Raw genomic sequence first — 115,343 nt, 5'->3', positions numbered from 1 at the left:
AATCTTGATAAGTGATAATAAACCACTTGGTGTCGTTGCGAAGTGTTGGGTAAATACGAACCTTGTTCTCAAGGTCATACTCTTCAATGAAAGATTGGACGTCGTCCAATGAGGTCATCGCACTCAACTGCAAAGTATAAGCTCGCGGAGAGATAGCTTGTAACTCTTCGCGAGAAAATGAGAATGTGATTTTCTGCGTCGGTGGTGTGGACTGGGTTAGGTCTGCTGTTTCATCAGTTGAAGGCTGTGACTCCACTTTGTCTGCATCTGACTGCGAACTCACCGCTGCACCTGTGTTTTCTTCAACAGCAGCATCAATCGTACTGGTATCAGCGCTTTCAGGTTTATCATCAAGCAAGGCATCAACCACATCAGAGGTGATCACAACACGCTGCTGATCTTGTTCGACTTCTCCAACACTCGCGGTATCTTCAACGACAGTCGGTGGCAGAGACGAACTATCATCATCGGCACCTTGGTAACTCATGTCGGTTTCAGCTTCAGAATCAATAGATCCATCAACACCAGTTTGTTCAGTGCCGCTTTCCACTTCAAAGGTTGGAATAGCCGTCTGTTCAATCGGTGCGATAAGAGACTGCGCTTTATCGTCTGGTGTTGGTTGACTGAACATCCACCAATAACCACCACCAATTAAAATCAACAGCAAGGCCACCACAATCGAGATATTGATGGGTGAGCCAATAATTGAGCGAATAATAATCCTTTTTTCCACTTTCAATTCTCCTAAAGCCATTAACTCACCGGGCAGAGGTTGCGCTTTATTAAACGCACGTCGCACGCGAGTTTCAGACTCATCATCAACATATCGAATCACCAGTGATTCAAAGAAATGTTCAGCTTCTGGTTGCGAAAGGTCATCGATCTCAAGATCGATAGGCTTGTGTTGCTGACCGTAACTCAAACGCGTTAATAACGTATCTAAGTGGCCAGGTTGCGAGAACAGAACGATATTAATCGTCCATTGAGGGTTTGATTGAGATTCAAGTACCAACATCCATAATTCTGATACCAGTAGCTCAGACAGTCGGTGGGCGTCATCAATGACAATAAGCACATTACACGTATCTCCATCCAGCAACCTAGCAAGGCTATCAGATAAAGAATCATGTTGATTAAAGAGTGGGGCAGAAACAATCTGACTAAGAATAAGTGCGCGGCGCTGTTGATCGTCTTGGCTTGGGTGACAAAGCAGTAAACACTGATTTTTTTCTGTCGACCATGCTTCAAGATAACGCTGAGCTAACCAAGATCGGCCAGAACCCGTTTTACCAGCAACATTTACAAAGTTTGAACCAAAGTTAGTTAAAAGCTGTAAACGCTCTAGCAACTCAACTTGAGACTCTAACTCCAATACTCTTAAATCATGAGCCAAACTCATTGGGGATCCCTACTGATAAGTTCGATCTGTAAAGCGCTTGAGTTGCCTAGAGTTTAGCTAGGCAACCTCACAACCGAATTTAAAGAGTACGGCAGAAATCAATCGCTTGTTTAATGATGTCTTGAGGTACATCAGCAACCACTTCAGCAGTACCAATACTTGTTGGTAATACCAGACGCAACTGACCAGACAGCACTTTTTTATCGCGCATCATGTGCTTCATAAAGTCTTCAAAAGACATGCTTTCTGGCGTATGGATTGGTAGTTTCGCATTCTTGAGTATAGAAATAATTCGCTCAAGTTGCTGCTGAGAAATCAGTCCCTGTAATTGGGCGGTTTTTGCTGCCATTACAGTGCCTGACGACACAGCTTCACCATGTAGCCAATTACCATAGCCTAGTTCTGCTTCAATCGCATGACCAAATGTATGACCTAGGTTCAATAACGCTCTGATTCCTGACTCTTTTTCATCGATAGCAACCACTTCAGCCTTAATTGCACAACAACGAGCAATCGCGGTAATCAGTGCGTCTTCATCAAGTTGATACAGTTTCTCTAGATTCTGTTCCAACCAGCCAAAAAAGGCTTCATCGTAAATGATGCCGTATTTGATCACCTCAGCCATGCCCGCTGCAAACTCACGCTCTGGAAGCGTTGATAGGCAGTTAGTATCGATGATGACAGATTTTGGTTGGTAAAAAGCGCCGATCATATTCTTGCCAAGGGGATGGTTCACTGCAGTTTTACCACCCACAGAGGAGTCCACTTGAGAAAGAAGGGTCGTCGGGATTTGAATGAAATCAATACCGCGCTGGTAGCAAGAGGCAGCAAAACCGACCAAATCACCGATAACACCACCACCCAAAGCAATCACCACCACATCGCGGCTGTAATTTCCTTCAAGCATGTAGCTCATCACTGAGTTGAACGTTTCAAGTGTTTTGTATTGCTCACCGTCTGGCAACTCTAAAAGAGATGTCTGACAGCCGACTTGATCCAATAGCGATAAAATTTTATCAGCATAAAGAGGCGCTACTGTCACATTACTGATAACAACAACTTTCTGCTTACCTGATAAAAAAGAAAGGTACGCCGGGTCTTCAAATAACCCGGCGCCAATAGAGATAGGGTAGCTACGCTCAGCTAGATTGACCGTAATCCGTTCCATGGGTTTGCTCTCCGAAAAATGAACTTAACGTTCTTCTAGCATTTTTACGATCTGGTTGGCTACCACTTTTGCACTTTGGTCGTCAGTACGAACTGTGTAGTCCGCCACTTCTTCGTATAGTGCGTTGCGAGATACAGCTAGATCTTCTAGCACATCACGCGGGTTGTCTGTTTGAAGTAGAGGGCGTTTCTTGTCGCGGTTAGTGCGAGCAAGTTGCTTTTCAATTGTTGTCTCTAGGTATACAACAATGCCTCGTGCAGATAGACGGTTACGGTTTTCTTTGCTCAGCACTGAACCACCACCTGTCGCAAGAACAATACCTTGTTCTTCTGTCAGATCGTTGATTACAGATTCTTCGCGCTTACGGAAACCATCTTCGCCCTCAACATCAAAAACCCATGCGATGTCTGCGCCAGTGCGCTCTTCGATCACAGTGTCAGAGTCTAGAAACTCCATATGAAGTTGGGAAGCTAGGTGTCTACCAATTGTACTTTTGCCGGCGCCCATTGGGCCAACAAGAAAAATATTGCGTTTCTCAGCCATGTTTTTAGCAGTAATTTACAACGTTAATTCAATGACATCGCCACAAGGTAGGTCAGTACAAGTACTGAAATTAAAAGGCCCGTGGCACCGATTCCTCACAGATAATTCGTGATAAGACCCGAAATTATCAAGGTTAGGTGCCACTAATGCAACTTTATTTTTAATCTAATTGCTCATTACTGAATCACAACTTTAGGTGTAACAAAAATAAGTAGTTCACTTTTGCCTACATTTTCATAGCTACGACGGAACAATGCGCCAAGAACAGGAAGGTCTCCTAACAGTGGAACTTTATCAACTTGGCTGCTCACACTGTGTTGAAAAATACCACCTAACACGACCGTTTCACCATTATTAACAAGTACTTGCGTTCCAATTCTTTGCGTATCAATAGCGACAGCTTCACCGGTGCCGGTTTTCACCACTTGCCCCGGCCTATCTTGAGTCACGCTCAAATCCAATACCAAACGATTGTCGGGTGTGATCTGCGGAGTCACCTTGAGACTCAATACCGCTTTCTTAAATGCGACTGAAGTAGCACCACTTGAAGAAGACTCTAAATAAGGGATTTCAGTACCTTGCTCAATATAAGCGGGTTTTTTATTGGTGGTAATTAAGCGTGGGCTAGAAATAATCTCTGCTTTCGACTCTTGTTGCAGTGCTGACAATTCAAGATCAAGCAAGGTATCAGAACCCAGCTTGGCTACCTGAAACGCAATACTCGACGCGCTCGGGGAAGTTGCTCCTAAATTAACGTTGAGGAAATCGTCAATCGCACTATTCCCACCATTATCGTCATACGGTGTAATTTGCGATGGATGGTTGCCCTCTATCGAGCCGCCAACTTTGAAGCTTCCGTTGGTCGAGGAAACGCCCCAACGCACTCCTAGTTCATCAAGATTACCCTCAGTAACAGTGACAATACGTGCTTCTATCTGAACTTGCTTCACGGGAATGTCTAGCGATTCAATAATACCTCGTATCACCGCAATGTTTTCTTCCAATTCACGGATCAACAGGGAGTTAGTTCGCTCATCAATGGTAATCGAGCCTCGCTCGGACAACATGCTTACCGCCCCTTCCCCACCAATCATGTCGGCAATGTCGGTGGCTTTGGCAAAGTTAATCTTGATGATTTCCGACTTGAGTTCACCTAGCTCTTCTTCCAAACGAGATTTCTCTAGCGCTTGTTGCTCTCTAAGGTCGAGCTCAGCTTTAGGTGCCACCAAGATAACGTTGCCATCAACACGCTTATCCAACCCCTTAACTTGCAAGATAATGTCGAGAACTTGCTGCCAAGGCACACCATCTAAACGTAAAGTCAGATTACCCGTGACTGAATCAGAAACAACGAGATTGAAATCGTTGTAATCAGCAATAAGCTGCAAAACATTACGTACAGGGATATCTTGGAAGTTAATCGATATCACCTTGCCTTCTTTTTCTAAAACATTTTTCTCTATTGTCACTTCATCAATAGTAGGCCTACTGATCATTACCTCAATAAAGCGACCTTTTAAGTTGTATTCATATTGATAGTTACCAGCGATCGTTGCCAACAATCGCGTACTGGGCGTTTCCTTATACACCTCAATACCTTCAACTGAGGTCGCGAAGTCCTTCACATCCAGGAGGTAAAGCTTATCGTCATTCACCTGAGTATTGAGTAACTCGATACTTAAACCTTCCTGAGCACGTTGAACATCCACCACAGCAGTGCTGGTTGCCAATTCGATAATGATGACGGCGTCTTTCTCCTTGTTGACCCTAAAATCAATATTTTCCAATTGATTTGGCAAGCTCTCGGCATAGCTGAACACGCTAACCACCAACATCACAGACACAGCAAAACCTTGTAGAGCCTTGCTCACTAATCCACTTATTCCTTTAATCATATTTACATCTCATATCCACATCATGTGACATTGGTTTACTTCAGAGCGAGCCTAACGTTGCGCTTATGCCAACAACCTAAACCATCTGGAAGAGTTTCATTAATCTGTACATACTGGCTCGTCACCTTAGTAACTCGACCATTGTTTAAGCCAATAAACTGACCTTTTTTCACATTGACCACGTTCCCTTTTGGGGTTTGTACTAACCCTGAAACGCTTGTTCCACTGCCCATTACGCCTCTTAAACGCAGCTTACTCAGCGGGTATTTTTCTAACTTGCCTATACGAGAACGGGCGTTCGGCTGCCAACAGTCTTTCTTCACCAAGGGTTGATTTTGTACGATGGCTTCTTTAGGAAGTTCAAAGGGAGGACGAAAGGCGTGGCGTTGATAAGTTGCGGCCAAGAAATCCGTTTCTGGGACAAGTTTTTCTACCTCTTTTCTCGCCTTAGCTTCAACTTGCACTACAAAGTCTTCTAACGAATCCTGATTGGATTTACAGCCTGAAAGCACAAGCAGTAACAATAGGGACAAAAGGACGCTACTGAATTTCATCATTCACCTCCGATTTAAACTGATAGGTGTAAGCTCGAACCCTGAAATGTAGCGTGCTACTTTCTTGACTGACTCGCTGCCAATTCACATCATCGAAGCTAATAATGCGCGGCAGTTTCGCGATGGCTGCGGAGAAATCGCCAATCTCGTGATAATCACCGGTTAGCTCAATATTGAGGGGTAACCGATAGAGGAATTCCTTGTTCTGCTTTTGCCCCCAATCAATGCGCGTAAAGGTTAGCGCATTATCCAAACCAAGTTCATTCACTGAGGCCAACATACTGGCGAGCTCCTTTTGAACTGGCAACTGTTCTAACAGATAGTCGTAGCGACTGGTTAGCTCATCCAACTGACTCTGAAGCTTAGGCAAAGCCGCAACCTTGTTCGCTTTTATCCTTAACGTTGCTTTCAAAGTCTGCTCTTGCTGCTTCATCTGCTGCAGTTCATCGTCTAAAGGCAGTACATACAGCCAAGTCCCAACACCTTGAATTAATATCATCAGCAACAGAATAACGAGCAGTTGGGGCAACAACGGCCATTCGGTGATCTCATCAGCATCGAGATCTTGCCAGCTAATCCTACTTTTAAGGTTAGCCATGATTTGTCCCCTTCTCTTTTCTGCTCGCGGTTGCGCTCTCTGCGGTTGTGTTTTCTAAAGAAACAGGGCTAAACACAAAAGAGACCTTGAAGGTCTGAAACTCTTTATTGAAGCGCTTTCGGTTATGGATAATAGAGTGCATCTCGACCCCTTCTAGAGAATCAGAACGCTCTAGATTGTCCAACATTGTGGCGAGGCGAGCCGTACTGTCGCTGATACCTGCCATCTCAATCTCCTGACCATTCATCTTTATCTTGTCGACATACACGCCCTCAGGAATCAGCTCCGGCATTAGATTCATAAAGTCGGTGGTCTTATTACGGCCAAGCTGTAAGGATTCCACCACATCAAGTCGAGTCAGGATCGCTTTATGTTCTTGCTCTGCAACTTTTAACGATTGAATTTGTCGGTCGAGCTCGGCAATGTATTGATTAAGATAATTGAGGCGAGCTTGCTGTTTGGCTTGTTGATCTTGAAAATAGTGACCAACCGCCCATTGCCCTGTAAGTGCAATGATGACGCCAAGAATGACTAGGTGAATAAAACGCTTCTTGTGCTGAGCGCGAATCTCATCACGCCACGGCAGCAGGTTAATTTGATGCAACATGCTTCTCTCCTTGCCACTTGAGTCCACTCATCGCCATACCCGCGGCAATGCCGAAATGTTGCCAGTTCATCGGCAGTTGGTGCCGCTTCGCCACCTTGTTCTCAAATAACGATAAAGGATTGAGCGATTCACAACTCATCTGAAAATGGCGCTCTAGATCTTCAGCCACCATCGGAATGCTGGCTCCTTCGCCCATCAGCCAGATCCCGGATATCGGCTCAAGTGCATTCACTGAGGAATAGAGTTGCAACTGTCGCTTAAGCTTTTCAACCAAATTAACAATAAACCGATGTGTGTCCTCTGCGTTGCCGAAAACACCTTCTGTATAACTCGGGCTGTCAGTACCGCGAAGATTTTGAGTACCAAAGGCGATGTCTTTATAGAAAGGTGCTGAATCCTGCGGGATAATGCCTAACGACGTTTGGTCAACTCCCACGTCCACCAGCAACCAGTTACTTTTTTCAGGATAAAGGCGTGAAGCCAACTGCCAAATATTGAGCAGACCATGTGCTTGGGTGTCGATGACAACAGGTTTAAATCCGGCTTTATTTAAAGCATCCGCTCGACTGTCTACAACTTCCTTACGAGTCGCATATATCTGATAGCTACTTGTCGATCCTTTACCAAATCGTTTGTCTTCCAGCTTTACAAAATCTAAACTCAGCTCCTCGATAGGAAAGGGAGATTGATGAGCAAAGGTTTGATAGATAGAAAACTCCTTTTCTCTGTCTTCTAAATCACTCTCTATTTGCAGTACTTTGCTGATCACCGTGTTATCGGGTACCGAAATGGCGACGTTGCGACAGCCAAAAGGCAGTCCTTTCCTAAGTTCTTTAAGTTTCTTAACAGTTTTCTGATACTCCAAAGTATGGTTAGCTGTAAAAATGTCGTCCGAAATCGGCAGCTCTTTGTATCCCACTAGGGCATACAACTCCCCCACGGGTTTTAGTACCACGGCTTTGATGCTGTGATGATTTATATCTATACCTGTAATTAATGATGAACCCATGTGACCTAGCTCCTGAAGTGCCAAGCATTTCGTTGATTATCTAGGGGTTGTGATTATTAGTTAAATAAGCGTTAATAAACGAAAGCTAAGTTTTTAACCTAGAGTACAAGGGTTTGCTGCTTATCAGCCTTAACTAATCAGGGATTATCCGGTGAAGTTCATAAAGCGATTATTCATATTTACATTGATTTGCATGATTCTTGGAGTCAGTACAATTTTCGGGTTTTACTATTACGTAAAACCAGAGTTGCCTGATGTTGCCACTTTACGTGACGTAGAACTCCAAACGCCAATGCAAGTCTTCAGTCAAGACGGTAAATTGATCTCTCAATTTGGTGAAAAGCGTCGTAATCCAGTGACTTATGACGAGATTCCTCGCCACCTAGTTGAAGCTTTGATTGCTACCGAAGATAGCCGCTTCTACGAGCACCCAGGTATTGATCCAATTGGTATTACTCGAGCAGCACTCGTGGTTGCTATGTCCGGCTCAGCCAAACAAGGGGCAAGTACCATAACTCAGCAGCTTGCGCGTAACTTCTTCTTATCTAATGAGAAAAAGATCATGCGTAAAATCAAAGAGATCTTCATTGCAATCCACATTGAGCAACTTCTTAGTAAAGAAGAGATCATGGAGCTGTACGTAAACAAGATCTTCCTTGGTCATCGCTCGTACGGTTTCGGCGCAGCAGCGCGTGTTTATTTTGGTAAGGATCTTCCTGAACTCACCTTAAGTGAATTGGCTACGCTTGCGGGCATGCCAAAAGCACCTTCTACAATGAACCCTATTTACTCTGTTGAGCGCGCGACTAACCGTCGTAACGTTGTATTGCGTCGTATGTTAGACGAGAAATACATCACTCAAGCAGAGTTCGATGACGCTCGTAGCGAAGAACTTATCTCGAAATACCACGGTGCCGAAATTGAACTGAGCGCGCCGTATGTAGCAGAAGTTGCACGAGCTTGGATGGTTGAACGCTATGGTGAAGCCGCTTACACATCAGGCATGAAGGTCTACACCACCGTTGATTCAAAACTGCAAAAAGCAGCGAACCAAGCCGCGATTAAAAACCTCCTTGGCTACGATGAGCGTCATGGCTACCGCGGTGCTGAAAAAGTATTGTGGCAAACGGCGCAGTCGGCTTGGGATCAAGAACAAATCGTTAAACACCTTAAGTCTCAACCAACCTATGGTGACTTAGTACCAGCAGTTGTAACCGCTGTTGATTCGAAAAGCGCTCAAGTTTGGGTTAAGAACCAAGGTGAAGGCACTATCGAGTGGCAAGGCATGAACTGGGCGCGTAAATTCCTTACGGACAACCGCCAAGGTCCAGCGCCTTCTCAAGCGAAAGAGATTTTGGCTGTTGGTGAGCAAGTTTGGGTTCGCCATGAAGCAGTAACCGGCGATGAAGTATCTGAAGAGCCTACCGAAGAAACAACAACTGAACCTGAAACACCGGTTGTATGGCGACTAAGCCAAGTGCCAAATGCAAACACCGCGTTTGTTGCCATGAACCCTAACAACGGCGCAGTATTGTCGATGGTGGGTGGCTTTAACTTTGTACACAACAAGTTCAACCGTGCAACGCAATCTATTCGTCAGGTGGGTTCTGGTATCAAACCATTTATCTACTCAGCTGCGATTGAGAAAGGCTTAACGCTAGCCTCACTGATCAACGATGCGCCAATCAATCAATGGGATAAGAGCCAAGGCACGGCATGGCGACCAAAGAACTCACCACCGACCTATGTGGGTCCAACTCGTTTACGTATTGGCTTAGCTCAATCTAAAAACGTAATGGCGGTACGTGTACTGCGCGAAGTGGGCTTGGATGATACTCGTAACTACCTAACTCGATTTGGTTTTGATATTGACGAAGTACCGCGCTCTGAAACCATTGCTCTGGGTGCGGGTAGCTTAACGCCAATGAAGGTAGCTCAAGGTTACTCAGTATTTGCGAATGGCGGCTACTACGTTGAACCTTTCTACATCAGCCGCATTGAGACACCATTTGGTGAGACTGAATTCCAAGCGACACCGAAAATTGTGTGTAAAGACGATTGCCAACAGCCAATGACCTCAGATTCAATGGCTAATGAGTTTGCAGAGCAAGATGTGGATGCCCAAGTACAGTACGCACCTCAAGTGATCACTGAGCAGAACGCGTTCCTTGTTCGTGAAATGATGTACAGCAATATCTGGGGCGGCGGTGACTGGAGTGCCGGCACTGGCTGGAATGGTACAGGTTGGCGTGCTCAACCGCTGAAGCGTCGCGATATTGGCGGAAAAACTGGTACCACCAACGATTCGAAAGATACTTGGTACAGCGGTTACGGCCCTGGCATGGTTGCAACTGTATGGGTTGGCTTTGACAACCACAACCGTAACCTAGGTCGAACCAAAGCGAACTCTAACCTTGGTAAGAATCAAATTACAGGTGCAGAAGCGGGCGCTAAAACAGCAGAGCCGGCATGGGTTGATTTCATGGGCACAGCGTTAGCGGGTGTTCCTGCACAGCGTAAAGAGCTTCCAGAAAATATCGTTCGCGTTCGTATCGACCGTAAAACTGGCTTACTGACCAACAAGTTTGATAGCTCCTCTATGTTCGAGTATTTCGAGAAAGGCACTGAGCCAACCGAGTACATTACTGAACGTTTCAATGATGACATCTACTCAACGTCATCAGGTGAAGCAGTAGAAGAGCTGTTCTAGTTAGGGTTTGTTGAACCAAGTAACATGAACCAACAAAAAGGGTTGATATGTATTCATATCAACCCTTTTTTTATGTCTCTAACCTGATCTATCTACGATTTAAATTAAATGACTAAACAGCTTTATCTAATTGAGTTCGGATAGCCTCAGCCAATTGCTCAAAGCGCCCCTTTAACGGAGAACCCGGTCGGTAGGCAACAACAATGCGACGTGAAGGTGTTGGATTCACCGCTGGCACGTAACACACGCCATCTTTCTGCTTTTCCTTTGGAACCGATAACTGAGGTAACAAGGTAATGCCCGCCCCTGCCGCTACCATGTTACGCAGCGTTTCTAAGCTGGTCGCTTTAAAGCGTTCATCATCTTTTGCACCCGCAGCAAAACAGAAGCCCAAGGCTTGGTCTCGTAAGCAGTGACCATCGCCCAGTGCAAGTACGGTTTGTCCATTTAACTGCAACATATCGACCGTGTCTTGCTTAGCCCACTCATGATCACATGGCACTGCGACGCTTAACGGTTCGTTATACACATCAATCTCTTTGAACGCCGCCGTTTCATCAACTGCAGCCAATACCAAGCAATCAAGCTTGCCATCTTCAAGTTGACTCACTAGCTGATGGGTCTGCGCTTCATGCAGGTAAAGCTCAAGATCGGGAAAGCACTCTTTAAGGTGAGGAATGATCTTAGGTAAAATATAAGGGCCAACGGTCGGAATAAAACCAATGTGCATCGGCCCTGTCATCGCTTCACCGTGTCCACTTGCCATATCCTTAAAAGTCTTTACTTCATTGAGAATACGCTTGGCTTGTTCAACAAGTTGTAACCCTGATTCTGTAAATATGACCTTCCTTGGACTACGCTCGGTTAACTGAAGTCCAATTTCATCTTCTAGTTTGCGTATTTGACCGCTTAGTGTCGGCTGACTGACAAAGCACGCTTCTGCCGCTTTTCGGAAGTGTTTGTGCTCTGCGAGCGCCACCAAGTATTCAAAGTCACGAATGTTCATGATCAGTCTCTTACCTCTGGTTTAATAAGAACAAGGGGTTTCATAGAAACATTTAAAAGAAAAATGCTCTTGATAGAATTTACCTATCAAAACCATAACATCAAACGATTAGAGCTATCAAAGGATTTGTCTAATAATGGGCTCAACGAAACGAAACAGAGCAAAGAAAAACGTTAAGCTCTGATAGAACAAAATTCAAAATACTATTTAAGGAAATCAATATGTTTGCATCTAAAGAAGGTCAATCAATCCCTCAAGTAACATTCCCAACTCGCCAGGGCGATGCATGGGTTAACGTAACGACGGAAGAGCTATTCAAAGACAAGACAGTTATCGTATTCAGCTTACCAGGTGCGTTTACACCGACATGTTCTTCAAGCCACCTACCTCGTTACAACGAGCTACATTCTGTATTCAAAGATAACGGTGTTGATGACATTCTATGTGTTTCAGTAAACGACACATTCGTAATGAACGCTTGGAAAGCAGACCAAGAAGCTGAAAAAATCACATTCATCCCAGATGGTAACGGTGATTTCACAGACGGTATGGGCATGCTAGTTGAGAAAAACGACATCGGCTTCGGCAAACGTTCATGGCGCTACAGCATGCTGGTTAAAAACGGCGTGGTAGAAAAAATGTTCATCGAAGAAGACGTACCAGGCGACCCGTTCAAGGTTTCTGATGCAGATACTATGCTTAACTACATTGCACCTGAGCACAAAGAGCAAGAGTCAATCACAGTATTCACTAAGCCAGGCTGTCCTTTCTGTATGAAAGCGAAGCAGAACCTAATCGACAAAGGTTTGAACTACGAAGAAGTAGTACTAGGTAAAGACGCGACAACAGTAAGCCTACGTGCAATCTCTGGTCGCACAACGGTTCCACAAGTATTCATCGGTGGCAAACACATCGGTGGTAGCGAAGAACTTGAAGCTTTCCTAGGTTAATGACTTACCATCGATATAAGCTTAATCGTTAAGTTAACTAAGCAATATCAGCTAACCCACCCTCTTGTGGGTTAGCTATTCCAAACACTCTTATCTGAGCTTTGGAAAGAGAATATAGCTTGTGACTCGCCCGTCTTTAACTAACCTATAGTTAGTAACAAGAAGCAGATAGCAATAAAGGCAGAGCTACAAGCTAAACCTAATAAAACAGAATCACAAAACTGACCCGCAATCCTGACTCTTAAAAAATCACCAGAGTTGGAGGGGTTCGTTCAAACTAAATTTAGCTATTGCGAGAAAATTATTATGAAACAAGTCAATGTAGATGTAGCAGTTATCGGGGGCGGTACGGCAGGTTTAGGTTCTTACCGCGCTGCAAAAGCACACACTGACAGTGTTGTGATGATTGAAGGCGGCCCTTACGGTACAACCTGTGCTCGTGTTGGTTGTATGCCATCTAAACTGCTTATTGCAGCGGCTGAAAGTGTACACCAAATTGAGAAAGCTCCGGCTTTTGGCGTTCACCCACAAGGTGATATCGTGATTAACGGCCGTGAAGTAATGGACCGAGTGAAGTTTGAACGTGACCGTTTTGTTGGTTTTGTTTTAGAAGGTGTTGATGAAATTCCAGAGCAAGACAAGATCTCTGGCTACGCAAAGTTCTTAGATGACAACACGCTACAAATCGATGACCACACGGTTGTGACGGCTAAGCGTATTGTTATCGCAACAGGTTCTCGCCCTGCCTACCCTGCAGTTTGGAATGAACTTGGCGACCGTCTAATCATTAATGATGACGTATTCAGCTGGGATGATTTACCAGAATCAGTGGCGGTATTTGGCCCGGGCGTTATTGGCCTAGAGCTTGGTCAGTCACTGCACCGCTTGGGTGTAAAAACAAAACTGTTCGGTTTAGGTGGTCAAGTAGGCCCGGTAACCGACCCAGAGATCATGGCTTACGCAGACAAAGCCTTCAATGAAGAATTCTACCTTGATGCAGACGTAAAAATCGAAAGCATGAAACGTATTACTACTGAATCGGGTGAAGATCGCGTCGAGATCCAGTTCATCAATAAAGAAGGTGAACTAGAAACTAACGTCGTTGAATATGTACTTGCAGCAACAGGTCGTCGTCCAAACACTGATAAGCTTGGCCTAGAGAATACCTCTCTAGAACTTGATGAACGTGGTGTTCCTATCGCAGACCACTACACACTACAAACATCGCTACCATCAGTATTTATTGCCGGTGACGCAAGTAACCAACTGCCTCTACTACATGAAGCAGCAGACCAAGCACGTATTGCGGGTGATAACGCAGGTCGCTTCCCAGAGATTCGTGCAGGCCTACGCCGTTCTAAAATCTCAGCGGTATTCTCTGACCCACAAATCGCGATGGTTGGTGAAACTTACAAAGAGATCACCACACGCTTAGGCACATGTGGTTGTTTCGCAACAGGTGATGTGTCTTTCGAGAACCAAGGTCGTTCACGAGTGATGCTGCGCAACAAAGGTATTCTGCACGTATACGGCGAGCAAGGTACAGGCCGCTTCCTTGGTGCTGAAATGATGGGACCAAACGCAGAACACTTGGCTCACCTATTAGCTTGGGCACACCAGAACAAGATGACGGTTTCTGAAATGCTAGACATGCCGTTCTACCACCCAGTGATTGAAGAAGGTGTGCGAACAGCGCTACGTGACCTCAATGCGAAACTGCACCTAGGTCCAGAGATGGTGAAACACTGTCTAGATTGTGGCCCTGGTTGTTAATCGCAGATCATCAGGAAAGATAGCAGCTTGCTCTATTAACAGAAACTAGATACTAAAAAGGAAAGCCATTGGCTTTCCTTTTTCTTTTGGCTGAACGCATCAGCTAATCAAAGTTAAACTCGTCATTTCAGAACCGAGGGACAAGGTATCTGGAATCTCTTGAAGCCATTGCGTCACTAAAAGCTTTAAGCAATTACTTCTCAGCAGCAATCACAGAGATCTCAACAAGTAGCGCTTCACGAGCCATATCACCCGTTACACATGCGCGTGCTGGAGCGTGACCTTCAGGAACCCATGCATCCCATACTGCGTTCATTTCTTGGAAGTCTTTCATGTCTTTCAAGTAAATCGTTGCTGACAGCATGTGCTCTTTATCGCTGCCCGCTTGCTCAAGTAGGGCTTCCACTTTATCCAGCATCGTTTGTGTTTGTTCTGTGATGTCTTTAGTTGCATCAGCACAAACTTGGCCACATAGGTAGATAGTACCGTTGTGTTTAACAATACGGCTCATGCGTTGCTTCGTTTCTTGGCGCTCAATCATCGACTTTATCTCTCTGTGTCACCGTGATCCAATATCTTGTGACGTGTTATTATCAGGGCAACAAGCATAACGCGAATCAAACCCAAGATGACATGCATTCATTGCAATAAAAGTGAAAAAATCCGTAACAAACTCGGCCGCTGCCAACGTTGTATGAACCAACTGATGGTGTTGTCGATTTTAAGTTGGGGGGTGTGGTGGTTCTTTTTCAAAGAAGACCCAAAAACCATCAATGCCATCGCCTTGATGATGGCCGCTTTCGCGTTCAGTGGGTTGCTGTCGTTACATTGGATAATGAAATTTTTCGTGCTGCCTTTAAGGAACAAAAAGCGTTAACAGAGAGACTTTATTAGATAAACGATAATGGCTAGATGTTCGATTCAATGACCCGATAGTGCTTCGATTTAACGACCTATCTTCACTTCCCAAACAGCAGATAGAAAAAAGCCCCAGAACCAATCGATTCTAGGGCTTTCTTAGAAAATTCTAAGAAAAAGCAGTGGTACTTTAATAGACCGGACTTTTCTTAGTTTGTTCCCAAAAAAGATCAGATTTTTGATCTTTTTTTTAGGTGCCATAAAATCAATGCCTTATGCAACATTCACCTTTGCGATAATCTGTTCAACCAAGTTCACTTCCAACGCCACTTCATCACATGCATGTTGGCGAGGACACTGATCACAATCTTTCAGTACCTTCTCAGGTAGCAAAGATTTCGATGTTGGTAAAAAGTCATGCTTCATAAAGAACTCTGGGGTACGAGTCAGCACAAACACCTTCTTAATGGCCATTTGTCGCGCTTTATCAACCAAGTGCTGCACAATAGCGGTGCCCTGCCCTTGGCCTTGCCAACCAGCTTCAACACCTAACGAACGAATTTCCGCTAAACCAGAGTCATACACATAGAGTGATGCACAACCTGTCACCTCACCATGATGCTCTGCGACGGCAAACGAACCAATATCACGCACCAGTTCATTACGAGAACGAGGCAAGTTTTCACCCATATTCGCCCAGTAGGCCACCATGCCTTCCAACGCTTCAATATCGGTCAGACGAGCAGAACGAACCTTAACGATAGAAGTATCACGCTGTGATAAACGCTTCTCTGCTTGGTCAACCGCGTAAGCCACTTGTTGTGGTGATACACCGCCTAGCGCACTACGTTTTTCAAGACACGACTCAATGGTCAGGATGTCATACACATCCTCTTCAATCACCTCAGAGAACTCTTTCATCTCTGCGATGGTTAACTCTTCTAATGCACAGCCTTTAGCAATCGCTGCGACGACTGTTACACCAACAATATGGTGAGCTTCACGGAAAGGAATGCCTTTCGCTACTAAGTAATCAGCCAATTCTGTTGAGTTCGCATAACCTTGCTTCGCTGCTTCAAGTGTACGTTCGCCGTTCACTTTAATGCCATCAAAACAAAGAGCAGCCATTTCCATACAATCATTCCAAGTATCTAAAGCGTCGAACAGACCTTCTTTATCTTCTTGCATGTCTTTGTTGTACGCCAAAGGCAGAGCTTTTACAGTCATCATCATTGCAGCTAATGAACCGTACACACGGCCAGTTTTGCCACGAATTAGCTCTAGCGCATCTGGGTTTTTCTTTTGTGGCATCAGAGATGAACCTGACGTCACTGTATCTGCTAACTCGATGAAGTTCGATTCACCCGAGTTGTAGAAAATCATATCTTCTGCAAGACGCGAAAGGTGAAGCATTGAGATAGATGCAATCGACATCAGCTCCATCACATGGTCACGGTCAGAAACTGAATCTAGAGAGTTACGCGTTGCACGATGGAAACCTAAGTTGTGAGCTAACTCTTCACGGTCCATCGGGTAAGCAGTTCCAGCAAGGGCACCAGAACCCAGCGGACATGTATCTAGACGCTTAATCGCATCATTCAAACGAGAATAATCACGCTCAAGCATTTCAACGTAAGCCAAGCACCAGTGAGCAAAAGTTACCGGCTGAGCACGTTGTAAGTGAGTGTAGCCAGGAAGTACGGTTTCTTGATGCTGAGAAGCGACGTTCACCATTTGGCTTTGTAGGCGATCCAATGCAAGTAGCAGTTGGTTACCTTGCTGACGACACCATAGTTTAAGGTCTGTCGCCACTTGGTCATTACGAGAACGGCCAGTGTGAAGTTTTTTGCCCAAGTCACCGACTTTGCCGATAAGTTGTTGCTCGACCCAGCTGTGAATATCTTCTGCATCAGAACGTAGAATCTGTTCAGGATCTTCCATCACCTCAAGTTTTAGCTCATTCAACGCTAACTCAAGCTTCTGTTGCTCTTCTTCGGTTAATACGTTGACCGACAGTAGAGCTTTAGACCAGGCAATTGAGCCCACAATGTCTTGCTCAGCCAATCGGTAATCAAAACGAAGAGAATCGTTAAAATCTTTAAACCGGGTGTCTGCTGCTTGGGTAAATCTACCGCCCCATAATGCCATTGTGTATCTCCTAATTGCACAGTGCTCACTGTTTTTGCAAATGATAATTCTGATTAAAATTCAGTATTTTTCTGATGGTTTAAACTTACGGCAATTCAAAATGAAAATAAAGTATTGATTCATTATTTTCACATATTTATTCACCGATAGTTTAATCCATTATTTATTTTCAGCGTGATTCGCGAATTATATGCCATTCAATGATAAAAACCGAAGCTGATTTATTAGACTAATAGATAGAAAAAAGCCCATTCACTAATCAATAGTGGATGGACTTTGCACAATAATGTCTATTTGCTAGCCTTCCGTTATTCGTAAAAGGCTAGCTCACTAACTCATTGTTCGGATTACTTTTGGCTATTCAGAGCACGGATACGGCTTGATAGCGAGTAAAGACGGATAAAGCCTTCAGCGTGGCTTTGGTCGTAAACTTCATCTTCACCAAAGGTTGCAAACTCTTCTGAGTACAGGCTGTTGTCAGAACGCTTCTGAGTCACCGTTGCATGGCCTTTGTAAAGTTTGATAACCACTTCACCATTTACGTCTTGTGCTAGTTCATCTGTTGCCGCAAGAATTGACTTACATAGTGGAGTGAACCAACGGCCATCGTATACAAGGTGAGAAGCTTTAACACCTAGCTCTTCACGGAATTCGAATGCCGCTTTATCAAGAACCAGTTGCTCTACTGCGCGCAGTGCTTCCATCATGATTGTGCCACCTGGAGTTTCGTAACAACCACGAGACTTCATGCCAACAAGACGGTTCTCTACGATATCGATACGACCAACACCGTGCTTCGCACCCTTCTCATTTAGGTAAACCAGTGCGTTGTATGGCGTCATTGTTTCGCCATCAACCGCTACCACTTCACCTTTTTCAACTTTAAGCGTCACAGTTTCAGATTCGTTTGGCGCTTGCTCTGGGTCTACAGTCCAAGCCCAGCAATCTTCATCCGGTGCGTTCCATGTATTTTCTAGCACGCCGCCCTCTGTAGATATATGCCATGCGTTTGCATCACGCGAGTAGATCTTAGTAAGAGAAGCCGTACAAGGGATGTTACGTTCAGCTAAGTAATCTAGACACTCTTCACGGCTCACTAGATCCCATTCACGCCATGGTGCAATTACGTGTAAGTCTGGTGCGAGAGCAGCAAATGCGCCTTCAAAACGAACTTGGTCGTTCCCCTTACCTGTACAGCCGTGACACAGTGCGTCTGCACCGACTTTACGTGCAACCTCAACCTGAGCTTTCGCGATAATTGGACGAGCCATTGAAGTACCTAGTAGGTATTTACCTTCGTAGTAAGCGCCAGTTTTTAGCGTTGGGTAGATGTAATCTGCCACCATCTCTTCTTTAAGGTCAGCGATGTAACACTCAGATGCACCAGAAGCTTTTGCTTTCTCTTCAATACCAATCAGCTCTTCATCGCCTTGGCCTACATCTGCAACAAATGCGATAACTTCGCAATCATAGTTCTCTTTCAACCATGGAATAATTACTGATGTGTCTAGACCGCCAGAGTAGGCTACTACAACTTTCTTTACGTTAACTTTGCTCATTTTCTTTCTCCTAGTTTCCATACTGCACATGGCGGTCAGCGTTGGAAATGACTTCATTATTATGTGTTAAATTTATTTGTCTAAATTCTTTAAGTAGTGACTCGTGGTGAGGTCTACTGAGGTAAAAACTGCGTTCCTATGCTTTTACCTGAAAACAGTTGTGTTAGCTTTTCTGGGTATCGCCAAGTGGCAACTTCGATTGGTCGTCCAAGGTCGTTAGCGGCTTCTAGTGCGGCTTGAACCTTAACGATCATGCCATCGGTAATCACTTTGCCTGTAATAAGGTCATCAGCTTGTTGTTGATTAAGGCTTGGAATCAGGTGACCTTTGCCATCCAACACACCGCTTACATCAGAAAGCAGTACCAGTTCAGCATCAAGCGCGCCTGCAACGGCAACCGCAGCTTGGTCGGCATTCACATTCATCAGTTGGCCTTGCTCAGTCAGACCAATTGAGCTAATGATTGGCAGTGCGCCCGCATTAAGAATCGCTTGCAGGACGGTTGAGTCGCCCGGCTCCGCTTTTCCTACCGCGCCCAGTTCAGGGTTCAGTTCGCTCACTTTGCATAAACCACCATCTGCAAGGCTCAAACCAACGGCATTGATACCGTCTTTAATTGCCTGACCTTGAAGTAGTTTGTTGGCCGTGCCCGCTAGCGCGCCAGCGATAACAGGGATCTGATCATAAGGAGTAACACGTAGCCCCTCTTTCTTAACGGTTTCGAGGTTCAACTTATTCATCAAATCATCAACAAGGTAACCGCCGCCGTGAACAATCACGATTGGTCGCTGTGCCTGTTGTTGGTAAGCTGAAATCGCACCAAATAACTTGCTAAGTGTTTCACCACAAGATAGCGCAGCGCCACCTAACTTTATGATTAATGGTTGATTATTAAGGCTCATATCTAGATTCCCTTACACTAACGCAGTTAATGGCGCAAAACCATAACGTAAATTTAAACACTGCATCGCTTGGCTAGATGCACCCTTTAATAAGTTATCAATCGCCGAAACAACGATGATGTGCTGACCTTGTACCTTCCAGCCTAAATCGCAGAAAGGTGTCTGTTCTACATCTTGAATTCTTGGCAATGTCTCTTCGAGCAATCTCACGGCTGGCTTACCTTGATAAGCTTGCTCGAAGGCATCTTGTATCTGTTGTTCTGTCACACCGTCAGCCAGTTTCATGGTAATGGTCGCTAAAATGCCACGCTTAAAGTTGCCGAGGTGCGGGGTGAAAATCACATCACATCCTAAATGTGCGACCATTTCAGGTTGATGACGGTGATTGAAGACGCCATAAGCTTGCAGGCTCACTTCGCAGAAGCTGTTAACCATGGTCGCCTTGCGGCCTGCACCAGTTACACCGCTGGTTGCGTTAATCACTGGCCATTGGTTCTCATCAAGTAACTTGGCTTCAACCAAAGGCTTAATCGCCAGTTGTGATGCCGTTGGGTAACAACCCGCTACCGCAACAAGCTGAGCTTCTTTTATTTCTTGTTCGTTCCATTCCGCTAAACCGTAAGCCGCTTTGTCTAGCCATTGTTCGTGTTGATGTTCAAAACCGTAAAACTCTTGATAGAAGTTTTCACCTTTAACTCTGAATGCACCCGATAGGTCGAAAACTTGGCAATCGTTCTCTAGAAAAATGGGCGCTAGGTCGTGACTGACTTCGTGTGCCGTTGCTAGAAAAATCACATCAGACTGTTTAGCCACTTCTTCCGGATTTGTTAAAGGTTGTACTGGCATATCAATCAGGCCAGCTAACTTACCGTGCAGTGCAGCGATAGGTTTGCCCGCATCTACACTATTGGCTGAGACATATAAACCTGATAGCGTGAGCTCAGGGTGTCTGTTTATCATTAGAGCCAGTTCTGCTCCTGTATAGCCGCTTGCACCAATGATCGTGGTTTTCAACATCTCAACACATCCATTCTTGAGGTAAGTTATATTTCAAATTTGACTATTCATACTTAATTTTTAGCTATATTTGATTTCTTATGCATTAAATATGATTTAATATGTGTTTTACCGACTTATGGTTTTCCTGTCAATAGTAGAAGTGAAGATATTATGCAATTACCGAGTTTCCTTGAGGTCTATAAAGGCCTAATTTCCACCGACTCCATTAGCTCAACAGATCCAAGCTGGGATCATGGCAACGAGAAAGTGATCGAAAAAATGGCTCAATGGTTTAAAGACGTAGGCTTTAGCGTTGAGGTCGTGGAAGTCGAACCCGGCAAGCATAATATGGTCGCAAAGATGGGTTCTGGCGAAGGGGGCTTATTGCTTGCAGGACACAGCGACACCGTGCCATTCGATGAAGGACGTTGGAACTTCGACCCTCACGCATTGACAGAACACAACAACCGCTTCTACGGATTAGGCACCGCCGATATGAAAGGCTTTTTTGCCTTCGTTTATGAAGCTGCTAAGAAAATGGATTGGAGCAAGCAAACCAAGCCGCTTTATGTTTTAGCTACGTGTGACGAAGAAACCACTATGCTAGGTGCACGTCATTTCACTGAAAATGCGCCGTTTAAACCGGACTACTGCATTATTGGTGAGCCGACCAGCCTAGTGCCTATTCGCGGTCATAAAGGTCACGTCGCTAATGCTGTGCGAGTAACGGGTAAATCAGGTCACTCTTCAGATCCAGCTTTAGGCGTTAACGCCATCGAGATCATGCATGAAGTGTTATTTGCTTTAATGCAGTTGCGTGACAAGTTAGTCAAGGAGTACCACCACCCAGGTTTTGCAATTCCAAGCCCTACCCTAAACCTTGGTCATATCCACGGTGGCGACAGTGCGAACCGTATCTGTGGTTGTTGTGAACTGCACTATGATGTTCGTCCTTTACCGGGCATTAGCTTAGATGGCTTGGATAACATGCTGCGTAGCGCACTTAAAGAAGTAGAAGCAAAATGGCCGGGCAGAATTGAGATTACTCCCCTGCATGAGCCGATTCCGGGTTATGAGTGTCAGCACGATCATCCATTTATCGGTGGCATGGAATCGGTGTGTGAAACCGAATCTCAAACTGTGAACTATTGTACTGAAGCACCTTTTCTTCAGGAGTTATGTCCAACCTTAGTTTTAGGCCCAGGCTCAATCGACCAAGCTCACCAACCGGATGAGTTCTTAAGCTTCGATTTTATTGACCCTACAATTGATGTTCTGAGTAAATCGATCCGTAAATATTGTTTCTAGTTATTACTTTCCTTCCGATATTTTCGTATAAAAGCCACCCGAAAAGGTGGCTTTTATTCTGTTATCCCTGACACAGCCCGATCTTGTAATTAAATTTCACTTTTTCCCTAAGTTTTGAAAAATTTACTTCTCCCGCATTTTTAAACCTAATAATTGCAAACTTAGAATGCTTTATTTGACTAGATACAGCACTTTTCGCTAGATTGTGTACTTAACAAGGAACAATGGATGTAATTTTTTTACGAGGCAGGATGACAATGAACGAGAAATACGCCGCTCTCAAGAGTAACGTAAGCATGCTGGGACGCTTGCTAGGTAACACAATCCAAGATGCACATGGTGACGTTATCTTAGAGAAAGTGGAGACTATCCGTAAACTTTCCAAATCCGCCCGCGCAGGCAACAAAGCTGACCGTGACAGCCTAGTTGAAGAAATCAAAAACCTGCCGAACGAACAACTCACTCCTGTTGCTCGTGCATTTAACCAATTTCTCAACCTCACCAACATGGCAGAGCAATACCATACGATCTCTCGCCACTGTGAGGAGCATGTTTGTGAACCAGATGTGCTGCAATCTCTATTTTCCAAATTAAATCAGAATGACATCAGCAAGCTAGACGCTGCTCAAGCCGTTCGCGACCTGAACATTGAACTCGTTCTGACTGCACACCCAACAGAAATCACTCGTCGCACCATGATCAACAAGCTGGTTAAGATCAACGAGTGTCTGTCTAAATTAGAATTAAGCGACCTATCACACAAAGAGCGTGTGAAAACCGAACGCCGCTTAGAGCAACTTATTGCTCAAGGTTGGCACTCTGATGTGATTCGTCAGCAACGTCCTACTCCACTTGATGAAGCTAAGTGGGGCTTTGCAGTTGTCGAAAACTCACTTTGGGAAGCTGTGCCTGATTTCCTACGTGAAATGGATGGTCGATTAAAAGGTTACCTTGGTGAAGGCCTGCCAATTGATGCGCGCCCTGTTCATTTCTCATCTTGGATGGGTGGTGACCGCGATGGTAACCCATTCGTAACGCACACCATCACCAAAGAAGTACTGCGTCTGTCTCGCTGGAAAGCCGCAGATCTATACCTAGGTGACGTGAACGAGTTGATTACCGAACTGTCGATGACCAAGTGTAATGATGCCGTTCGTGAATTGGCTGGCGATGAGCACGAAGCTTACCGTGCAATCCTGAAGAGCCTACGTACTCTGCTCAACAACACGCTAGAAGTGCTTGATGCAAAACTGCACGACGCAGAAGTACCGAAGAAAGAAACTCTACAGAACATAGACCAACTTTGGACACCACTTTACGCATGTTACCAATCACTGCACGAATGTGGCATGGGCGTAATCGCGGACGGTTCTCTACTTGATACGCTACGCCGCCTAAAAGCATTCGGCGTGCATTTGGTTCGTCTCGATGTTCGTCAAGAAAGTACTCGTCACTCAGATGTGCTATCTGAATTGACTCGCTACCTAGGCATTGGTGATTACGACCAATGGAGCGAGCAAGATAAGGTTGCTTTCTTAACCAATGAATTAAGCTCAAAGCGCCCACTGTTACCACGCGACTGGGAACCATCTGAGCAGGTCAAAGAGGTTTTAGACACCTGTAAGGTCGTTGCTGCTCAACCTCGAGAAGCCTTTGGTGCTTACGTGATCTCTATGGCTCGTACTGCGTCGGATGTATTGGCTGTACATTTGCTTCTACAAGAATGTGGTTGCCCGTACCGCATGGACGTATGTCCATTGTTCGAAACGCTAGACGACTTGAACAACTCAGAAGCCGTAATGAAACAGCTAATGAGCATCGATTTATACCGTGGCTTTATCCAGAACCACCAAATGGTGATGATCGGATATTCTGACTCAGCTAAAGATGCCGGTGTAATGTCTGCAGGCTGGGCGCAATACGATGCAATGGACAAGCTAGTTAAGGCTTGTGAAGAAGAAGGCATTGAACTGACTCTATTCCACGGTCGTGGTGGTACGGTTGGTCGTGGTGGTGCGCCAGCGCACGCGGCTCTTCTTTCTCAGCCACCTAAAAGCTTGAAAGGCGGCTTACGTGTAACTGAACAAGGCGAAATGATCCGCTTTAAACTTGGCTTGCCAGATGTTGCAGTTAATAGCTTCAACCTATACGCAAGTGCGATTCTAGAAGCGAACCTTCTGCCACCACCAGAGCCAAAACAAGAATGGCGCGACCTAATGGAAGTGCTGTCTGAAGTATCTTGCGAAGCTTACCGCAACGTCGTTCGTGGTGAAGAGAAGTTTGTTCCTTACTTCCGCCAAGCGACGCCAGAGCTAGAGTTAGGCAAGTTACCTCTTGGTTCTCGTCCTGCGAAACGTAACCCGAACGGCGGCGTAGAAAGCCTACGTGCGATCCCATGGATCTTCTCATGGAGCCAAAACCGTTTGGTACTTCCTGCATGGTTAGGCGCTGGTGAAGCGATTCAATACTCTGTCGATCAAGGCCATCAAGCGCTACTTGAAGAGATGTGTCGTGAATGGCCATTCTTCTCGACTCGTCTAGGTATGTTGGAAATGGTGTACTCGAAGTGCAACATGGAAATCGCTAAGTACTACGATCAGCGACTTGTTGACGAAGAGCTATTACCTCTGGGTGAGTTACTGCGTGAACAGCTGCAAAAAGACATCAAAGCGGTGCTGAACGTAGAAAATAACGAGAACTTGATGCAAAGCGACCCTTGGGGACTTGAGTCAATTCGTCTACGTAACATCTATGTTGAGCCACTAAACATGCTTCAAGCGGAACTGCTTTACCGTACTCGTAAGTGCGAAACACCACCAGCAGAGCTAGAAGAAGCGCTAATGGTGACAATTGCAGGTATTGCAGCAGGTATGCGAAACACTGGTTAATTAGTGATTCCATCTACAAAAGAAACAAAAGGTCGCCATTGGCGACCTTTTTGTTTTGCCAAACGACCACTAGTGAGTATTTTGTCAGTTTTTTGGGTTATTTTGTCCATGTATTCTACTTTATGCTTATTATTTAGATATACTACTGCTCCGCTGCAGAAACACTCCAAAATAATAATCTGCGGCACTCGACCAATAAACTGGTCAACCTAGGTGATAAACGGCTTTGTAAGGTGACATAACCAACGATTGAGTTGGTGCTACTTGAACATAACCAATATAACGTGCCATAGAAGCACACTTGTTGTTCAAGTATTTGTTTACTGTTTACCATTTGGATTTCAGACATGTCATTACCACACGTAATTTTAACCGTTTTAAGTACACGCGATGCTACTGGTTACGATATCACAAAAGAATTCTCCGCAAGCATTGGTTACTTCTGGAAAGCTAGCCACCAACAAGTTTACCGCGAGCTAAATAAAATGGCTCAGAACGACCAGGTAACTTGCGTACTTGAGCCTCAAGAAGGCAAACCTGATCGTAAAGTTTACTCTATCACCGATGCTGGCCGTGGCGCGCTAGGTGAATGGTTTGAACAACCAACTGCACACCCAACAGTTCGTGACGAGTTCTCAGCTAAGTTAATCGCTTGTGCTGTACAACCTTCTGATGCGTACCGTGTACAACTTGCTGAACTAGTAGAAGAGTCTCGCAAACTGGTTTCTCACTACAAAGAAATCGAAGCGGCTTACTACGCAACCCCATCTACACTAGATAAGCAAGCACGCCTAGAGCGTCTAACGCTTCGTCGTAACCTACTGATCCGTGAAGCATGGATTGTATGGGCTGACGAAGTACTGCTTGAACTTGGCGCTCTTGCTTAAGTTAAGCTAGAAACTAGAAACTAGAAACTAGAAACTAGAAACTAGAAACTAGAAACTAGAAAAGTAAAAGGCTTGAACTCTTAGAGTCCAAGCCTTTTTTGTATCTATAGGATTTGAAATGTTACTACCAGAAGCTTTTACAAGCGCTTGGGCTTTACTTCCTAGACTTTACTTAAAGCGCAGCGACTTGTGGACGAACACCTAATGTGTGGCAAAGTGCATAAGTCATTTCTGCACGGTTTAGCGTGTAAAAGTGGAAATCTTTCACACCTTCACGGCTTAGCGTACGAACCATATCGATCGCTTGGCTAGCACCGACTAACTGACGAGTTGTTGGATCATCATCCAAGCCTTCGAACTGCTTCGCCATCCAACCTGGTACTTTTACGTTATTCATCGCAGCAAAACGAGACGCTTGCTTGAAGTTAGAAACCGGCAAGATACCCGGTACAATCTCTACGTCAACGCCAGCCGCCACACAACGGTCACGAAAACGTAAGTAGCTTTCGACATCGAAGAAGAACTGAGTGATTGCACGGTTTGCACCCGCATCCACTTTACGCTTTAGGTTAATAAGATCAGATTGAGCGCTTTTTGCTTCAGGGTGAACCTCAGGGAATGCCGCTACTGATATATCAAAGTCGTGACGAGATTTAAGCAGCTCGACTAAATCAGACGCATACATATCTGGCGCACCACCGCCTGCTGGAATATCACCGCGCAACGCAACAATACTTTCAATGCCATTTGCCCAGTAATCGTCGGCAATTTGAATCAGCTCTTCGCGGCTAGCATCAATACACGTTAAGTGTGGTGCAGCAACTAAGCCTGTTTGGTTCTTAATTTCTTTAATGATTGAGTGGGTACGATCACGCTCACCCGAGTTTGCACCATAGGTTACTGATACAAATTTAGGTTGAAGTGTTTTAAGACGGTGAACAGAATTCCACAGGGTCTCTTCCATCTTCTCACTGCTTGGTGGGAAAAATTCAAATGACACATTGATGTTGTCAGAAAGCTCTGCAATATTCTGATTTAAAGCGTCGATATGACTTGCGTGTGTGTATCCCATCTTACTCTCCCTGTGGCAAAAGCAACCACTAAATAATCTCAAATCCCTAGCGACGTTTAGACGTCTATATGTCTCCAGAATGAATTGAATACGATTTAATGTCAACAGATCCATTATGAATTTTTTTCAAGTAGATAGTGAGAAAAGCTCAAGCCGATAGGTGGGTCGCAAAGAAGAAATAATGTAGAAAAAAGGCTGAAAACACATCGTGCTTTCAGCCTTATTTATCTTAGTGGATAGTATGCTATTTACGCATTTAAACAATTAATCTGAGTATTAAAGCAATTGATCTGACTATTAAGCCAATCGCTCTAAGTACTAAACCAACCGCTCTAAGTATTAAAACAGGCTAGACATTCTGTTTAAATCAGACTGAATTGCACCAGCTGTCACTTCACGGCCAGCACCTGGGCCACGAATAACCAATGGATTATCTTTGTACCATTTGCTCTCGATCGCAAAGATGTTGTCGCAAGGCAGTAAGTTCGCCAGAGCGTGTTCTTTAGATAACGCTTCAACGCCTACCGTTGCCTTACCATTCTTCTCTAAACGCGCTACGTAACGAAGGACCTTCTGTTGAGACTGCGCTTTCTCTAAACGCTCGGCCAACTCTTCACTCAGTACAGAAGCTTTATCAAAGAAGTCATCCACTGACAGATCTTGTAATTCTTCAGGTACCAATGATTCTACTTTGACGTTTTCAGGCTCAATATCTAAACCCGATTCACGCGCCAGAATCACTAGCTTACGCATCACGTCTGAGCCATCGAGGTCAGCGCGAGGATCCGGTTCCGTCAGGCCTTGCTGCCACGCTAAGTCAACCAACTCGCTGAATGACACCGTGCCATCAAACTGTTGGAATAACCAAGATAGAGTGCCCGAGAAGATACCTGACAGAGCAATAATATCGTCACCGCTTTCGCGCAGGTCACGTACCGTGTGGTTAATCGGTAAGCCAGCGCCGACTGTCGCGTTGTACAACCAGTGACGGCTGATCTTAGCGAAAGCATCCTGTACTTGATGGTAATACTCACTTGATGCAGAACCTGCCACCTTGTTAGCCGAGATCAGGTGAATACCTTGTTGTGCAATTTGCAGGTACTTTGCTGCAAGCACAGGGCTTGCAGTGACATCTAACACAACCGCTTCATCGTAGCCCTGAATAGAACCCAAACGCTCTAGCCAGTCGTTGCCGTTATTGGCAATCGCTTCATCATCAAAACGCTTGCTCACAGAAGTCGCATCAATGCCTTGATCATCGAACCAATAAGTTTGGCTATCAACCACCGCAACCAATTCAAAGTTCATTCCACGACGCTTTTCAAGTTCAGCCTTTTGTTCAGCAAACAAGCTTAACCAACTTGAACCAATGTTGCCCTTACCACACAAGGCAATCGCAACACGCTTTTGCGCTTGGAACAGTTGAGAGTGAATGCCTTTCACTAGGCTTGATGTTTCACTCTTACGAATCACAGCCACCAAGCTTAAGCCAGAGTTCGCTTCTGAGATAAACTCAACCGGCGAGCTCTTAAGCTGCTGGTAGAAACCGTAGCAATGGTTCGGGTTCTTAGTCACACCAGCACCCACTGCTGCAATTAGAGAGAAACCTTCTTTGAGCTTAATTTCCGCTTCAATCGCGTGATCTTGTAGATATTCTAAAGCGCCACCAGCGATCTCTTCTGTATAAGCAAGGCGCAAACAGTGCTGATCGGGTTCAAGCTCATAAGCAAGCGGCTCAAGTTGAGCGCGCTTAAGCCCTTCCAGTACTTCACTTTCTAAACGGTCAAAATCATGACCGTGACCAAAAGTCAGCTGCACGATCAGAACTTCATCCAGAGAGGTAATGATTTTTGCGCCACGACCCGATGCCAGTACACGCTCTATCTGTGTAGAGCCCGCCTCTGGCTGGTAGCTGCAGCGCAAGCTGAGATCCATAGCACTTTGAGCCACAGGCTGTAGCGTTCGGCTATGGAGCACTGGAGCCGCCAGACGAGCGAGTTCACTCGCTTCATCAAGGCGAAGCAGAGGCAGTAAACACGCATCCGAAACCAAACGAGGGTCAGCGCTGTATACGCCCGCCACGTCACTCCAAATCGTCACACGTTCAACTTCAGCCAAGGCGCCAATCACAGTTGCTGAGTAATCCGAGCCGTTACGACCTAGCAGTACCGTTTCGCCTTCGCAGTTCTGAGCCATAAAGCCCGTAATCACCACTCGGCAATGCGTATGCTGAGCCAAAACTTCTTTAATCAGAGGATAAGAGCGAGCACGGTCAACTTCAGGCTGAGCCCCCGCTTCTGCACGTAAAAATGCACGAGCGTCTTGAGCAACCGCTTGCAAGTCATGCTGGCACAACAAAGTCGCCAACAAGCGTGAAGACCAAATCTCGCCATGACCCAGCACTTGCGCTTTTTGTGCTTCGCTCAAGGGAGCAGTGAGCTCACCCAAAGCAGTAAATTCTTGTTGAATAGTGGCCGTTAGCTGAGCCGCAGACTCACCTTCAAGCAGCGCTTCAATCAGCTCAAGCTGGAACTGACGAAGGGTTTGTAGACATTCATGCGCAATACGACCATCTTTGTCGAGCGCTTCAACAAACTCAATCAAGCGGTTAGTTGTTTTACCCGCAGCCGATACCACGACCAAGTCAGTAGCTGACGAGTATTCTCTAAGAATATTGACCACGCGTTGGTAACACTCAGGGTTCGCTAAACTGCTGCCACCAAATTTATGTAGCTGGCGAAAGGTTGTCATTATTAAACCTCCCCTTCTGCGATAAAGCCTTGTGTTTTTTCAAACGCTTGCTTGAGATCATCAATCAAGTCTTCTGCATCTTCAAGGCCAACAGAAAGGCGCAGTAATTGTTGAGAAACACCCGCTTCTGCTAATGCTGCTTCGCCCATAGCACGGTGAGTCATCGACGCTGGGTGACAAATCAGGCTTTCAACACCGCCCAATGATTCAGCCAAAGAAAATAGCTCTAATTTATCCACAAAATATTTAAGTGCTTCAAAAGATCCCGAAAATTCAAAGCTCAGCATGGAACCAAAGCCCAACTGCTGTTTCTTCGCGATCTCGTGACCCGGATGTTCAGGAAGGCTTGGGTGGTAAATCGTACCCACCAGATCTTGTTGTTGCAGAGCCGTCAGAATTTCACGTGAGCTCTCTTCGTGAACGCGCATACGTGCACCTAGCGTACGAATACCACGTAGCGTCATGTAGCTATCAAATGGTGTGCCGGTTGCACCAATACAGTTACCCCACCATGCTAGCTCTTCAGCGTGCTCTTCTGTCTTAGTAACTACAACACCACCAATGACATCTGAGTGTCCGTTGATGTATTTAGTGGTTGAGTGGATAACAAAATCCGCACCCAGCTCTAAAGGCTTTTGGAACACAGGCGTCAAAAACGTGTTGTCGACAGCAACCAGAGCACCTACTTCTTTCGCTTTACGGCAAGTTTCTGCAATATCAACCACACGAACCAATGGATTCGATGGCGTTTCGATTAAGATCAACTTTGGCTTAAGCGCGATCGCCGCATCTAGTGCAGCTTGATCCGATTGATCAACAAATAGAACTTTGAAGTCACCTTTGAGCGAGCGTGTGTTAAACAGACGGTAAGTACCGCCATAGCAGTCGTGCGGTGCAATAATAAGATCATCGCCACCTAAGAAAGCGGATACCCATAAGTTAAGTGCCGACGTACCACAGTTAGTGACAACCGCGCCTTTACCAGACTCAAGCTCAAATAGTGCCGTTTCTAATAGACCGCGGTTTGGGTTACCAGAGCGGGTATAATCGTACTTTGGCACTTCACCAAAAGCGGGAAACCCATAGTTAGTCGAAAGATAAATAGGTGGGACAACGGCATGGTGTTGCGTGTCTGACTCGATACCAGTACGTACTGCGATGGTTGCTGGCTTCCGGCTGCTCATAGGTGCTTCCTTACAAGTTTTGCGTCTGAGAATCACAGCTGCTTGTCGGCATTTTGTGGCTGTGTTAGATATATGTTACTCACTTTACTTTCATAAACGTGAGACGTCAACACTTCCGGACGTCTATATGTCTTTGCTTATGGCAGTAAATCCCGCTAAAATCAGCACTATTAATTTATTCTAACAACTAAAGTGATGAAGGTACGCAATGGCCGACTGGAATGGTGAATACATAAGCCCATATGCTGAGCATGGAAAGAAAAGCGAACAAGTAAAGAAAATTACAGTTTCTATCCCTCTAAAAGTGTTAAAGGTTCTTACTGACGAGCGCACTCGCCGCCAGATCAATAACCTACGCCATGCAACAAACAGTGAGCTACTGTGCGAAGCCTTTCTACATGCGTACACAGGCCAACCACTGCCAACGGATGAAGACCTTCGTAAAGATCGTCCAGACGACATCCCGACTGAAGTCAAAAAACTGATGACAGAGATGGGCATCGAGTTCGAAGCGTTTGACGAAGAATAAAAACAACTCAGTCACCGCCTTCATTATTGATTCGCTATAGCTGAACCCTATTTGTCACATCACCCACTACGTTATCTGTAGCTGCGCTGTGAATGATAGACATAAAAAAACCGACTCCTATGAGTCGGTTTTTTATTATTCTTTTTCGCTCAATAGAGCAACAGCTATTAAGCTATTAAGGCATTAAGCCATATAGTTAGCAGGCATCTCAATTCGAGCAACGCCAGACTCAACAGCCGCTTCAGCAACTGCTTTTGCAACGCGAGGAAGCAGGCGCGGGTCCATTGGCTTAGGAATGATGTAACCCTTACCGAACTCCAGTGCAGTCTCGCCCGCAGCTGCCAGTACTTCAGCCGGAACTTCTTCTTTTGCTAGTTCACGAATCGCTTTAACCGCCGCTAGCTTCATTTCGTCATTGATTTCGCTCGCACGCACGTCTAGTGCACCACGGAAAATGAATGGGAAACAAAGTACGTTGTTTACTTGGTTAGGGTAATCACTACGGCCAGTACCCATGATTAGGTCAGAACGAACTTCATGTGCAAGCTCAGGCTTGATCTCTGGATCTGGGTTTGAACATGCAAACACAACAGGCTTATCAGCCATCAGAGTAAGTGCCTTAGCTGGTAGCAGATTAGGACCCGATACACCCAAGAACAGGTCAGCGCCTTCGATAACATCTTCAAGCGTGCGCTTGTCGGTGTTATTTGCGAACAGCTCTTTGTATTCATTCAAGTCATCACGACGAGTGTGGATCACACCTTTACGGTCAAGCATGTAGATCTTCTCACGCTGAGCGCCACACTTAATCAGTAGCTCCATACAAGCAACCGCTGCTGCGCCAGCACCTAAACAAACGATCTTACACTCTTCCAGTTTCTTACCTTGAAGCTCGATCGCGTTAAGCATACCCGCTGCCGTTACAATCGCAGTACCGTGTTGATCATCATGGAAAACAGGTACATCACAACGCTCAATCAGGCGACGCTCGATTTCAAAACAGTCTGGTGCTTTGATGTCTTCTAGGTTAATACCACCAAATGTATCTGCGATATTCGCAACCGTATCAACGAACTCATCGATTGTGCGGTGTTTTACTTCAATATCGATAGAATCTAAACCAGCAAAACGCTTAAACAGTAGCGCTTTACCTTCCATAACTGGTTTAGAAGCAATAGGACCAAGATTACCCAAGCCAAGAATTGCAGTACCGTTAGAGATAACTGCAACCATGTTGCCTTTACCTGTGTACTTATAAACGTTATCGACATTCTGTGCGATCTCGCGAACAGGCTCAGCTACGCCAGGACTGTATGCCAGTGCTAGGTCTTCTGCAGAGTTTGCAGGCTTCGTCAGTTCTACGGCAATTTTGCCTGGAATTGGGAACTCATGATAATCAAGAGCTTGCTGACGGAATTGTTCTTGAGGCGATAATTCTTGAGGGGATTGATCTTGGCGGCTGTCTTCAGACATAGGTGTAGGTTCCTAGGATATTATTATTTGGGGGATCTTGTTCATGTTAATGGATGTACTTCAAAGTTCCTAGGTGGTTGAAGCATCTGTATCATTAAAAAACGAGATTTCACTACTAATAAGACCAGTGGGCAGTTGAAATTACTGTCGCCTGCTCAACTTTAGAGCGAATTTCGAGGAAGGAGTGTTGGGGTAAGCGATGAAATAAAATTTACGCCAGTAACCTACCACTTTAAATGAGCTAATAATGAAATACGATTCAGTATTTTTTCAAATTTCAGGCAACAAAAAAGGACACCGAAGTGTCCTTTTTATGTCTAAATAGCGAGAATTACTTCTTGCTAGAAAGAGCACCGAAACGCTTGTTGAAGCGATCAACACGGCCGCCTGTATCTACGATACGTTGCTTACCAGTGTAGAACGGGTGACATTTGTCACATACGTCTAGGTGGATTGATTCTTTTGCTAGCGTTGAGTTGAACTCAAATGTGTTGCCGCAAGAACAAGTTGCAGAAACTGCTTTGTATTCTGGGTGGATACCAACTTTCATGGGAAAACCTCAATTAGGCCGCGTCGCCATCCGATTCTAAGCCGGACACCACACGTAGTTAAAAAATAAATAAAGACACCGCTGTATCACTAAACCGCGATAAAGCCATACCTTTAAGGCGCAGTATAGTAATGAATCTGTGAGGTAGGATCAACTGATTTGATACATTTTTCACCAACACTGTCCTTAAACCTTCTATTAAGCGTTATTTTCTGGCTCCAGTAGCATTCAAGCCTCAAGTAAGCTCTGTCATCTAAACTGCTCCTCGAATTTAACGCCCTTATCCATTAGACTGTTCGCTCTCGTCAACTCAGATAAAGCCGTCCCTTTATGCGTCCAATGATTGCCCGTGTGGCACTGCCTGTTCCACTCGACAAGCAGTTCGATTACAAGATTCCTAGCCACCTATTTCCGATTATTGGCGGTCGAGTCTCTGTGCCTTTTGGACGACAAACCTTAACAGGCATTGTTACGGCTCTGGTTAACGAATCTGAATTCGAGTTAGACAAACTCAAGCCCATTAAAGCCTTACTAGACAACCAACCCGTTTGGCCGGAATCGGTCTACTCACTCTTGGTATGGTGCAGCCAGTTCTATCAGTATCCACTAGGTGAAACCTTGGCCAACGCACTACCAAGCGCCTTACGAAAGGGCAAAGCGGCCGATTTCGCGACGCTTGTTGAATGGCAACTGACCCCATCAGGTAGAGATCAACTGATGCAAGGCTTTGGTCGTGCCGTCAAACAAGCCAAAGTAATGCACATGCTTGAGCACGGCCCTGTTCCCCATCAAGAATTCATTGATGAAGAAGTGGGCAGCGCGGTACTTAAGACGTTGGAAGAGAAAGGCTGGGTTGAATCGGTAGAGAAAAAGCCGAAGCGCCAGCCGTGGCCAGTTGAGCTCGAAAACGATCAAGATAAGCCAAAACTCAATGAAGAACAGGCTATAGCAATAGCGACAGTAAATAGTCAAACCGACTTCGGTTGCTTCTTGCTAGAGGGTGTAACTGGCTCAGGTAAGACCGAAGTCTACCTGAATATGATCAAGCCGATTCTCGACCAAGGTAAACAAGCGTTAGTGTTAGTGCCCGAGATCGGTCTAACCCCTCAAACGATTAACCGCTTTAAGCGACGCTTTAATGTTCCAGTTGAGGTTATCCATTCTGGTTTAAACGATTCTGAGCGACTAAATGCTTGGTTGTCGGCGCGTGATAAAATAGCGGGCATTGTGATCGGTACTCGTTCAGCTCTGTTCACACCGTTCGCGGATCTGGGCATTATCATTGTCGATGAAGAGCACGACGCCTCTTATAAGCAGCAAGATAGCCTACGCTACCACGCTCGTGATGTTGCCATCATGCGTGCTCATAAAGCGCAGATTCCGGTTGTGCTAGGCTCGGCGACTCCGGCCTTTGAAACGCTGCACAACGCTCAGATCGGTAAATACAGTTACCTCACCCTGACCTCACGCGCAGGTGTCGCGCTGCCGACCACCAATAAAGTGTTGGACGTTAAGGGGGAATATCTAGAAAGTGGCTTGTCTGCGTCGTTGATTGCTGAAATGCAAAGACACCTCAAAGCAGGCAACCAAGTGATGTTGTTCCTCAATCGTCGTGGGTTTTCTCCCGCATTAATGTGTCACGATTGTGGTTGGACAGCGGAATGTAAGCGTTGTGATGCCTACTACACCTATCATCAATACAGCAATGAGATGCGCTGCCACCATTGTGGATCGCAGCAGCATATCGTGCACAATTGCCAAGGCTGTGGTTCGGCTAATTTAGTGACTGTAGGTGTCGGCACCGAGCAACTTGAAACACAACTTGGTCAACTATTCCCTGAATACAAAACCATTCGCATTGACCGAGACAGCACTCGCCGAAAAGGCAGTTTAGAAAGCGCGTTAGAATCGATTCGTAAAGGTGAATACCAAATTCTGATTGGTACACAGATGCTTGCCAAAGGGCATCACTTCCCAGATGTCACACTTGTGGCATTGCTGGACGTTGATGCCTCTTTATATAGCAGTGACTTTCGCGCCTCTGAGCGATTGGCTCAATTGTTTACTCAAGTCGCCGGTCGAGCAGGACGAGCCAGTAAGCCGGGGGAAGTTATCTTACAAACTCACCATCCAGAACACGGCTTATTACAGGCATTACTGCACAAAAACTACAACCACTTTGCTCAAACTGCATTGGCAGAGCGTAAACAAGCGATGTTGCCACCTTATACCTTCATGACTTTGTTTAGAGCGGAAGCCAATGACACTCGCTTAGTGGAAGAGTTTTTGCGTCAAGTGCGCCACACATTGGAATCGCATCCGTTATTTGACCAATATTGTATGGTGCTAGGACCAACCCCTGCACCACTAGCCAAACGAGCAGGTAAATCGCGCTGGCAGCTTATTTTACAAACACAGACTCGCTCGTTGATGCAAAAGCTATTAATGAGCGCCAAGCCAGCAATCAATATGTTACCCGCTGCGAAAAAAGTCCGTTGGTCACTCGATATTGAGCCGCAAGATCTGAGCTAAACCCACTTGGGTTAAAACTAATGATAAGTTTGTTCACAAATATTTCATATTTCTCGTGAGCAACTTCACACTAGTCATGTGATTTTTGTTAATCTAGCCGTAACTTTACATGGGTGAAACGAATAAAATATTGCAATAAAAAAAGTGTTAGCAACACTTTCACAATATCTATTCGATTACATTTATTATTCATGCCTTAGATACTTAGGCAGCAAAGGAATTAAAAAGAGGGTTTAATTTATGGCGACAATGAAGGATGTTGCCCAGCTAGCAGGCGTTTCAACAGCCACGGTATCACGTGCATTGATGAACCCTGAAAAAGTCTCGGTTTCTACTCGTAAGCGAGTTGAGACAGCAGTACTTGAAGCTGGATACTCACCCAATACATTAGCTAGAAACTTACGTCGCAACGAATCAAAAACCATCATCACTATTGTTCCTGATATCTGTGACCCGTATTTCGCAGAGATCATTCGTGGTATCGAAGATGCCGCAGTAGAAAATGACTACCTCGTTTTACTGGGTGATAGCGGCCAACAGAAGAAGCGTGAGTCTTCATTTGTTAACTTAGTATTCACCAAACAAGCTGACGGCATGCTACTACTTGGCACCGACCACCCGTTTGATGTCAGTAAGCCTGAACAAAAAAATTTACCGCCGATGGTGATGGCGTGTGAGTTTGCCCCTGAGCTTGAACTCCCTACCGTACACATCGATAACCTGACCTCAGCATTTGAAGCGGTGAACTACCTAGCTCAGTTAGGCCATAAACGTATCGCTCAAATTTCAGGGCCCATATCGGCAACGCTGTGTAAATTCCGCCAACAAGGTTACCAACAAGCACTACGTCGTGCAGGAGTATCAATGAATCCTGCCTACAGCACTGTCGGTGACTTTACCTTTGAAGCGGGCGCTCAAGCTGTTCGTCAATTACTCGCTCTTCCTGAACAACCTACAGCGATCTTCTGTCATAACGATGCGATGGCCATCGGCGCGATTCAAGAAGCGAAAAAATTAGGCTTACGCGTTCCTCAAGACCTATCGATTGTCGGCTTTGATGACATCCAATTCGCTCAATACTGCGATCCACCGCTAACCACTATTTCTCAGCCTCGTTATGAGATTGGACGCCAAGCAATGTTGATGATGCTCGACGTACTTAAAGGCAACGATGTGCAAGCGGGGTCGCGCCTGCTTGAAGCCAAATTAGTCGTTCGAGGTAGTACAGCGCCGCCTCGAATCTAATCTGAAGAAATATCCTTATAATTCTGCGGCACATTTTGATGTGCCGCTTCCATTTCTGCACTGTTATCCTCGCTCAATCTGGATTACCATGAGAGCAGAATCAGCAACTATTGAATTGTCTTGTGGCTAATAGAGATTATGTAAAGCGCGGTCGTGGCACAAAAAAACCGACCAAAAAACAAGCCCCTCGCCGTAAACCATGGCGTAGTGGTCTTTTGGCGATCCTCCTTGCCGGTGGTTTTGGTTACGGCCTTTACCTATTGAGTAATGATCCTGAGCCGCCAGCACCGACTCCAGTGGTAACCAAACCAAAGCCTAAGCCGAAACCAGCAAAAGTAATTCCGCCCCCTCCAGAGGAGAAGTGGGATTACGTTGAAACCTTGCCAAGTCGTGAGATTGAAGTAAAAGCCAAAGAGCAACAGATCTCGAAGATCCCTTACATCATGCAATGTGGCGCGTACAAAACCTCAAGCCAAGCTGAAGCACGTAAGTTGGATATTGCTTTCCAAGGTATCTCAAGTTCAATCCGTAAAAAAGATGGAAGTAGCTGGTACCGTGTGGTTCTAGGGCCATATAAATTGAAGCGTGATGCAGAGCGAGATCGCCATAAGCTGCAGCGAGCGAAAATCGAACCTTGTGCTATTTGGAAAGACACCGAGTAGTTATAGATTTAGCCGCAGAAGCAGAAGCAGAAAAACCAAACACCGAAAGCCTCCCATTGTGGAGGTTTTCTTTTATCTACACCCTTTAGCCAAATTTCCTTACAACTTCCGCCGATAAGTTGCGCGACATCACTCGACCTTCCTTGAATTATCCGAGCACCATCCTCATATACTTTTTATACCCAAAGATAAGAAATATTAAGAGGCCCTACTCGTGACTACCATTGTATCTGTACGTCGTAATAATAAAGTCGTCATCGCGGGTGATGGACAAGTATCTCTAGGCAACACCGTAATGAAGGGCAATGCCCGTAAAGTACGTCGCCTATACAACAACAAAGTACTGGCCGGTTTTGCTGGCGGTACGGCAGATGCTTTCACGCTATTCGAAAAATTTGAAAGCAAGCTGCAAATGCACCAAGGCCACCTAACCAAAGCTGCCGTTGAGCTGGCGAAGGATTGGCGTAGCGACCGTGCTCTACGTAAATTAGAAGCACTGCTAGCAGTAGCGGATGAAACTGCTTCATTGATCATCACAGGTAACGGTGACGTCGTTCAACCAGAAAACGACCTGATTGCGATCGGTTCGGGCGGTAACTTCGCTCAAGCAGCAGCCACTGCACTATTAGAAAATACAGATTTAGATGCGCGTGAAATCGCAGAAAAGTCGCTGAACATTGCGGGCGATATCTGTGTATTCACCAACCATCACCACACTATTGAAGAACTAGAAAGCACCGTTGAACTGCCAAAGCCAGAGTAACGACCGCTTCCATCAATAACGTTGTATTCAACAGTGATTAAAGAATTAAGGAAAAACCATGTCTGAGATGACTCCTCGCGAAATTGTTCACGAACTCAATCGCCACATTATCGGCCAAGACAACGCTAAGCGCTCAGTGGCTATCGCCCTTCGTAACCGCTGGCGTCGTATGCAGCTTGAAGAAAGTCTGCGTGTTGAAGTATCACCAAAAAACATCCTGATGATCGGCCCAACCGGTGTCGGTAAAACTGAAATTGCTCGCCGTCTTGCGAAACTAGCAAACGCGCCTTTCATCAAGGTAGAAGCGACTAAGTTCACTGAAGTGGGCTACGTAGGTAAAGAAGTTGAAACCATCATCCGTGATCTAACGGACGTTGCCATCAAGATGACACACCAACAAGCGATGGAAAAAGTACAGTACCGCGCTGAAGAACAAGCTGAAGAACGCATTCTTGATGCCCTTCTACCACCAGCACGTGATGCTTGGGGTCAGAACGAGCAATCAACTGAAGACACCACTTCTTCAAACACTCGTCAGATTTTCCGCAAGAAACTGCGTGAAGGTAAGCTAGATGACAAAGAGATTGAAGTTGATGTAGCGGCGCCACAAATGGGTGTTGAAATCATGTCACCTCCAGGCATGGAAGAGATGACAAACCAGCTACAAGGCATGTTCCAAAACCTCGCTGGCGATACCAAGAAAAAGCGTAAGATGAAAATCAAAGACGCATTCAAAGCACTAACGGAAGAAGAAGCTGCGAAGCTTGTGAACCAAGAAGAGCTAAAAGAGAGCGCGATCTTCAACGCTGAAAACAACGGCATCGTATTCATCGATGAGATCGACAAAATCTGTAAGCGTGGCGACAGCTCTGGCCCAGACGTATCTCGTGAAGGTGTTCAGCGTGACCTGCTCCCTCTTATCGAAGGCAGCACAGTATCAACTAAGCACGGTATGGTTAAAACTGACCACATCTTGTTTATCACTTCAGGTGCATTCCAAGTGGCTAAGCCATCTGAACTGATCCCTGAATTGCAAGGTCGTCTGCCAATCCGTGTCGAACTAGAAGCACTATCAGCACATGATTTCAAACGTATTCTTACTGAGCCAAAGGCATCACTGACAGAACAGTACATTGCCCTGATGAAAACAGAAGATGTCGGCATTGAGTTCACTGAAGATGGCATCAACCAAATTGCTGACGCAGCATGGCGTGTGAACGAAACCACTGAAAACATCGGTGCGCGTCGTCTACATACCGTCATGGAGCGCCTAATGGATGAGATTTCATTCGACGCAACAGACCGAGCAGGCAGCAAATTGGTGATTGATGAGGCTTATGTAATATCTAAGCTTGGCGAGCTCGTAGAAGACGAAGACCTAAGCCGCTTCATCCTGTAGCACACCAAACTCCAACTTATTGCTCTATCTCAAAGAAATAGCAGCTAATAAGCGAATTCAAGGCCCACTTTCGAGTGGGCTTTTTATTACCCGAAAAATGGGCGTATACTCAAATCACAGTATGAAACGAAGACTTACAAAGAATTAGACCTACGATGAAACAATCTCTACTGATTTGGCTTGATGCCGCACGCCCAAAAACTCTGCCTCTCGCACTTGTCTCTATTCTTACAGGAAGTAGTTTAGCGTTCGCTGGTGGTCATTTTTCTTTATCAATCGCACTATTGGCTTTTTTAACCGCCACTCTATTACAGATTCTGTCGAACTTAGCCAATGACTATGGCGACGCGGTAAAAGGCACAGACAACGAAAACCGTCTAGGGCCAACACGTGCAATGCAATCTGGCGCGGTGACCGCGAAAACCATGAAGCAAGCGATCATCCTCAACATCGTATTTACCATGCTCGCTGGGCTGATTCTTATCTTTCATGCCTTAACCTCGATTGAGAGTATCTTATCTTTCATTGCGTTGGGCGTATTAGCCATTGTTGCAGCCATCGCTTACACCGTCGGCAATAAACCTTATGGTTATATTGGCCTTGGCGACTTATCGGTATTTATCTTCTTCGGTTTGTTAGGCGTTTCAGGCACATACTTCCTACACACTGGTCATGTTGAGCCAAGCCTATTTCTTCCGGCCTTAGGCTGTGGATTAATGGCGGTTGCGGTACTCAACATCAACAACATGCGTGATATAGAGAACGACAGTGAATGTGGTAAGCGCACCATGGCGGTTCGCCTAGGGCAACGCAAAGCCAAGCACTATCATTTTGCACTGCTTGGGCTCGCCCTTGCCTCTTTCGCTATCTACCTGCTGATTCAAGAAAAACCGGTCTGGATCAGCCTGCCGTTTTTACTAAGCATTATTATTGTTTATAAGCACGGTAAGGCCGTTTGGGAAACCGAAAAGCCAGCGCAGATTGCACCAATGATGCCCGTGATAGTGAAATGTTCACTGGTCACTAACCTATTGTTTGCAGGGGTTGTCGTAGCTCAAACTCTATTGAGTTAAATGAGACTAATCATTGCAAAGGGATCAAGCACCGATATACTCAAAGTAAGCTCATTGTTCAAAAGGTATACTAATGGAATACAACACTTCAGCACTGTGCGACATATATTTGGATCAAGTTGATGTCGTGGAGCCAATGTTCAGCAACTTCGGTGGACGTGCATCCTTCGCAGGACAGATCACGACATTAAAGTGTTTTGAAGACAATGCTTTAATTCGCTCCGTATTAGAACAAGATGGTTTGGGGCGTGTGTTGTTAATCGATGGTGGCGGCTCACTGCGTAAAGCGCTGATCGATGCTGAGATTGCCCTACTTGCTGAAGACAATGAGTGGGAAGGTATTGTGGTTTATGGCTGCGTACGCGAAGTCGATGAGCTAGAAGACATGAATCTTGGTATTCAGGCTTTAGCCTCTATTCCTGTGGGTGCAAGCCAAGAAGGTGTCGGCGAATTGGATGTACCTGTGAACTTTGGCAGCGTGACCTTCTTACCGGAAGATTACCTCTATGCAGACAACACTGGCATTATTCTTTCGGCAGAGCCTTTGGATGTAGAACTCGATCTGGATGTTGAAGAAGAAGAGGCCGAGTAACTCACTCAGCTTCAAATAATAAAACAAGCCAAAGAACACAAAGCATAAGAATACAAACGAAAACGCCCGCTACTGAGTAGCGGGCGTTTTTTAAAATCTGAAGAGTTGATTACTCTACGTCATCCATTTTACCAAGAAGGTTACGGATGCGATCTTGCCATGCTGAATGCTCTTCCTGCATTTGCTGAGTTTTTTGCTCTAGCTCGTGACGGCTTGCTTTAAGCTCACCAGCTTCTGTTGCTAGTGCTTGTTTCTCTTCTTTAAGCTCTTCCACTTCCATTTGAAGAAGTGCAATTGTATCTACTGCTGTTTGAATTTTTGCTTCTAGCTGCTCTAGTACTTCAAAAGACATTCTGGCCTACCTTTAAGTTATCCGTTTGATGGTGAAGGTTCACTCCACTTATTTCCCCATTCTACTCAGCAGAGCAAGGATAAACACTCAATATATTCGATATTTTGCGCCATTCGATGAAAAAAACAGCGCTTTTTACCGAATATTGACGTGAGTGATTACCGCCACAAGGGCAAACCGATTATTTTGATGAATAATAACTGTTTTCCACTGCGAATTGATCGAGAGCAATCTCCAAAAAACAAAAAAGCAAACGTTTCCTTTGGGATATGGTAAAATTCGCCGCGAAATTTCTATTCCCCCTTTGATAATTTTGGAGTCCGCATGAAACGCGATTTAGCAATGTCATTCTCTCGTGTCACAGAAGGTGCAGCACTAGCTGGTTACAAGTGGCTTGGTCGTGGCGATAAAAACGCTGCAGATGGCGCTGCTGTAGAAGTAATGCGTAGCCTACTAAACAAAACCGAAATTAGCGGTGAGATTGTTATCGGCGAAGGTGAAATCGATGATGCACCTATGCTATATATCGGTGAAAACGTCGGTGTGGGCGGCGATGCTGTCGATATCGCCGTAGACCCAATTGAAGGGACTCGCATGACAGCTATGGGTCAATCAAATGCATTGGCGGTATTGGCTGCAGGCGAAAAAGGCAGCTTCCTTAAAGCGCCTGACATGTACATGGAAAAATTGGTTGTTGGCCCTGGCGCTAAAGGCGTGATTGACCTAGAGCTGCCACTAACAGAAAACCTAGAAAACATCGCTAAAGCATTAGGTAAAACACTCGATACGCTAGTAGTAACCACACTGGCTAAGCCTCGTCACGATCAAGTCATTGCCGACATGCAAGCCATGGGCGTTCGTGTATTTGCTGTGCCAGACGGTGATGTTGCTGCTTCTATCCTAACGTGTATGCCAGACAGCGAAGTAGACGTAATGTACTGCATCGGCGGCGCGCCTGAAGGTGTCGTTTCTGCTGCTGTTATTCGCGCACTCGACGGTGACATGCACGCTCGTCTTCTTCCTCGTCATGAAGTAAAAGGCGATACAGAAGAGAACCGCAAACACGGTGAGCTTGAATTAGAGCGTTGTGCAGAAATGGGCGTAACGGCGGGCATCGTCTTGAAAATGGAAGACATGGCACGCAGCGATAATGTTGTGTTCTCGGCAACAGGTATTACTAAGGGTGATCTTCTAGAGGGCATCACTCGCACAGGCAATATCGCAACCACAGAAACTCTGCTTATCCGTGGTCGCTGTCGTACGATTCGCCGCATCAAATCTATCCACTACCTAGAGCGTAAAGACCCAGAAGTAATCGGTCACATCCTGTAGACCTAAACTAGCTCTAACAGAAATGTTCCAAGGCTGATACCAAGTATCAGCCTTTTGTTTTATTAGTGCACCAGAATCTCACCATTTGCTGTCGCTAGAGTAAACGCTGTCTATATAGTAAATCCCCATCAATATAGTAAATGGTTTGCTTTATAAACACCTTGCCTCATAATAGTGAGGTTGATGAGGTAGGGATAGTATGAAAACAAGCGACAAAATCTTACAGACCATTAAGCGTCAAGGCGCGGTAACCGCGAAACAACTGTCAGAAGAGTTTGGCATGACGACAATGGGTGCAAGGCAACATCTGCAAAGTCTGGAAGATGACGGTATTCTTGCGTTTCATGATGTGAAAGTGAAAGTGGGTCGCCCGACTCGCCACTGGTCCCTGACTCAACAAGGTCATAGCCAATTTTCAGACCGACACGGTGAACTCACTATTCAAGTAATTGATGCCGTAGAAAATCTATTCGGTAAAGAAGGGTTGGCTAAGGTTGCTGCCGAGCGAGAACAACACACTCTGAAGCAGTATCAATCTGCACTGTCTGGCTGTGATTCGCTCATGAGTAAGCTTGAAAAACTCACACAGCTTCGCGAAGAAGAAGGCTATATGGCTGAACTTCAAGAGCATGATGAGCACTACATCTTAATTGAGAACCACTGCCCCATCTGCAAAGCAGCAACTCGTTGCCCTAGCCTATGCCAATCTGAGCTCAATGTTTTCACTGAACTGCTCAAAAATGAGTGTCATGTAAGCCGCACTGAACACATTATTGCCGGCGAGAGACGCTGTACTTATACCTTAACGCCCACGCCTTTATCGTAATACCAAGCGCTAAGGGCTAGTCCCAACCCACCGATTCCGTCTCAATATTGAGAAAATGAGAATAGATTAAAATTTGTACAAATTTATTTCTTAAGCTTAAAGCATATGAAACACGCTTAATGCTAAGGAAGGAATCATGGCACAGCCACAGCCAAATCAAAAACTGCCCCCCTTTGATGAACTGGTCCAACTCGCCAAAAGCGATCCGAAAGCATTCAATCAATTCAAACACGAAATGTGCGAGCAGATGATTTGTTCGGCCTCAGAAACTATGCAAGACAGGCTACGCGCTCAGCAAAGTCACATCGATTTGGTGGTCGGTCGCTGTAAAAATCCACATCATGTTAATGTCGTGCTCATGCAGGAGCTTCGTTGTCAGGTCTGTAAATTCCAAGATGCACTCGAAGGTCGCTGTAGTTTTGAAGAACCTAAACCTGAAAATGTCGTGCCTTTCAGGCCGAATACAGAACCCAAAATGTACTAAAAGTAGAAAAGTATTAAAAAGAAAAAGGGAGCACAAGGCTCCCTTCTTACTTATCAATCATTCAACCTTTAAACGGGATCTTCACCGTAATCATTACGGCCTTCTGTGCCTTTCAACAAACCACACTCAATCAGAATCCATAAGCCACACACTAACGCTGCAACGGTCGCAACCATATGGATTGGCGATACCGGCTCAGTGGTAGTCGCTGCCATTGGCGAAGCCAAACGACCCAGTACTAGGGGCACATTAAGTAGTAACCAGTAATTCGACTTATTGCGGTCGTGCCAGCGCTTAGCGGTGACCGCAAGATCTGGGATCACTAGCAGCAATAGGAATACTGGTAGCAGGATGTAAGAGTAAGCAGGAAACAACACAGAGATACCAGAAGCAAAACCAGTGATCGCTATGTAGTAGAAAATATTCCAAATCCAGTAAGTCTTACGACCAATTCTCCCTTTGAAAGAGAGCAGTAAATCTTTCATCGACATCTTAAAACACTCAAAAATTAATACGCTACCAAAAAGTTAGCAGCAAATAGTTAGTGAATCACTTTTAGTTAGTTGATTATTTTTAGCTAGTTAATCACTTTCTGAAAGCAACTTTTATCCATATCCCGTATGTTGACCGTTAGGCTACGGATATGGCTTGCCTGTTCTTGTAAGGTTTGCATTAACAAACGCGACAATTCTCTTTTCTGTTCTTCAGTACGTCCAGAAAGTAACTCGAAGCTAATATGAACAAAATCTACATTGTCCTCTTCATCACCGACCAACCAGTTATGACAGCGTAGTGAACGAGACTTCACAGAAGGTACATCAAACAAACCACAGTTTAATGTAACTTGATGAAGGTCTTCCAGTAAACCTTGGATATTCACTCGCTCATCCACTGAATTTGAGTACTCTAGAACTAGATTCGGCATTATTACTTCCTATTGTTAACGCAATCGTTTGTCCCTTAATAGCAACTAACGATGAAAAATCCGAGAAGTTAGCTATTATTCTGTCTGCCGGATCACTGATATTTGCTCAAAATCTACTCTGACCATTGAGTAAGATCCAAGAAAGTCATGACCACAGTCATGATCTGTTGATATTATTCTGTTATATTATTTCGTAATAAAGTTTACTTTTTTACATTCGATTTATTTAAATACTTTGGAGATATTCCTATGCGTCATCCTGTAGTTATGGGTAACTGGAAACTAAACGGCAGCAAAGAAATGGTTGTTGATCTACTAAACGGTCTTAACGCTGAACTTGAAGGCGTAACAGGCGTAGACGTAGCAGTTGCTCCACCAGCACTTTTCGTTGATCTTGCTGAGCGTACGCTTACTGAAGCGGGCAGCGCTATCATCCTAGGTGCTCAAAACTCTGACCTAAACAACAGCGGTGCATTCACTGGCGACATGTCTCCAGCAATGCTTAAAGAGTTCGGCGCATCTCACATCATCATCGGTCACTCTGAGCGTCGTGAATACCACGCTGAGTCTGACGAATTCGTTGCTAAGAAATTCGCATTCCTAAAAGAGAACGGCCTAACTCCAGTTCTTTGTATCGGTGAATCTGAAGCACAAAACGAAGCAGGCGAAACTGTTGCTGTATGTGCTCGTCAACTTGACGCTGTTATCAACACTCAAAGTGTTGAAGCTCTTGAAGGCGCTATCATCGCTTACGAACCAATCTGGGCTATCGGTACTGGTAAAGCAGCTACAGCTGAAGATGCACAACGCATCCACGCTCAAATCCGTGCACACATCGCAGAGAAATCTGAAGACGTTGCTAAGAAAGTTGTTATCCAATACGGCGGTTCTGTTAAGCCAGAAAACGCTGCAGCTTACTTCGCACAACCAGACATCGACGGTGCTCTAGTTGGCGGCGCAGCACTTGACGCAAAAAGCTTCGCAGCTATCGCTAAAGCAGCAGCTGAAGCAAAAGCTTAATTTAAACTTCACCGTTTAGATTAGATGAAAGGTCAACTTAGGTTGGCCTTTTTTGTGCCTGCCGTTTGTGAAAACTCAAACGACAGGCACAAAAAACCGCTGAACAATCAGCGGTTTTTAATATTTTTTAAGCGAACGCTAAGCTTGGCTTAGAATAACTCTTCTGCAACGCGGAACAACTCAGAACGGTCTGGGTTCTGCATGTTCTCGATACAGTCGATGATATCGTGGTGAACAAGAGCTTCTTTCTCGATACCAACACAACGACCACCTTGACCTTCTTGAAGAAGGTGAACGGCGTAGTTGCCCATACGAGAAGCTAAAACACGGTCAAATGCAGTAGGACGACCACCACGTTGAATGTGACCAAGAACGGTTGCGCGAGTCTCACGACCTGTTGCCGTTTCAATCTCTTTAGCCAGTTCGTTCGCGTCCATCATTAGCTCAGTTAGAGCGATAATTGCGTGCTTCTTACCTTTCGCAATACCATCTTGGATATTGCTGATTAGCTGATCTTTATCTAGGCCAGTCTCAGGTGTAATGATGTACTCACAACCACCCGCGATTGCTGACATAAGCGTAAGGTCACCACAGTGACGGCCCATGATTTCAACAATAGAAATACGTTGGTGAGAAGAAGACGTATCACGTAGACGGTCGATTGAATCGATAACAGTGTTAAGCGCAGTTAGGTAACCGATAGTGTAATCAGTACCCGCGATATCATTATCGATTGTGCCAGGAAGACCGATACATGGGTAACCCATCTCAGTCAGTTTCTTAGCACCCATGTAAGAACCGTCACCACCGATAACAACAAGTGCTTCGATACCGTGCTTCTTAAGGTTCTCGATGCCTTTCTCACGAACAGCCACGTCTTTGAACTCAGGGAAACGTGCAGAACCTAAGAAAGTACCACCACGGTTGATCACGTCAGATACGCTTGAACGGTCAAGCTTTTCGATACGGTCTTCCACAAGGCCTTGGTAGCCGTCGTAAATGCCGTAAACTTCAATGCCAACTGATAGCGCAGTACGAACTACACCGCGAACTGCTGCGTTCATGCCTGGAGCGTCACCACCACTGGTCAAAACACCGATCTTCTTAATCATGCTCACCCTCGATTTTTGGGAATCTATTATTCAATTCTTGTTCTTGCTGATTGTATATCAACAAGATTTTAAATCTATATTTGTACGTTATGTTACATTTCCTCAACAGGAATAGCACTTAAATCACGTAAAATTATGTAACATTTCTACTTCTGTAAGAGTATTACAGTTTTACTCAATAACTTTGTTGATTCACATCAGAATCAACATTAATTGTTACTAAGGTGATTTTTGAATCACCTTTGAGTTAGCAATTTTTACTCACTTTAGTTCAAAAGCCATTCACTTGCCATTTACTGCCTAATTTTTAGACGCATTACCATGAGTGAAATTTCTGCTGCTTCTCTGGGCCAAATACGACCGAATATGGATCTTGATGAATTAATACATCAGCATCAGGGAACACTGAAATAAGCTTTTCCTCTACTTCGTCAGAAATGCGGTGTGCTTCAATCAGTGGGATATTATCTTCGAGTTCTAAATGCAATTGAATGAAACGAACAGGCCCAGAACGGCGCGTTCTTAGTTGATGTACACCCAGTACCCCTTCCACACTCAACGATGCCTCTTTAATTTGCTTGAGCTCTTCATCGGGTAGCTTGTGATCAAGTAGAGATTGCACCGCTTCCATCGCCATTTGGTAAGCACTGTAAAGAATGTAGATGCCGATACCAATCGCGAATACCGAGTCTGCTTGACCGATACCAAACCAGCTCAGTGCTAGCGCCAGCATAATCGCCGCATTCATATAGAGGTCAGATTGATAATGCAGTGAGTCAGCCGCAATGGCTTGGCTACCCGTTTTGCTCACAACATGCTTTTGGAATCGAACCAAACCGAAGGTCATGACCATTGCGAACAAGCTGACATAAATACCAATTTCAGGAGAGTTCAGCTCATGCGGTCGGAAGAAACGCTCAATACCGTTAAGAATAAGGAAACAAGCTGAACCAGAAATAAACATCGCTTGTGCTAATGCAGCAAGAGATTCGGCCTTGCCATGACCAAAGGTATGTTCTTTATCAGCTGGCTGCAGAGAGTAACGAACCACCACAAGGTTAACGACAGAAGCGGCGATATCCAACAGTGAGTCAACGACAGAAGCTAATAAACTGACTGAGCCTGTCACCCACCACGCTGCAACCTTCACAACCAATAATATGGAGGCAATGATGGTGGCAGCCCAAGCGGCGAGCGTAACTAAACGTGCGTATTCTTGTTTCATAAATTGGCTATAAAGTGACTGATAGCACAAAGTATAACCCGCAAAACACCGATTGAATATGACAGCTAGGATCTAATACATTCATTTTAAAGATCAAAAAAAGCGGCACTAGGCCGCTTCTTTCTAAACAACTTTCAATCAATCCAGCTTTTTCAAACCATGAATTACTTGTCTTTGTTCATGCGTTTTTCCATTTTGTCCGCACATTTAGCCATGCGATCTTGCTGGATTTCTTTCAGTTGAGTCTTCTGTTCAGGTGTTAGTACGCTCATCATTTGATGTTGCTTCTTCAGCATGGTTAAACGACGCTCTGTTTGCTTCTCTACCATTTGGCTTGCTAGGTCGTTTGCCGCCGCTTCATCAAAGGTATCGGCTAGAACTAAATCTTGAACTTTCTCGTGGTGCGCTTTCATCTGCGCCATCTTGTCCGCTTTATTACCTGAATGCTTTGCTTTCATCTCAGCACGGTTCGCTTCACGCATCTCTTTTAGCTCTGCTTTTTGAGCATCCGTCAGATCCAGTTGACGCATCACTTTTTTGTCAAAGCCGCCACACTTGCCATGCATGCCTTTGTGGTCACCTTTATCGCCACCGCCATATGCGAACGCGCTTGCTGTACCTAACATAAGTGGAAGTGCCGCAGCTACTAGTACAAGTTTCTTAGTCATTTTCATAATTTTTGCCTCAATTCGGTATAATCAGTCATGTGTTGCGTTTGTTTTCAGCGCTTAGATATAGATTAGTCTTTCCCTCGTAAAGCGACGTTTAGAAAGCGTAAAGAATCGTAAAGAGTGAAAGTTGACGAATAATTAGCAGTATTATTAACCTATAAACAACTGATTAAGGCTTCCCAATGGCGAACATTCTTCTTATTGATGACGACACCGAGCTAACCGGCTTACTTAAAGACATACTGAGCTTTGAGGGATTCACTGTTTCCGAAGCCAACGACGGCTATGCGGGGTTGGAAGCTATCAATGATGAGATAGATTTGATTCTTTTGGACGTGATGATGCCGCGCCTTAACGGTATGGAAACGCTAAAGAAACTAAGAGAAAATTGGGAAACGCCAGTACTGATGCTGACAGCTAAAGGTGAAGAGATCGACCGTGTTATTGGCCTTGAGCTTGGCGCAGATGATTACTTGCCAAAGCCTTTCAGTGACCGAGAGCTGCTCGCTCGTATTCGTGCCATCTTACGTAGAACGCAGATCAACACCGCACCTAAAGCAACCAGTGATAAGGTTCAATATCAAGACATTGAAGTGTTCCCCGGCAAGCAAGAAGCTTATTGTAATGGCCAGCTTATCGATCTTACCACCACCGAGTTCGCTTTGCTGAGTCACCTAATCCAGAACCCAGGGCAAGTGATCACCAAGGAAGCGTTGAGTTTGGATGTGCTGGGCAAAAGGCTTGCAGCGTTTGACCGTGCGATAGACATGCACATATCCAACCTACGTAAAAAAATCCCAGAACGCAGTGACGGTAAATCTCGCATCAAAACCTTACGAGGCCGTGGCTACTTATTGGTAGAGGAAGATTAATGCGTATACCTAAAATCACCAGCTTATATGGACGTATCTTTGCTATCTTTTGGTTCACCATGTTACTGGTGCTTTTGTCGGTACTGTCACTTCCCCATTTAGACCCGCGAGTGGCGCGCGATGTGCCTGCCGATCATCTCGATAAACTCGAACGTATCGCTAAATTCACAGAAAAGCGCTACGCCAAAGAATCTAACCTGGGAAAAATAGTGTTCCAACTTGAGGCACCGCGTAGCCGCAAGGATTCTCGTGCTCGTATTTACCTGACCGACCTTGAAGGCGCTGTCCTTACATCGAAAAGACACTCAAATTACAAACTTAAAGCGATTCGTAATTTTGTTACCTCGATAGATAACCCTGAATTACCCAAGCAAAAGTTATACGGACATTACATGGTAGCAGGGCCAGTCCCTATCACACTCGCTGGAGAAGAATTACTGATGTATGCCGGAGTAAAATGGAACCAACCTCCTCCATTTTTGCTGCGCTTATTTGATAGACCTTTACAACTGTTGCTTGCGGTAATGCTAGCAAGTACCCCACTGCTATTATGGTTAGCTTGGGCATTGAGCCAACCAGCTCGTAGGCTTGAACGCGCAGCACAACGTGTGGCGAAAGGTCAGTTTGAGGTCGATCCCACACTCGAAAAAGGCACCTCAGAATTCAGACAAGCGGGTGAGAGCTTTAACCAAATGGTCGAAGCAGTGAACCAGATGATCTCAGGGCAACAACGCCTACTTTCAGATATCTCACACGAGCTACGATCGCCATTGACCCGCCTACGCATGGCGAATGCACTTGCGATTCGTAAACAAGGTGAGAGCCAAGAGTTAGAACGTATTGATATGGAAGCTCAGCGGTTAGAGCAAATGATCAGTGAGCTACTGACGCTATCACGCATGCAGGTCGACAGCCATATTACTCGTGAGGTTCAGCCTATTTCGAGCTTATGGGAAGAGATTTTAAAAGATGCAGAATTTGAAGCTGAACAGATGGGTAAATTACTGACGTTTTCAGAGATCCCAGACCGTTCTATTTCGGGTAACCCTAAGCTACTGATGAGTGCCTTGGACAATATTACGCGCAATGCTATCTACTACGGTAAAGACCAAGTCGATGTGCAATTCGATGTTGTCCAAGATCGGCTGACGATTTGCGTCAATGATAATGGCGATGGTGTGCCTGATGACGAACTGGATTCTATCTTTAGACCTTTCTACCGAGTTTCAACGGCGCGAGATCGTAACTCTGGCGGCACAGGGCTTGGCCTAACCATTACAGAGAGTGCGATTCGTCAACACAGCGGAACCATCACTGCAAGCCGTAGCCAGCTCGGTGGATTACAACTCAAAATCACCCTGCCTATCCTGCCAGTGTAATACCCCTACAAAGATCACAGTTGATAATGATTTCCATTATCATTATGGTAAGTCCTCTAATTAAGGAGGATTTACCATGTCACACTCTTTTCCTGCTCTACCCTACGCCTACGACGCCCTAGAACCTTACATTGACGCTAAGACGATGGAAGTGCACTACAGCAAGCACCATAGAACCTACTACGATAAGTTTGTTGCGGCGATTTCTGGCAGTGAACTTGAGCAGCAATCTCTGACCGAGATCTTCGCTAACATCTCTCAGCACAGCCCTGCCGTTCGCAACAATGGCGGCGGTTACTACAACCATATTTTATATTGGAACTGCATGGCTCAAGATGGCGGGGGTGAACCAGCAGGTAAACTTGGCGACGCGATCCAAAGTACTTTCGGAGATTTCGAGACGTTCCAAGATCAGTTCGCTCAAGCGGCAATCAATACCTTCGGTTCAGGCTTTGCTTGGTTGGTAGTAGAAGAAGGACAACTGAAAATCATCTCGACCTCAAACCAAGACAACCCGTGGATGGATACCATCGCCAGCAACGGTGAGCCGATTCTTGCACTGGATGTCTGGGAACACGCCTACTACATCAGCTACCAAAACCGTCGCCCTGATTACATCAATGCATGGTGGAACGTGGTGAATTGGAATGCGGTTTCTGAAAACTACGCACAAGCACTCGCGAATAAAGCGTAAGCCAATGGTGGTGAACTGTACTCACTCAGCTTGCCACCGTATACTCTGGCTATCTTTGATTATTCTTGTGAACCAACATGTTTGATATCGCTCTATACGAACCTGAAATTGCGCCCAATACGGGTAACATCATCCGCCTATGTGCTAACTGCGGCGCAAACCTGCACCTGATTGAGCCGCTTGGCTTTGATTTTGAAGAGAAGAAAGTTCGTCGTGCTGGCTTGGATTACCACGATCTAGCGCGTGTTAAGCGTCACAAGAACCTAGAAGCCTTTCTTGAGTATCTAGAGAATGAACGCGAGGGTGACTTCCGCATCTTTGCTTGCACGACAAAGACCACAGGTCACCACGTGGATGCGAAATTCCAACAAGGTGATGTGTTGATGTTTGGCCCTGAGACACGTGGCCTGCCTGCAGAGTTCATCGAAAGCATGCCAATGGAACAACGCATTCGTATTCCAATGATGCCAGATGCGCGTAGCCTCAACCTATCTAACGCGGTTGCTATTATTGCATTCGAAGCGTGGCGACAAATGGGCTTTGAAGGCGCGGTATAACCGAACGCTCCTCCCCTGCTAGCAATAAAAAAGGCTCTTACCATTATCACTTTCTTGCGAAGGATAAAGGTAAGAGCCTTTTCTGTTTTCCCTCTATATAAAGAAGAGAGAAAAAACGGACTAGTTTAAGCGGTTACGATCGTTGTCATCGTCTTTCTTCTCAAACTCACCTTCAAAGGTGTTACCGTCTTTTGATTGATCTGATGGGTCGCGATTAAATGGGTCTTGTCCAAATGGACTCTGACCAAAACCAGCCTGTCCACCCGCATGGAAACCGCCAGACATATTGGTCACCACCATTTTTTCCATCATTTTCTTAGCAATCATCGCTCTTGGTGCTGGTAGCAATACCAACATACCGAGTGCGTCCGTCATAAAGCCAGGAGTCAGCAGCAATACACCAGCAACCGCAAGCATCACGCCTTCAAGAATCTGTTGTGCTGGCATTTCGCCTTGTTGTAATCGACCTTGCACAGACATAAGTGTTTGAATGCCTTGGCTACGAACAAGCGATGCACCAACAAATGCAGTAATCAAAACCAACGCAATAGTTGGCCACAATCCTAAGAAGCCACCAACTTGAATAAATAGCCCAATCTCAATGATGGGTACGAAGATAAAGAGTAATAATAAGATAGGAAACACACGCCCTCCTTTGTTACATCCAGTTTACGCTGAAAGCCCTATCAATCTCAAATTTATCCTGTAAATAAGCGTGTTTATTGACCGAGAATAACTTTGCAAAATATTGACGAAACAAAACCGAAAAAGGTGATCAACTTAATATTTTTATGCGCTAAGTACAGTATCATGTGCCACATAAGTCAGGACGGATTTATCAGCCCAATATTCTAGCGAACGGAGTATTTGCACACAGAATAGGCTAATAACTAACTATATAATCAGAATAATTCTCTAAGGATCCTGTTATGGCTAATCTATCAGAAGCTCAAGTTGAAGCTCCTCAAGCTACTCGTCTCGAAGAAGATCTACTAGGTCAACGTCATGTTCCGGCTGATGCTTACTACGGCATCCACACTCTACGCGCAGTTGAAAACTTCAACATCTCAAATGTAACGATCTCAGATGTACCTGAATTCGTTCGCGGTATGGTGATGACAAAGAAAGCAGCGGCTTTAGCAAACAAAGAGTTAGGTGTAATCCCAAGCGAAGTAGCTAAATACATCATCGAAGCTTGTGACCTCATTCTAGACACTGGCAAGTGCATGGATCAGTTCCCATCGGATGTATTCCAAGGTGGTGCTGGTACTTCTGTAAACATGAATGCTAACGAAGTTGTGGCAAACGTTGCACTTGAACTTATGGGCAAAGAAAAAGGCCAATATGAGTTCATCAACCCAAATGACCATGTAAACCGCAGCCAATCAACTAACTGTGCTTACCCTACGGGTTTCCGTATCTCTGTGTACAACAGCGTTCGTAAACTGATTGACGCTATCGAATACCTAAAAGGTGCATTCGAGCTTAAGAGCCAAGAATTCAACACAATCCTGAAGATGGGTCGTACTCAACTTCAAGATGCTGTTCCAATGACGGTTGGCCAAGAGTTCCACGCTTGGGCTGTAACCATCAATGAAGAAATCAAAAACCTAGAATACACTTCAAAGCTATTGCTTGAAGTTAACCTAGGCGCAACGGCTATCGGTACAGGTCTGAATGCAGCACCGGGTTACCAAGGCCTAGCAGTTAAACACCTAGCGGAAGTAACTGGCCTAGAGTGTGTAGCGGCTGAAGATCTTATCGAAGCAACATCTGACTGTGGCGCATACGTAATGACGCACGGTGCACTTAAGCGCCTAGCGGTTAAACTGTCTAAGATTTGTAACGACTTACGTCTTCTTTCTTCAGGCCCACGCACTGGCTTTAACGAACTAAACCTACCTGAACTGCAAGCAGGCTCTTCAATCATGCCAGCTAAAGTAAACCCAGTAGTGCCTGAAGTAGTAAACCAAGTTTGCTTTAAAGTTTTAGGTAACGACAACACGGTTTCTTTCGCTGCAGAAGGCGGTCAGCTTCAACTGAACGTAATGGAACCTGTTATCGCACAAAGCATGTTTGAGTCTCTAGACATTCTAACAAACGCATGTGTGAACCTACGCGACAAGTGTGTAGACGGCATTACTGTGAACAAAGAAGTGTGTGAATCTCACGTATTTAACTCTATCGGTATCGTCACTTACCTAAACCCATACATTGGCCACCACGAGGGTGATGTTGTTGGTAAGATCTGTGCAGAAACAGGTAAAAGTGTTCGTGATGTGGTTCTAGAGCGCGGGTTATTAACCGAAGAAGAACTTGATGACATTTTCTCTGTTGAAAATTTGATGCATCCTCAGTATAAAGCAAAACGCTACGAATAACGTTAGCGAAAAAGGGCTCCAAACGGAGCCCTTTTTTAGGCTCCAATACGGTTAACCATGTTAATTTTGTGGGTTTCTGTTGGTTGCACTTTTGCGAAATAGAATCTAAACCATAGAACTATTATGTGAACATTCCAGCGGCGAATGTTCACATAATAAAATCTAAAATGAGGTGTTACTTATGATTGCAGTAGAACTATTTATCGTCCTGCTCTTTATCTTTTTGGGGGCCAGAATTGGCGGTATCGGTATTGGTTTTGCCGGTGGTGCTGGTGTTATTGCCCTTTCACTGATTCTTGGCGTTCCAACAAGCCAGTCTTTCATCCCGATCGACGTAATCTTGATCATCATGTCGGTTATCACCGCAATTGCTGCTATGCAGGTTGCGGGCGGTATGGACTGGTTGGTACAAATTGCAGAAAACTTTTTGCGTAAACACCCTGAACGCATCACCTTTTACGCGCCGATTGTGACCTTTGTAATGACACTAATGGCCGGTACTGGTCACACAGCATTCTCTACGCTTCCTGTAATCGCAGAAGTAGCGAAAGGCCAAGGTGTTCGTCCTTCTCGTCCACTGTCTATCGCAGTTGTCGCCTCTCAAATTGCTATCACAGCTTCGCCAATCTCGGCTGCCGTTGTCGCTTTCGCAGCAATGCTGGCACCCTTTGGTGTTGATTACCTAACGCTATTGATGGTTTGTATCCCAACAACCTTCATCGCTTGTATGGTTGGTGCGGTTGTTGCTAACTACATGGGTAGCGAACTGAAAGACGATCCTGTTTACCAAGAACGTCTAGAGAAAGGTCTAATCAAACTGGCGACAGAAGAGAAGCGTGAAATTCTACCAACAGCGAAGAGAGCAACGTACATCTTCCTAGCAGCGATTGGTTTCGTGGTTTGCTACGCAGCGGCTATCTCTAGCTCTGTTGGCCTAATTGAAAACCCAGCGCTTGGTCGTAACGAAGCGATCATGTCTGTGATGCTAGCAGCAGCAGCGGCTATCGTGATGTTCACTAAGATTGATGCTGCGAAGATTTCTTCAGCGCCAACATTCCGCTCTGGTATGACAGCGTGTGTTTGTGTACTTGGTGTAGCTTGGTTAGGTTCAACGTTTGTAAACGCACACGTTGCTGAGATCAAAGACGTAGCAGGTGCTCTACTGGCTGACTACCCATGGATGCTGGCTCTTGTTTTGTTCTTCGCTTCTATGCTGCTTTACTCTCAAGGCGCAACAACAGTTGCACTAATGCCAGCAGCTCTAGCGATTGGCGTAGCACCACTAACAGCCGTGGCTTCTTTTGCTGCAGTAAGTGCACTGTTCGTACTTCCAACTTACCCTACGCTACTGGCAGCGGTTGAGATGGATGACACAGGCTCAACGCGTATTGGTAAGTACGTATTTAATCACCCATTCTTCATTCCTGGTGTGGTAACAATCAGTACAGCGGTTGCACTCGGCTTCGCATTTGGCGGCCTATTCATCTAGTAATCACTAATGTTCTAAACTAAAAAAGGAAGCTTCGGCTTCCTTTTTTGTTTTCTGCTCAATGTGTTATTTGATACACGTCAAATAACCGTTATAAAATTCAAAAACCAACTAAAAATAAAGTTTGAATAAAATTCCAGGATTATTCAGTCCATTAATTAGGAATGCCTACCCAGTCAATCTCCCTTTGATTTACCGTCATCCCCATCGAATATTAATCCAAGCTAACTAACCAAAAAACCTTGCCAATTTTCTGCCATTTTCAGCCCTTTCATTAGCCATTATTTTTGTGAACAGCACCAAACTTAAATACTTACGTAAGGAATAAAATAACCGCAGCTAAATTAAATCTAACTTCATTTGGATTGGTAAATATAAAAACAACCTTAATTTAAAGTCAGCAACTTTATATCGTTGAGTGCTTTATAAGTGTCCGTGTATTTACAATCTATAAATCATTAGTCGCTAATTCACATCACTTCTATTTAAGATGATGTAAGGAGATAGCCATGACAACTCAAACGATACCAAGCGAGAAAAAAAAGGGCGGCTTCTTTGCCAACTTTAAATTTCCTTCTGCCTACACCATTCTATTTATTCTGATTGCGTTCGTCGCGCTGCTTACCTGGATTGTTCCAGCAGGCCAATACGACCGTGCAATGAATGAAGAGCTAGGCCGAGAAGTACCCGTAACCGGAACCTATCAAGCGGTAGAAGGTAACCCTCAAGGCGTGATTGATGTACTGCTAGCGCCTATTGATGGCTTCTACGACCACAATAGCTATGAAGCCGCGGCTATCGACGTTTCGCTGTTCATCTTAATCATTGGTGGCTTCTTAGGGCTAGTAACCAAAACGGGTGCCATTGATGCTGGCATCGAGCGCGTTACCGCCCGCTTAGAGGGGCGAGAAGAGTTGATGATACCGATACTGATGGCATTGTTTGCCGCTGGCGGTACCGTCTACGGCATGGCGGAAGAATCACTGCCATTCTATACATTACTAGTACCAGTAATGATGGCAGCTCGCTTTGACCCTCTAGTTGCGGCTGCGACGGTATTGCTTGGCGCGGGCATTGGGGTGCTAGGCTCTACCATTAACCCATTCGCGACCGTTATTGCTGCCAACGCCTCTGGTATTCCATTTACCGACGGTATCGCGCTGCGTATTGGAATGCTGATTATTGGTTGGGGTATCTGTGTCGCCTACGTCATGCACTACGCAAGAATGGTACAAGCCGATCCAACAACATCGATTGTTTACGACAAATACGAAGAGAACAAAGCGCACTTCCTTGGCAACGCAAGTGGTGAAAAACTGGAGTTCACCGCGACTCGCAAACTGATCCTGGCCATTTTTGGTGGCTCTTTCGCTGTCATGATTTACGGTGTATCCGTTGCTGGATGGTGGATGGCAGAGATCTCCGCGATGTTCTTAGCAGCGACTATTATTGTCGGTATTGTGTCTCGCATGAGCGAGGAAGAGTTCACAACTAGCTTCATTGACGGTGCTCGAGACCTACTGGGCGTTGCGCTTATCATAGGTATCGCACGTGGTATCGTAGTCGTAATGGACCGCGGTATGATCACCGACACTATTCTTTTCTCAGCAGAACAAATGGTGACTGGCCTTTCTTCAGTTGTCTTCATTAACGTGATGTTCTTCTTAGAAATTCTACTGTCATTCTTAGTACCTTCGACCTCTGGTCTAGCAGTGCTGACTATGCCAATCATGGCGCCATTAGCCGATTTTGCTGGCGTAGGTCGTGACCTTGTTATCACCGCTTACCAATCTGCATCTGGCTTGGTCAACTTAATCACTCCAACCTCTGCAGTGGTAATGGGCGGCTTGGCGATTGCTCGTGTCCCTTACGTGCGCTGGGTTAAATGGGTGATGCCATTAATCGGAATCTTGATGGTGTTCTGCATCGTTGTACTAAGTATTGGTGCGCTTATCTAAAACCTACACACCACCTTCTCGTTCAAAGCCGCTTTCTTAGCGGCTTTTTTATTGCTATCTCCCTCAGAGCCAGTCCCCAAAACAACCTCACGAGCTGCACACACTCTATTTTAAGCCTCTCTATAGCCAACCTCATCAGCCAACCTTAAACAACCCAAGGACACCTTCGACAAAGCGTAAATCAACGTTTTAATATTGATGTTAAGGCTAATAAAAAATAATCCATCCCTCTCCATTATGTTTATAAAGATATTTAGTCATTTATTAACGTTAATTATATTTAAAGTTATTCACCTTGTAATAACCAAAGGGGAAATAAAAGCTATTTTTTTAGAAAACTGGCTTAAAAAAACCAATTATAAAGTGTGACCACAACAGCTTTATTCGCATTTATTTTGTTAATAAATAATTAATTTCACATCCAAAATTAAATATCTAAATAGAAACTTTGCATACTTCCAAGCTAAGTACATTCTTATCAATAAAACTATTATGCATATAATCCCTAACAATTTTGATTCTAGGAAGGTTCATCAAAAAAGCGTGCATAAAGTTCCCTAACAGCTAACTATTTAGAATGTAATCGTCATGACTAAAAGTGCATAAAGTTTGTTAAAACCCTTAATTTTAAAGGGCTGCGGGATAAAAAACGATTTGTGATAGATCTCTAAGAATACCTGAGTAGCAGGCGTAATATTAATTCCAGACAAGAGATATGAATAAAATAATTCATTATTCTCCACTGAAAATAAATAATTACTCTTAGCGATAAAAGTAATTCAAATATATAAGAGAGAGACGATCATGAGTAAGTTCTATGTAGGTTCTGAAATAGGTCAATTGCGCCGTGTTCTAGTTCACCGCCCAAGACGCGCACTGACTCACCTAACACCCTCTAACTGTCACGATTTACTATTTGATGACGTACTGGCTGTTGAGCGCGCAGGTAAAGAGCATGACGCATTTACTAAAACGCTACGTGATCAGGGTGTTGAAGTTCTTCTTCTTACTGACCTACTAGCAGACACACTAGCAGTGCCAGAAGCGAAAGACTGGCTACTAAGCTGCCAGGTATCTGATTACCGTTTGGGTAAAACATTCGCTAATGATGTGCGCTGCTACTTGGGCGACTTACCAAACTTAGAGCTAGCAAAAATCCTAACGGGCGGTCTGTCTTACGCTGAAATGCCAATGAAATCATCTTCAATGATGCAAGGCATGCACGCACCAACTGACTTCATTATCGAACCTCTACCAAACCACCTATTTACTCGTGACACATCTTGCTGGGTATACGGTGGCGTATCTATCAACCCGATGGCGAAACCTGCTCGTCAACGTGAAACAAACCACGTTCGCGCTATTTACCGCTGGCACCCAACATTCGCAGGCGAAGACTTCATTAAATACTTCGGTGATGAAGAAAACATCAACTACGACAACTCAACAATCGAAGGTGGTGACGTTCTTGTTCTCGGCCGTGGCGCGGTTCTTATCGGTATGTCTGAGCGTACAACAGCACAAGGTGTTGAACACTTAGCGTCTAGCCTATTCAAACACGGTCAAGCGACACAAGTTATCGCAATGCAGCTACCAAAACACCGTTCTTGCATGCACTTAGACACCGTGATGACTCACATGAACGAAGATACGTTCTCTGTTTACCCTGAAGTGGTAAGTAAAGACGTGCAGTGCTGGAACCTAACTGGCGATGAGTCAGGCGCAGTGAAAGTGAAAGAAGAAGGCTACTTCGTAACAGCTATCGAGAAAGCACTTGGCGTAGACAAGCTAAACCTAATCACAACGGGTGGCGACAACTTCCATGCAGAACGTGAGCAGTGGAACGATGCAAACAACGTTCTAACGGTTAAACCTGGCGTTGTTATTGGCTACGAAGGCAACACATACACCAACGAAAAATACGACAAAGCAGGCATCACGGTTCTTCCGATTCCAGGAGACGAACTTGGTCGCGGTCGCGGTGGTGCACGCTGCATGAGCTGCCCAATTGAGCGTGATGGTATCTAATCACTAAGACGAAACGGCCAAGTTGAACGACCTTAAATAATCTCAACTTGGCCAAAATGAGAGAACACAATTATGACTAAGCAAACTGTTGTTGTTGCACTCGGCGGTAATGCCCTACTTCGTCGCGGTGAGCCGTTAGAAGCCGATGTTCAACGCCGTAATATTGAAACGGCTGTTAAAACCATCTCTGAAATCGCGAAAGTGTACAACGTGGTTCTAGTGCACGGTAATGGTCCACAAGTTGGCTTACTTGCTCTGCAAGGTTTGGAGTACAAAAAAGTAAACCCGTATCCATTGGATGTATTGGGCAGTGAGACTCAAGGCATGATCGGCTACATGCTGATGCAAGAGTTCAAAAACTACCTGCCTGACCGCAACATCTCATGCATGTTGACGCAAATGACCGTTGATCCAAACGATCCTGCATTCGCAGATCCAACTAAGCCAATTGGCCCGATCTACGAAGAAGCAGAAGCGCGTGAGTTAGCGGAGAAATTCCACTGGATCGTAAAACCAGACGGTCAACATTTCCGTCGAGTAGTGCCAAGCCCACGCCCTACTGGCATTGTTGAACACGAAGCGATCACTCAACTTATCGATGCAGGTCACCTCGTAATTTGTACTGGCGGTGGTGGCATCCCAGTGAAAAAAGAAAATGGCAAATTAGTCGGCGTTGAAGCGGTTATCGACAAAGACATGTCAGCGGCTTTCTTGGCGAAACAATTGGATGCGGATGCACTACTTATTCTGACCGATGCTGACGCTGTTTATCTTGATTGGGGCAAACCGACTCAACACGCACTGCGCAGTACTACACCAAGTGAATTGGCGAAGTTTACATTTGATGCAGGCTCAATGGGGCCAAAAATTGAAGCATCGTGCGAGTTCATTCAGCAAGGCGGCAAAGTAGTGGGTATCGGCGCACTCGAAGATGGTTTGCAAATCCTGCAAGGCCAAGCGGGCACCAATATCACCAAAGGTTAATGCACTAGCGAGCTTTATCATCTTGAAAAACTTAAAGCTTGAGAACCTTAAGTCTTGAAAGCTTTTAAAGCTTGCGAAAACAGATTAAACGAAACAAACAAAACCGAACAACTTTAACTAAAAATTGAATCGCGCTTTCTTGAATTTTATTTCCCTGTAACAAGGAAGCGCCTAAATCTAAGAAGGAATACATCATGGCTTTTAACCTACGCAATCGTAACTTCCTAAAACTACTAGATTTCACTCCACGCGAAATTCAACACTTGTTAGATCTTTCTATGGAGCTAAAAAAAGCGAAGTACAACGGTTACGAACAGCCAACACTGACTGGCAAAAACATTGCGCTTATCTTTGAAAAAACCTCAACTCGTACTCGCTGTGCATTCGAAGTAGCAGCATTCGACCAAGGTGCTCGAGTTTCTTACTTAGGCCCATCTGGCTCTCAAATTGGCCACAAAGAATCAATGAAAGACACCGCTCGCGTTCTAGGCCGTATGTACGATGGCATCGAATACCGCGGCTTTGGTCAAGAAATCGTTGAAGAGCTAGGCGCTTACGCTGGCGTTCCTGTGTGGAATGGCCTGACTGACGAATTCCACCCAACACAAATCCTAGCTGACTTCCTAACTATGACGGAATACGGCCGTGGCAAGCAATTGCATGAAATCAAGTTTGCTTACCTAGGTGATGCTCGCAACAACATGGGTAACTCTCTAATGGTTGGCGCTGCGAAAATGGGCATGGACATTCGCCTTGTTGCTCCAAAGCAGTTCTGGCCAGAAGAAGAGCTATTAGCTCAATGTCGTGAAATCGCAGAACACACTGGCGGCAAAATCACGCTAACAGAAGATGTTCAAGAAGGCGTGCAAGGTTGTGACTTCCTATACACCGACGTTTGGGTATCAATGGGCGAAGCGAAAGAAGCATGGGCTGAGCGTATCAACCTAATGATGCCTTACCAAGTCAACATGGACATGATCAAAGCAACAGGCAATCCACATGTGAAATTCATGCACTGCCTACCTGCTTTCCACGGCGAAGATACCACAGTAGGCAAACAGCTTGCTGCTGAATATCCTCAGCTTAAAGATGGCGTAGAAGTGACGGATGAAGTGGTTGAGTCTGAATACTCTATCGTGTTCGATGAAGCAGAAAACCGCATGCACACCATCAAAGCAGTAATGGTTGCGACATTAGGCAGCTAATTACCTAAGAAACTAAGAAACTAAGAAACTAAACAGTTAAGACGTTAAAAATTAAGAAGCTAGGCACTCACTTGTTCGAAATACGTTGATAAGTTAAGTGCAATGACAGGGAAATGCGGGTGGCGTTCTTGGGATTTTGACCTTGAATAAAACTCGCATTTTTTTTCATGCGGTTGAAGAGATAATTTCCTGGAAAACCCTGTAAGTCTCAGCCCCAACAAAGACTTAAATGGGAGTTTAAAATGGACGTAATCTCGCATAAAAATCCATTAAATGAATACTTTACAGAAAGTATTGCATGGCCTTTTTATCTGAGTATAATCCTCCGCAATTTGTCTTAAGAGAGCAAAAAATGAACCGCAATTTTTTCGCACATGATTGTCAGCCAATACGCCTTAGAACGGCGTTGGTGTCATTTTTATTTTGCTCTATTGATCATTTCGAAGCCTCCTATTTTTAGGGGGCTTTTTTTTGTCCGCAATTTGACTGTATGCATAGAAAAAGGAAGACCCGTTATGGCGCATTCGTTATTTAACAAGCACATCATCTCCATTCCAGAGCTATCTCGTGATGAACTGGAGCTTATCGTCGATACTGCAGCAAGACTCAAAGCAGAACCAAACCCTGAGCTGCTGAAAAATAAAGTCGTTGCGAGCTGCTTCTTTGAGCCTTCAACTCGAACTCGCCTCTCATTTGAAACCGCAGTTCAACGCCTTGGCGGCACAGTCATCGGCTTTGATAATGGCGGCAACACATCGCTGGCGAAAAAAGGCGAAACACTTGCCGATTCCGTTCAAGTGATTTCATCTTACGTGGATGCCTTTGTGATGCGTCACCCACAAGAAGGCGCGGCGCGCTTAGCGTCTGAATTTTCTAACGGTGTGCCAATTGTGAATGGTGGCGACGGTGCAAACCAACACCCAACGCAAACCTTATTGGATCTGTTCTCGATTTACGAAACGCAAGGCACGCTCGATAACCTCAATGTGGCTTTCGTCGGCGACCTAAAATATGGCCGTACCGTACACTCTTTGACGCAAGCACTATCAAAATTCAATAACGTGCGTTTCTTCTTTATCGCGCCAGAAGTGTTAGCGATGCCTGATTACATCTGTGAAGAATTGGAAGAGATGGGCATCCAATACAGCACCCACAGCAGCATTGAAGAAGTGGTGCCTGAATTGGATGTCCTGTACATGACTCGCGTACAGAAAGAGCGCTTTGATGCGTCAGAATACGCGCACATGAAGTCGGCTTACATTCTAACGGCCGATACCTTGAAAGATGCACGCCAGAACATGAAGGTGCTTCACCCATTACCACGCGTCGATGAAATCACAACCGACGTAGATAAAACGCCACACGCTTACTACTTTGAACAAGCTGAAAACGGTGTATACGCTCGCGAAGCCCTATTGGCCCTAGTTCTTAACGACACTTTATAAGCAGGAGAAACAGTCATGGTTAAACAAACTCAGCTACAAGTAGAAGCGATCCGTAACGGCAGCGTGATTGACCACATCCCTGCTCATCTTGGTATCAAAATCCTCAAACTGTTTAAGCTACACAAAACAGAACAACGCATCACCATGGGGTTGAATCTGCCATCATCTGCGCTTGGTCATAAAGATCTGATCAAGATTGAGAACATCTTTCTGACCAAGGAACAAGCCAACCAATTGGCTCTGTATGCGCCGCAAGCGACGGTAAATCAGATTGAAGAGTACAAGGTGGTTAATAAGCTAACATTAGTACTGCCAGACCAAAACAACAGTGTGTACTCTTGCCCGAATAGCAACTGTATTTCGCACGGTGAACCCGTTGAAAGTAGCTTTAAAGTGCAGCTAAAACACGAAAACGTCCAACTAAAATGTCACTATTGTGAAAAAGTATTCTCTCGCGAGATCATGAGTGAAATCCGCTAGCCCTTAGCGCTCTTACCTTCGTAAAAGAAACCGCTCAAACTACATGGATATTTATTCCTAACCCGGAATAAATATCCACTTACCTAAAGAATAAAACTCCACAAAAAAAGCAAATAACCAGAATTTTGTTTGGTGATCACCTTCAAAAAGATAACTATTCTTTAGTGGTAGACTGGATGAATAGAAGATCATACATCACGCATACCCTTCCTATTTATTTCGGGATTCATCGGTAAGCCCTAATTAACAATCGTACTCTACGGCTTTGGGAGTGCGTTCTGCGCTATGGACAAGCGATATCAACACGTTGACCTTAAGGAGTTGTTCATGAACCAAATCACTGAGCACGGTTGCTTGTATTCAGCTGAAGATAAAACACTGACCGCAGCGTGCAAACGCTTACTACAACAGCAAAGCTTCTCGACCCAGAACCAGCTGCGAGAGAAACTCGTCGACATTGGTTATACAGGCATTAGCCAGTCGACTGTGTCTCGTATTTTGTCACAACTCGGTGTTGTCAAAATCCAGAACGCCTGTGGCAAAAAGGTTTACTGCATCACCGTAGAAAGCGCACCGGTACGTGTCGATGCGTCAATCTCATCACAAATCGAATTAATTACTCACAACCAAGCAATGGTGATCGTAAAAACAAACCCTGGTTGCGCACAGTTGGTCGCAAGATTGGTTGATATCGACCCACATACCGAGATTATCGGTACGGTTGGCGGCAATGACACGGTGTTAATTATTCCGAAAGACACCACGAATATAGATGCTTGCGAACAAGTAGTAAGAGCACGCTTAGGAGTGGCTTAAATGTCTTATTGGCAAAAGCTGACAACTCATGTTGAGCGACTGACACTCTCTCGACTGCCCCAGAAAATAGCCCACCCGCCTTAGGGGATATTTGTTTACCGATGAAACTAATCACAAACTATTACGGTCTGATTGAGTTAAGATACCTTCAACTCCATTTTGATGACTAAATAGTATGCGACGACTTGCCACATTACTTTTTGTTTGTGTTTCCCTGTTCACCCAGCCTGCGTGGGCGCTTTTTGGAAACGACAACGCCGAGCCAAGCTTCGGAGGCAATAACAACGGTTTTGTCCCTGTAGACCAAGCTTTCCCTTTCAATTACTACCAGCAAGACGGCAAGGTCCTTCTCGACTGGCAAGTAAAAGAGGGCTACTACCTCTATCAACATAGCCTCTCGTTCACTGGCCAAAATCTCACTATCGGCAATGTTGAAATGGAAAATGGCCAACCACACCAAGATGAATTCTTCGGTGAGGTGAGCATCTATACTCAGCCGTTATTCGTGCAAGTTCCTCTACAGAGTTACCAAGATGGCTCACAGCTTATCGTTAAGTATCAAGGCTGTGCAGATGCTGGTTTCTGTTACCCACCAGAGATCCGAGTAATCGACATTGAACCGTTTACTGCGACGAGTTCTGGGGATATGAAAAGCAGTGATGAGCAAAACAGTGGTGCTTTACAAGGTTCTTCTGATGCAGCTGGTGAAGCTGACAATTCAGTACAAGCCTCTTCTCCTACCACTGACGCAGCAAGCAATACCACTCAACAAACCAATGCTCCCGTTTCAAAAGAAGCAGGCTTAGCCGATAAGCTCGGTGACAGTTGGTGGACTCCATTATTATTCCTCGCACTCGGTGTGGGTTTAGCCTTTACGCCGTGTGTTCTGCCTATGTATCCGATTCTAACGGGTATTGTGCTAGGTGGCGGCAAGCTCAGCCAAGGTCGTGCGCTGATGCTGTCCTTCATCTACGTGCAAGGCATGGCGCTGACCTACACCTTATTGGGTTTAGTGGTTGCTTCAGCAGGCATGCAGTTCCAAGCTGCCATGCAGCATCCTTACGTATTAATCGCGCTGAGTGTTCTGTTCGTGGCATTAGCCATGTCGATGTTTGGCGTTTATAACCTGCAACTTCCAAGCAGTATCCAAACTTGGCTTAACAATCAAAGTAACAAACAGCAAGGCGGCAATACCTTGGGCGTGTTCGCGATGGGTGCTATCTCTGGCTTGGTGTGTTCACCTTGTACCACAGCTCCATTGTCAGGTGCGCTGCTGTATGTGGCTCAAAGTGGCGACCTATTAACGGGTGCGATTGCTCTGTATGCCTTAGCCATGGGTATGGGTATCCCGCTGATCTTGGTTGCGGTATTTGGTAATAAGCTTCTGCCGAAAGCAGGTAGCTGGATGGACAAGGTTAAGATCGTATTTGGCTTTATCTTGCTGGCAGCCCCTATCTTCCTACTAGAGCGTATTATCCCTGAATTATGGGCAACCGTGCTTTGGTCTGGGCTTGGTTTCATCGCCTTTGGTTGGCTTTACCACAGCAAGAATGCACTGCCATTCGGCGGCTGGAAGCAGAGCGCAGTGGGCATCATCGCGATGCTCGGCCTGTTCGCTTCAGCGCAACCTGCCTTAAATTACTGGTTTGCAGAGAAGAGCGTAACGGTAGAGCAACAGCATATCCAATTTGCGCGCGTCAACACGGTTGAAGAGTTAGAAATTCAGCTCATCGAAGCGAAGAAACTCGGCAAGCCAGTGATGCTCGATTTCTACGCCGATTGGTGTGTGGCATGTAAAGAGTTTGAGAAGTACACCTTCCACCAAGCTGATGTTGAGAACAAGCTTTCTGATTTCGTCCTGCTTCAGGCTGACGTAACGAGAAACATGCCTCAAGACATTGAACTACTTAAACAATTGCAGGTACTCGGCTTACCAACCATTGAGTTCTGGGACGGCAAGGGTAACCATGTTCCAAATGCTCGTGTGACGGGCTTTATGCCTGCCGATGTATTCTTAAAACACATGCAAGACCACCAGCTATAGCGACGACATTCGTCTAAATACAAGCACTAACGAAAGCCGCACCGCCCCTCCGTAACGAGATGGCTGTGCGGCTTTTTTGTTATTCAGAGTAACGCTTTCTTATTCTGGGGATAAAAGTCGATATGGTTCAGACTTTTAATGCATAAATATTGTCCACATACTCAATCAGGATGATAATAAATATTAACTAAATTGTTAAAAGTATGAACGTCATGGACTCGACCTATACCATCATCATTGCTGATGACCACCCTCTCTTTCGCAACGCCCTGTTTCAGTCAGTTCATATGGCTATCAGCGGTGCGAACCTGCTTGAGGCTGATTCTCTCGATGCCTTACTGACTCTACTAAAAAAAGAAGATGAACCAGACCTGTTACTTCTCGACCTTAAAATGCCGGGAGCAAACGGGATGTCGGGCTTAATTCAACTGCGTGCTGAATATCCAGATTTACCGATCGTGGTGATATCAGCCAGCGAGGATGCCAGCGTTGTCACTCAAGTGAAAAGCCACGGTGCGTTTGGTTTCATTCCTAAGTCGAGTGATATGCGTGAATTGGTCAGTGCACTGAATCAAGTGCTGAATGGCGACCCGTTCTTTCCTGAAGGGCTTATCACCAATAATGCAGCCTGTAGCGACCTTGCGGAAAAGCTTTCCACACTGACGCCTCAGCAATACAAGGTGTTAGGGATGCTTTCAGACGGCCTACTGAACAAGCAAATCGCCTATGAATTGAATGTTTCGGAAGCGACTATCAAGGCACATATGACAGCCATCTTCCGTAAACTGGATGTGAAAAACCGAACTCAAGCAGTTATCTTGCTACAAGAAGTCCACAACTAGGCTTCGCTTATATCCTCTTCTAAAGTCGTCTTTGGTAAACATAAACCCAACCTGACGACTTTATGATCATCTATCTCTGCAACCACCCAAGTAATGTCATGCCACACAAAACTATCGCCTAATACAGGGTGGGCACCAAGCTCTCGCTCAGCCAATTGTTTTAGCGTCATTTCTCGCTCTTCTTCCGAGCCCAGTTCAATGCCATAACAATCACTGACTGCTGCAACCGATAGTTCGACATCCAAGAAGAAATCACCAAAGAATCGAGCGGCCTCTTCAGCTAGAGGAGCCTCACTGAATAGCGCACTTAGGCTATCTAGGTCTTTATCTTGGCCAAGCACACAGAGAATATCGTTCGCCTCTAACACAGTGCTGCCCGATGGGTGAAGCAAAGCATCTTTTCTAAACAGCGCCGTAATTCGCGTCCCTTCAGGCATAGACAAACGCTTAAGCGGTTCACCAACACACCACTTTTCCTCTTTCAGCTTGTAGACAAACATCTCCCACTCACTGGTCGGATAAATCTCCATGCCGGTACGAGAAATCGGTGTCGGTGTCGGTGGTAAGGTCACCTGAGCCAACCTCGCAACTTTCATCAAGCTACCGCCCTGAACAATCAGCGAAACCATAACCACGAAGAAGGCGATGTTGAAGTAAAGTTGGGCATTTGGCAGGCCAGCCATCATCGGAAAAACCGCCAAAATGATCGGCACTGCACCACGTAAACCGACCCAAGAGACAAACCAGCGCTCCTTGGTGGTAAAGCTTCTGAACGGCAGCAAACCCAACCAAACCGACACTGGACGAGCAAACAAAATCATACCGAAAGCCAGTGCTAACGCAGGAAGTGCAATGTCCATTAAGGTCGATGGTGTCACCAATAAACCCAACACCAAGAACATCACGATCTGACTTAGCCACGTCATGCCATCAAGAACATTAAGGATAGAGTGTCGAGAACGCGTCGGACGATTACCAATGAACAGACCTACGAGGTAAATCGATAAGATGCCACTACCGCCAAGCATGTTAGAGAACGCAAACAGAGCCACGCCCCCACTGAGTACCAGAATGGAGTAAAGGCCATCAGCCAGTTGTACTCGATTGATTAAGCTCCATAGAACCCAGCCGCCGCCAATACCAACAAGAGTACCGATACCAAACTGCATCGCAAAACTTTGCAGTAGGAAGTTCATTCCCATCTCAGCGTCAGGGTTGCCTAACAGCGCAATTAAAGTCACCGTCAGGAAGACCGCCATTGGGTCGTTAGTGCCTGATTCGATCTCTAGAGTTGAACCCACACGCTCATTGAGACTCTGTCCTTTCAGCAAAGAGAATACCGCTGCCGCATCGGTTGAACCAACAATCGCCCCGACCAAGATGCCCTGCATTAATGACAAGTCAAACAGCCAAGCCGCCATTAATCCGGTTAAGGTTGCTGTACATGCGACACCTATCGTCGCCAGCGAGAGCGAAGGCCAGAAAGCGACCTTGAAGCTCGCCACCTTGGTTCGCATACCGCCATCCAACAGAATCACGGCAAGCGCAAGGTTACTCACCAAGTAGGTCAGTGAGTAATCATCGAAATGAATATTACCGGGTCCATCTTCACCCGCTAACATACCAACGAACAAAAAGATCAAAAGAATAGGAACGCCCAATCGAGAGGACACTTGTGAGAAAAGTACACTGATGGCGATGAGTACGGCACCAGTCAAGAATAAGTGGTTAATGGTTATTGCGTCCAATTCGTTCCCCCAAAGAATAAAATCCGAGCTTTAAGCCTGTTGATCTTTTGCCGTTTAGCAAGGCACGGTCGGTGAAAGTGCCGTAGTTACTATAACAAACTTATGTTTCGCTTCGTGTCATAAGCAGGGCTAAATACAGTTTCTCGGTCATTTAGTTGTTAAATTTTATGACTCGCACTCTAATTCATCCCTCTTTGTTAGACCTTTGGCTAATTTAACATCATTGCAACATCACGTTTTTCTATGGTTCTGTCTCCTAGCTCCCATATTTCAGTACATTAGCGCTAATGGCGTCCCGACTAAAGTTGCACAGATCCCTTGACTTATCCTTGCTACATTCTAAATCGTAACATTACGTTAACACGCTATTTTACAAAAACGGTTTCACAAAACGGTTTCTACGAAAACGGAATTAAAGGAGAAGGCAATGGCGTTCGAATCTACGGAACATGCTCAAGCCTACTGGAAGGAAAACTTGGGAATAATGGGAACACTACTCGCAGTCTGGTTTGTGGTGTCTTATGGCGCAGGCATCTTATTTGTGGATGTCCTAAATACCATTCAATTTGGCGGATTTAAGCTAGGTTTTTGGTTCGCTCAGCAAGGTTCAATTTATACCTTCGTGGCGTTGATATTTATTTACGTTGTTCGCATGAATAAGCTGGACAAAAAATACAACGTACAGGAAGACTAGAGGCTAGAACATGGATATTCAAACTTGGACGTTTATTCTCGTCGGTATTACTTTCGCAGTCTATATCGGCATCGCAATCTGGGCTCGTGCTGGAACAACGAGTGAATTCTACGTTGCTGGCGGCGGCGTACACCCAGTAGCAAACGGCATGGCAACAGCCGCTGACTGGATGTCGGCAGCATCATTCATCTCAATGGCAGGTATCATCTCATTCGTTGGTTACGACGGTGCGGTTTACCTAATGGGTTGGACAGGTGGTTATGTACTACTTGCGCTATGTTTAGCACCTTACCTACGTAAGTTCGGTCAGTTTACGGTTCCTGATTTCATCGGTGAACGTTACTACTCGAAAACAGCACGTATGGTAGCGGTATTCTGTGCAATCTTCGTATCATTTACGTACGTTGCAGGCCAGATGCGTGGTGTCGGCGTTGTATTCTCTCGTTTCCTAGAAGTTGATATTAACCTAGGCATCATCATTGGTATGGGTATTGTGTTCTTCTACGCAGTGCTTGGTGGCATGAAAGGCATCACTTATACGCAGGTAGCTCAATTCTGTGTCCTCATTTTCGCCTTCCTTGTTCCAGCAATCTTTACCTCAATCATGATGACGGGTAACCCACTTCCACAAGTTGGTATGGGCTCAACGCTATCAGGTACAGATGTATACTTACTTGATAAACTGGATGGACTAACAGAAGAACTCGGATTTACCGCCTATACCGAAGGTAACAAGAGCATGGTAGATGTATTCTTCATCTGTGCAGCTCTAATGGTAGGTACTGCCGGTCTTCCACACGTAATCATTCGTTTCTTCACGGTACCAAAAGTACGTGATGCTCGTATCTCAGCAGGTTGGGCACTACTGTTCATCTCATTGCTATACACAACAGCACCTGGCGTTGCAGCTTTCGCTCGTGTAAACATGATCGAAACGATTAACGGCCCAGACATGCAAGGTGTCGCAGCAGCAGAAGCACCAAGCTGGTACAAAAACTGGGAAAGCACAGGCCTAGTTGGTTGGGAAGATAAGAACGGCGATGGCAAAATGTTCTACTCGGGCGACGAACGCAACGAAATGAAGATTAACCGTGACATCATCGTACTGGCTTCTCCAGAACTAGCAAAACTACCAAACTGGGTTGTCGCACTGCTTGCAGCTGGTGGCTTAGCCGCAGCACTATCAACAGCCGCGGGTCTGCTATTGGTAATCTCAACGTCGATTTCACATGACTTGTTGAAGAAAGGCTTTAGACCAAACATGACCGACAAGCAGGAGCTGTTAGCCGCTCGTTTAGCTGCCATGATCGCGATTGTAGGTGCAGGTTACTTGGGTATTAACCCACCAGGCTTTGTAGCACAGGTAGTAGCGTTTGCCTTCGGCTTAGCCGCAGCATCCTTCTTCCCAGCGATCATCCTAGGTATCTTCTACAAGAAGATGAACAAGGAAGGCGCAATTGCAGGTATGTTGTCAGGTATTGCCTTCACAGCAAGCTACATCATCTACTTCAAGTTCATTAACCCAGCAGCAAGCACACCGGAAAACTGGTGGTTTGGTATCAGCCCAGAAGGCATCGGTACGCTAGGTATGTGTCTAAACTTCGTAGTATCAATTGCAGTGAACAAAGTGACCACTGAAGTTCCTGAAGATGTACAAGAGATGGTTGAGAACATTCGTTACCCGAAAGGTGCTGGTGAAGCTCACGACCACTAAGCACTACCACGAAACAAAGATGTTTAGCAAAAATGAATCAGTACTTACATTGTAGGGATTAGGTACTGACTCCAGAAAGCCGATACTTCATGTATCGGCTTTTTCTTTTCCTACTCACTTTATAAAAAGAGAAACAAAGGGTTGTTTTTAAAATCTCATTTGATAATAATTATCATTAACACTCATTGGTGAGATGCAGATGATGAAAGAGCAGCAGGTTCTTTATTCGAGGTTTTACAAAGCACAGGATCGCTTTGCTTCATTAGAACAAGTTCAAGGCCATGAGCCGTTTGTGATTCGAGAGTATATCGAGTGCGCACTCACGCTTTCGGCTTATTATGAAAAGCATGCCGCCCAAGAAAACATCTTGTTGTGCGAGCTGTATCTGCGCCAAGTTTTCTTCCATTTAATTGAAGCGATTGAGTCTCCAGAGCGCAGTTTCACCTTTCGTCATATCTGCCTAGACTCTATTCACTCACCACTATTTTATTTGAAACGCCACTACTGCCAGCAACCACAAGGCCAAGCGCGTTTTTTGAATCTCAGCCAAACACTACAACAAGTCCAAGCCCCACTTGGCTAACAAGGATAGAACATGACCCTACAATTTCGGATAGAAAAAGACAGCATGGGCGAAGTGAAAGTTCCTGCCGATGCGCTATACCAAGCACAAACTCAACGTGCCGCGGATAACTTCGCGTTTAGTTCACACAAGATGCCAACCAGCTTCATTCAAGCACTGGCGTTAATTAAGCTGGCCGCCGCCGATACTAATGCTCAGCTAGGTTTACTGGAAGGTGATATTGCCAACGCGATAGCCGAAGCCAGCCAAGAGATCATCGATGGTAAACACCTCGAGCAATTCCCTATTGATGTCTATCAGACGGGCTCTGGCACCAGCTCTAACATGAATGCTAACGAAGTGATTGCGACACTCGCTTCAAGAAGCCTGCAAAGAGACGTGAACCCGAATGATCACGTAAACATGGGGCAAAGCAGTAACGATGTCGTGCCAACAGCAATTCAAGTCAGTGTCGCTTTGATGGCAGAAAATAAGCTACTACCTGCACTTACCCACCTTTCTGCGGCGCTTACCGTAAAACAGCATGAACTTGCTGAGGTAGTCAAAACTGGCCGTACCCATCTAATGGATGCAATGCCGATTACCTTTGCTCAAGAGCTTGGTGGTTGGAAATTTCAGATTGAACATGCCAAGCAAGCGATAGAAAGCAGCTTGCCAGCAGTCAAGGCGCTTGCTCAAGGTGGCACAGCGGTTGGTACGGGGATCAATGCCGACCCACGCTTTGCCGATAAGTTTGCAAGTAACCTGTCTCAATCGACAAAGATCAGTTTTACCTCGAGTGAAAACTTCTTTTTTAACCTCAGCAGCCAAGACGCGATCGTTGCGCTGTCAGGCCAGCTCAAAACTGCAGCAGTTTCGATCATGAAGATCTCAAACGATCTTCGCTGGATGAATTCAGGGCCGTTGGCTGGCTTAGGGGAAATTGAGTTGCAGGCTCTACAACCGGGCTCGTCTATCATGCCTGGCAAGGTAAACCCTGTAATTCCAGAAGCTGCAGCCATGGCGGCGGCTCAAGTAATAGGTAATGACACCACCATTACGATTGCAGGCCAATCGGGTAACTTCCAATTGAATGTGATGCTGCCCGTTATTGCTCATAACGTATTAGAAAGCATTGAGTTGTTAGCAAACAGTTCAGTCGCACTGGCTGATAAAGCAATTTCTACCTTCATGGTACGCCAAGACAACCTCGATTTGGCACTGTCAAAGAATCCAATTCTGGTGACCGCACTTAACCCTGTGATTGGCTACTTGAAGGCGGCTGATATTGCCAAGAAAGCCTATAAAGAAGGCCTACCAATTCTGGATGTCGCAGAAAGAGAAACCGATCTTAGCCGAGAAGAGCTCAGCAAACTGCTTGACCCAACTACACTCACTCAAGGCGGTATTGCGGGTTAAAGTAAATCGGTCATCCATAACCGAGCGAACAGATCGAAAAAGGCCTCAGCTGAGGCCTTTTTAATATCTAAGAGTTAATTAAACTAACTCACCCGATTTAAGACCGCTCTGAGTTTTAGCGGCTTGACGGGTTTAGCGATAAAGCTGAAGCTATTGGCTTTTATCGCTGCCAGCATGTCATCGGTTCTATCAGCACTGATGATGACCCCTTCAAAAGAGTCCCCAAGGCGCAAACGACACTGCTGCAATACTTCGAGCCCCGTTCTGCCATTATCTAAACGGTAATCAGAGAAAATCACATCCGGCTGCCAATCATCATCGAGACACTTCAAACTTTCGACTAAGTCGACGGCGGTCTTAACTTCACAGCCCCATCGCCCTATCAAGTTCTCCATACCGACCAAAATTTCTCGCTCATTATCGACACACAGTATTTTCAAGTGCTCGATATCACTGGTCGCCATTGGCGTAGAAGCTTGCACAACCGGAGCCACTTGCTCTGCTCTCGCTAAGGTGATGGAAAAGACGCTGCCTTCTCCCGGCCATGAACGCATCGAGATTTGATGACCAAGCACATGAGCAATCCCTTTCGAAATCGCCAACCCTAATCCCAACCCCTGATCGGCACGAACTTGACTACCTCGCGTAAACTCTTCGAATATCTCTTGTTGCTTGTCTTCATCGATACCGGTTCCGTTATCCCACACATCAATGCGTACTTGACCATTGACTCGTCTCGCACCGAGTACCACTTTTCCTTCAGGGTTATAGCGAAACGCATTCGTTAAAAAGTTCTGAATCACTCGTCTTAATAACTTAGGGTCAGAGTGAATAAACAGTGACGATGGGATCATCTGAAATTGGATCTTCTGCTGCGTTGCTAAAGCACTAAATTCGGCATTCAAATTGGTCAGCACATCATGCACGGCAATCGCGTGAATGTTGGTTTCTAATTTTCCTGACTCCAATCGCGAGATATCAAGCAGGTCGCCAATCAGATCTTCAGCCGCACCCAACGCACTTTCGATATGAGAAGAAAGCTGCTTCTCCTCTTGCTCTTTTGCCACCTCAGATAGCGAAGAAGCAAACAAGCGAGCTGCATTTAATGGCTGCATCAAATCGTGACTAACAGCCGCAAGAAAACGACTCTTAGATTGTGATTCTTGGTCAGAGATTTGCGTCGCCTTTACCAAGCGATGGTTAAGCTTCTCGAGCTCTTGAGTTCGTTCATGGACTCTCGATTCCAAGCTTTCATTAGCATCTTTTAGCGCTTGCTCTGCTTGTCTGAAAACCGTGATGTCGGTAAAGCTCATGACGAAGCCACCACTAGGCATTGGGTTACCTTGCACCTCAATCACTCGACCATCCGGACGAATACGAGATGAGGTGTGTCGCGTGCCTTGCTCAAGGTGATAAACACGGCGTCGAACGTGATCTTCTGGGTCGCCTGGGCCACATAAACCTTGCTCTGCATTGTGACGAATTACATCTGAAATGGGTCGACCCACCTGAATTAAGCCAGCAGGGAACTCAAACAGTTCTAAGTAACGTTGATTCCACGCCACCAGCCTCATTTGTTTGTCAATTACTGCAATGCCTTGACCAATATGTTCAATCGCACCTTGCAGTAAACCACGACTGAAATCGTACAATTCAGAGGCTTCATCAACGATGGTCGCAACTTCCTCAAGCTGCATATTTCTGCCCTGCAAGGCCGAAGTAAGTACTAACTTAGCTGAAGATGCACCGAATACACCAGCGAGCACACGTTCTGCATGTCGAATCAGGCTTGCGGGCGCTTGTTGGTTAGGAAGTAGCGGCTGCCCGTGCTGTTGCCAATAACTCTGTAAGGCACTTTTCGCACGCTTACGCCCCACAAAACGAGACGCCAGCATCTCTAATTCAGCGACAGTCACACGGCTTTGATAGAGGCTGATATTCTCATTTTCTGGTAATGGGGTACCAATAAAAGCAGCCGATTGTAAGCGCTCACTTAGGCTTGGGCGAGTTGTCATCGAAACCACGGCATAGCACAAGGTATTGAGCACAATACTCAGCACAATGCCCCAGTTCGAGCTGCTGATATCCCAACTGCTGAGCAACTCTGGTGGCGTAATAATCCACAGTAAAAGGTTACTTTCACTATCGCCCGCCAGCATGCTGGTTTGGCTCATCAGGGTGATCAGCCAAATCAACGAGCCCACCATTAAGCCGACATAAACCCCCTTCCGGTTGCCCGGACGCCAGTACAAACCACCAATAAGTGCTGGCGCGAATTGAGCAATCGCCGCAAAGGAAAGAAAGCCAATCGCCGACAGTGAGTGAATGGTATCGAGCGCTTGATAGAACAGCCAAGCACCAAGTAACAGCAGTAAAATCAACCCACGCCGAATCACCAGCAACATGCCAGAAAAATGTCGATGGGTTCTTTGAGTTAGGCGCATACGGCGCAGCAGCAATGGCATCACTAAATCATTCGATACCATGATCGCTAATGCGATGGTCGAGACAATCACCATGCCACTCGCCGCCGAAGTACCTCCGAGGAAAGCTAACAAAGCAATGTGATTCGCACCTTCTGCCATTGGTACACTGATCACGTAAGTATCAGCCGGCATGTCGGTGAGCAGCCCTTGTCCTGCCCAAGCAATTGGCAGCACAAACAGGCCCATCAAAATCAGATAAAGTGGAAACAACCAGCGAGCGGTATGCAAGTCTTGAGGACGTTCGTTCTCAACCACCATGGTGTGGAATTGGCGCGGCAGACAGACAATCGCCAACATGGTCAAAACGGTATGAATAATTAAGGTCGGAATATTAGGCGATTCGTAGGTGGAAGCCGCCACATCAAACAAGTCAATTTTGTCACTGCTCATCGCCAGGTAGATAATAAACAGGCCAACAATCAGGAATGCCGCTAGCTTAACAATTGACTCAAACGCCACCGCCATCATCATGCCACGGTGATGCTCTGTGTTATCGATGTGCCGCGTACCAAACAGCATGGTAAAAATGGCCAAAGCACCGACCACAAACCAAGACACGTGATAATCCTGATAGCCGAAATCAGACGCTAGGTTTGGCGCAACAATATCTAGCCCCATGGTGATACCACGCAGTTGCAGCGCGATATAAGGAAGAATACCGACCACAGCGATCACGGTGACGGCAACAGCCAAGCCCTGAGATTTTCCATAACGAGCTGCGATAAAATCGGCAATTGAAGTGATGTGTTCACGCTTTGCAATCAGGATCAACCGCGCTAAGATCCGCCATCCGAGTGTAAATACCAGAATGGGGGCGAGATAGATGGGTAAAAAGGACCATGGGTTGTTGCTCGCCTGTCCGACCGTTCCATAGAAAGTCCAAGAGGTACAATACACTGCAATCGAAAGGCTATAGATCCATGGGCGCCAACGCGATAGCCAACGAACCTGCCTGTCTCCATACCAAGCGATCAGAAATAACACGCCCAAATAGGCTAAAGAGACTGGAATTACTATCCATCCTTGCATTAAAAACCCTTTTTCATCCATAAAAAAACCTCTCCATAAGGGAGAGGTTTCATTTAACTAAGGATGGGTCATTAACTCAATCGAATCGCTTAAATTCTGTGCTTCAGACTCTAATTATCAGCATTTGCTGTTAGATTCTAATTGTTCCGAACCTGATTGATTAATCTCAACCACTGAACTTCTCTCGTCCAACTTAATGAACAGAGCAAGAGCCCCCATCGCGGCCATACCCCAGAAGATGTTTGCCCCCCAAAGCTCATAGCCCCAACCACTTAAGGTCGTCATTAGTGCGATAACAGCCCCCAATGGGATCGCGTTATACAGAGCTTGCAGCGCGACCATTTTATTCTGTTCTTCTGATTGAATGTATTGAATGGCTGCGATGTGCGCCATAGCAAACGTCACACCATGCAGCATTTGCACCATAACCAAGGCGAAAATCGCCGTTGTTGATGCGGTAATCCCCCAACGAGCCATCACACCGATTGCCGCTACCACGAACAGAGTACGCATTGACCAGCCAGAGAATAAGCGCTTACTGAGAGCAAACACAGCGACCTCAGCAACAACACCTAGGCTCCATAAATAACCAATAATCGCTTCTGAGTGACCGGCTTCTTTCCAGTAAATCGCACTAAAACTGTAGTAAGCCGCATGGCTACCTTGCAGCAACGCCATCAAGGCCAAAAATTTAACCACAGACGACTCACGCAGTAACTCACCTAATTTTGGTCGCACTGCTTGTTTCTCAGATTGCGTTACTGGCATCACGTTAGGGTTTCTCATCGCTAACATTAACGACAACAGCACACCAGCAAGCGCTGTATACAAAATCATATCAGTGCCGAACTGTGCGACTAAATAACCCACCACGGTTGAACCCGCAATAAAAGCAATCGAACCCCATAAACGAGTGCGTCCATAGTCAAGCATCTTAAGACGACTGTAATGGTTAGCCATTGCGTCAGAAAGAGGGATAACCGGCCCACAACACAGGTTAAACAGTACTGTTGCCAACAGCATCAATAAAAAACTGCCTCCAGTGAAGAAGTGGAAGCCAACAAATAACAATGAGGCGAAGCTCAACCAGCGCAGAGCGGGCAAAAGATTCTCTACGTTATGGATGCGCGGCGTAATCACAAGGTTAGCAACACAGCGAGTCGCAAAACCAATACCAATCAATACACCGATGTCTCCTGCAGAAACGCCTTGGTCTTCAAACCACAACGCCCAAAATGGCAAGTACACACCATACGCAAAAAAGAAACCAAGAAAATACTGAGATATCCATCCGTAAGGAGAGGGGCTAAACATAAATAACCTATAAAGTGTGCGGAAAAAGGCGGCTCCAATTATGCCTATCTAGAGTAGGATGAAAAAGGGAATTATTACTGGGATAGCATTCCTATATTTAATTAGCCTAGATATCACTTATCACTTATCACTTATCACTTATCACCAAGCTATATCACGTTCATCGATATCTAGTCTGCATTTAGACTAAAGTCGTCTGGAGCTTCGCTGGTATTTTGTCAGACTGATTAAAGACTCCCACTTCTTGTGATGCTTATGCCTGAAAAATTTAATATGCAGCACCCACCCTTCGATAGCCTGTCCGATACGGAACAATTGAAGCTTCGCTCTTCATTAGACGTGGTGTATTACCGCTCTCAAGAAGTGATACTGGAAGCAGATAGGCCGAGCAGACACCTGCACATCCTGATCAAAGGAGCCGTTGAAGAGCGCGCGAGCAGTGATGGTGAGATTTACGCACATTACGCCAATGACGATATTTTTGATGTGCGCAGCCAGTTTGAACCTCACACCAAACATCAATATATCGCACTCGAAGACACCTTAAGCTACCTACTGCCTACCGATGTTTTTCTCGATCTTTATCACGCCAATGGTCAATTTGCCGCCTACTTTGATAGTAACCTGTCGACACGGAAAGCTCTGATTGAGGCCGCTCAGCAGCAACAAAACCTTGCCGAGTTTATATTGACCAAAGTGGATGACTCTATCTATCACCCACCACTGATTCTTGAGCCAGGGCAACCAATCAACCAAGTCACTCAAATCCTAAAAGAGCAAGGCTTAGACTCGGCGCTGGTGCATTTAGACGACAAAGGCATAAAAGATTTTGGTTCAGGCTCCTTACCGTATGGGATCGTCACACGAACCAATTTATTGCACGCTGTAATGCTTGAGAACTTCCCACAGGATACGCCCGTTGGCGAGATTGCAACATTTCCGGTGATGCACGTAAACCAAGGGGATTTCTTATTTAATGCCATGATCACCATGACCAGAAACCGGGTAAAAAGGTTGATGGTTTGTGACGGTCTAAATGCTGTAGGCATGGTGGATATGACACAAATCCTCAGTGCATTCTCCACTCACTCTCACGTGCTCACTTTGCGTATTGCGCGATCCACCAGCATTGAAGAGCTCGCATTAGCCTCCAATAAACAACGTCAACTGGTCGAAAGCCTACTCAGTAACGGCATTCGCACGCGCTTCATCATGGAGCTAATTTCAGCCGTTAATGAACAGATAATAGAGAAAGCGTTTGAGTTGGTTATCCCACCCGCACTGCATAATCATTGCTGCCTTATCGTGTTGGGTTCCGAAGGCCGTGGAGAACAAATTCTCAAAACCGATCAAGACAACGCGCTGATTATTCAAGATGGTTTAGAGTGGCATCAATGCCAGAGTGCCATGAACGACCTCACTCATACATTGCAGCAATTGGGCTATCCACTCTGTCCGGGCAACGTGATGGTCAACAACCCCAAATGGGTGCATTCAGAACAAGAGTGGAAACAAACCCTCACTCGTTGGGTAAAAAAAGCCACGCCAGATACCGTGATGGATATCGCGATCATGGCGGATGCACACGCCGTTGCGGGTAATAGAGAGTTATTAAAACCCGTAAAGCAGCACCTAAGTGATTTGATGCTCGGACAAGAATTGATTCTGACTGAATTCTGCCGACCGGCTCTGAACTTCTCAGTACCCCTCACCCTGTTTGGCAATGTTAAACAATCCAAGTCAGGGCTCGATATCAAACAAGGCGGTATTTTCCCTATCGTGCATGGTGTGAGGGCACTCTGTCTTGAGCATGGTGTCACGGTAAACAACACCTTCGAACGCATTGAACAGTTGGTCTGTAAGAAAGTGCTTGAGCAAAGTACCGCCGATAACCTTAGTGAAGCACTCAAACAGTTCTTTAAGTGGCGCTTAGCCCAAAGACTTTCTCAGCAGCACAGTAGCAACAAGATTAACGTCAAATTGATGGAGCGAGCAGACAGAGACCTGCTTCGCCATAGCTTGCATGTGGTCAAAAAATTCAAGCAATGGCTTGGCTACCACTATCAGATACGAGATTAGGCGATTGAACGATGAATAGATTGGTTCGTTATTACTGGCATCATAAACTCAAAGGCTCTACTTATCAGCCTCTGTTTACTGCGCCTGCTAATCACGAATACGTATCTCTCGATTGTGAAACCACCAGCCTCGACCCCAATCAGGCAGAATTAGTCACCATTGCCGCAACCAAGATCATCGGCAACCGAATCATTACCAGCCAACCTTTTGAAGTCCGATTGCGCGCCCCTCAATCGCTCGATTGCAATTCAATAAAAATCCACCGTATTCGCCATCAAGATCTAAAGCACGGCATCGAAGAAAAACAGGCTTTAATCGAGCTACTGAACTTCATTGGAAATCGTCCTTTAGTCGGCTATCACATCCGCTATGATAAAAAAATCCTCGATCGTGCCTGTTTAAAACAGCTTGGATTTCCACTGCCTAACCGATTAGTCGAAGTAAGCCAACTTTATCAAGACAAGCTCGAAAGGCAGCTGCCCAATGCCTATTTTGACCTCAGTATGGACGCAATCTGTCGCCAGCTCGATTTACCTATCCCCGTCAATAAACATGATGCATTACAAGACGCTATCTCCGCCGCCCTGATCTTTGTTCGCCTGAAGCATGGTGATCTACCCCGTTTCAACTCTTCTTATTCTTAATTCAACCACTGGCGCTTCACATAGAGAGCAACATCTAAAAAATGAACTTAACTCGCTATTTTGTAAGTGAAAAGCAGCGTCTCATCCTAAAGTCTAATTGTGGAAATCGCCATCCTAGTCGAGAGTGATAACACAAAGACGGTTCTGTAATAGACCTAGAAACTGAACACAAAGGAAGTTGCCAGTTCATTAGGAATGTAGGCACAAGGAGAGATGCAATGAGTGAAGCCCACGTTTATCCGGTAAAAGAAAATATTAAATCAACTACACACGCGGATAATGACACTTACCTAGCCATGTACCAGCAATCTGTTTCTGACCCTGAAGGCTTTTGGGGTGAACACGGAAAAATCGTTGATTGGATTAAACCTTTCACACAGGTAAAAAATACCTCTTTCGACCCTGGCCACATTGATATTCGCTGGTTTGAAGATGGCACGCTTAACGTTTCGGCTAACTGTATCGACCGCCACCTTGCTGAACGCGGCGATGAAGTCGCTATTATTTGGGAAGGCGATGACCCGGCGGATGACAAAACTCTAACTTTTAATGAACTACACAAAGAAGTGTGCCTGTTTTCGAATGCTCTGAAAGAGCAAGGCGTGCGCAAAGGCGATGTGGTTTGTTTATACATGCCAATGGTTCCTGAAGCTGCAGTAGCCATGCTGGCGTGTACCCGTATCGGGGCGGTTCACACAGTCGTATTTGGTGGTTTCTCACCAGAAGCACTGTCTGGTCGTATTATCGATTCAAATTCTAAAGTCGTTATCACTGCCGATGAAGGCGTGCGTGGCGGCCGTGCTGTTCCACTGAAGAAAAATGTCGATGAAGCACTGACGAATCCTGAAGTGAAGAACATCGAAAAGGTTGTAGTATTCAAACGTACTGGCGGCGATGTTGCATGGCACGAACACCGCGATGTGTGGTGGCACGATGCTATTGCTAATGTATCTGCAGATTGCCCACCAGAAGAGATGAACGCAGAAGATCCACTATTCATCCTTTATACGTCAGGCTCAACAGGCAAACCTAAGGGTGTTATGCACACCACCGGTGGTTACCTTGTTTATGCAGCAATGACCTTCAAATACGTATTCGATTACCAAGAAGGCGAAACTTTCTGGTGTACAGCCGATGTGGGTTGGATTACCGGTCACACATACCTTGTTTACGGACCGCTTGCCAATGGTGCAAAAACCATTCTGTTTGAAGGCGTGCCGAACTACCCGAACACAAGCCGCATGAGTGAAGTGGTCGATAAGCACCAAGTTAATATTCTTTATACTGCGCCAACAGCTATTCGTGCATTGATGGCGAAAGGCAATGAAGCCGTTGAAGGCACGTCTCGTGACAGCCTAAGAATCATGGGCTCAGTGGGTGAACCTATCAACCCAGAGGCGTGGGAGTGGTACTACAAAACAATCGGTAATGAGCAGTCTCCAATTGTTGATACATGGTGGCAAACAGAAACGGGCGGAATCTTGATTGCACCGCTACCAGGCGCAACAGACCTAAAACCGGGCTCAGCGACGCGTCCATTCTTCGGTGTGCAACCGGCGCTGGTTGATAACATGGGTAACATCATTGAGGGTGCAACAGACGGCAACCTAGTGATTCTTGACTCTTGGCCAGGCCAGATGCGTACCGTTCACGGCGATCATGACCGTTTCGAACAAACTTACTTCTCGACCTTTAAAGGCATGTACTTCACCAGTGATGGTGCTCGTCGTGATGAAGACGGTTACTACTGGATTACTGGCCGTGTTGATGACGTTCTGAACGTATCAGGTCACCGTATGGGTACCGCTGAGATTGAATCGGCTCTAGTCGCATTTGATAAGATCGCAGAGGCTGCGATTGTCGGTATCCCTCATGATATTAAAGGCCAAGCGATTTACGCTTACATCACGTTGAATGATGGTGAGTTCCCAACCGCAGAGCTTCATAAAGAAGTCAAAGACTGGGTACGTAAAGAGATTGGCCCAATCGCAACGCCAGATGTACTGCACTGGACCGACTCATTACCAAAAACTCGTTCAGGTAAAATCATGCGTCGTATCCTGCGTAAGATTGCCACTGGCGATACTGGCAACCTAGGCGATACGTCGACACTGGCAGACCCAAGCGTGGTCGATAAGCTGATTGCAGAGAAAGCGGAACTGGCATAAGCAACCCGTTACATTACGTAATTACTGTTTAAAACAGCGCCTTTCTAAACCGTCACCTATGTGGCGGTTTTTTTATGGCTGATCTTGATCTCAAATATCCTCGACAAAATTAAGGCTAAGGCGCTTTTTTGTTAAGTTGGTAACAATCTCACACTCTCTCAATAGGAGATTAGACCAGTAAATTGCTGCGATTTGCGCTGAATTAGCTATAATCTGGTTCTAATTTTTAAATTTGGGTTTTTCTTACTGGAAATTATCCCCAAATTTTCAATAAAATGGCAACATTCACGTTCGTAAACACGATAAAGGAAGATAGCCCCACAATGTCTACAAAGTTTCGCATTCTAGTTTTAAATGGACCAAACCTTAATCTGTTAGGCCTTAGAGAACCTGCACACTACGGTTCTCAAACACTTGACCAGATTATTAGCTCATTGACCGAGCAAGCGAAAACACACGATGTTGAGCTATCTCACTTACAGTCAAATCGTGAGTATGAGCTGATTGAAGCTATCCATAGTGCTTATCAAAATGTTGATTTCATTATTATCAACCCAGCGGCCTTTACACATACCAGTGTGGCGTTGCGTGATGCACTACTTGGTGTTGCTATCCCATTTATTGAGGTTCACCTATCGAATGTTCACGCACGTGAACCATTCCGTCACCACTCTTACCTGTCTGATAAAGCAGAAGGTGTGATTTGTGGCTTAGGTGCCCAAGGTTATCAATTTGCTTTGACAGCTGCGCTCAACAAGCTCAACGCAAAGTAAATAAAAACAACGAACTATTACTAACCTACTCAGTCAAAGAGTAAGTTCAATCAACAGATAAAGAGAAAGAAACAATGGATATTCGCAAAATCAAGAAGCTAATCGAATTGGTTGAAGAGTCTGGTATTTCTGAGCTAGAGATCTCTGAAGGTGAAGAGTCAGTACGAATCAGTCGTAACAGCCCTGTATCTGCAGCGCCTATTCAATATGCAGCAGCTCCAGCTCCTGTAGCCGCAGCAGCACCTGCGGCGGCACCTGTAGCTGCAGAAGCGGCAGCTCCTGCGGTTCCTGCTGGTCACCAAGTTCTTTCTCCAATGGTTGGTACTTTCTACGGCGCTCCAAGCCCAGATGCAAAACCGTTCGTTAAAGTGGGTCAATCTGTAACTGCTGGCGAAACACTATGTATCGTTGAAGCAATGAAAATGATGAACCAAATCGAAGCTGATAAATCTGGTGTTGTAACGGCTATCCTAGTTGAAGACGGTCAACCAGTAGAATTCGACCAAGCTCTAGTAATTATCGAATAATAGAGAGCACTCATTATGTTAGATAAATTAGTAATCGCGAACCGTGGTGAAATTGCACTGCGTATTCTGCGAGCATGTAAAGAACTTGGCATCAAAACGGTAGCAGTTCACTCAACCGCTGACCGCGATCTTAAGCACGTACTGCTTGCTGACGAAACCATTTGTATCGGTCCAGCTCGTGGTATCGATAGCTACCTGAACATCCCTCGTATCATCAGCGCTGCTGAAGTAACGGGTGCAGTTGCTATTCACCCAGGCTACGGCTTCCTATCTGAAAATGCAGATTTTGCAGAACAGGTAGAGCGCAGTGGTTTTATCTTCGTTGGCCCTAAAGCTGAAACCATTCGCATGATGGGTGACAAAGTGTCAGCTATCACGTCAATGAAAAAAGCGGGTGTACCTTGTGTACCAGGTTCTGACGGCCCTCTTGACGACGACGAAGCGAAAAACAAAGCGCACGCTAAGCGCATTGGTTTCCCTGTAATCATCAAGGCTTCTGGCGGCGGCGGCGGTCGTGGTATGCGTGTTGTTCGTACTGAAAAAGAACTAACAGAAGCTATCGCAATGACTCGTGCTGAAGCAAAAGCATGTTTCAATAACGACATGGTTTACATGGAAAAATTCCTAGAAAACCCACGTCATATTGAAGTACAAGTGCTTGCCGATGGTCAAGGTAATGCTATCCACCTAGGTGAGCGTGACTGTTCAATGCAGCGTCGTCACCAGAAAGTTGTGGAAGAAGCACCAGCTCCAGGTATCACTGAAGAAATGCGTAAATACATCGGCGACCGTTGTACTCGTGCATGTCTTGAGATTGGTTACCGCGGCGCAGGTACATTTGAATTCCTATACGAGAACGGTGAGTTCTACTTCATTGAAATGAACACTCGCATCCAGGTTGAGCACACGATTACTGAAATGGTAACGGGTATCGATCTAGTGAAAGAGCAACTTCGCATTGCTGCTGGTCAGCCTCTATCATTCACACAGGATGATATTAAGCTGCGCGGCCACTCAATCGAATGTCGTATCAATGCAGAAGATCCCGTACGTTTCCTACCGTCTCCGGGTAAGATCACGCGCTTCCATGCTCCAGGTGGTATGGGCGTACGTTGGGAGTCTCACATCTACACGGGTTACACAGTGCCACCACACTACGATTCAATGATTGGCAAGCTGATCACTTACGGTGAAAACCGTGATGTTGCTATCGCTCGTATGAAGAACGCATTGGGTGAAATGATTGTTGAAGGTATTAACGTTAATACTGAGCTTCAACTGTCTATTATGAACGACGAAAACTTCCAACACGGTGGGGCAAACATCCACTACCTTGAGAAGAAGCTTGGTCTACAATAGACGCTAGCCTTCCGTAATTCGTTCTCTGTAGAACAGTAATAAATGCTCACTTCGGTGAGCATTTTTGTTTGTAAATACTCGCAATAATCAATTCATCATCCCCATTATATTCCGTGGGGTTTTGGTGAATTTGCTCATATTTTCTGCTAGACTCGCCATCCAATTTTTCTCATATAGAAGATGCAGCCATGCCTTGGATTCAAATCAAGCTTAATGCTACCAATGAAAATGCCGAACAAATCGGCGACATGTTAATGGAAGAGACTGGTGCTCTTTCTGTAACTTTCCTGGATGCACAAGATACCCCTGTATTTGAGCCTCTGCCGGGCGAAACTCGCCTTTGGGGTGATACTGACATTCTCGCGCTTTACGACGCTGAGACTGACACTGGTGTCGTTCTAGCGCAGATTAAAGCAAGCAACATGTTCCCTGCAGACTTTGCTCACAAAGTAGAGCAAATTGAAGACAAGGATTGGGAACGTGAATGGATGGACAACTTCCACCCAATGAAGTTTGGTGAGCGTTTATGGATCTGTCCTAGCTGGCGCGATATCCCTGAACCTGACGCTGTAAACGTAATGCTGGATCCCGGTCTTGCATTTGGTACAGGTACTCACCCGACAACGGCATTGTGTCTTGAGTGGCTTGAAGGCTTAGACCTTACAGGCAAAACCGTGATCGATTTCGGTTGTGGTTCAGGCATCCTAGCGATCGCTGCGATCAAACTTGGCGCGGCAAAAGTTATCGGGATCGACATTGATCCTCAAGCCCTGCTTGCATCAAAAGACAACGCACAACGCAATGGCGTGGCAGAGCAACTAGAAGTGTTCTTACCACAAGATCAACCGGAAGGTTTACTTGCTGACGTTGTTGTTGCCAACATCCTTGCAGGTCCACTACGCGACCTTTCTGGCATCATTAAAGGCCTAGTTAAGCCAAATGGTGTACTTGCAATGTCGGGTGTTTTAGATACACAAGCGGAAGATGTTGCGACTTATTATCGTGATGAGCTTCACATTGATCCGATCATTGAACAACAAGAATGGTGTCGAATCTCAGGTCAGAAGCAAGGCTAGGTAAGACTTTGAGCGCTAATTGATTGAAATTTAAACAAATTACAAAAACAAATTGTAAATGCTCAAATATTAGTCTTTTCACGCAGCGAAAAAATGCGTAAAATGCGCGCCCTTGCTGGTACAGAACTGTGATGACATTTTTTGAAAATCGGAAATTATCAACTTAAGAACAATCTAATCGTCGCTCCTATGGCTGGCGTAACGGATAGACCATTCCGTGAGTTGTGTCTTCGTTACGGTGCGGGGATGGCAGTCAGTGAAATGATGTCCTCCAATCCGAAAGTTTGGAAAACGTCAAAATCTCAGCAGCGTATGGTACATGAAGGCGAATCGGGCATTCGTTCAGTACAAATCGCTGGTGCAGATCCACAGCTTATGGCCGAGGCTGCTCAATTCAATGTTGCTAACGGTGCGCAAATCATCGATATCAATATGGGTTGCCCAGCAAAAAAAGTGAATAAGAAGCTTGCGGGCTCAGCCCTACTTCAGCATCCAGAACTCATTGAAGATATTCTGAAGGCGGTGGTAAATGCTGTCGACGTTCCAGTAACGTTGAAAACGCGCACAGGCTGGGATACAGACAATAGAAACTGTGTCCAAATCGCGAAAATAGCCGAAGACTGCGGCATACAAGCTCTTGCCCTTCACGGGAGAACTCGCGCTTGTATGTACAAAGGTGAGGCAGAATACAAACACATTAAAGCAGCGAAACAAGCAGTATCTATTCCGGTTATCGCTAACGGTGATATCGATAGTCCGGAAAAAGCGAAGTTTGTGCTGGAGTACACCGGCGCTGATGCTTTAATGATAGGTCGACCTGCCCAAGGACGTCCTTGGATTTTTAACGAAATCCTACACTATTTGGAAAACGGCACCACGATGGACCCACTCCCGATTTCGGAAGTGAAAGACATCATGCTTGGTCATGTGCTCGCTCTACATGAATTTTATGGAGAGTTTTTAGGCCCTCGCATCGCTCGTAAGCATGTGGGTTGGTATCTAAAAGAACATGAACAAGCGAGTGAGTTTCGCCGTACCTTCAACGCATTCGAAGCAGGTGATCTGCAGCTTGAAGCGCTAGAAGGTTTTTTTGATAACGTTGCACCATAATTACGAGAAGAGCTAGACCGAATATGTTCGAACAAAATCTGACTTCAGAAGCATTGACAGTAACTACAGTTACATCACAAGACCAAATCACGCAGAAGCCACTACGTGACTCAGTTAAAGCATCATTGAAAAATTACCTTGCTCAATTAAACGGTCAAGAAGTCAGCGAGTTATACGAATTAGTATTAGCTGAAGTTGAACAGCCACTACTAGACACTATCATGCAGTACACTCGCGGTAACCAAACTCGCGCAGCAACCATGATGGGTATTAACCGCGGTACTCTTCGCAAGAAACTTAAAAAATACGGCATGAACTAATCGTTCTTTCGTAATTTACTGAATTAGAAGCCGAGCTCTTTATTGAACTCGGCTTTTTTTTGTTTATATGGCAACAAGCGAACAATTATCAATCAATTAATTAGATGTAACGATTGATAACGTAATCACTACCGATATAATGACCCATTAATCTAATCGTCTGGAAGCTACATGCTTGATATGAAAAGGGAAGAATGGCTTAGCACACTGATCCGTGAACTGCCTGATCGTCATCTTCTGTTGGATACATCCGGACGTATTGTTGAAAACTTTGACAATCCAAATCACCACACAGTTTCAGAACTGTTGCCTCCCGCGGTTGAAAAGCAGCTGTTAGAGGCGGCGAAGCAAGCTTATTCCAGTCGCGAAATTCAATACATTCGATACTCTCTTGCGCCCTGTCAGCAACTTCAGCTTTCTATTGAACAACTTTTCGCTCAAGGGGAAGAATCTGCAGAATCAGACGATCGATATTTTGAATCGACATTAAAGCCATTGTATCTCTCGCCAGAAAAGCAATACGTGCTGTGGCAAGAGCGAGATATTACTAAAGCACAGCAACGTGAAGCTGAGCTGATAGAACTCGCTGAAATCGATGAGCTAACTGGGATTTTAAATAGACGTGCCTTTTTACTTGGGTTGGAAAGAGAGTTCAGTCAATCGCCTAAGCAAAGCTTAACGTGTTTGATGATAGACATAGACCACTTCAAAGAGATCAATGATCAAGTTGGCCACCTTTCTGGTGATGAGGTAATCGTTCAAGTTGCGAGTTTATGCCAACAGTCAATAGACTGCGATGATTATCTAGGTCGCTTGGGGGGCGAAGAATTCGGTGTCATTCTCACACACACCAGTGCCATTGAAGCTTATTACGTTGCAGAGACAATTCGTAAAACAATTAAATCAACGCCATGCACCGTAGACGGCCACATCATCTACCCAACAGTCAGCATCGGTGTTGCTGAATACACACCACATCTTAAAACCATAAAAGAACTATTGGCTCAAGCTGATAGAGCCATGTATTCTTCAAAGCAGACTGGCCGCAACCAAGTCACGCTTTACCATAATAACCTACCCACTTTAAAAATTGACGCTCAACTAAGAGCCAAAATACTGCAAGCTTCCTAGGGTTATTAACCGTAGTAAACCTATCTCCCTAACGGGGACCTTCTCAGCTATTTACCATCAGCAGCACAGCATGAGCTTTATTTATCTTCGCTCGCCAAAGCACCTAAGATAGAACAATGGCTCGCATCGTCATCTACATGACCGCAGCAAGCATCATTAATCTTCTTTAATGCCGTGCGTATTCTGCCAAGTTCACTGATTTTTTCATCAATAAGTGTCAGCTTTGCCGTTGTGATGGCTTTCACTTCCGAGCAACTGTGCTGTGTTGCTTCCAAGCGAATCTCGAGCAATTCCTTAATTTCATCTAAACTCAGCCCTAACGCTTTAGATTTAAGAATAAAGGTCACCTGTTTTTGATTGTTTTCATCATATAAGCGATATCCTGAGTCACTGCGACTGGCAGGAGCAATCAGGTTACTTTTTTCATAAAACCGCAAGGTATCGGCTGTCACACCGCATCTTTTCGCTAATTCACCGATCTGAAACATGTTTTTTCCTACTGTTCCGTCCATTCCACAATTAACCTTATCGTTACTTTTCAGGCTGAAATGGCACTTTTCATAATTAATTTTGAGATGCCAAACGATTGCGCGAGCTTTTTTGTAATAAATTAGTTAGAATCTGCGCCATCAAATTTGGAGTTGGTTATCTTATTGCTTAATCATAAGACAAACCCAAAAGGTCTTTACCAAAACTGGCCAATATTTTATCTCTTACTGGTATCTAAGATAATCCACGCTAAGAAGATAGAAACAAGTTCTTTTTTGGCAAATATCTTTATTTTAACCCCATGAATTTGAGGAAGATGGAAGCATGAATAACGCTCGTCCAATTCGCCGCGCTCTAATCAGCGTATCAGACAAAACTGGTATCGTTGAATTTGCACAAGCTCTTGCTAACCGTGGTGTAGATATCCTATCTACCGGTGGCACTGCTCGCCTGCTTGCTGAAAAAGGCATCTCTGTTACAGAAGTATCTGATTACACTGGTTTCCCAGAAATGATGGATGGCCGTGTTAAGACTCTGCACCCAAAAGTTCATGGTGGTGTTCTAGGCCGTCGTGGCCAAGATGATGACGTGATGGAAACTCACGGTATCAACCCTATCGATATGGTTGTTGTAAACCTATACCCATTCGCAGAAACCGTTGCTAAAGAAGGTTGTACCCTTGCTGACGCTGTTGAGAACATCGACATCGGCGGTCCTACAATGGTTCGCTCTGCAGCGAAAAACCACAAAGACGTAACTATCGTTGTTAACGCACACGACTACGAGCGCGTTGTTGCTGAAATGGACGCGAACGAGAAATCTCTAACGCTAGAGACTCGCTTCGACCTCGCTATCGCAGCATTCGAGCACACAGCTTCTTACGACGGCATGATCGCAAACTATTTCGGCACTATGGTTCCTTCTTATGGAGAGAACAAAGAAGGTGACGAAGAGAGCAAATTCCCTCGCACGTTCAACCAACAGTTCGAGAAAAAGCAAGACATGCGCTACGGTGAGAACAGCCACCAAGCAGCGGCATTCTACGTTGAAGCAAACCCTGAAGAAGCGTCTGTTTCTACTGCTCGCCAAATCCAAGGTAAAGCGCTTTCTTACAACAACATTGCTGACACAGATGCAGCACTTGAGTGTGTGAAAGAGTTCGACGAGCCTGCATGTGTGATCGTTAAGCACGCTAACCCATGTGGTGTTGCACTAGGTGAAGACATCCTAGAAGCTTACGACCGTGCATTCAAAACAGACCCAACGTCTGCATTTGGCGGCATCATCGCTTTCAACCGTGAGCTAGACGCTGCAACAGCAACGGCTATCACTGAGCGTCAATTCGTTGAAGTTATCATTGCACCATCTGTTTCTGCGGAAGCAGTAGCAATCGTAGCGGCTAAGAAAAACCTTCGCCTGCTTGAGTGCGGTGAGTGGACAACTAAGACAACTGGTTTTGACGTGAAACGCGTTAACGGCGGTTTGCTAGTTCAAGACCGCGACCAAGGTATGGTTTCTGAAGATGACCTGAAAGTGGTTTCTAAGCGTCAGCCAACAGCTGAAGAATTGAAAGATGCTCTATTCTGCTGGAAAGTAGCGAAGTACGTTAAATCTAACGCTATCGTTTACTCGAAAGGCGACATGACTATTGGTGTAGGCGCAGGCCAAATGAGCCGCGTTTACTCTGCGAAAATCGCAGGTATCAAAGCGGCAGACGAAGGTCTACAGGTTGAAGGTTGTGTGATGGCATCAGATGCATTCTTCCCATTCCGTGACGGTATCGACGCGGCAGCAGAAGCTGGCATCAAGTGTGTTATCCAACCGGGCGGCTCTATGCGTGATGACGAAGTTATCGCTGCAGCAGACGAACACGGCATGGCGATGATCTTTACGGGCATGCGTCACTTCCGCCACTAATTTCCTCTTCGTATTTGGCACTGTGGCGTCGTTAGCTGCTTTCGCCCACCCCGGTCACATAGCGAGCTATGCTTCCGGGGATGGGCTCAATTGCTGCCTAGCCACATCACCAACTACTTTGAGCAAAACTTATAATTTTGTTTTTTAAATATTCCGATATTTGAAATACGTAGAGCAAGTCAGTGACTTTAGTTCAAGGAAAACACGCGGAGCTTATGACCATAAGTGAGCATGTTTGACACAGAAATAAAGGCTCTGAAGCAACTATAAGGATTTTAAAACATGAATGTATTGATTATCGGTGCCGGCGGTCGTGAGCATGCACTTGGTTGGAAAGCGGCACAAAACCCAAACGTTGAAACAGTATTCATTGCTCCAGGCAACGCAGGTACTGCACTTGAGCCGAAACTAGAGAACGTAAACATCGGCGTTGAAGACATCGCTGGTTTAGTCGCGTTTGCTCAAGATAAAAAAATCGAACTGACTATCGTGGGCCCTGAAGCACCATTGGTTATCGGTGTGGTTGATGCATTCCGCGAAGTGGGCCTACCAATCTTTGGCCCAACTCAAGCGGCAGCACAGCTTGAAGGCTCTAAAGCATTCACCAAAGACTTCCTAGCTCGTCATGATATCCCAACAGGTTACTACTCAAACTTCACTGAGATTGAGCCAGCTATCGCTTACGTTCGCGAGCAAGGCGCTCCTATCGTAGTGAAAGCTGACGGTCTTGCGGCAGGTAAAGGCGTTATCGTTGCGATGACACTTGAAGAAGCAGAAGACGCAATCAAAGACATGCTAGCGGGCAACGCCTTTGGCGAAGCAGGCAGCCGCGTGGTTATCGAAGAGTTCCTTGAAGGCGAAGAAGCAAGCTTCATTGTAATGGTTGACGGTTCTAGCGTGCTTCCTATGGCCACCAGCCAAGATCACAAACGTGTTGGCGACAAAGACACTGGCCCTAATACTGGCGGCATGGGTGCTTACTCTCCAGCTCCAGTGGTAACTCCTGAAATCCATAACCGCATCCTTGAGGAAGTTATCTACCCAACGGTACGTGGTATGGACGCAGAAGGCGCTCCTTACACTGGTTTCCTTTACGCAGGACTAATGATCGATGCTGACGGCACACCTAAGGTTATCGAATACAACTGCCGCTTTGGCGACCCTGAAACGCAACCTATCATGATGCGTATGGAGTCAGACCTTGTTGAACTTTGCCTAATGGCTATCGATGAGAAGCTAGACGAAGCAGAATCTAAGTGGGATCCACGCGCTTCTATCGGTGTTGTTCTTGCTGCTGGCGGTTACCCTGCTGACTACGCAAAAGGGGACGTTATTTCACTGCCAACCAGCGAAGTTGAAGGCCAAAAGGTTTTCCACGCGGGTACGACAAATAACGAAGCTGGCGACGTTGTGACAAACGGTGGCCGTGTACTTTGTGCAACGGCACTGGGTAATACGGTTTCTGAGGCTCAAGAGCGCGCTTACGCGTTGACGAAGCAAGTTAGCTGGAATGGTATGTTCCACCGCAATGATATTGGTTACCGTGCGATTGCGCGCGAACAAGAACAGTAATCAGTCTACGACTCGCTTATGTTCGAATGACCGCAAGCAAGTAACAACAGAAAAGGCGCCTCGGTTGGCGCCTTTTTTATTGCTTAATCTGTCCTGGGGTCTGTTCCTTTACACACAAATAAGCACTGACCTACAGCGGGTAAATTCTCTGAACCCTTTTAAATACGCTCTATTCTTTCAACAATGATGGTCTTGTAACACACTGATGGTTGTCATCTGCCAACATCAAAAATTCAGCAACAGATAGTTTTCTGAGAGACTCCTTGCCGACAAAAGCACCATAGCTCTCTACAGACGACAAACGGTTAATCACAAAATTAGGTAGTGTTTGATTAAATTCAATGTCAGAAAATTGCTTACCAGAGCAAGTCTGGAACGTTTTGCCATTCCAGTAACCCTGAACCAGTCTGAGCCCTTCGTCATGCTGCTTCATCGTAGTTTCTAAAACCGACTTGGCTTCTTTCTGGTAGCTTTCGAGTTGCTTAACTTGGATAGGTAAAATTTTGCTATCAATACGATACTGCTGATATACAGCTTCGCCTGACTTATTAAAACGCACATGGACACTATACGGAACCAGCTCATTAGAAGAATTACGTTGCTCACCTTCACGAATAAATTCACGAAGTATACCTTCCGACCAAGCATAGTCCGTTTGGTACCAGCCGTAATCGCCTACAGTGACGTAGTCAGCTGAAGTATGAGGTTGTGTTAGCTTGTTTGTAACCCAGTAGAAACTTGTCGCGTCGCCCATGACTTGGCCGCCGGTGTGAGTTTCAAATTGCTCTAGGTTTTTGCGAGGGCTGGTTGATGAACAGCCAATGAGAAATGTAGATAATAGTGAAACGAGAAGAAATGCTTTTTTCATAAAAACCTGTACCGAGGTGGAATACGACTACCTCGGTACAGTTTAGATTATTTCACTGAATCTTTCAGCGCTTTACCTGCAACAAATGCTGGAACATTTGCAGCAGCGATTTGGATCTCGTCACCAGTTTTTGGGTTACGACCAGTGCGAGCTGCACGGTGGTTTACTTTAAAAGTACCAAAACCAATTAGCTGAACTTGATCGCCATCTTTAAGAGCATCTGTAACACCGCCAAGAGTCGCTTCTAGAGCAGCTTTAGCTTGTGCTTTAGAAAGGTCCGCTTTTTCAGCAATAAAGTCGATTAATTGAGTCTTGTTCATTTTAGGTTTCCCTTCTTTGTATTTTTGAATTCGATTCACTCTAAAACATAAATGCCCCATCTGGCAAAGGTTTGTCGTCGATCTTTAGCTCTAATGCCGTAGTTTTAGCCATAATATGAGTAATAACTCACAATTTGTTACTGATTTTACTGAGCAAGCCCTTGTTTAAAAGGGGCTGAGAGCAAAATTAATGATGACCTAGCCACTACTTATTCTCTATAATCCACGCTGAATCGCTGCTAAAGCGTACAATTTAATTTAAGGGCAAACATGCTGCTGCTAACTATTTACGTCTCCATTGCTATTGGAGTTTCTTTCATTTGTTCTGTTTTGGAAGCTGTACTTTTGAGTATTAGTCCGAGCTACATTGCTCAACTAAAACAAAATGGGCACCCTGCAGCAGAGTCATTAGACAAACTGAAAACCGACATTGACCGCCCGCTTGCGTCAATTTTAACGCTCAACACCATCGCGCACACCATCGGTGCAGCGACAGCGGGTGCACAAGCAGCAGTCGTTTTTGGTAGCCAATGGTTAGGCGTATTCTCTGCCGTATTAACTCTGGGTATTTTAGTTCTGTCTGAGATTGTTCCAAAAACCATTGGCGCAACCTACTGGCGTCAACTTGCTCCAGCATCATCAAATGTGCTTCGCTGGATGGTCTTTTTCCTAACACCATTTGTGTGGTTCTCAGAGCAAATTACCAAACGTTTAGCTCGCGGCCACCAGGCACCAAAAATGCGTGATGAGCTATCTGCAATGGCTATTTTGGCAAAAGAGAGCGGTGAATTTGCTGAAGGTGAATCAAAAATTCTGAGCAATCTGTTAGGTATTCAAGATGTGCCCGTGACTCAAGTCATGACACCACGCCCTGTTGTATTCCGCGTCGATGCAGGAATGAGTGTCAATACGTTCCTAGAACAACACAAAGACACGCCATTCTCACGCCCACTGGTTTACAGCGAGCAAACTGACAATATCATCGGTTTTGTCCACCGCTTAGAGCTGTTTAGATTGCAGCAAGCGGGTTGTGGTGAGAAGGCTCTGGGTGAAGTGATGCGCCCTATCCACGTATTGCTAAACAACATGGGCTTAGCTAAGGCCTTTGACCAAATGATGGCAAACCGCCTGCAACTGTCTTTAGTTGTGGACGAGTACGGCACAATTCAGGGCATCATCACCCTAGAAGATATCTTTGAACACCTAGTAGGTGAAGAAATTGTCGACGAAGCAGATAAAACCACAGACATGCAAGAACTGGCGTTCCAACGCTGGGAAACGTGGAAAGAGACACACGGTGTTATCGAAAACCGCGATGAAGAGGACGAGCTAGAAGAAAAAACTCTAGCAGACAACGACACCTCAGACTCAAAGTCAGCGGATGGTGACGACGCATCAAAAGATAATGCCTCAAAAGACAAAGCTCAGAACTAACAGCTAAGAAACAAAAGAAAAAAAACGCTTAATCGAAACTTGATAGCGTCAGATACAACAAAGGCTCCCTAGGGAGCCTTTGTTTTTTATTCTATTCGCTACAACTCAACATCCGTTATAACGCAACACCAATGTTGCTCACTGGGTCTTCACGCAGTTCATGACGCAGATCTTTAATCAATTCAAGGTCGCGCTCTGTCGTTTCACGAAGTGGTCGGAAGATCGCCCATTGAACGTCCCACTCTTCACATACCGCTTCATTTTCTTTCTGGTTTTCGTTCGTGACTTCTTCAGCACCTTGAGCGAATTCAAGTTCTGCAACCGTCTTAACCGACTGTTGACTCACTTTAATTACCGCTTCCAACATATGCTCACGATCAAGTAGACCATGGATTAATGTTGCTAAGCCTTGGCATGCGTCCATTGCAGGGTAAACACCATAGAAATCAAAATCATCTGCGCTAGGGAATAGCTCTTCTACTTTCTCAAGTTGACGCTCAAAGTTCACCTTTGCCGTTTTAACGGTTAGGATTTCCCAAATGCTATCCAAAACATCACGGTAGATTCGAGCTTCCGCAAATTCTGTATTCTCACAAAACATGGCATAGTTAGGATACATACGCTCACATAGACACGCCATAAAAGTAATTTGTTGCCAAGGTTCTAACTTTTCAAGACGAACCTGCAGTGGATTCTGAAGCATAGTCACTCAATAATTGCAGAAAAAGACAGCGAAAGTGTACTTGATAAACCCTGGGGGGAAAAGGTAAGCCGATGAACAATTTTACGAATAAGCTCTATATTCTTACCGAGCATGACGATACCTATACGCAACTGATTCTAAACCAAGGGTTACCTGACCTCGAAATCACTCAAAACCCCGAATTAGCTGAGATCGTACTGGCTGCTCCTCCTTTAATAGTGGAGCGACTTAATGAGTTTAAAAAGCTAGACTGGGTGCAAAGTACCTATGCTGGAATCAATAAACTCACTCAGCCGGATCTTCGCCAAGATTATACGCTGACCAACGTCAAAGGCATCTTCGGCCCTGCGATTGCTGAATACGTGTTGGGTTACACGATCAGCCACTGTAGACACTTTCCTCACTACCACCAGCAACAAGTACAACGAAACTGGCAGCCGCAGCTTTATACCAGCCTAACTGACAAAACCATGGTGATTTTAGGAACGGGGTCAATTGGCAGTCATTTAGCTAAAACAGCTGCTGCTTTTGGTATTCACACCATAGGTGTCAACCGGACAGGTATCCCATCAAAGCAAGAAACCTTCAAAGAAACTTTCCACATTAATGAATTAGAAGCCGCCCTCAAGCAAGCGGATATTGTAGTGAACACATTGCCATCAACGGATGATACCTACCAACTACTGAATCAAACCACCTTAAGCTACTGCTCTAACGTATTGCTGTTTAATGTGGGACGTGGGGAAAGCGTAGATAATAAAGCGTTACTGCTTGCGATTAAGAATAAATGGGTTGAACACGCTTTCTTAGATGTCTTTGAATGCGAACCTCTCACACAAGAACACCCGTTTTGGAAATTGCCTCAAGTAACCATCACACCACACATTGCGGCTCTAAGTGAGCCAAGACAGGTCGTGGAGATCTTCGCCAATAATTACCAACAATGGCGAGATGGTTTTACACTTAATCACACCATTGATTTTGATAAAGGCTACTGATGTTCTCGTCACTGCTCACCGAGATACGACAATGCACCGCTTGTGAACCTCATTTATCACACGGTGCAAACCCAGTGATTCAGGCACACCCAAACGCGCGCTTGTTAATCATAGGCCAAGCACCCGGTATTAAGGTTCATGAATCATCTATCCCTTGGAACGACGCCAGTGGCGAGCGATTGAGAGAATGGCTAGAGATGGACAGCGATACGTTTTATGACGAACAAAAAGTCGCGATTGTCCCGATGGGCTTTTGCTATCCAGGAAAGGGAAAAAGTGGCGACCTACCGCCACGAAAAGAGTGCGCTGCGCTATGGCACCAAAAAGCACTGCAATCACTGCCCAACATCCAAATGACCTTGCTGATTAGTCAGTATGCGCAAAACTATTATCTAAAAGATAAAGCCACCAGCACACTCACTGAAACGGTACGTAACTGGCAGGCTTGGGCTCCAGAATTTTTGCCACTTCCCCACCCTTCACCACGTAATAATATCTGGCTCAAGAAAAACCCATGGTTCGAAAGTGAAGTCATTCCCTATATCAGGAAGCACGTATCAGAGCATTTGGCCTGCCATGATCCAAATGCCTAATTAGCTGCACATCAACGATGATTTAGCCGATATTGAGTGCGGATAGAAAGATAATAAAAAAGCGCTGCCGATTTCTCGACAGCGCTTTTTCTATAAACACATACTGAATTACTTGTGGTATGGCTTAGATAGGTCGTGAACTGCGTCCACAAATACACCAGCATTTTCTGGTGGCACATCTAAGTGAATACCATGGCCAAGGTTAAATACGTGGCCAGTACCGCCGTCACCAAAACCTTCAAGGATAGTGCCGACTTCTTCACGAATACGCTCAGGTTGTGCGTAAAGTACTGATGGATCCATGTTGCCTTGTAGAGCCACTTTATCGCCAATACGTGCTTTTGCATCAGCAATATTGATTGTCCAGTCTAGGCCAACTGCATCACAGCCAGTCGCTGCGATAGATTCTAGCCACATACCACCGTTCTTAGTGAACAGAGTAACCGGTACACGGCGACCTTCGTTTTCACGGATTAGGCCATCGACAATTTTGTGCATGTACTGCAGTGAGAACAGGTTGTAGTCACGCGGAGTAAGTACACCACCCCATGTATCGAATACCATTACCGATTGAGCACCCGCTTTAATTTGCGCGTTCAGGTATTCAATAACAGTGTCAGCCAGCTTATCTAGAAGTAAATGCAGCGTTTGTGGCTCTGCGTACATCATCTTCTTGATCTTAGTGAACGCCTTCGAGCTGCTGCCTTCAACCATGTAAGTTGCCAATGTCCAAGGGCTACCAGAGAAACCAATCAGTGGCACTTCGCCTTTCAGGTCTTTACGGATCTGACGAACGGCATTCATTACGTATTGAAGTTCACCTTCAGGATCAGGTAGGCCAATTTTTTCTACGTCAGCTTTACATGTGATAGGGCGTTCAAACTTAGGGCCTTCACCTGTTTCGAAGTACAAACCTAAACCCATCGCATCTGGGATAGTTAGGATGTCAGAGAACAAGATTGCCGCATCAAGCGGGAAACGACGTAAAGGTTGAAGTGTTACTTCTGATGCTAGTTCAGCGTTTTTGCACAAAGACATGAAATCGCCCGCTTCAGCGCGCGTTGCTTTGTACTCTGGAAGATAGCGGCCAGCTTGGCGCATCATCCATACCGGTGTGTAATCAACAGGCTGTTTTAAAAGTGCGCGTAAATAGCGATCGTTTTTTAATTCGGTCATTCCGTTAAATTCCAATTCAATCTTGTCTAGTTTTGATGGCAAGTATTCTAACACTGATTGAAGGGTAAAAGCTGTGTGCTTTGCAACCTAGATCAAGTTATTAACTTTTAAATCCATGCTTAATTTGCACCCAATTACAGGAGCATGTTAAAAATTTGTTCGCTAGCGAAAATTACAATTATAACAACTGAGTAGTCACTACTCAGCATCTCATAACGACATCTTACTTACCCCCTCCACTTGTGGAGGGTTTTTTTTAGTGTTTGACCACCCATAGGCCAAATACTATCACAGGTAATTTAATGTTCTAGTTCTTGCTCCGCGACGCCGGCTTTCCTTATGTCATCGACTGTATTCTCAATCAATTGTCTCGCAATCGTTCCGACTGGAGCAACATCAGGTAGGCTTGTTACGTCAAACCATTGGGCATCTGACAGTTCACTGTAATCTGGTTTGAGCGTTCCACCAGCATAGTCAGCAAGAAAGGCCATCATCATACTCGATGGAAACGCCCATGGCTGGCTACCAAAGTAACGGATATTACTCACATCGATCCCCGTTTCTTCTTTGACTTCGCGCGCCACACACTGCTCTAGGGTCTCTCCAACCTCTAGGAAGCCTGCTATTACGGTGTACATACCCGTTTTATGCCTTGGGTGCTGCGCAAGTAATATCTTGTTGTCGTTTCGTACAGCGACAATGATACACGGGAAGATACGAGGGTAATGAAGCGTTCGGCAGTCTCCACATTGCATCGCCACCTGATTATGATTGAGATGATTACGACCGCCGCACTGAGGACAAAAACGCATACTTTGTGTCATGTGCCCATACTGGATAGCTTTGCTTGCGATCAGAAAACTTGATTCAGGCCAGTGAAGCAAATCTCTTAGGCTGACCATGCTCAGATCAATCTCCACATCGCAATCGTTGAGCCAATACACCTTACGACCTTGATGCTGACCAATACAGATTGCATGCTCAACACTCAGTCCTAGCTCTTCAGCAGAGCCAAAAGGAAACTGATCATTATTAACCCAAATATCACTACCAGAAACGACGCACCAATAAGCTTGATCTGTCATTTTGTTATCACTTTTTTTTAACATCCCTATGCCTCATTGCTTGCAGTTCGTTCATTTTACTGGCAATCTAATTTCATACTAGAGTTGTAGCAGAGAATATTTCAAGCTATTACTTTTAGTAGCTACCAATAAAACGGACCCTGCTTAGGCAATTACTTGATCACAAGGTTGTGATCAGATCATGAGGACATGGTCATGCTAAATAAATTCAAACAAATACAAGAACAATGGGGTGGCTCTAATGAGGTCATCGATCATTGGCTCGAAACTCGACAGTCTCTAATCGTTGAGTATTGTAAGCTTGCCGCTCTACAGCCTTCATCGTCGAAAGCAACGGCAATCACCGAACTGCCTTCTCCAGAAGAACTCCAAAAATTCAGCCAACATCTTGTTGATTACATCTCCGAAGGTCATTTCAAAATCTATGACATGGTGATGGACAAATGGCAGTCTACTGGCTTCAAAGCAACAGACGAAATCAACCAATCTTATGGTCATATCGTTCTTACCACAGATCCACTACTCAACTTCACCGATAAATACGCAGCCATTGAAGCGACCGATACATTAGAAAGCTTTGATAGTGAGCTATCACTCGTTGGTGAGATTCTTGAGGCGAGGTTTGCGGTTGAAGACCAGTTGATACAACAAATTGCCGACAGCCTAGCAGTTCCACCAGGAGCGTAAGGGCTTAACTCCTTCTAAGCTTGCCTCTGTGCAAGCTTTTTGTTTTGTCTGTAACAACTCTTCTGCCAGAGCCTATTGGTTCGTCCCTACTCAGACGTTTGCGATAGCTAGACGTAAGTTTCATCCTCACGCTCTCCCTGTAAACACGCAAGCTGCCTTCGAGAAAGTACTCGCGACCAGGTCCACCAGCCAAGCAATCATACCTATCAACTTCTAAGCTATAAGCTTCTCGTTAAACACCAATACATCCAATACGACAGATACAAAAAAGGCACCCGAAGGTGCCTTTTTTCTTATCTCTTAGAGACTACTCGTAGAGCTTACTCTTCTGAAGAGAAACCAGCGTTTAGAAGTGCTGCTAGATTGTCAGTAGCTTGCTCAGCTGAAGGACCTTCTTGCTCTTCTTCACGTTGCTTTTGACGCTCTTGGTGATATGCGAAACCAGTACCAGCTGGGATCAGACGACCAACAATTACGTTCTCTTTCAGGCCGCGAAGGTCATCACGCTTACCAGAAACCGCAGCTTCTGTTAGTACGCGAGTCGTTTCTTGGAACGATGCAGCTGAGATGAATGACTCAGTTGCAAGAGATGCTTTAGTAATACCTAGTAGATCACGTTCGAAACGTACTAGTTCTTTACCTTCAGCTTCTAGCTTACGGTTAGCAATCTTAACATTGTGGTACTCAACTTGTTCGCCAGGTAGGAACGGAGAGTCACCAGAATGAGTGATTGTACACTTACGTAGCATTTGACGAACGATAGTCTCGATGTGCTTATCGTTAATCTTTACGCCTTGTAAGCGGTAAACTTCTTGAACTTCGTTCGCGATGTACTGAGTTACTGCGTGGATACCACGTAGACGCAGGATATCGTGTGGAGTTTCAGGACCGTCGGCGATTACATCACCACGTTCAATCTTCTCACCTTCGAACACGTTCAATTGACGGTGCTTAGGAATCATCTCTTCGTAAGCGTCACCGCCTTCACGAGTGATTACTAGACGACGCTTACCTTTCGTTTCTTTACCAAACGACACAGTACCTGTGTGCTCAGCAAGGATCGCAGGCTCTTTAGGCTTACGAGCTTCGAATAGGTCAGCTACGCGTGGCAGACCACCGGTGATATCTTTGTTTCCGCTCGATTTTTGAGGGATACGAGATAGTGTGTCACCAATGCCAACTTCAGCGCCATCTTCGATATTTACAATCGCTTTGCCAGGTAGGAAGTAGTGAGCTGGCATATCAGTACCAGGGATCATTACGTCGTTACCTTGCTCATCAACAAGTTTGATAGCTGGACGCATATCTTTACCTGCTGCTGGGCGAGCTGCTGCGTCTGTTACTTCACTTGAAGAAAGACCAGTTAGATCGTCAGTTTGACGAGAAACTGTAATACCATCGATCATATCTACGAATTGGATACGACCTGCCACTTCAGTGATGATTGGCATGGTATGCGCTTCCCAGTTAGCTACAACTTCACCAGCAGTAACTGCTGCGTTGTCGCCTTTGGTTAGCATCGAACCGTAAGGAAGTTTGTGCTTCTCTTTCGTACGGCCGAACTCATCAATAATCGTCATCTCAGATGCACGAGAAGTGATAACCAGTTTCTTATCTTTGTTAACTACAAACTTAGCATTGTGAAGTTTCACAGTACCAGTTGTCTTAGCTTGGATGCTGTTCTCTGCTGCTGCAGTAGATGCCGCACCACCGATGTGGAACGTACGCATCGTTAGCTGTGTACCCGGTTCACCGATAGATTGTGCAGCGATAACACCAACTGCTTCACCTTGGTTCACTAGGTGGCCACGTGCTAGGTCACGACCGTAACACTGTGCACAACAACCGAAGTCTGCATCACAGGTAACAACTGAGCGCACTTTCATGCTATCTACAGAGTTGTCTTCCATGATTTGACACCACTTCTCATCAATCAGAGTATTACGTGGAATCAGTACATCTTCAGTACCAGGCTTAAGAACATCTTCAGCAACTACACGACCAAGAGCAAGCTCAGAAAGTGCAACTTTAACGTCACCACCTTCGATGTGAGGCATCATGTCGATACCTTCATGCGTGCCACAGTCATGTTCGTGTACTACAACGTCTTGTGCTACGTCTACTAGACGACGAGTTAGGTAACCCGAGTTAGCTGTTTTCAGTGCTGTATCCGCAAGACCCTTACGAGCACCGTGCGTTGAGATAAAGTACTGAAGGACGTTTAGACCTTCTTTAAAGTTCGCAGTGATCGGCGTTTCGATGATAGAACCATCTGGACGCGCCATCAGACCACGCATACCTGCTAGCTGACGAATCTGAGCTGCAGAACCACGTGCGCCTGAATCGGCCATCATGTAGATGCTGTTGAACGATTCTTGCTGTTCTTCTTCGCCGTCACGGTTAATAACCGTTTCAGAAGAAAGGTTATCCATCATTGCTTTCGCAACACGGTCGTTCGTAGACGCCCAGATATCGATAACTTTGTTGTAACGCTCACCCGCAGTAACAAGACCAGATTGGAATTGCTCTTGGATTTCGCGAACTTCTTCTTCAGCAGATTCAATTTCATCGTATTTCGCTTGAGGAACAACCATATCGTTGATACCTACAGAAACACCAGAAAGTGCCGCGTATGCGAAACCTGCGTACATGATTTGGTCAGCAAATACTACTGTATCTTTTAGACCAAGCTTACGGTAACACTCGTTAAGAAGAGTAGAGATCTGCTTCTTACCTAACTTTTGGTTAACGATGCTGTACGGTAGGCCAGCTGGAACGATCTGCCATAGCATTGCACGACCTACAGTCGTATCAACTAAGCCAGTATTCGTTGTGCTATTGCCGTCTTCATCTACTACAGTTTCAGTGATACGTACTTTAACGCGAGCGTGTAGCTCAGCAGTCTTAGTACGGTATGCCTTTTCTGCCTCAGCAGGGCCAGCAAGGTACATACCTTCACCTTTCACGTTGATCTTGTCACGTGTCATGTAGTAAAGACCCAATACAACGTCCTGAGAAGGTACGATGATTGGATCACCTGATGCTGGCGACAGAATATTATTCGTCGACATCATTAGGGTACGAGCTTCAAGCTGTGCTTCTAGAGTTAGAGGCACGTGTACAGCCATTTGGTCACCATCGAAGTCGGCGTTGTATGCCGCACACACTAGTGGGTGAAGCTGAATCGCTTTACCTTCGATTAGTACTGGTTCAAACGCTTGGATACCTAGACGGTGAAGTGTAGGTGCACGGTTAAGCAGTACTGGGTGTTCACGGATCACTTCGTCTAGGATATCCCAAACGATCGCTTCTTCGCGCTCTACCATTTTCTTAGCAGCTTTGATTGTCGTAGCCATGCCACGAGTCTCTAGCTTGCTATAGATGAACGGCTTAAATAGCTCAAGTGCCATCTTCTTAGGAAGACCACACTGATGTAGACGAAGGTATGGACCAACTGTGATTACAGAACGGCCAGAGTAGTCTACACGTTTACCTAGAAGGTTCTGACGGAAACGACCTTGTTTACCCTTGATCATATCAGCAAGAGATTTCAGAGGACGCTTGTTAGAACCCGTGATCGCACGACCGCGACGACCGTTATCTAGAAGGGCATCAACAGACTCTTGCAGCATACGCTTTTCGTTACGTACGATGATGTCTGGAGCCGCTAGCTCTAGAAGACGCTTCAAACGGTTGTTACGGTTGATCACACGACGGTAAAGGTCGTTCAGATCAGAGGTCGCAAAACGACCGCCATCTAGTGGTACTAGAGGACGTAGATCTGGCGGTAGCACTGGAAGTACAGTTAGGATCATCCACTCAGGCTTGTTGCCTGACGAAATGAACGCTTCAACTAGCTTCAAACGCTTAGTAACTTTCTTACGCTTAGTTTCAGAGTTAGTTGTTTCCAACTCTTCGCGCATTTCTTCCACTTCTTGATGAAGGTCCATTGTTGAAAGCAGATCTTTGATCGCTTCAGCACCCATCTTAGCAGTGAATTCGTCACCCCACTCTTCTAGACGATCCAGATACTCTTCTTCAGTAAGCATCTGAGATTTTTCTAGATCAGTCATACCCGGTTCAGTTACTACGTACATTTCGAAGTAAAGAACACGTTCGATATCACGCAGAGGGATATCCATTAGTAGACCGATACGAGACGGTAGTGATTTTAGGAACCAGATGTGAGCAACTGGTGAAGCAAGCTCGATGTGGCCCATACGGTCACGACGAACTTTAGTTTGTGTAACTTCAACGCCACACTTCTCACAGATAACACCACGGTGCTTCAGGCGCTTGTATTTGCCACAAAGACATTCGTAGTCTTTAACTGGACCAAAAATACGTGCACAGAACAGACCATCACGTTCAGGTTTGAACGTACGATAGTTAATTGTTTCTGGCTTTTTAACTTCACCAAAAGACCACGAACGGATCGTGTCTGGTGAAGATAGACCGATTTTGATTGCATCAAATTCTTCGGTCTTATGCTGTGCTTTTAGAAAGTTTAATAAGTCTTTCACGTTCAGCTCCTGTAAGGAGTTAAAGGAGCTCACCGACTAAAGTGAGCCCCCTTTACCAAGTAATCCAATCTTCTTTATAAAAAAGAGGGATTACTCTTCGTCTTCTAGCTCGATGTTGATACCTAGCGAGCGAATCTCTTTCAACAGTACGTTGAACGACTCTGGCATGCCAGGTTCCATGCTATGGTTACCATCTACGATGTTCTTGTACATCTTAGTACGGCCGTTAACGTCATCCGACTTAACTGTTAGCATTTCTTGTAGAGTATATGCAGCACCGTATGCTTCTAGTGCCCATACTTCCATCTCACCGAAACGCTGACCACCGAACTGAGCTTTACCACCAAGTGGTTGCTGAGTTACTAGGCTGTAAGAACCAGTTGAACGAGCATGCATCTTGTCATCAACCAAGTGGTTCAGTTTCAGCATGTACATGTAACCAACAGTTACAGGACGCTCAAACGAATCACCAGTACGACCATCAAACAGTTTAAGCTGACCAGATTCTGGCAGATCACCCAGTTTAAGTAGTTCTTTGATTAGAGACTCAGAAGCACCGTCGAACACAGGTGTAGCAATCGGTAGACCGCCACGTAGGTTCTTGATCAGTGTACGAACTTGATCATCAGACAGTTCAGCAATATCAACTTTCTGACGAGTATCGCCAAGATCGTAAACCTTCTGTAGGAACTCACGGAACTTATGCAGTTCTTGTTGTTCCTTAACCATTTGGTTGATCTTGTCACCGATACCTTTCGCAGCCAAACCTAAGTGAACTTCTAGGATCTGACCGATGTTCATACGCGATGGTACACCCAGCGGGTTAAGTACGATGTCTACAGGCTGACCTTTCTCATCGTATGGCATGTCTTCAACAGGGTTAATCTTAGAGATTACACCTTTGTTACCGTGACGACCGGCCATCTTATCACCAGGCTGGATACGACGTTTAACCGCTAGGTAAACTTTAACAATCTTAAGAACGCCAGGCGCTAGATCATCACCTTGAGTGATTTTACGACGCTTAGTTTCAAACTTCTTATCGAAGTCTGCTTTTAGCTCATCCCACTGCTCAGCAAGTTGCTCAAGCTGTGTTTGTAGCGCATCGTCTTCTAGAACTTGCTCTAGCCATTGCTTACGACCGATAGTATCAAGCTTAGCTTCAGAGTAACCACCAGACAGAAGTACAGCTTTAACACGGTTAAGAAGGCCACCCTCAAGAATTTGGAACTCTTCAGTTAGATCTTTCTTAGCTTCTTTAAGCTGCATCTGTTCGATTTCAAGTGCACGTTTGTCTTTCTCTACGCCATCGCGAGTAAAGACTTGTACATCGATGATAGTACCCGAAACAGAGTTTGGTACACGTAGAGAAGTATCTTTAACATCAGATGCTTTCTCACCGAAGATAGCACGTAGTAGCTTCTCTTCAGGAGTCAGTTGAGTTTCACCTTTAGGGGTTACTTTACCAACTAGGATGTCGCCACCCTTAACTTCAGCACCAATGTAAACGATACCTGACTCGTCTAGTTTAGACAGAGCAGACTCACCTACGTTTGGAATATCAGCTGTGATCTCTTCAGAACCCAGCTTAGTATCACGAGCCACACAAGATAGTTCTTGAATGTGGATTGTCGTGAATCGGTCTTCTTGAACTACGCGCTCAGATACTAAGATCGAGTCTTCGAAGTTGTAACCGTTCCAAGGCATGAATGCGATACGCATGTTTTGGCCAAGAGCTAGTTCACCAAGGTCTGTTGAAGGACCGTCAGCAAGAACATCGCCGCGTGCAACTGGTTCACCAGGAAGTACAGTTGGACGTTGGTTAATACATGTGTTTTGGTTCGAACGCGTGTACTTAGTCAGGTTGTAGATATCGATACCAGCTTCGCCAGGTACCAATTCATCTTCGTTAACCTTAACTACGATACGAGAAGCGTCAACAGACTGAACTTGACCACCACGTTTAGCAACCGCTGTAACACCAGAGTCAACTGCGATGTTACGTTCGATACCCGTACCTACTAGAGGCTTATCAGCTCTAAGTGTTGGTACAGCTTGACGTTGCATGTTGGCACCCATCAATGCACGGTTCGCATCATCGTGTTCTAGGAACGGGATAAGCGAAGCAGCGATAGATACTACTTGGTTTGTCGCAACGTCCATGTAGTCAACGTGATCGCGTGGGTGAAGACCAGATTCACCTTTTTGACGAGCTGTGATTAGCTCATCTGCAAAAGTACCTTCTTCAGTAAGAATGGTATTTGCTTGCGCGATTACGAATTGACCTTCCTGGATTGCAGACAGGTAATCAACTTCTTCTGTTACTACACCATCTACTACACGACGGTACGGAGTTTCTAGGAAACCGTAATCGTTACAACGTGCAAATGCAGATAGCGAGTTAATTAGACCGATGTTTGGACCTTCAGGCGTTTCGATCGGACATAGACGACCGTAGTGAGTTACGTGAACGTCACGTACTTCGAAGCCTGCGCGCTCACGAGTAAGACCACCAGGACCTAAAGCAGAGATACGACGCTTGTGCGTAACTTCTGACAATGGGTTGTTTTGGTCCATAAACTGTGAAAGCTGTGAAGAGCCAAAGAATTCTTTAACTGCAGCAGAGATCGGCTTAGCGTTGATAAGGTCTTGAGGCATGATTGCATCAAGGTCACCAAGGCTTAGACGCTCTTTAACGGCACGTTCTACACGAACTAGACCAACACGGAATTGGTTTTCTGCCATTTCACCTACAGAACGGATACGACGGTTGCCAAGGTGGTCGATATCGTCCACTTCACCAATGCCGTTACGGATACCAATCAGTTTCTTCATCACTTCGATAATGTCTGATTCATCCAGAGTACCGCGCTCTTCTTCTTCTTCACGCTCGATAGAGCTGTTGAATTTCATACGGCCTACAGTTGATAGGTCGTAACGATCTTCAGAGAAGAATAGGCTTTCGAACAATGATTCTGCAGCTTCTTTCGTTGGTGGCTCGCCAGGACGCATCATGCGGTAGATTTCTACCAATGCAGAGATGCGATCTACTGTGCTATCCGCACGTAGAGTGTCTGACATGAATGGACCATGGTCTAGGTCATTCGTGAACAGCACTTCTAGAGTCTTGTGACCTGCTTGAGACAGGTTAGCAAGTGCTTCTAGGCTAATCTCTTGGTTTGCGCCAACGATGATCTCGCCAGTTGCTTCGTTGATGTAATCTTTCGCAGCAATCTTTTCAACGATGTACTCTACTGGTACTTCGATGTGCTCAACGCCATCTTTTTCAAGTTGACGGATATGGCGAGCAGTTACACGACGACCAGTCTCAACGTAAGTTTTACCGTTTGCTTCGATGTCGAATGACGCAGTTTCACCACGTAGACGATCAGGAACCAACTCCATAAGTAGAGTTTGGTCTTTCACTTCGAAGTTCACTTTGTCGAAGAACAGATCTAGGATCTCTTCAGTCGATTTACCAAGTGCACGAAGGATAATCGATGCTGGTAGCTTACGACGACGGTCGATACGTACGAATAAATTATCCTTAGGATCGAACTCAAAGTCTAACCATGAGCCACGGTAAGGAATTACACGTGCGTTATAAAGAACTTTACCTGATGAGTGGGTCTTACCCTTATCACTGTCGAAGAACACGCCTGGGCTTCGGTGCAGCTGGGATACGATAACCCTCTCGGTACCATTAATTACGAAAGTACCATTGTCTGTCATAAGCGGAATTTCGCCCATGTAGACTTCTTGTTCTTTAATGTCTTTTACAGTACCTGCTGGTGCATCTCGATCAAAGATAACTAGACGTAGTTTTACGCGTAGTGGCTTTGAGTAAGTAACACCGCGGATTTGACATTCTTTAACGTCAAAAACTGGCTCACCAAGACGGTAGCTAACGTATTGCAGCTCAGAATTGCCGTTGTAGCTCTGAATTGGAAATACAGAACGGAAAGCAGCTTCAAGACCGTATTGACCTTCAGGATCCTGTTCGATGAATTTGTCGAAAGAATCAAGCTGGATCGATAACAGGTATGGAATGTCCAAAACTTGTGGACGAGTACCAAAATCCTTACGGATGCGCTTTTTCTCGGTATAAGAGTAAACCATGGGGTTCCTCAGCTCGCTGATAAGTGACCCAAACCACCCAAAACACTCTTCAGAGGGGGCGGTGACAAACAGCTGTTTACTGTAGTGAACAATCATTTCGAAAAAATGACTGTTTTTTTGCTTGGATTATGACGGTTAAACAGCGGAAATTTCGTCATAGCCCTACAGCGCAAAAAGGCCGGTGGTTAATAAACCACCAGCCATTAGCCTTGCGGCTAAGAAATTAAGTAATAATTACTTAACTTCAACAGAAGCGCCAGCTTCTTCTAGCTGTGCTTTAAGAGCTTCAGCTTCAGCTTTGTCAACGCCTTCTTTAAGCGCTGCAGGAGCTGAGTCTACAAGACCTTTAGCTTCTTTAAGACCTAGGCCAGTTGCGCCACGTACAGCTTTGATAACTTGTACTTTGTTAGCGCCAGCAGCAGTTAGGATTACGTCGAATTCAGTTTGCTCAGCAGCAGCTTCAGCAGAAGCACCACCAGCTACAACTGCAGCAGCAGCAGTAACACCGAATTTCTCTTCCATAGCTTCGATAAGCTCAACAACTTGCATTACAGACATTTCTGCAACTGCGTCTAGGATTTGCTCGTTAGTAATAGACATAACAATTCTCTTTTAAGTCAACAATAAGTTTAAATAGCAACCAGTGAAAAGCAAGGCTTAAGCCGCAGCTTCTTCTTTTTGGTCGCGAACAGCAGCGATAGTACGAACCAGCTTGCCAGCAGAAGCTTCTTTCATGCACATCATTAGGCGTGCGATAGCTTCGTCGTAAGTTGGTAGTGTCGCTAGTACTTCAGCATCAGTAACTGCGCCTTCAAATGCAGCAGCTTTGATCTCGAAATCTTTATTCTCTTTAGCGAAGTCTTTGAAAAGACGCGCTGCAGCACCTGGGTGCTCATTAGAGAATGCGATCAGAGTTGGACCAGTGAAAGTGTCAGTTAGACACTCGTAGTCTGTACCCTGAATCGCACGGCGTGCTAGTGTGTTACGAACAACTCTCATGTAAACACCCGCTTCGCGAGCTTGTTTACGTAGAGAAGTCATTGCGCCAACAGTAACGCCACGAGAATCAGCTACAACTGCAGAAAGTGCACCACTGGCAGCTTCGTTGACTTCAGCAACAATTGCTTTTTTGTCTTGAAGATTTAAAGCCATTTGGATTAACCTCTGGTTGTGATTACAGCACTCATACAAAATGTAATGAGCGTTTACGATGTTATTTAAAAATGAATAAATTCACTTCAAACCACAACATCGCCTACGTAGGTTTTATTAAGCCATATCTCCGAAGAGTACGGCGCCTACGGTCTTGGGACGGATGACCTGAATTGCTTCAAAAATCACCCAACCACAAATATTAGGCGCAGAAGTATACACTAAATCTGCGCCGAAGCAAATTAGTTTGCTTGAGTGTCAAGACTAGCTTGATCAACAGTAACACCAGCACCCATTGTAGTAGAGATGCTTACTTTCTTCAGGAAAGTACCTTTCGCTGAAGAAGGCTTAGCTTTCTTAAGAGCAACTAGAAGTGCTTCTAGGTTCTCTTGAAGCTGGTTAGCTTCGAAAGATGCTTTGCCGATAGTAGTGTGGATGATACCGTTCTTGTCGTTACGGTAACGAACCTGACCAGCTTTAGCGTTCTTAACCGCTTCAGCAACGTTAGGAGTTACAGTACCAACTTTAGGGTTTGGCATAAGGCCGCGTGGACCTAGGATTGTACCTAGTTGACCAACAACACGCATTGCATCAGGAGAAGCAACAACAACGTCGAAGTTCATTTCGCCTTTTTTCACTTGCTCAGCAAGATCTTCCATACCAACGATATCTGCGCCAGCTGCTTTAGCTGCTTCTGCGTTTGCACCTTGAGTGAACACAGCAACGCGGATGTCACGGCCAGTACCGTGAGGTAGCACAGTTGCGCCACGTACGTTTTGGTCAGATTTACGAGCATCGATGCCTAGGTTAACAGCAACATCTACAGACTCAACGAATTTAGCAGTCGCTAGTTCTTTAAGAAGAGCAACAGCTTCGTTGATTTCGTATTCTTTAGTTACTTCAACTTTGTCGCGGATTACGCGCATACGCTTAGTAAGTTTTGCCATGATCTTATCCCTCTACCACTAGGCCCATTGAACGAGCAGTACCAGCAATAGAACGCTTCATTGCTTCGATGTCAGCACCAGTCATATCAGCAGCTTTAGTTTCTGCGATTTCCTGAACTTGAGCGTCAGTTACAGTACCAACTTTCTCAGTGTTTGGACGACCTGAACCAGACTTAACGCCAGCAGCTTTCTTAAGAAGAACAGCAGCAGGTGGAGTCTTAGTTACGAACGTGAAAGAACGGTCGTTGTAAACAGTAATTACTACTGGAGTAGGTAGACCTTTCTCAACAGATTCTGTTTTTGCGTTGAACGCTTTACAGAATTCCATGATGTTCACGCCGTGTTGACCTAGAGCAGGACCAACCGGTGGACTTGGGTTTGCCATACCAGCTGCAACTTGCAGTTTGATATAAGCTTCAACTTTCTTAGCCATGATATTTCCTAATTTTTGGGTACATGCGCTAGCCCTGAGGCAAGCTCCCCTTAATTTCAATTAACTCTTTCTTACTTCGATAGAAGTAAAAAGGCGCGAAATTATAATCATAATTCGCGCCTTTAACAACCCTAAAAAGGTGGTTTTTTATACTCTTTTATTTTGAACAACTTATGAAGTATTTATCCACAGCTTGTTCAAAAGTTAGAGTTTTAGTCCAGCTTTTCAACTTGACCAAATTCAAGCTCAACCGGTGTTGCACGACCAAAGATCGATACAGATACCTTAATGCGGCTTTTCTCGTAATCTACTTCTTCAACTGTACCGTTGAAATCAGCAAACGGACCATCGTTCACACGAACCACTTCACCCGCTTCGAACATTGTCTTAGGACGTGGAGACTCGCTCGCTTTCTCTAGACGGTTCAAGATAGCATCAGCTTCTTTGTCAGTGATTGGTGCAGGACGATCAGAGGTACCACCAATGAAGCCCATAACACGAGGAATGCTGCGTACTAAGTGCCATGATTCATCATTCATGATCATTTGCACTAATACGTAGCCAGGGAAGAACTTACGTTCGCTTTTACGGCGTTGACCTGCACGCATTTCCACTACTTCTTCAGTAGGTACTAAAACGTCACCAAAGAATTCTTCCATGTCGTGCATTTTAATATGTTCGCGTAACGATTGAGATACACGACCTTCATAGCCAGAAAAGGCTTGAACTACATACCAACGTTTTTTTGGAGCTTCACTCATGAATCAGAACCCTCTACACTCCAGTTGCTAGAGAAACTAAACGGACCATAATGCCGTCAATTCCCCAAAGCACTAGAGACATAACAATACATACAGCTAAAACGATCAATGTAGTTTGCATAGTTTCTTGGCGAGTAGGCCAAACAACTTTACGAATCTCCATACGAGATTCTTTTGCAAAATCGATCGCAGCTTTACCTTTAGTTGTTGTTGCTGCAACGCCTAGTGCGGCAGCAATCAGCACAACTACACCTGCAGCGCGAATTACAACAGACAATTCACCATACAGGTAATTACCCACAACAGCAGCAGCCAACAGTACAAAAGCGACTACCCACTTCATTGTATCTGCTGCACCTGAGCTATCAGGAGTTTCAGCGTTTGCTTTCATAAAACCAACCTGTGATAAGTCTTAAATATAGACGACAATAACCCCGCTGTTGCAGGGCACATTCCTTTGCGTTGCAAAACAACACATCTAACAGTCATTTTAGTTAAAAAGACCGTTTAATTCTTTGCTAAGAGTTAAAATTGATGTCAAAACACCCAACTCTTTTTTCAGCGCAGAAAAAGGGCATCAAATGATGCCCTTTTTACTAGTGGTTCGTCAAATCTTATGCAAAGATTTTAGCTACAACACCAGCACCAACTGTACGGCCACCTTCGCGGATTGCGAAACGTAGACCTTCGTCCATTGCGATTGGAG

The 115,343-nt window shown here is 45.3% G+C and carries 97 protein-coding genes and 1 pseudogene (1 of these 98 running past the window's edge); 54 read left to right on the top strand and 44 right to left on the bottom strand.

Features of this window, described 5'->3' with window-relative positions; all coding sequences use genetic code 11:
* From AB6E08_RS01155 to pilM, 8 genes are all read right to left on the bottom strand, one after another.
* On the bottom strand, nt 1-1,399 hold the 5' portion of the coding sequence (locus tag AB6E08_RS01155; protein WP_372064531.1) for an SPOR domain-containing protein. The gene continues 119 nt to the left of window position 1, outside the view; only the first 1,399 of its 1,518 coding nucleotides appear in the window; it begins with the start codon at nt 1,397-1,399; its stop codon lies off the left edge, out of view.
* A gap of 79 nt (nt 1,400-1,478) precedes the next feature.
* The gene (gene aroB / locus AB6E08_RS01150; protein ID WP_009848908.1) at nt 1,479-2,567 is read right to left on the bottom strand and encodes a 3-dehydroquinate synthase; all 1,089 of its coding nucleotides are present in this window, start codon (nt 2,565-2,567) and stop codon (nt 1,479-1,481) included.
* A gap of 24 nt (nt 2,568-2,591) precedes the next feature.
* Nucleotides 2,592-3,110, bottom strand: a complete 519-nt coding sequence (gene aroK, locus AB6E08_RS01145; protein ID WP_009848907.1) for a shikimate kinase AroK — start codon at nt 3,108-3,110, stop codon at nt 2,592-2,594.
* A 176-nt stretch (nt 3,111-3,286) separates the two neighbouring features.
* Nucleotides 3,287-5,005 (bottom strand): type IV pilus secretin PilQ, encoded by a 1,719-nt coding sequence (locus AB6E08_RS01140; protein ID WP_102250580.1) that lies wholly within the window; start codon nt 5,003-5,005, stop codon nt 3,287-3,289.
* A 35-nt stretch (nt 5,006-5,040) separates the two neighbouring features.
* A complete protein-coding gene (locus AB6E08_RS01135; protein ID WP_372064573.1) occupies nt 5,041-5,559 on the bottom strand; it encodes a pilus assembly protein PilP in 519 nt (172 codons plus the stop codon).
* Nucleotides 5,546-6,157, bottom strand: a complete 612-nt coding sequence (locus tag AB6E08_RS01130) for a type 4a pilus biogenesis protein PilO (protein ID WP_009848904.1) — start codon at nt 6,155-6,157, stop codon at nt 5,546-5,548. Before AB6E08_RS01130 ends, AB6E08_RS01135 begins: the two co-directional genes overlap by 14 nt.
* A complete protein-coding gene (locus AB6E08_RS01125; RefSeq protein ID WP_371707578.1) occupies nt 6,150-6,764 on the bottom strand; it encodes a PilN domain-containing protein in 615 nt (204 codons plus the stop codon). Before AB6E08_RS01125 ends, AB6E08_RS01130 begins: the two co-directional genes overlap by 8 nt.
* The gene (gene pilM / locus AB6E08_RS01120) at nt 6,748-7,773 is read right to left on the bottom strand and encodes a type IV pilus assembly protein PilM (RefSeq protein WP_371707577.1); all 1,026 of its coding nucleotides are present in this window, start codon (nt 7,771-7,773) and stop codon (nt 6,748-6,750) included. The genes AB6E08_RS01125 and pilM overlap by 17 nt, the downstream gene beginning before the upstream one ends.
* 151 nt (nt 7,774-7,924) lie before the next feature.
* Here pilM and AB6E08_RS01115 point away from each other — a divergent pair, with 151 nt between their 5' ends.
* Nucleotides 7,925-10,483 carry a penicillin-binding protein 1A gene (locus AB6E08_RS01115; protein WP_372064535.1) on the top strand — a complete coding sequence of 853 codons (2,559 nt, stop codon included), beginning with the start codon at nt 7,925-7,927 and terminating at the stop codon, nt 10,481-10,483.
* Between the two features lie 112 nt (nt 10,484-10,595).
* Here AB6E08_RS01115 and oxyR read toward each other — a convergent pair whose 3' ends face one another.
* Nucleotides 10,596-11,489, bottom strand: a complete 894-nt coding sequence (gene oxyR, locus AB6E08_RS01110; protein WP_017103618.1) for a DNA-binding transcriptional regulator OxyR — start codon at nt 11,487-11,489, stop codon at nt 10,596-10,598.
* A gap of 221 nt (nt 11,490-11,710) precedes the next feature.
* Here oxyR and AB6E08_RS01105 point away from each other — a divergent pair, with 221 nt between their 5' ends.
* Together AB6E08_RS01105 and AB6E08_RS01100 are read left to right on the top strand one after the other, a co-directional pair.
* On the top strand, nt 11,711-12,439 hold the full coding sequence (locus tag AB6E08_RS01105) for a glutathione peroxidase (RefSeq protein WP_009848898.1): 729 nt from the start codon (nt 11,711-11,713) through the stop codon (nt 12,437-12,439).
* 306 nt (nt 12,440-12,745) lie between these two features.
* A complete protein-coding gene (locus tag AB6E08_RS01100; RefSeq protein ID WP_372064538.1) occupies nt 12,746-14,212 on the top strand; it encodes a dihydrolipoyl dehydrogenase in 1,467 nt (488 codons plus the stop codon).
* Nucleotides 14,213-14,405: 193 nt separating this feature from the next.
* Here the strand turns inward: AB6E08_RS01100 and AB6E08_RS01095 are convergent, their stop codons facing one another.
* On the bottom strand, nt 14,406-14,753 hold the full coding sequence (locus AB6E08_RS01095; RefSeq protein WP_004729674.1) for a RidA family protein: 348 nt from the start codon (nt 14,751-14,753) through the stop codon (nt 14,406-14,408).
* Between the two features lie 87 nt (nt 14,754-14,840).
* On the opposite strand from AB6E08_RS01095, the gene AB6E08_RS01090 reads away from it, so the two are divergent.
* Nucleotides 14,841-15,089, top strand: a complete 249-nt coding sequence (locus AB6E08_RS01090; protein WP_012604954.1) for a DUF3624 domain-containing protein — start codon at nt 14,841-14,843, stop codon at nt 15,087-15,089.
* A 254-nt stretch (nt 15,090-15,343) separates the two neighbouring features.
* Here the strand turns inward: AB6E08_RS01090 and argH are convergent, their stop codons facing one another.
* The 4 genes from argH to argC form a co-directional block, all read right to left on the bottom strand.
* Nucleotides 15,344-17,218, bottom strand: a complete 1,875-nt coding sequence (argH, locus tag AB6E08_RS01085) for an argininosuccinate lyase (protein WP_009848895.1) — start codon at nt 17,216-17,218, stop codon at nt 15,344-15,346.
* A gap of 347 nt (nt 17,219-17,565) precedes the next feature.
* Complete coding sequence (locus AB6E08_RS01080; protein ID WP_009848894.1) at nt 17,566-18,777, bottom strand: argininosuccinate synthase; 1,212 nt, start codon at nt 18,775-18,777, stop codon at nt 17,566-17,568.
* Between the two features lie 113 nt (nt 18,778-18,890).
* Nucleotides 18,891-19,679: an acetylglutamate kinase gene (gene argB / locus AB6E08_RS01075; RefSeq protein ID WP_017061138.1), complete on the bottom strand. Its 789-nt coding sequence runs from the start codon at nt 19,677-19,679 to the stop codon at nt 18,891-18,893.
* Nucleotides 19,680-19,691: 12 nt separating this feature from the next.
* Nucleotides 19,692-20,696, bottom strand: a complete 1,005-nt coding sequence (gene argC / locus AB6E08_RS01070; protein WP_102258061.1) for an N-acetyl-gamma-glutamyl-phosphate reductase — start codon at nt 20,694-20,696, stop codon at nt 19,692-19,694.
* Between the two features lie 153 nt (nt 20,697-20,849).
* On the opposite strand from argC, the gene argE reads away from it, so the two are divergent.
* The 3 genes from argE (at nt 20,850) to AB6E08_RS01055 (ending at nt 25,761) form a co-directional block, all read left to right on the top strand.
* Nucleotides 20,850-21,986, top strand: coding sequence for an acetylornithine deacetylase (gene argE / locus AB6E08_RS01065; RefSeq protein ID WP_009848891.1), 1,137 nt, complete (start codon nt 20,850-20,852; stop codon nt 21,984-21,986).
* A 251-nt stretch (nt 21,987-22,237) separates the two neighbouring features.
* Nucleotides 22,238-24,874: a phosphoenolpyruvate carboxylase gene (gene ppc, locus AB6E08_RS01060; protein WP_170962733.1), complete on the top strand. Its 2,637-nt coding sequence runs from the start codon at nt 22,238-22,240 to the stop codon at nt 24,872-24,874.
* A gap of 347 nt (nt 24,875-25,221) precedes the next feature.
* Nucleotides 25,222-25,761, top strand: coding sequence for a PadR family transcriptional regulator (locus AB6E08_RS01055; protein WP_009848889.1), 540 nt, complete (start codon nt 25,222-25,224; stop codon nt 25,759-25,761).
* Between the two features lie 172 nt (nt 25,762-25,933).
* Here AB6E08_RS01055 and metF read toward each other — a convergent pair whose 3' ends face one another.
* From metF to AB6E08_RS01040, 3 genes are all read right to left on the bottom strand, one after another.
* Nucleotides 25,934-26,833 carry a methylenetetrahydrofolate reductase gene (metF, locus tag AB6E08_RS01050; protein ID WP_009848888.1) on the bottom strand — a complete coding sequence of 300 codons (900 nt, stop codon included), beginning with the start codon at nt 26,831-26,833 and terminating at the stop codon, nt 25,934-25,936.
* 339 nt (nt 26,834-27,172) lie between these two features.
* On the bottom strand, nt 27,173-29,584 hold the full coding sequence (locus tag AB6E08_RS01045; RefSeq protein WP_372064542.1) for a bifunctional aspartate kinase/homoserine dehydrogenase II: 2,412 nt from the start codon (nt 29,582-29,584) through the stop codon (nt 27,173-27,175).
* Nucleotides 29,585-29,586: 2 nt separating this feature from the next.
* Nucleotides 29,587-30,768, bottom strand: a complete 1,182-nt coding sequence (locus tag AB6E08_RS01040; RefSeq protein WP_029223036.1) for an O-succinylhomoserine (thiol)-lyase — start codon at nt 30,766-30,768, stop codon at nt 29,587-29,589.
* A 208-nt stretch (nt 30,769-30,976) separates the two neighbouring features.
* Between AB6E08_RS01040 and metJ the strand changes: the two genes are divergently transcribed.
* On the top strand, nt 30,977-31,297 hold the full coding sequence (gene metJ, locus AB6E08_RS01035; RefSeq protein WP_004729686.1) for a met regulon transcriptional regulator MetJ: 321 nt from the start codon (nt 30,977-30,979) through the stop codon (nt 31,295-31,297).
* A gap of 183 nt (nt 31,298-31,480) precedes the next feature.
* Here metJ and AB6E08_RS01030 read toward each other — a convergent pair whose 3' ends face one another.
* On the bottom strand, nt 31,481-32,770 hold the full coding sequence (locus AB6E08_RS01030) for a malic enzyme-like NAD(P)-binding protein (protein ID WP_009848885.1): 1,290 nt from the start codon (nt 32,768-32,770) through the stop codon (nt 31,481-31,483).
* Nucleotides 32,771-33,101: 331 nt separating this feature from the next.
* Complete coding sequence (gene rpmE, locus AB6E08_RS01025; protein ID WP_009848884.1) at nt 33,102-33,320, bottom strand: 50S ribosomal protein L31; 219 nt, start codon at nt 33,318-33,320, stop codon at nt 33,102-33,104.
* Between the two features lie 330 nt (nt 33,321-33,650).
* On the opposite strand from rpmE, the gene priA reads away from it, so the two are divergent.
* The 7 genes from priA (at nt 33,651) to rraA (ending at nt 41,586) form a co-directional block, all read left to right on the top strand.
* A complete protein-coding gene (priA, locus tag AB6E08_RS01020; protein ID WP_371995659.1) occupies nt 33,651-35,852 on the top strand; it encodes a primosomal protein N' in 2,202 nt (733 codons plus the stop codon).
* Nucleotides 35,853-36,092: 240 nt separating this feature from the next.
* Nucleotides 36,093-37,097 (top strand): DNA-binding transcriptional regulator CytR, encoded by a 1,005-nt coding sequence (gene cytR / locus AB6E08_RS01015; protein ID WP_009848882.1) that lies wholly within the window; start codon nt 36,093-36,095, stop codon nt 37,095-37,097.
* A 122-nt stretch (nt 37,098-37,219) separates the two neighbouring features.
* On the top strand, nt 37,220-37,759 hold the full coding sequence (locus tag AB6E08_RS01010; RefSeq protein ID WP_009848881.1) for an SPOR domain-containing protein: 540 nt from the start codon (nt 37,220-37,222) through the stop codon (nt 37,757-37,759).
* Nucleotides 37,760-37,973: 214 nt separating this feature from the next.
* On the top strand, nt 37,974-38,522 hold the full coding sequence (gene hslV / locus AB6E08_RS01005) for an ATP-dependent protease subunit HslV (protein ID WP_004729692.1): 549 nt from the start codon (nt 37,974-37,976) through the stop codon (nt 38,520-38,522).
* 58 nt (nt 38,523-38,580) lie between these two features.
* On the top strand, nt 38,581-39,921 hold the full coding sequence (gene hslU, locus AB6E08_RS01000; protein ID WP_372064546.1) for an HslU--HslV peptidase ATPase subunit: 1,341 nt from the start codon (nt 38,581-38,583) through the stop codon (nt 39,919-39,921).
* 155 nt (nt 39,922-40,076) lie between these two features.
* Nucleotides 40,077-40,994: a 1,4-dihydroxy-2-naphthoate polyprenyltransferase gene (locus tag AB6E08_RS00995; protein WP_009848879.1), complete on the top strand. Its 918-nt coding sequence runs from the start codon at nt 40,077-40,079 to the stop codon at nt 40,992-40,994.
* Between the two features lie 73 nt (nt 40,995-41,067).
* Entirely contained in the window at nt 41,068-41,586 is a 519-nt protein-coding gene (gene rraA, locus AB6E08_RS00990; RefSeq protein WP_009848878.1) for a ribonuclease E activity regulator RraA, read from the top strand.
* A gap of 109 nt (nt 41,587-41,695) precedes the next feature.
* On the opposite strand, the gene zapB is transcribed toward rraA, so the two are convergent.
* Nucleotides 41,696-41,938: a cell division protein ZapB gene (gene zapB, locus AB6E08_RS00985; RefSeq protein ID WP_009848877.1), complete on the bottom strand. Its 243-nt coding sequence runs from the start codon at nt 41,936-41,938 to the stop codon at nt 41,696-41,698.
* A gap of 324 nt (nt 41,939-42,262) precedes the next feature.
* Between zapB and glpX the strand changes: the two genes are divergently transcribed.
* From glpX to AB6E08_RS00970, 3 genes are all read left to right on the top strand, one after another.
* Complete coding sequence (glpX, locus tag AB6E08_RS00980) at nt 42,263-43,270, top strand: class II fructose-bisphosphatase (RefSeq protein ID WP_009848876.1); 1,008 nt, start codon at nt 42,263-42,265, stop codon at nt 43,268-43,270.
* A gap of 199 nt (nt 43,271-43,469) precedes the next feature.
* Nucleotides 43,470-44,096 (top strand): metalloregulator ArsR/SmtB family transcription factor, encoded by a 627-nt coding sequence (locus tag AB6E08_RS00975; protein ID WP_017103632.1) that lies wholly within the window; start codon nt 43,470-43,472, stop codon nt 44,094-44,096.
* Between the two features lie 136 nt (nt 44,097-44,232).
* Nucleotides 44,233-44,580 carry a DUF3135 domain-containing protein gene (locus AB6E08_RS00970; RefSeq protein ID WP_012604966.1) on the top strand — a complete coding sequence of 116 codons (348 nt, stop codon included), beginning with the start codon at nt 44,233-44,235 and terminating at the stop codon, nt 44,578-44,580.
* Between the two features lie 68 nt (nt 44,581-44,648).
* Here the strand turns inward: AB6E08_RS00970 and AB6E08_RS00965 are convergent, their stop codons facing one another.
* Together AB6E08_RS00965 and AB6E08_RS00960 are read right to left on the bottom strand one after the other, a co-directional pair.
* Entirely contained in the window at nt 44,649-45,071 is a 423-nt protein-coding gene (locus AB6E08_RS00965; RefSeq protein WP_009848873.1) for a DUF805 domain-containing protein, read from the bottom strand.
* Between the two features lie 86 nt (nt 45,072-45,157).
* Entirely contained in the window at nt 45,158-45,505 is a 348-nt protein-coding gene (locus AB6E08_RS00960) for a 5-carboxymethyl-2-hydroxymuconate Delta-isomerase (RefSeq protein ID WP_004729703.1), read from the bottom strand.
* A gap of 249 nt (nt 45,506-45,754) precedes the next feature.
* On the opposite strand from AB6E08_RS00960, the gene tpiA reads away from it, so the two are divergent.
* Entirely contained in the window at nt 45,755-46,525 is a 771-nt protein-coding gene (tpiA, locus tag AB6E08_RS00955; protein WP_017101334.1) for a triose-phosphate isomerase, read from the top strand.
* Between the two features lie 149 nt (nt 46,526-46,674).
* Here tpiA and pfkA read toward each other — a convergent pair whose 3' ends face one another.
* The 3 genes from pfkA to AB6E08_RS00940 all read right to left on the bottom strand — a co-directional run bounded on the left by pfkA (nt 46,675) and on the right by AB6E08_RS00940 (nt 49,536).
* On the bottom strand, nt 46,675-47,637 hold the full coding sequence (gene pfkA / locus AB6E08_RS00950) for a 6-phosphofructokinase (protein WP_009848871.1): 963 nt from the start codon (nt 47,635-47,637) through the stop codon (nt 46,675-46,677).
* Between the two features lie 316 nt (nt 47,638-47,953).
* Nucleotides 47,954-48,862 carry a CDF family cation-efflux transporter FieF gene (fieF, locus tag AB6E08_RS00945; protein ID WP_029225530.1) on the bottom strand — a complete coding sequence of 303 codons (909 nt, stop codon included), beginning with the start codon at nt 48,860-48,862 and terminating at the stop codon, nt 47,954-47,956.
* 164 nt (nt 48,863-49,026) lie between these two features.
* Entirely contained in the window at nt 49,027-49,536 is a 510-nt protein-coding gene (locus AB6E08_RS00940) for a CpxP family protein (protein ID WP_012604971.1), read from the bottom strand.
* 179 nt (nt 49,537-49,715) lie between these two features.
* Here AB6E08_RS00940 and AB6E08_RS00935 point away from each other — a divergent pair, with 179 nt between their 5' ends.
* The 4 genes from AB6E08_RS00935 to trmL all read left to right on the top strand — a co-directional run bounded on the left by AB6E08_RS00935 (nt 49,716) and on the right by trmL (nt 53,035).
* Entirely contained in the window at nt 49,716-50,405 is a 690-nt protein-coding gene (locus AB6E08_RS00935; RefSeq protein ID WP_017103634.1) for a response regulator, read from the top strand.
* Nucleotides 50,405-51,784 (top strand): envelope stress sensor histidine kinase CpxA, encoded by a 1,380-nt coding sequence (gene cpxA, locus AB6E08_RS00930; protein WP_012604972.1) that lies wholly within the window; start codon nt 50,405-50,407, stop codon nt 51,782-51,784. The genes AB6E08_RS00935 and cpxA overlap by 1 nt, the downstream gene beginning before the upstream one ends.
* A 76-nt stretch (nt 51,785-51,860) precedes the next feature.
* Nucleotides 51,861-52,478, top strand: a complete 618-nt coding sequence (locus tag AB6E08_RS00925; RefSeq protein ID WP_012604973.1) for a superoxide dismutase — start codon at nt 51,861-51,863, stop codon at nt 52,476-52,478.
* Between the two features lie 77 nt (nt 52,479-52,555).
* Complete coding sequence (gene trmL / locus AB6E08_RS00920) at nt 52,556-53,035, top strand: tRNA (uridine(34)/cytosine(34)/5-carboxymethylaminomethyluridine(34)-2'-O)-methyltransferase TrmL (protein ID WP_009844716.1); 480 nt, start codon at nt 52,556-52,558, stop codon at nt 53,033-53,035.
* A gap of 120 nt (nt 53,036-53,155) precedes the next feature.
* Here trmL and AB6E08_RS00915 read toward each other — a convergent pair whose 3' ends face one another.
* On the bottom strand, nt 53,156-53,680 hold the full coding sequence (locus AB6E08_RS00915; protein WP_012604974.1) for an FxsA family protein: 525 nt from the start codon (nt 53,678-53,680) through the stop codon (nt 53,156-53,158).
* 284 nt (nt 53,681-53,964) lie between these two features.
* Here AB6E08_RS00915 and aspA point away from each other — a divergent pair, with 284 nt between their 5' ends.
* The 11 genes from aspA to AB6E08_RS00860 all read left to right on the top strand — a co-directional run bounded on the left by aspA (nt 53,965) and on the right by AB6E08_RS00860 (nt 68,707).
* Complete coding sequence (gene aspA / locus AB6E08_RS00910) at nt 53,965-55,416, top strand: aspartate ammonia-lyase (RefSeq protein ID WP_009844714.1); 1,452 nt, start codon at nt 53,965-53,967, stop codon at nt 55,414-55,416.
* Between the two features lie 181 nt (nt 55,417-55,597).
* The gene (locus tag AB6E08_RS00905) at nt 55,598-56,905 is read left to right on the top strand and encodes an anaerobic C4-dicarboxylate transporter (protein WP_017101331.1); all 1,308 of its coding nucleotides are present in this window, start codon (nt 55,598-55,600) and stop codon (nt 56,903-56,905) included.
* A 509-nt stretch (nt 56,906-57,414) separates the two neighbouring features.
* Nucleotides 57,415-58,863 carry a YfcC family protein gene (locus tag AB6E08_RS00900; RefSeq protein ID WP_017101330.1) on the top strand — a complete coding sequence of 483 codons (1,449 nt, stop codon included), beginning with the start codon at nt 57,415-57,417 and terminating at the stop codon, nt 58,861-58,863.
* Between the two features lie 804 nt (nt 58,864-59,667).
* Complete coding sequence (gene arcA, locus AB6E08_RS00895; protein ID WP_009844709.1) at nt 59,668-60,891, top strand: arginine deiminase; 1,224 nt, start codon at nt 59,668-59,670, stop codon at nt 60,889-60,891.
* 72 nt (nt 60,892-60,963) lie between these two features.
* Nucleotides 60,964-61,875 carry a carbamate kinase gene (arcC, locus tag AB6E08_RS00890; RefSeq protein ID WP_009844708.1) on the top strand — a complete coding sequence of 304 codons (912 nt, stop codon included), beginning with the start codon at nt 60,964-60,966 and terminating at the stop codon, nt 61,873-61,875.
* Between the two features lie 194 nt (nt 61,876-62,069).
* Nucleotides 62,070-63,080 (top strand): ornithine carbamoyltransferase, encoded by a 1,011-nt coding sequence (locus tag AB6E08_RS00885; RefSeq protein WP_009844707.1) that lies wholly within the window; start codon nt 62,070-62,072, stop codon nt 63,078-63,080.
* A 515-nt stretch (nt 63,081-63,595) separates the two neighbouring features.
* The gene (pyrB, locus tag AB6E08_RS00880; protein ID WP_004729720.1) at nt 63,596-64,525 is read left to right on the top strand and encodes an aspartate carbamoyltransferase; all 930 of its coding nucleotides are present in this window, start codon (nt 63,596-63,598) and stop codon (nt 64,523-64,525) included.
* Between the two features lie 15 nt (nt 64,526-64,540).
* The gene (pyrI, locus tag AB6E08_RS00875; RefSeq protein WP_371995663.1) at nt 64,541-65,005 is read left to right on the top strand and encodes an aspartate carbamoyltransferase regulatory subunit; all 465 of its coding nucleotides are present in this window, start codon (nt 64,541-64,543) and stop codon (nt 65,003-65,005) included.
* 327 nt (nt 65,006-65,332) lie between these two features.
* Nucleotides 65,333-65,821 (top strand): arginine repressor, encoded by a 489-nt coding sequence (locus tag AB6E08_RS00870; protein ID WP_009844705.1) that lies wholly within the window; start codon nt 65,333-65,335, stop codon nt 65,819-65,821.
* 175 nt (nt 65,822-65,996) lie between these two features.
* A complete protein-coding gene (locus tag AB6E08_RS00865; RefSeq protein WP_371995664.1) occupies nt 65,997-67,865 on the top strand; it encodes a protein-disulfide reductase DsbD in 1,869 nt (622 codons plus the stop codon).
* A 212-nt stretch (nt 67,866-68,077) separates the two neighbouring features.
* Nucleotides 68,078-68,707: a response regulator transcription factor gene (locus AB6E08_RS00860; RefSeq protein WP_012604978.1), complete on the top strand. Its 630-nt coding sequence runs from the start codon at nt 68,078-68,080 to the stop codon at nt 68,705-68,707.
* On the opposite strand, the gene AB6E08_RS00855 is transcribed toward AB6E08_RS00860, so the two are convergent.
* Entirely contained in the window at nt 68,704-70,455 is a 1,752-nt protein-coding gene (locus AB6E08_RS00855) for a potassium/proton antiporter (protein ID WP_135384682.1), read from the bottom strand. The two genes, AB6E08_RS00860 and AB6E08_RS00855, sit on opposite strands and share 4 nt — an antisense overlap.
* 427 nt (nt 70,456-70,882) lie before the next feature.
* Between AB6E08_RS00855 and AB6E08_RS00850 the strand changes: the two genes are divergently transcribed.
* From AB6E08_RS00850 to AB6E08_RS00835, 4 genes are all read left to right on the top strand, one after another.
* Entirely contained in the window at nt 70,883-71,149 is a 267-nt protein-coding gene (locus AB6E08_RS00850; RefSeq protein ID WP_009844701.1) for a DUF4212 domain-containing protein, read from the top strand.
* A gap of 10 nt (nt 71,150-71,159) precedes the next feature.
* Entirely contained in the window at nt 71,160-72,863 is a 1,704-nt protein-coding gene (locus AB6E08_RS00845) for a sodium:solute symporter family protein (RefSeq protein ID WP_017101050.1), read from the top strand.
* A 199-nt stretch (nt 72,864-73,062) separates the two neighbouring features.
* Nucleotides 73,063-73,446, top strand: coding sequence for a hypothetical protein (locus AB6E08_RS00840; RefSeq protein WP_017101051.1), 384 nt, complete (start codon nt 73,063-73,065; stop codon nt 73,444-73,446).
* Nucleotides 73,447-73,458: 12 nt separating this feature from the next.
* Nucleotides 73,459-74,844, top strand: coding sequence for a lyase family protein (locus AB6E08_RS00835; RefSeq protein ID WP_017101052.1), 1,386 nt, complete (start codon nt 73,459-73,461; stop codon nt 74,842-74,844).
* 83 nt (nt 74,845-74,927) lie between these two features.
* On the opposite strand, the gene AB6E08_RS00830 is transcribed toward AB6E08_RS00835, so the two are convergent.
* Both AB6E08_RS00830 and AB6E08_RS00825 read right to left on the bottom strand, forming a co-directional pair.
* The gene (locus AB6E08_RS00830; protein ID WP_371709575.1) at nt 74,928-78,359 is read right to left on the bottom strand and encodes a PAS-domain containing protein; all 3,432 of its coding nucleotides are present in this window, start codon (nt 78,357-78,359) and stop codon (nt 74,928-74,930) included.
* Nucleotides 78,360-78,476: 117 nt separating this feature from the next.
* Nucleotides 78,477-79,673: a 3-phenylpropionate MFS transporter gene (locus AB6E08_RS00825; protein WP_017101054.1), complete on the bottom strand. Its 1,197-nt coding sequence runs from the start codon at nt 79,671-79,673 to the stop codon at nt 78,477-78,479.
* A gap of 249 nt (nt 79,674-79,922) precedes the next feature.
* On the opposite strand from AB6E08_RS00825, the gene AB6E08_RS00820 reads away from it, so the two are divergent.
* From AB6E08_RS00820 to AB6E08_RS00775, 10 genes are all read left to right on the top strand, one after another.
* The gene (locus AB6E08_RS00820; protein WP_372064575.1) at nt 79,923-81,752 is read left to right on the top strand and encodes a DUF294 nucleotidyltransferase-like domain-containing protein; all 1,830 of its coding nucleotides are present in this window, start codon (nt 79,923-79,925) and stop codon (nt 81,750-81,752) included.
* A gap of 11 nt (nt 81,753-81,763) precedes the next feature.
* The gene (locus AB6E08_RS00815) at nt 81,764-82,396 is read left to right on the top strand and encodes a 3'-5' exonuclease (protein WP_009844694.1); all 633 of its coding nucleotides are present in this window, start codon (nt 81,764-81,766) and stop codon (nt 82,394-82,396) included.
* A gap of 218 nt (nt 82,397-82,614) precedes the next feature.
* The gene (acs, locus tag AB6E08_RS00810) at nt 82,615-84,564 is read left to right on the top strand and encodes an acetate--CoA ligase (RefSeq protein WP_009844693.1); all 1,950 of its coding nucleotides are present in this window, start codon (nt 82,615-82,617) and stop codon (nt 84,562-84,564) included.
* A gap of 323 nt (nt 84,565-84,887) precedes the next feature.
* Entirely contained in the window at nt 84,888-85,337 is a 450-nt protein-coding gene (gene aroQ, locus AB6E08_RS00805) for a type II 3-dehydroquinate dehydratase (protein WP_009844692.1), read from the top strand.
* A 74-nt stretch (nt 85,338-85,411) separates the two neighbouring features.
* Complete coding sequence (gene accB, locus AB6E08_RS00800) at nt 85,412-85,864, top strand: acetyl-CoA carboxylase biotin carboxyl carrier protein (protein ID WP_004729736.1); 453 nt, start codon at nt 85,412-85,414, stop codon at nt 85,862-85,864.
* Nucleotides 85,865-85,879: 15 nt separating this feature from the next.
* Nucleotides 85,880-87,223, top strand: coding sequence for an acetyl-CoA carboxylase biotin carboxylase subunit (gene accC, locus AB6E08_RS00795; protein ID WP_009844691.1), 1,344 nt, complete (start codon nt 85,880-85,882; stop codon nt 87,221-87,223).
* Between the two features lie 188 nt (nt 87,224-87,411).
* Entirely contained in the window at nt 87,412-88,299 is an 888-nt protein-coding gene (prmA, locus tag AB6E08_RS00790; RefSeq protein WP_017083825.1) for a 50S ribosomal protein L11 methyltransferase, read from the top strand.
* A 141-nt stretch (nt 88,300-88,440) separates the two neighbouring features.
* Nucleotides 88,441-89,409: a tRNA dihydrouridine synthase DusB gene (gene dusB / locus AB6E08_RS00785; RefSeq protein WP_009844689.1), complete on the top strand. Its 969-nt coding sequence runs from the start codon at nt 88,441-88,443 to the stop codon at nt 89,407-89,409.
* Between the two features lie 23 nt (nt 89,410-89,432).
* The gene (gene fis, locus AB6E08_RS00780; protein ID WP_004729744.1) at nt 89,433-89,729 is read left to right on the top strand and encodes a DNA-binding transcriptional regulator Fis; all 297 of its coding nucleotides are present in this window, start codon (nt 89,433-89,435) and stop codon (nt 89,727-89,729) included.
* A gap of 171 nt (nt 89,730-89,900) precedes the next feature.
* On the top strand, nt 89,901-90,860 hold the full coding sequence (locus AB6E08_RS00775) for a GGDEF domain-containing protein (protein WP_017101056.1): 960 nt from the start codon (nt 89,901-89,903) through the stop codon (nt 90,858-90,860).
* 77 nt (nt 90,861-90,937) lie between these two features.
* On the opposite strand, the gene zntR is transcribed toward AB6E08_RS00775, so the two are convergent.
* On the bottom strand, nt 90,938-91,348 hold the full coding sequence (zntR, locus tag AB6E08_RS00770) for a Zn(2+)-responsive transcriptional regulator (RefSeq protein ID WP_029225500.1): 411 nt from the start codon (nt 91,346-91,348) through the stop codon (nt 90,938-90,940).
* Between the two features lie 325 nt (nt 91,349-91,673).
* Here zntR and purH point away from each other — a divergent pair, with 325 nt between their 5' ends.
* Both purH and purD read left to right on the top strand, forming a co-directional pair.
* Nucleotides 91,674-93,266 (top strand): bifunctional phosphoribosylaminoimidazolecarboxamide formyltransferase/IMP cyclohydrolase, encoded by a 1,593-nt coding sequence (gene purH, locus AB6E08_RS00765; RefSeq protein ID WP_012604990.1) that lies wholly within the window; start codon nt 91,674-91,676, stop codon nt 93,264-93,266.
* A gap of 282 nt (nt 93,267-93,548) precedes the next feature.
* Nucleotides 93,549-94,838: a phosphoribosylamine--glycine ligase gene (gene purD, locus AB6E08_RS00760; RefSeq protein ID WP_017062702.1), complete on the top strand. Its 1,290-nt coding sequence runs from the start codon at nt 93,549-93,551 to the stop codon at nt 94,836-94,838.
* Between the two features lie 169 nt (nt 94,839-95,007).
* Here the strand turns inward: purD and AB6E08_RS00755 are convergent, their stop codons facing one another.
* Both AB6E08_RS00755 and hupA read right to left on the bottom strand, forming a co-directional pair.
* Nucleotides 95,008-95,706: a DUF1481 domain-containing protein gene (locus AB6E08_RS00755; RefSeq protein WP_012604992.1), complete on the bottom strand. Its 699-nt coding sequence runs from the start codon at nt 95,704-95,706 to the stop codon at nt 95,008-95,010.
* Between the two features lie 47 nt (nt 95,707-95,753).
* Nucleotides 95,754-96,026 (bottom strand): nucleoid-associated protein HU-alpha, encoded by a 273-nt coding sequence (hupA, locus tag AB6E08_RS00750; protein WP_004729753.1) that lies wholly within the window; start codon nt 96,024-96,026, stop codon nt 95,754-95,756.
* A 270-nt stretch (nt 96,027-96,296) separates the two neighbouring features.
* Between hupA and AB6E08_RS00745 the strand changes: the two genes are divergently transcribed.
* Entirely contained in the window at nt 96,297-97,460 is a 1,164-nt protein-coding gene (locus AB6E08_RS00745; RefSeq protein WP_372064560.1) for a CNNM domain-containing protein, read from the top strand.
* Nucleotides 97,461-97,575: 115 nt separating this feature from the next.
* Here the strand turns inward: AB6E08_RS00745 and AB6E08_RS00740 are convergent, their stop codons facing one another.
* Nucleotides 97,576-98,163 carry a YjaG family protein gene (locus AB6E08_RS00740; protein WP_017055908.1) on the bottom strand — a complete coding sequence of 196 codons (588 nt, stop codon included), beginning with the start codon at nt 98,161-98,163 and terminating at the stop codon, nt 97,576-97,578.
* A gap of 71 nt (nt 98,164-98,234) precedes the next feature.
* Here AB6E08_RS00740 and AB6E08_RS00735 point away from each other — a divergent pair, with 71 nt between their 5' ends.
* Both AB6E08_RS00735 and AB6E08_RS00730 read left to right on the top strand, forming a co-directional pair.
* Nucleotides 98,235-99,161, top strand: coding sequence for a D-2-hydroxyacid dehydrogenase (locus AB6E08_RS00735; protein WP_372064563.1), 927 nt, complete (start codon nt 98,235-98,237; stop codon nt 99,159-99,161).
* Complete coding sequence (locus AB6E08_RS00730; RefSeq protein WP_372064565.1) at nt 99,161-99,754, top strand: uracil-DNA glycosylase family protein; 594 nt, start codon at nt 99,161-99,163, stop codon at nt 99,752-99,754. Before AB6E08_RS00735 ends, AB6E08_RS00730 begins: the two co-directional genes overlap by 1 nt.
* Before the next feature lie 108 nt (nt 99,755-99,862).
* On the opposite strand, the gene hemE is transcribed toward AB6E08_RS00730, so the two are convergent.
* Both hemE and nudC read right to left on the bottom strand, forming a co-directional pair.
* Nucleotides 99,863-100,930: a uroporphyrinogen decarboxylase gene (gene hemE, locus AB6E08_RS00725; protein WP_004729761.1), complete on the bottom strand. Its 1,068-nt coding sequence runs from the start codon at nt 100,928-100,930 to the stop codon at nt 99,863-99,865.
* Between the two features lie 299 nt (nt 100,931-101,229).
* Nucleotides 101,230-102,039 (bottom strand): NAD(+) diphosphatase, encoded by an 810-nt coding sequence (nudC, locus tag AB6E08_RS00720; RefSeq protein WP_372064567.1) that lies wholly within the window; start codon nt 102,037-102,039, stop codon nt 101,230-101,232.
* Nucleotides 102,040-102,204: 165 nt separating this feature from the next.
* Here nudC and AB6E08_RS00715 point away from each other — a divergent pair, with 165 nt between their 5' ends.
* Nucleotides 102,205-102,702, top strand: coding sequence for an Rsd/AlgQ family anti-sigma factor (locus AB6E08_RS00715; RefSeq protein ID WP_048605474.1), 498 nt, complete (start codon nt 102,205-102,207; stop codon nt 102,700-102,702).
* 320 nt (nt 102,703-103,022) lie between these two features.
* Here AB6E08_RS00715 and rpoC read toward each other — a convergent pair whose 3' ends face one another.
* From rpoC to AB6E08_RS00670, 9 genes and pseudogenes are all read right to left on the bottom strand, one after another.
* Nucleotides 103,023-107,225: a DNA-directed RNA polymerase subunit beta' gene (gene rpoC, locus AB6E08_RS00710; RefSeq protein WP_009844676.1), complete on the bottom strand. Its 4,203-nt coding sequence runs from the start codon at nt 107,223-107,225 to the stop codon at nt 103,023-103,025.
* A 90-nt stretch (nt 107,226-107,315) separates the two neighbouring features.
* Complete coding sequence (rpoB, locus tag AB6E08_RS00705) at nt 107,316-111,344, bottom strand: DNA-directed RNA polymerase subunit beta (protein WP_009844675.1); 4,029 nt, start codon at nt 111,342-111,344, stop codon at nt 107,316-107,318.
* Between the two features lie 234 nt (nt 111,345-111,578).
* Entirely contained in the window at nt 111,579-111,944 is a 366-nt protein-coding gene (rplL, locus tag AB6E08_RS00700) for a 50S ribosomal protein L7/L12 (RefSeq protein WP_009844674.1), read from the bottom strand.
* Between the two features lie 57 nt (nt 111,945-112,001).
* Complete coding sequence (rplJ, locus tag AB6E08_RS00695) at nt 112,002-112,496, bottom strand: 50S ribosomal protein L10 (RefSeq protein WP_009844673.1); 495 nt, start codon at nt 112,494-112,496, stop codon at nt 112,002-112,004.
* Between the two features lie 242 nt (nt 112,497-112,738).
* Nucleotides 112,739-113,443 (bottom strand): 50S ribosomal protein L1, encoded by a 705-nt coding sequence (gene rplA, locus AB6E08_RS00690; RefSeq protein WP_012605004.1) that lies wholly within the window; start codon nt 113,441-113,443, stop codon nt 112,739-112,741.
* Nucleotides 113,444-113,447: 4 nt separating this feature from the next.
* The gene (gene rplK / locus AB6E08_RS00685; RefSeq protein ID WP_010435555.1) at nt 113,448-113,876 is read right to left on the bottom strand and encodes a 50S ribosomal protein L11; all 429 of its coding nucleotides are present in this window, start codon (nt 113,874-113,876) and stop codon (nt 113,448-113,450) included.
* Nucleotides 113,877-114,088: 212 nt separating this feature from the next.
* Entirely contained in the window at nt 114,089-114,637 is a 549-nt protein-coding gene (nusG, locus tag AB6E08_RS00680; protein ID WP_012605006.1) for a transcription termination/antitermination protein NusG, read from the bottom strand.
* 13 nt (nt 114,638-114,650) lie between these two features.
* Complete coding sequence (gene secE, locus AB6E08_RS00675) at nt 114,651-115,028, bottom strand: preprotein translocase subunit SecE (RefSeq protein ID WP_017096511.1); 378 nt, start codon at nt 115,026-115,028, stop codon at nt 114,651-114,653.
* Nucleotides 115,029-115,251: 223 nt separating this feature from the next.
* Nucleotides 115,252-115,343 (bottom strand): annotated as a pseudogene (locus AB6E08_RS00670) (elongation factor Tu); the annotation flags it as partial.

The organism is Vibrio sp. 10N.247.310.24 (assembly GCF_041467175.1).
Taxonomy (GTDB): domain Bacteria; phylum Pseudomonadota; class Gammaproteobacteria; order Enterobacterales; family Vibrionaceae; genus Vibrio; species Vibrio tasmaniensis_A.
This window is presented reverse-complemented; position numbering and strand designations above follow the sequence as displayed.

Excerpts from the sequence above, each read along its gene's own strand:
- aroB (WP_009848908.1), bottom strand. The coding sequence starts at position 2,567 with ATGGAACGGATTACGGTCAATCTAGCTGAGCGTAGCTACCCTATCTCT.
- aroK (WP_009848907.1), bottom strand. The coding sequence starts at position 3,110 with ATGGCTGAGAAACGCAATATTTTTCTTGTTGGCCCAATGGGCGCCGGC.
- AB6E08_RS01140 (WP_102250580.1), bottom strand. The coding sequence starts at position 5,005 with ATGATTAAAGGAATAAGTGGATTAGTGAGCAAGGCTCTACAAGGTTTT.
- AB6E08_RS01135 (WP_372064573.1), bottom strand. The coding sequence starts at position 5,559 with ATGAAATTCAGTAGCGTCCTTTTGTCCCTATTGTTACTGCTTGTGCTT.
- AB6E08_RS01130 (WP_009848904.1), bottom strand. The coding sequence starts at position 6,157 with ATGGCTAACCTTAAAAGTAGGATTAGCTGGCAAGATCTCGATGCTGAT.
- AB6E08_RS01125 (WP_371707578.1), bottom strand. The coding sequence starts at position 6,764 with ATGTTGCATCAAATTAACCTGCTGCCGTGGCGTGATGAGATTCGCGCT.
- pilM (WP_371707577.1), bottom strand. The coding sequence starts at position 7,773 with ATGGGTTCATCATTAATTACAGGTATAGATATAAATCATCACAGCATC.
- oxyR (WP_017103618.1), bottom strand. The coding sequence starts at position 11,489 with ATGAACATTCGTGACTTTGAATACTTGGTGGCGCTCGCAGAGCACAAA.
- AB6E08_RS01105 (WP_009848898.1), top strand. The coding sequence starts at position 11,711 with ATGTTTGCATCTAAAGAAGGTCAATCAATCCCTCAAGTAACATTCCCA.
- AB6E08_RS01100 (WP_372064538.1), top strand. The coding sequence starts at position 12,746 with ATGAAACAAGTCAATGTAGATGTAGCAGTTATCGGGGGCGGTACGGCA.
- AB6E08_RS01095 (WP_004729674.1), bottom strand. The coding sequence starts at position 14,753 with ATGATTGAGCGCCAAGAAACGAAGCAACGCATGAGCCGTATTGTTAAA.
- AB6E08_RS01090 (WP_012604954.1), top strand. The coding sequence starts at position 14,841 with ATGACATGCATTCATTGCAATAAAAGTGAAAAAATCCGTAACAAACTC.
- argH (WP_009848895.1), bottom strand. The coding sequence starts at position 17,218 with ATGGCATTATGGGGCGGTAGATTTACCCAAGCAGCAGACACCCGGTTT.
- AB6E08_RS01080 (WP_009848894.1), bottom strand. The coding sequence starts at position 18,777 with ATGAGCAAAGTTAACGTAAAGAAAGTTGTAGTAGCCTACTCTGGCGGT.
- argB (WP_017061138.1), bottom strand. The coding sequence starts at position 19,679 with ATGAGCCTTAATAATCAACCATTAATCATAAAGTTAGGTGGCGCTGCG.
- argC (WP_102258061.1), bottom strand. The coding sequence starts at position 20,696 with ATGTTGAAAACCACGATCATTGGTGCAAGCGGCTATACAGGAGCAGAA.
- argE (WP_009848891.1), top strand. The coding sequence starts at position 20,850 with ATGCAATTACCGAGTTTCCTTGAGGTCTATAAAGGCCTAATTTCCACC.
- ppc (WP_170962733.1), top strand. The coding sequence starts at position 22,238 with ATGACAATGAACGAGAAATACGCCGCTCTCAAGAGTAACGTAAGCATG.
- AB6E08_RS01055 (WP_009848889.1), top strand. The coding sequence starts at position 25,222 with ATGTCATTACCACACGTAATTTTAACCGTTTTAAGTACACGCGATGCT.
- metF (WP_009848888.1), bottom strand. The coding sequence starts at position 26,833 with ATGGGATACACACACGCAAGTCATATCGACGCTTTAAATCAGAATATT.
- AB6E08_RS01045 (WP_372064542.1), bottom strand. The coding sequence starts at position 29,584 with ATGACAACCTTTCGCCAGCTACATAAATTTGGTGGCAGCAGTTTAGCG.
- AB6E08_RS01040 (WP_029223036.1), bottom strand. The coding sequence starts at position 30,768 with ATGAGCAGCCGGAAGCCAGCAACCATCGCAGTACGTACTGGTATCGAG.
- metJ (WP_004729686.1), top strand. The coding sequence starts at position 30,977 with ATGGCCGACTGGAATGGTGAATACATAAGCCCATATGCTGAGCATGGA.
- AB6E08_RS01030 (WP_009848885.1), bottom strand. The coding sequence starts at position 32,770 with ATGTCTGAAGACAGCCGCCAAGATCAATCCCCTCAAGAATTATCGCCT.
- rpmE (WP_009848884.1), bottom strand. The coding sequence starts at position 33,320 with ATGAAAGTTGGTATCCACCCAGAATACAAAGCAGTTTCTGCAACTTGT.
- priA (WP_371995659.1), top strand. The coding sequence starts at position 33,651 with ATGCGTCCAATGATTGCCCGTGTGGCACTGCCTGTTCCACTCGACAAG.
- cytR (WP_009848882.1), top strand. The coding sequence starts at position 36,093 with ATGGCGACAATGAAGGATGTTGCCCAGCTAGCAGGCGTTTCAACAGCC.
- hslU (WP_372064546.1), top strand. The coding sequence starts at position 38,581 with ATGTCTGAGATGACTCCTCGCGAAATTGTTCACGAACTCAATCGCCAC.
- AB6E08_RS00995 (WP_009848879.1), top strand. The coding sequence starts at position 40,077 with ATGAAACAATCTCTACTGATTTGGCTTGATGCCGCACGCCCAAAAACT.
- rraA (WP_009848878.1), top strand. The coding sequence starts at position 41,068 with ATGGAATACAACACTTCAGCACTGTGCGACATATATTTGGATCAAGTT.
- zapB (WP_009848877.1), bottom strand. The coding sequence starts at position 41,938 with ATGTCTTTTGAAGTACTAGAGCAGCTAGAAGCAAAAATTCAAACAGCA.
- glpX (WP_009848876.1), top strand. The coding sequence starts at position 42,263 with ATGAAACGCGATTTAGCAATGTCATTCTCTCGTGTCACAGAAGGTGCA.
- AB6E08_RS00975 (WP_017103632.1), top strand. The coding sequence starts at position 43,470 with ATGAAAACAAGCGACAAAATCTTACAGACCATTAAGCGTCAAGGCGCG.
- AB6E08_RS00970 (WP_012604966.1), top strand. The coding sequence starts at position 44,233 with ATGGCACAGCCACAGCCAAATCAAAAACTGCCCCCCTTTGATGAACTG.
- AB6E08_RS00965 (WP_009848873.1), bottom strand. The coding sequence starts at position 45,071 with ATGTCGATGAAAGATTTACTGCTCTCTTTCAAAGGGAGAATTGGTCGT.
- AB6E08_RS00960 (WP_004729703.1), bottom strand. The coding sequence starts at position 45,505 with ATGCCGAATCTAGTTCTAGAGTACTCAAATTCAGTGGATGAGCGAGTG.
- tpiA (WP_017101334.1), top strand. The coding sequence starts at position 45,755 with ATGCGTCATCCTGTAGTTATGGGTAACTGGAAACTAAACGGCAGCAAA.
- pfkA (WP_009848871.1), bottom strand. The coding sequence starts at position 47,637 with ATGATTAAGAAGATCGGTGTTTTGACCAGTGGTGGTGACGCTCCAGGC.
- fieF (WP_029225530.1), bottom strand. The coding sequence starts at position 48,862 with ATGAAACAAGAATACGCACGTTTAGTTACGCTCGCCGCTTGGGCTGCC.
- AB6E08_RS00940 (WP_012604971.1), bottom strand. The coding sequence starts at position 49,536 with ATGAAAATGACTAAGAAACTTGTACTAGTAGCTGCGGCACTTCCACTT.
- AB6E08_RS00935 (WP_017103634.1), top strand. The coding sequence starts at position 49,716 with ATGGCGAACATTCTTCTTATTGATGACGACACCGAGCTAACCGGCTTA.
- cpxA (WP_012604972.1), top strand. The coding sequence starts at position 50,405 with ATGCGTATACCTAAAATCACCAGCTTATATGGACGTATCTTTGCTATC.
- AB6E08_RS00925 (WP_012604973.1), top strand. The coding sequence starts at position 51,861 with ATGTCACACTCTTTTCCTGCTCTACCCTACGCCTACGACGCCCTAGAA.
- trmL (WP_009844716.1), top strand. The coding sequence starts at position 52,556 with ATGTTTGATATCGCTCTATACGAACCTGAAATTGCGCCCAATACGGGT.
- aspA (WP_009844714.1), top strand. The coding sequence starts at position 53,965 with ATGGCTAATCTATCAGAAGCTCAAGTTGAAGCTCCTCAAGCTACTCGT.
- AB6E08_RS00905 (WP_017101331.1), top strand. The coding sequence starts at position 55,598 with ATGATTGCAGTAGAACTATTTATCGTCCTGCTCTTTATCTTTTTGGGG.
- AB6E08_RS00900 (WP_017101330.1), top strand. The coding sequence starts at position 57,415 with ATGACAACTCAAACGATACCAAGCGAGAAAAAAAAGGGCGGCTTCTTT.
- arcA (WP_009844709.1), top strand. The coding sequence starts at position 59,668 with ATGAGTAAGTTCTATGTAGGTTCTGAAATAGGTCAATTGCGCCGTGTT.
- arcC (WP_009844708.1), top strand. The coding sequence starts at position 60,964 with ATGACTAAGCAAACTGTTGTTGTTGCACTCGGCGGTAATGCCCTACTT.
- AB6E08_RS00885 (WP_009844707.1), top strand. The coding sequence starts at position 62,070 with ATGGCTTTTAACCTACGCAATCGTAACTTCCTAAAACTACTAGATTTC.
- pyrB (WP_004729720.1), top strand. The coding sequence starts at position 63,596 with ATGGCGCATTCGTTATTTAACAAGCACATCATCTCCATTCCAGAGCTA.
- pyrI (WP_371995663.1), top strand. The coding sequence starts at position 64,541 with ATGGTTAAACAAACTCAGCTACAAGTAGAAGCGATCCGTAACGGCAGC.
- AB6E08_RS00870 (WP_009844705.1), top strand. The coding sequence starts at position 65,333 with ATGAACCAAATCACTGAGCACGGTTGCTTGTATTCAGCTGAAGATAAA.
- AB6E08_RS00865 (WP_371995664.1), top strand. The coding sequence starts at position 65,997 with ATGCGACGACTTGCCACATTACTTTTTGTTTGTGTTTCCCTGTTCACC.
- AB6E08_RS00860 (WP_012604978.1), top strand. The coding sequence starts at position 68,078 with ATGGACTCGACCTATACCATCATCATTGCTGATGACCACCCTCTCTTT.
- AB6E08_RS00850 (WP_009844701.1), top strand. The coding sequence starts at position 70,883 with ATGGCGTTCGAATCTACGGAACATGCTCAAGCCTACTGGAAGGAAAAC.
- AB6E08_RS00845 (WP_017101050.1), top strand. The coding sequence starts at position 71,160 with ATGGATATTCAAACTTGGACGTTTATTCTCGTCGGTATTACTTTCGCA.
- AB6E08_RS00840 (WP_017101051.1), top strand. The coding sequence starts at position 73,063 with ATGATGAAAGAGCAGCAGGTTCTTTATTCGAGGTTTTACAAAGCACAG.
- AB6E08_RS00835 (WP_017101052.1), top strand. The coding sequence starts at position 73,459 with ATGACCCTACAATTTCGGATAGAAAAAGACAGCATGGGCGAAGTGAAA.
- AB6E08_RS00830 (WP_371709575.1), bottom strand. The coding sequence starts at position 78,359 with ATGCAAGGATGGATAGTAATTCCAGTCTCTTTAGCCTATTTGGGCGTG.
- AB6E08_RS00825 (WP_017101054.1), bottom strand. The coding sequence starts at position 79,673 with ATGTTTAGCCCCTCTCCTTACGGATGGATATCTCAGTATTTTCTTGGT.
- AB6E08_RS00820 (WP_372064575.1), top strand. The coding sequence starts at position 79,923 with ATGCTTATGCCTGAAAAATTTAATATGCAGCACCCACCCTTCGATAGC.
- AB6E08_RS00815 (WP_009844694.1), top strand. The coding sequence starts at position 81,764 with ATGAATAGATTGGTTCGTTATTACTGGCATCATAAACTCAAAGGCTCT.
- acs (WP_009844693.1), top strand. The coding sequence starts at position 82,615 with ATGAGTGAAGCCCACGTTTATCCGGTAAAAGAAAATATTAAATCAACT.
- aroQ (WP_009844692.1), top strand. The coding sequence starts at position 84,888 with ATGTCTACAAAGTTTCGCATTCTAGTTTTAAATGGACCAAACCTTAAT.
- accB (WP_004729736.1), top strand. The coding sequence starts at position 85,412 with ATGGATATTCGCAAAATCAAGAAGCTAATCGAATTGGTTGAAGAGTCT.
- accC (WP_009844691.1), top strand. The coding sequence starts at position 85,880 with ATGTTAGATAAATTAGTAATCGCGAACCGTGGTGAAATTGCACTGCGT.
- prmA (WP_017083825.1), top strand. The coding sequence starts at position 87,412 with ATGCCTTGGATTCAAATCAAGCTTAATGCTACCAATGAAAATGCCGAA.
- fis (WP_004729744.1), top strand. The coding sequence starts at position 89,433 with ATGTTCGAACAAAATCTGACTTCAGAAGCATTGACAGTAACTACAGTT.
- AB6E08_RS00775 (WP_017101056.1), top strand. The coding sequence starts at position 89,901 with ATGCTTGATATGAAAAGGGAAGAATGGCTTAGCACACTGATCCGTGAA.
- zntR (WP_029225500.1), bottom strand. The coding sequence starts at position 91,348 with ATGTTTCAGATCGGTGAATTAGCGAAAAGATGCGGTGTGACAGCCGAT.
- purH (WP_012604990.1), top strand. The coding sequence starts at position 91,674 with ATGAATAACGCTCGTCCAATTCGCCGCGCTCTAATCAGCGTATCAGAC.
- purD (WP_017062702.1), top strand. The coding sequence starts at position 93,549 with ATGAATGTATTGATTATCGGTGCCGGCGGTCGTGAGCATGCACTTGGT.
- AB6E08_RS00755 (WP_012604992.1), bottom strand. The coding sequence starts at position 95,706 with ATGAAAAAAGCATTTCTTCTCGTTTCACTATTATCTACATTTCTCATT.
- hupA (WP_004729753.1), bottom strand. The coding sequence starts at position 96,026 with ATGAACAAGACTCAATTAATCGACTTTATTGCTGAAAAAGCGGACCTT.
- AB6E08_RS00745 (WP_372064560.1), top strand. The coding sequence starts at position 96,297 with ATGCTGCTGCTAACTATTTACGTCTCCATTGCTATTGGAGTTTCTTTC.
- AB6E08_RS00740 (WP_017055908.1), bottom strand. The coding sequence starts at position 98,163 with ATGCTTCAGAATCCACTGCAGGTTCGTCTTGAAAAGTTAGAACCTTGG.
- AB6E08_RS00735 (WP_372064563.1), top strand. The coding sequence starts at position 98,235 with ATGAACAATTTTACGAATAAGCTCTATATTCTTACCGAGCATGACGAT.
- AB6E08_RS00730 (WP_372064565.1), top strand. The coding sequence starts at position 99,161 with ATGTTCTCGTCACTGCTCACCGAGATACGACAATGCACCGCTTGTGAA.
- hemE (WP_004729761.1), bottom strand. The coding sequence starts at position 100,930 with ATGACCGAATTAAAAAACGATCGCTATTTACGCGCACTTTTAAAACAG.
- nudC (WP_372064567.1), bottom strand. The coding sequence starts at position 102,039 with ATGTTAAAAAAAAGTGATAACAAAATGACAGATCAAGCTTATTGGTGC.
- AB6E08_RS00715 (WP_048605474.1), top strand. The coding sequence starts at position 102,205 with ATGGTCATGCTAAATAAATTCAAACAAATACAAGAACAATGGGGTGGC.
- rpoB (WP_009844675.1), bottom strand. The coding sequence starts at position 111,344 with ATGGTTTACTCTTATACCGAGAAAAAGCGCATCCGTAAGGATTTTGGT.
- rplL (WP_009844674.1), bottom strand. The coding sequence starts at position 111,944 with ATGTCTATTACTAACGAGCAAATCCTAGACGCAGTTGCAGAAATGTCT.
- rplJ (WP_009844673.1), bottom strand. The coding sequence starts at position 112,496 with ATGGCTTTAAATCTTCAAGACAAAAAAGCAATTGTTGCTGAAGTCAAC.
- rplA (WP_012605004.1), bottom strand. The coding sequence starts at position 113,443 with ATGGCAAAACTTACTAAGCGTATGCGCGTAATCCGCGACAAAGTTGAA.
- rplK (WP_010435555.1), bottom strand. The coding sequence starts at position 113,876 with ATGGCTAAGAAAGTTGAAGCTTATATCAAACTGCAAGTTGCAGCTGGT.
- nusG (WP_012605006.1), bottom strand. The coding sequence starts at position 114,637 with ATGAGTGAAGCTCCAAAAAAACGTTGGTATGTAGTTCAAGCCTTTTCT.
- secE (WP_017096511.1), bottom strand. The coding sequence starts at position 115,028 with ATGAAAGCAAACGCTGAAACTCCTGATAGCTCAGGTGCAGCAGATACA.